Origin of the sequence: Aldersonia sp. NBC_00410 (assembly GCF_026342035.1) — a bacterium.
Classification (GTDB): domain Bacteria; phylum Actinomycetota; class Actinomycetes; order Mycobacteriales; family Mycobacteriaceae; genus Aldersonia.
The window spans coordinates 230,686-344,713 of sequence record NZ_JAPENM010000003.1 but is presented as its reverse complement, the minus strand read 5'-3'; the positions used below and the strand labels follow the sequence as shown (position 1 = coordinate 344,713).

Sequence of the window (114,028 nt, the reverse complement as noted above, 5' to 3'; positions counted from 1 at the left end):
GCGAGCACACCGGCACACATTGGGGGGCACCCGCGCATTTCACCGCGACCGGCTGCACCGCCGACGAACTCGACCCCGGCGACCTGTTGCTCCCGGCGGTCAAGGTCGATGTGCGCGACCGCGCCGCCGCCGACCCGGACTATGCGGTAACGGTGGCCGACCTGCGCGACTGGGAGGACGCGCACGGCCCGATACCGCCCGGCGCCGCGGTCATCGCCTGGACCGGATGGGAAAGCCGGTGGGGCACGGATCGGTTCGCGAATATCGGCGCCGACGGTCACATGCATCAGCCGGGCTTCGCCGTTGCGGCAGTGCGGTGGCTGCTCGACACCGGACGGCTGCACCGCCGGGGCGCACTCGGCATCGACACGTTCGGCCCCGACCGCGGTATCGATACCGTCGGCACCGAGTACACCGTTTCGAAGCTGCTCTACCGCGAACATCGGATCAGCCTGGAGTGTCTGGCCGGGCTCGCAGAGCTGCCCGAAGCAGGCGCGTTGGTGCTGGCGGGTGGGGTGATTTCCGCAGGTGGCACGGGATCGCCGGGCACCATATTCGGGCTCCTGCGAATTTGACGTCCGGGAACCACGACCGAGCGCTACCGTGCTGACATGACCGGCAGCAAGCCTCCCGTCGACGACACGGCATTCCGGGTGGGCGATCGGATCACGACCGTGGTCCTCGGCGATTCCGGGACCGACAGATTCGCCGGAACGATCGTCGAGGATTTCGGTTCCTCGATCGATTCGGCCGGGTTGGGCAGAAACTGGGCAGCGCAGCGGCGCTGGGCCGTAGCCCTGGACGACGGACGATTGGTGTTTCGCGACAGCGCGGAGATATCCGCCGTCGGCTAGGTGGATAACTCGGCTAGCTGGACGGCGCTGCCGTCAGCTGTCGTCGCCGCCGTACACCTTCGGGTGCAGTGTGCCGATATACGGCAGATCGCGGTAGCGCTCGGCGTAATCGAGGCCGTAACCGACGACGAATTCGTTGGGGATGTCGAAGCCGACCGCGGCAATGTCCACGTCGGCCTTCACCGCGTCGGGCTTGCGCAGCAGGGTGACCACCTCGAGCGAGGCGGGCTGGCGGCTCGACAGGTTGCGCTTGAGCCAGGACAGGGTGAGGCCGGAGTCGATGATGTCCTCGACGATCACCACATTGCGCCCGGCGATGTCGCGGTCGAGGTCCTTCAGAATGCGCACCACACCGGACGACGACGTCGACGAGCCGTACGAGCTAACGGCCATGAACTCCATCTGACTCGGTATCGGCAATGCCCGCGCGAAATCGGTCATGAAGAAGATCGCGCCTTTGAGCACTCCGATCAGGAGCAGGTCACCCTCGGGCGTGCCCGGCGGAAAACGCTTGGCAACGTCCTCTGCGAGTTCGACCACGCGGGTCTGGATCTGCTCCTCGGTCAGCAGCACCGACGCGATATCGCCCTCGTACAAGTCCCCGCATCCCTTCAGTCGGTCTCGCGCATTGCTTCAGTGTCCTGCGCCCGGTCCGGACCGAACCCGTCGGTGCTTCGCTCCAGCGTGAGCCTGCCACGCCTGCGCGAGGCTACCAACCTGAATCCCGGCGCGCCGCCGCCAACGGCGACCCCACCCTGGCCGCGCCACCGGACGACGAGGTCGTCGACGCCGTGCAGGTGCTTGGCGGTGAGCGCGCGGGCACCCCCGTCGAGGAGCCAGGCGCGGATCACTCGCCGGCGCAGTGCGGGCGGCTGGGCGGCGAGCATCGCGACGTCGAGGTCGCCACCCACCCGGGCCACGGTCAGCGCATCGGCGGCGAGCCCGTCGAGCAGGTCGTCGTCGTCGCGCAGCTGATCGGCGGTGCGCGCCAGCGCTGCCGCGACCCCGCCGCCGAGAACCTGTTCGAGCAGCGGCAACACCTCGCCGCGCAGCCGCGACCGCACGAAGTCGGGCGCGAAATTGTGCGGATCGTCGTACACGGGCTGGTCGAGATCGGCGCACAACTGCCGGGTCTGGTCGCGCCGAACGCCGAGCAGCGGCCGTCCCCAGGGCGGGTCGTGCGCGCGCATGCCGTGAATGGAACGCCCGCCCGAACCGCGCGCAAGGCCGAGCAGCACCGTCTCGGCCTGATCGTCGAGGGTGTGCCCGAGCAGCACGGGCAGCTCGGCCGAATCCGAGGCCTCGGCGACCTCGGTGGCAGCGGACCGCAGCGCGCCGTAGCGCGCCTCCCGCGCGGCTGCCTCCAGTCCGCCGCTCCTGCCGACCCGCACCGGCAGCACCCGCGCCGTGGCGCAACCGAGCCGCAGCGCCGCCCGCTCCGCGCGCGCAGCCACTTCGGTCGAATCCGCCTGCAGCCCGTGGTCGACGATCAGCGCGTGCACCCGCGGCGCCTCGACGACGGCAGCGGCCGTCAACGCGAGCGAGTCGGCACCGCCGGACAGCGCGACGGCGACCGGGCGTGGTGCACCGGTCTCGGCTAGCCATGCGCGCACCGCACGACGCACCGCGAGGACGGCCGCCGTCTCCGGCAGCACTGCTAGCCCAGCACTCGCGCGATCCATTGGTCCGGCTCATCGATCTCGCTGGTCAGCGGCAGCGTCTCGGCCCCGGTCCAGATGGTGTTGAACTCGGCCATTCCGACGCGGCCGACGACGTGGTCGACGAATGCCTTGCCACGCACGTACTGCGCCATTTTCGCGTCGATGCCGAGCAGTGCGCGGATGAGCTTCTGCAGTGGGTTGACCGAGCGTGTGCGGCGAGCCTCGAACGAACTCCTGATCTGCACCACGGTCGGCACCACAGCCGGTCCGACGGCGTCCATCACGTGGTCGGCATGCCCCTCGAGCAGGGTGCCGAGCATGAGCAGCCGGTCGAGCGCGTCGCGCTGCGCGGGCGGCTGCGTGGCGCGCAGCACCCCGAGCAACCCGCCTTGCCCCGGGTCGGGCGGCTGGCGGCGGCGTTCGCGCAGGGCCTCGTTCAGCCGGCTCAGCACCTCGGTCATCGACTCTTCGGTGACGGCGCTCAGGTCACCGACCGCCTGCTGCATGTAGCCGGCCAGCCATGGCGAGGAGGAGAACTGCACACGGTGGGTCACCTCGTGCAGGCACACCCAGAGCCGGAAGTCGCTCGGGTTCACCTTCAACGTCCGTTCGACCGAGACGATGTTGGGCGCCACGAGCAGCAACGATCCGTCGTCGCCGGTGAACGGGTCGTACTGGCCGAGGATCGCGGTGGAGACGAACGCGAGCATCGCGCCGGCCTGCAGTCCGCCCGCTTTGCCGGCCAGCGCGAACTTCGACTTCTGCTCGCTCGGCTCGCCAGCGTCGAGCCCGCCGGCGGTGAGCGCCGCCATCGATCGTGCCGCGGCGTGCACCCAACCCGGCCGGTCGAGGATCTGCGCGGCGGGGATCGGGAGACCATCGGCGAGCCCGGTCACCTCGCGGACCGGCCCTTCCGCCCGCACCGACGCCTCGGTAAGTTCGGCCACCGCTTGTTCGGCGGTGTAGCGGGAGGTCAGCGGCCCGCGCGGAACGAGTCGGGTCCCGGTCTTGGCGGCGAGTCCCCAATCGACGGCACCGGCGAGGGCAGAGCGCTGCTGCTCGGCCGGTTTCGGGGTTTCGGCTAGCTCTGTATCGGACATCTGGGCATCGGTCGCTTCGCTCGCTTGGGTATTCGTCATCGACACCCACAGGATCGCAGCGTTGCGGCCACCGCGTCGAGCGCCGGCCTGCTATCCGCGGGCGAGGTGCCGTTGGACAGCAGAGCGAACGTCAGCACGCGCTGGTCGACGTCGATGACGAAACCCACCAGCGCGCTGGCTTCCGACAGCGTGCCGGTCTTGGCGCGAACCCACCCGGCCCCGGCGCGGTCGCCCGCGGCGTAGCGGTCGGCGAGGGTGCCCGTCGCCCCCGCGACCGGCAGGTAGTCCAGCATCGGTCGCAGCTCGGGGTGCTGCGGGCCGGCCGACATCGCGATGATCCGGCCGAGTACCCGAGCGGGCGCGAGGTCCTGCACCGAGAGACCGGAGTTATCGGCCATCCGCACTCCCGCCATGTCGACGCCGGCACCGCCGAGCACGTCCGACACCGCGCGCACCGCACCGGCGAAGGAGCCGGCGTTCGCGTTCGTGTCACCGCCGCGCCCCATCGCGACCTCCCGGCCGATCGCCTCGGCGAGCACGTTGTCCGACCGCCACATCATCTGGCCCAGCCGGTCGCGCAGCGGCGCCGACTGCACCGACGCCACCGGAGCCGCACCCGAGGGTGCCGTGCCGAGCCGGACGTTGGCCGGGTCGATCCCGAGTGCCACCGCGAGGGCGCGGCCGGCGTCGAGCGCGGGCGTCGGGCTGCGTGGCGACTCGTCCTCGAGCGGAACGGTGCGCGCACCGTCGATCATCACCGGCTCGATCGGCGCGATGTACCCGCCCGCGATGTCCTCGGGCACCCAGCCGTCGGCCATCGTGGGGCCCGAGTAGGCGGTCGTGTCGACCAGGATCGTGTCCGGCAGGGCCCCGCTGCGCCGCACCTGTTCGGCCAGGTCGTCGATCCGCGCCGCGCCGGGATAGAAGTTCGGCGCGCCGATCGGCTGCGCCGTCAGCGTCGGGTCGCCGTGTCCGACGAAGACCAGTTCGTTGGGTGCGGCGCCGCGCAGTACGTCGGTACGCACCCGATGATCGGGCGGTAGGGACAACATCGCCGCGGCCGCGGTGAGCACCTTGGCCGTCGACGCGGGCGTCATCGGCGCGTCGGCGTCGGCACCCCACAGCACGGTGCCGGTTTCCGCGTCGTTCACCACGCCGGTGAGTCGGCCCAGCGCCGGGTCGGCGATCACCGGCGCAAGCGTGGCGGCCAGGACCTCGGGTACCGGGCTCGGCGCATTCTGCGGGACGGCCGCAACCTGCGGCGCGGGCAGGACGGGTGGTGGCGCGGGAGCGGTGGTCAGTGCCTGGCTGCCCAAGTCGTCCCACGGCGCTGCCACGGTCAGCGCGACCACACCAGCGATCAGGACCGCGACCGCGAGCAACGACAAGACGATGCGATTGCGTCGCCGACGGCGACCGAGCGCGACCGAGCCCATAACCTTCTTGCGCTGCTTGTCGGCAGGTTCCGCTGGTGACTTGATCGGCTGCCCCGCCACTGTTCTCCCGTCCGGGTGTGGGTGTACCTCGCCGCCCACAATATCCTCGACGCGGTACCCTTCCACCGACGAAATGCCGGGTCGACGCGCGCCGATCGCCGCGTCCCCAAGACCGCCAGCTACAAGGGAGTGCAGCGTGGAGTTCGACGTCACTATCGAGATCCCCAAGGGTCAGCGCAACAAGTACGAGATCGACCACGAGACCGGCCGCATCCGGCTCGATCGCTTCCTCTACACCTCGATGGTCTATCCCGCCGACTACGGATACATCGAGAACACACTCGGCGAGGACGGCGATCCGCTCGACGTGCTCGTGCTGCTCCCGGAGTCGGTGTTCCCGGGCGTGCTGATCAACGTGCGCCCGGTCGCGATGTACAAGATGACCGACGAGAAGGGCGGCGACGACAAGGTTCTCGCTGTGCCGGCCGGCGACCCGCGCTGGGATCACATCCAGGAACTCGCCGATGTGCCCGAGTTCGAACTCGCCGCGATCAAGCACTTCTTCGAGCGCTACAAGGATCTCGAGCCCGGCAAGTTCGTCAAGGGCTCGGAGTGGGTCGGTCGCGCCGAGGCCGAGGCCGAGGTCGAGGCCTCGATCGCCCGGCTGAAGGGACAGGGCCACTAAGCCCGCGCCGCAACACCTGACGACGCCGCTCGTGCCATCCGCGCACGGGCGGCGTTTGGCGTCTACGCGAGAGGCTCCGGCCCCGCCGCGGCCGCGGCTTTCTCCGGTACTGCCGAAGTGCGCAGCGGGATCTCCTTCCAGAACAGCACCAGCACGAATCCGAATGCGACGACCAGCGAGACGCAGAGGAACACCGTGGACATCGCGTTGGCGAAACCGACCTGGAACGGTCGCGCCAGCGCCGGACTGAGCTGCTGCACGATCGACGAGTCGGTCAGCACATGTTCGGCGACCGCGGGGTCGTGGTTGGCCAGTCCGCCGGCCAACATCTGATCGACGGGATCGGCGCCGGGCTGGTTTGCCGCCGCGATCGCCTGCGTGAACTCCGGATTCTGTGCCGAGGCCTGTAGCTCCCCGGCGATGCTCGGCGCGAGCTGCGCGAACAGGATCGACAGAAACACCGCGATGCCGAGCGTGCCACCGATCTGGCGGAAGAACGTCGCTGCTCCGGTAGACAGACCCATGTCCCGTGCGGGCAATGCGTTCTGCAGCGCGAGCATCAACGGCGCCATCGTGTTGCCGAGCCCGAGGCCGCTGATCAGCATGAACACCATGGCGACCGGCAGCGGGGTGTCGGCGCTGACCAGGTGCAGCAGGAACATTCCGATGCTGGCCAGCGCGAGTCCGGCGAGCGGGAAGATCCGGTAGCGCCCGGTACGGGAGATCAGCTGACCCGACAGGATCGAGCCGAGCATCATGCCGAGCACCAGCGGCAGCATTGCCAGACCGGCGAGGGTGGGGCTCGCTCCGCGCACCACCTGCAGGTACTGCGGGATCAGCGTGATGCCGCCGAACATGCCCGCGCCGATCACCACGGAGATGACGATGCCGAGCGCGAAGGTCCGGTTGCGGAAGATGCGCAGCGGAATGAGCGCGTCCTCCTTCATCCACGCCTCGATCGCGATGAAGGCTGCCACGCCGATCGTGCCGATGACATAGCAAGCCCAGGAACGCGGGGCGTCCCAGCCCCAGATCCGGCCCTGTTCGGCGACGACGAGCAGCGGCACGATCCCGATCGCGAGCGCCGCCACGCCCCAGTAGTCGACGCGCAACGAGCCGTGCTCGCGCCGCGGCAGGTGCAGCACCCGCGACACCACGATCAGTGCGATCAATCCGATCGGCACGTTCACCAGAAACACCCAGCGCCAGCCGCTGATGCCGAGGATGGTCTCCTGCCCGGCGAACAGTCCGCCGAGCACCGGGCCGAGCACGCTCGACGTCCCGAACACGGCGATGAAATAGCCCTGGTAGCGGGCCCGCTCCCGGGGGCTGACGATGTCACCCATGATCGTCAGTGCGAGCGACAACAGACCGCCCGCCCCGAGGCCCTGGAACGCCCGGAACGCGGCCAGCTCGTACATCGACTGCGCGGTCGTACAGAGCAGTGATCCGACCAGGAAGATCGAGATTGCGGCGAGGTAGAACGGCTTGCGGCCGTACATGTCCGACAACTTGCCGTACAGCGGCGTGGCGAGCGTGGCGGTGATGAGGTACGCCGTGGTGACCCAAACCTGCAGCGCATAGCCGTTGAGATCGTCGGCGATGGTGCGGATCGCGGTCGAGACGATGGTCTGATCGAGGGCGGCGAGCAGCATGCCGAGCATCAGCCCGCTCATGATCACGAGGATCTGGCGATGGGTGAAACCCGGCGCGACGACCGCGTCGTCGATATCGGCGCCCGCGTTTTCGGTGCCGGCGCTGTGTGCAGTGTGTTCCGACATTGGTTGCGTCACACGGCTGTCGCGTCGAGCCTGCGCCGAAGCGCGGCGAGCAATTCGGGGCGGAACCGCTCGTAGTCGCCGACGAATTTCTCCAGCAGCCGGACGAAATCGGCCCGGTCGTCGGTGGGCCAGTCCGCGACAATCTTCCCGACACTCGCGGTGCGGCGGCGGCGCGTGTCCTCCACCATCGCCTGCCCGTTGTCGGTGACGCTCAAGACGCACGCCCGGCCGTCTTCGGGGTCGGGTACTCGGGCGACGAGTCCACGCTTCACCAGGGTGGCCACCTGCCGGCTGACCGAGGACGGGTCGGCGTACAACGCCTCGGCGAGCACACCTGCGCGCATCGGGCCCTCGGACTCGAGCCGCAGCAGGCAGTGAAACACGGCGATGTCGAGTTGGTCTGCCACGATGTCGGCCATCTGCGCGAAGGTCCGGTCGCGTACGCGCTGCAGTTTCGTGAGCGCCACCGCGAGGTCGCGGGCCAGCGGATCCTCGGCCTGCTCGGGGCCCTCGTCCAACTCGCCTAACTGGTCGGACTTCGGGCGATCTTGCGTCGCCGTGCGATTCGGGTCGGTCACCACACCACCAATGCTTGCGTCCTGCAACTTGTTGTTCCGCGAAAGTATGCAGTGGGTCACAGCCGTGGGCAAGCGCGGTACCCGTGTTCGGCAGACAACCCGGCTCGGGCCAACGAGAATCGGCGCCGTGGCAACCGATTTCGTGCGACGCAACGTCTGGACGCTGGAGGCCGCCGGACCATGGCACCCGACCTTGCTCGCCTACGCCAGCGCGATCACCGTCATGTCGCAACTACCCGACGCCGACCCGCGCAGTCTCGCCTACCAGGCCGCGGTGCACGGCAACGTCGTCGCCGACGAGTTTCTCGACCAGTGTCAGCATCAGGGCTGGTACTTCCTGCCCTGGCACCGGATGTACCTGTACTGGTTCGAGGACATCGTCCGCACCATCGTCGCCGGTCTGGACGGCGTAGACGACCAGACCCGTGCCGAGTGGGCGCTGCCCTACTGGGACTACGGCGGCGCCGCCGAAACCCGGGCGATCCCGCCTACGTTCCTCGCCGCGACACTGCCGGACGGCACCCCCAATCCGCTGCGGGTGCCGCGCCAGCTCGACGTCGGCGATCGCCTCGACGGGACGGACGTGGACACCGGCGCGGCGCTGCGCAGCGACCGGTTCGCCGGTATCGGCGGCTTCGGCGGTGCCCGAACCGGCCACAACCACTTCGCCGAGGATCCCGATGCCCGCGCCGGAACGCTGGAGATGACCCCGCACAACACGGTGCACTCCACCGTCGGCGGGCTGCTGGGGCAGTTCGAGACGGCGGGGCTCGACCCGCTGTTCTGGCTGCACCACGCGAACATCGACCGGCTGTGGGAGGTGTGGGCCGTGACGATGGGCCACGCGAATCCGAACGAGCCCGCGTGGCTCACCGGCCAGACGTTCCGGTTCCGCGACGGAACCGGCGCCGAGCGAGCGCAACAACCGGCGGACGTGACCACGACGCTGACACAATTGCACTACGAGTACGAGGACATCTCCGGTCCACCCGCAACCCCGGGAGAGGATGTGCCGCGATCACGCCGGCCGACCGAGCTGATCGGCGCGACCGACGAAAGCATGGCGCTGACCGGTGAATCCGCGTCGTCGGCATTCGACGTCGCACCACCGACCCGGCGCTCCCCCGGCCGGGTCTTCCTCACCGTCGACGACGCAACGGCGAGCGAAATGTCGGCGATGACCTACCGCGTGTACCTGACGGTGCCGGACGACGACCCGGCCACCACCGACGAATTCCTCGTGGGTACGGCGTCGTTCTTCGGTGCGGACCGCAGCGGCGCCGCCCTGCGGCTGGCGTTCGACGTCACCGACGTGTTCACCCGGCTGCGTGCCGACGAGCGCTGGACCGATCGGGTCTCGGTCACGTTCGTACCGAACTGGATCGCAGGGGGCCAGTCCACCGGCGAGCGGCTGCCGCAGCAGCCCGGCGAGGTCCGCGTCGGGCGCGTGGGGATCGTCGTCGAGTGATCGGACCCGAGTAACGATGGCGCTAGCGGTCGGTGTGTGGTCCGGCACCCGCGACGAGGTGCTCGCCCTGCACCCGGAGTTGCCCTTCGCCATGGTCGCCGGACTCGGGTGGGCGCTCGTCGCACTCGCGCACGCCCGCGGGTGGCCGCACGGATCGAGCGCCGCGGCGCTGGCCGCCTGCCTCGCGATGACCGTCGCGATGATGGCGCCGACGGCCCTCCCGGCGGCCCGGCGCGTCGCCCTGGACGGGTTGTTGTCGCGACGCCGGCGCGGGCCCGCGTTGTTCCTCTCGGGCTATCTCGTAGTGTGGATCTCGTTCGGCGCCATCATGTTCGGCGCGCTCGCCGTCGTGCCCGGTGCTGCGGCGCTCACGCCTGTGGCGCTGGCCGGCGCGGCCGTCTGGGAGCTGACGCCGGGCAAGCGGGATTTCGTCCGGAGTTGTCAGCGGGTGCCCGCCATCGCACCGCGGGGCCGGGCCGCCGATCACGGCTGCGTCGCCGCCGGACTGACGAGCGGATACCGGTGCATCGGCGGTTGCGGTGTGTTGATGCTGGCCACCTATACCGCTGGGCATTCGCTCGGGCCGATGCTGCTGGTGAGCGGAATCGTGTACGCGCAAAAGCTGCGCACCGATGGCGTCCGGCTGCTCAGGCCGGCTGCGGCACTGCTTGGCTTGGCTGCCCTGCTGGCGGAATCGGGACTGCCTGCGGGACTGGGCTGAACGCCGCACGCCGGTCCGCCCGCGCCGCGCCGATGCCCGCAGCGACGACCAATACCATGCCGAACGCACCACCGAGCCACGGGACTTGTTGCAGCACAACCAGTCCGATCAGCATGGCGATCGCGGGTTCGAGGCTCATCAGGGTGCCGAATGTGGCCGTGGACACCCGTCGCAGCGCGACCATCTCCAGCGCGAACGGCACCACGGGCAGCAGTATCGCGAGTGCGAGCCCGGCCAGCAGAAGCTGCCAGGTGAGCAGCGGCAGCACGGCGGGTCCGGCCACGAGCGTGCCGACGATGCCGGCGACCGGCATGGAGACCGCGAGCCCGCCGAAGCCGGAGACCGCCGCACCTACGCGCTCGGTCAGCAGAATGTAGGCCGCCCAGCATGCGGCCGCGCCGAGCGCGAAGCCGACGCCCACGAGGTCGGTCCCGCCTTGCCACGGCTCGGTCATCAGGACGACGCCCGCGCCCGCGAGTACCGGCCAGATCAGCGCGCGACGCGACCCGGCATGGAACACGGCGACACCGAGCGGGCCGAGGAACTCCAGCGCACTCGCGGTGCCGAGCGGCAATCGCGCGATCGCCGCCATGAACAGCAGCGTCAGGCCCGCTGTCACGATGCCGAGGGCGACGCAGGCGAGCAGGTCGGCCCGCCGGAAGTCGCGTAATCGCGGTCGCACCAGCACGAACATCAGCAGCCCGGCGAAGACCAGGCGCAGGAACGCCACGCCCTCGGCGCCGACGTAGTCGATGAGTCCGACGGACGCGGCGAGCCCGAGTTGGACGCAACACATCGCCAGGACGGCCATGCCGGTGCCGGCGTAGGAGGTGCGCATGCACCCATTGAAGAACTCCGGGACCGTCCACGTCCACCTGCTATTTATGGACATATCGTTCGCGATTCATGAATGATTGACCGGTGGACACCCGCCGCCTGGAGATGCTGCTCGAGCTCTCGGAACTCGGCTCGATGCGTGAGGTGGCCGATGAACTCGGCGTCACCACCTCGACGGTGTCGCAGCAACTCGCGATGCTGGCCCGCGATGTGCACGTCCCGCTGCTGGAGCCGGACGGACGCCGGGTGCGGCTCACCCCGGCAGGCCGTCGACTGGCCACGCACGCCGTGACGATCCTCGCGGCGGTGGAGGCGGCCCGGATGGACCTGGATCCCGACAGCGAGCCGGTCGGCGAAGTCCGGGTCGCTTCCTTCGCCTCGGCGGCCCGCAGGCATCTGCTGCCGCTGGTCACGCAACTGGCCGACACCGCGCCGAAGCTGCACCTCGTGATGCGCGAGCACGAACCCGCGGAGGCGCTCGATCTGCTGGCCCGGGATCGGGTCGATCTGGCGTTGGTCTACGACTACAACCTCGCGCCGCACCGCCTGCCGGATTCGGTGCACGCCGCCGCGATCGACACCACCCGATGGGGGCTGGGCGTCCCCGCGGGCACCGACACGACGGGATCGGCGGCCGCGGTGTTCCGACGGTTCCGCGACGGTGAGTGGATCGTCAACTCGCGCAATACGGCCGACGACGAGGTGGTCCGCACGATCGCGGCACTGGCCGATTTCACCCCGCGTATCACCCACCGGGCCGACAGCCTGGAACTGGTTCAGGATCTGATCGCCGCCGGCCTCGGCGTCGGCCTGCTCCCCGCCGCGATGCCCGCCGTGCCGGGCGTCGACATCACCGCCCTGCACGATCCGGCGGTCACGCTGCGCAGCTACGTGGTGACCCGGCGCGGCCGCGAGTCGTGGGCGCCGGTGGCATTGCTGCTGCGCCTGCTGACCCCGGCTATTCGCCGCTGATCTATTCGCCGCTGATCGGCTCGCCGATCTATTCGCCCTTGAACTCGGCCGGACGCTTCTCGAACACCGAACTGATCGCTTCCGTCAGATCATTCGAGGGCAGGAACGCCGCATTCCAGGCCGCCACGTAGCGCAGCCCATCGGCCACGATGCCTGCCCGCTCGCGAGCGAGCACGTCCTTGACGCCCTGCACGACCAGCGGCGGGTTCGCGGCGATCTCGCGCGCGGTGGCGTGCGCCGCGTCGAGGGCAGCCTCGGCATCGTCGAACACGTCGTTGACCAGACCGATCTTCTCCGCCCGCGCCGCGTCGATGTCCTTGCCCGTGTAAGCGAGCTCCCGCAGGTGCCCGTCACCGATGATCGCCGGCAGCCGGTGCAGCGATCCGACGTCGGCGACGATGGCGATCTTCGCCTCGCGCACGCTGAACTTCGCGTCGGCGCTGGCGTAGCGGATGTCGGCCGCCGAGATCAGGTCGACGCCGCCGCCGATGCACCAGCCCTGGACGGCGGCGACGACCGGCTTGCGGCAATCGGCGACGGCCGTGATCGAGGCCTGCAGCCGCTTGATTTCGTCGTGGAACTGGGTGCGCGGGCCGGCTAGCGCCTTGTCCGCGTAGAGCGGCATGAAGCTGCCGCCCATCGCCTGCAGGTCGAGGCCATAGGAGAAGTGCTTCCCGGATCCGGCGAGCACCACTGCCCGCACCTCGGGGTCGCGGTCGAGCTCGGCAAAGATCAGTGGGAGCTCGCGCCAGAAGTCGGGGCCCATGGCGTTGCCTTTGCCGGGACCGGTCAATGTGACCTGTGCAACAGAATTCTTGGTCTCGACGGTAAAGGCGTTCCATTCGCTCATGTGCACGAGGGTATCGGGGGCGTCGGCGGGCGAATTTGGAGGGTCTTGGCCGTTTGTTTCAAATGTAAACATTTCGGAAATTCCAGCACACAGTGTCGATATGACGCCGTGAGCGGGTGATTATCGAGGCCGTTGCCGCGTGAGAAAACGTCACGCGGCCGGGACGCCAGGACTTTGGAGGTCACCATGCTGATGCATCAGGGAATAGGTCTCGAGGAATTCAACACGATGACGTCGGCACGCGCAGTTCACGCCTTGTTCGAATGCTGCTGCAACGTCACGTGGGCGCAGAAGGTGGCCGATTCGCGGCCGTTCGGCAGTCACGAGGAACTCCTCGCCATGGCGGACAAGCAATTGTTCGCACTCTCCTCGGCGGACATGGAGCGGGTGTTCGACACCTGCGTCCACGAACACGTCGACAATCGCAGCGGCGACGAGCTCGGCCGCATCACCCGGATCCGACTCGAAAAGATGCTCGGCCCCGAAGAGGGCTACCCCGAGTACTGAGCGAACCCCGCCGTCGTCCACGTGCACCAGCAGCGCGATGCGATTTACGAATCGCGCGAAGCCACCACTTCGCCCTACTCTGTGTAGATGCGGAGGTTGCTGCACCCGAACGCATCCCACGTTGCGGACACCCTCATCGCCCGCGGCCACCACGGGGTGATCATCACCCAGCCGACGGCCACCCACACGGCCGAGGAAGCCGCCGAAGTGCTCGGCGTCGATGTGGGCGCGATCGTGAAATCGCTCATCTTCGACCTCGACGACGATCCGGTGCTCCTGCTGGTGTCGGGCAGCCATCAGGTCAACCTCGACAAGACCGGCACCCGGCTCGAAGGCGTCCTCACCCGCGCCCCCGCCGAGATGGTCCGGCACGCGACCGGGCAGCCGATCGGCGGCGTCGCCCCGGTCGGGCATCCGACCAACCTGCCCACTTACGTCGACAACGCGCTTGCCGAGTTCACCGAGCTGTGGGCCGCGGCCGGCCACCCCAACACCGTGTTCCGCACCACGTTCACCGAGCTGGTACGGATCACCGCCGGCCTGGCCATCGACGTCGACTGAGCTCCGTCCCTAGACTCGGGGCGTGATTTCCGATCAGCCGAATGCCGGTTCAGCCCGTGAACTCGCCGGGGTCGACGTGCCCGCGGACACGAGTGGCATCACCGCCGAGCAGTACCGCGCCGCGATGCGGCACTACCCGACCGGTGTCACAGTCGTCACGTTGCGTCACGACGACAATCCGATCGGCTTCACCGCGTCGTCGTTCGCCTCGCTCTCGCTCGATCCGCCCCTGATCTCGTTCAATATCGCGCACAGCTCGTCCAGCATCCGCGCACTGCACGCCAGCGACTCGGTGGTCATTCATTTCCTCGGCGAGCATCAGCGCCACGTCGCGCAGCGGTTCGCGCGCAGCGCCGATCAGCGATTCGCCGACCAGTCGCTATGGACATGGCTCGATACCGGCGAGCCTGTGCTCTACGGCACCCCGATCTGGCTGCGGGTGACCATTCATCAACTGATCCCGGTGGGCGATCACACCTTGGTGGTCGGCCTGGTCAACCGGGTGGAGGACGTCACCGATTCTCCGACCGGCGCACCGCTGCTCTACCACCACGGTCGGTACCACCGGCCGACGCCGATCGACGAGTAGTCCCGCCGACAAGTAATCCCACCGCAAAGCCGACAACCGTCGGGTAGGTGCCGCACGACTGCATCCATAGATCACTTGATCTATATTTAGATCATGCGATCTAGAGAGCGGACGTTCACCGAGTCTGCCCGGCGCCGCCAGATCGTCGACTGCGCCATCGACGCGATGGCCGAACTCGGCTACGCGCAGGCCTCGGTCCGCAAGATCGCCGAGCGCGCGGGCGTGGCGATGAGCGTCGTGCTGTACCACTTCGGCAGCAAAGACGAACTCGTCGCGGCAATCGTCTCCGAGTGCTATCGCTCGGTGATCGAAATCATGCTTCCCACAATCGAAGCCGATAATTCGGCGCAGGGAAAACTGGCCGCCCACATTCGCGGCCACATTTCCTATCTCGAATCGCATCGATCGCATCAATTGGCCATCACCGAGATCGCCTCGAACCATCGCGGACGAGACGGCCGACGGTTGGCCGATCTGGATATCGACCCCACTCATCTCGCCGATCTCGCCAAGGTCGACTTGGAGCCGATCTTCCGACTCGGTGTCGCGTCGGGCGAATTCCGCCCCGACCTGTCCCCGGACGCAATGGCATTGGCGGTGCGCAGTGCGATCGGCGGCGCATTGCTGCGCTCGACCACCGACCCGGACTTCGACGTCCGCGCCTACGGCGAGGACCTGGTGCTCGCTTTCCATCTCGCCAGCAGGGCTTCCTAGTTGCGCCACCCCGAACTGGAGATCGCAAATGACACGGATCGTTATCGCCGCCTACGGGTCGACCGGCGACATCATGCCGTTGACCGATTTCGGCAGCCGCCTCACCCTCGCGGGCCACGACGTCGTGATGACCTGTTCCACGGATCTCGCCGACGCCGTTGCCGAACGCGGAATATCGGCTCGGCCGGTGGATTTCGAGATCGACCCCGGGCTGGACCCGGAGCGGGAGAATCCGCTCAAACTCGCCATGCAGCTGGTGAAGCCGGCGGGGATGCGCCAACTCGGCAACAACCTGCTCGACGCCCTCGAGGACGTGCGGGCCGACGTGGTCCTGCTGTCACCGTTCGCCGAACTCGCCGGGCACGCGTTCGCCGAGGCTCGTGGTATCCCCAGCGTCGGCGTACGGCTGCAACCGGTCTCGGCGACCGGGGACTTTCCGCCCACTCTGCTCGGTTCATGGTCGGCGGGGTCGTGGGTCAATCGCGGCGCAGGCAGGCTCGCCGCCGCGGGATTCGATCGGATGTACGGCGGCGTGATCGCCGGTTTTCGCGAACGCCTCGGCCTTGCGCATCGCTCCCAGGGGACATCGCGGCGCGCGCGAACCCAGGCGGAATGGCCCATTCTGCACGGCTTTTCACCGGCCGTGCTGCCACGACCGGAAGATTGGCGCACGGGCCTGGACGTGGTCGGGTACTGGTGGCCCTCGATTCCCGCGGATTGGCGGCCACCCGCCGAACTGGTTCGATTCCTGGAGTCGGGACCGGCGCCGGTCTACCTCGGCTTCGGCAGCGTGATGTTGCCCGCCGAGCAATCCGCGCAGCTGTCCGAACTGATCACCGAGGCGGTCCGCGCTGCCGGCGTGCGGGCCGTCGTGCAAGCGGGCGGCGCGGGCCTCGACGTCACCGGCACCGACATGATCACTGTCGGTTCGGTTCCGCACGAGTGGCTGTTCGAACGGGTCTGCGCCGTCGCACATTCCTGCGGGGCGGGCACCGCCGGGGCCGGATTGCGCGCCGGTCTACCGACCGCGGCCATCCCCTCACCGGGCGGGGATCAACCGTTCTGGGCGAATCGGCTACACCATCTCGGCGCGGCCACGAAGCCGATTCCACGACCGCGCCTGACCGCCGACAAGCTCGCCCGGGCCATCGACACCGCCCTCAACGACTCCGGACTCCGTTCCCGCGCAGTCGAACTCGCCGACCAGATCGCCACCGAGGACGGCGGCGCACGCGTCGTCACCGCCGTGGAGCAACGCGTGGCGCGATAGGCCTCAGAACGGCGGTGGTAGATCTCGCACTGCCCACCCCTTGACATCCCGAGTGACTACGCTCACACTCCTAACCATGAAAGTTTCTCCTACTCGCAATAGGCAAGCCGAACGACGCGAGGCGACCCGACGAGAAATAGTCGAGACCGCGTGGGAGATCGCCCGCTCCGATGGACTCGCGGCAGTGACGCTGCGGGAGATCGCGGATCGGATCGGGATGCGGCCCCCGTCGCTCTATACGCACTTCGAGTCGAAGAACGCCGTGTACGACGCGATGTTCACCGACGCGTATATCCAACTCCACGAGACCTCCGCCGCCGCCGCCATACCCGACGAGCCGCGGGCGGCACTGTTGACCGGCGCGCAGACCTATTTCGACTTCGCGACCGCGGATCTCGCGCGATACCAGCTGATGAATCAGCCCGCGCTGCCGGATTTCCGTCCGAGCGAGTCCGCCTACGCCGCGTCGCTGCGCCAGTACGAGTGGTTCCGTGGGCGTATGGCGGCGGTCGGTGTGACCACCCAAGCAGACCTGGACCTGTGGACCGCGCTCACCAGCGGCTTCGTCAACCAGCAACTCGCCAACGATCCCGGCGGGGATCGCTGGCGCCGGCAGCTTCCCCGCCTCGTCGACATGTTCTGCACCGCGGTGGGGATCCCCGACCCCGAAGCAAGGAGCACCTCGCGATGATCACCACCGACCACGACCGATCTCGGTTGCGCGCCCCCGCGCTGGACCGCGAAACCTCGATGACCCTGGCCGCGACCGAGTATCAGCGCGTCGCCGACTTGCTCGGGTCGCTGGAGCCCGAGCAGTGGACGATGCCCACCGAATGTCCCGGCTGGACCGTCCGCGACCTCGCCGCGCACATGCTGGGGATGGTCGAGATGGCCGCATCCCTGCGCGAACAACTCCACCAGACGCGCGCGGCCCGCCGTCGCTCCACCGGCGTTTTCATCGATGCCCTGACCGCGCTGCAGATCGAGGAGCGGGCGGGTATGACGCCGGCGCAGATCCGCGACCGGTTCGCCGTCCGTGCGCCGAAAGCCGTGCGGGGTCGTCGGCGCATTCCCGGTTTCGTCCGGCGGCGCCCGCTGGCGGTCCCCGGCGAGTTCGGCGGAATCGCCGAGCCGTGGCAGATCGGTTTCCTCACCGACATCGTGCTCACTCGCGATCCCTGGATGCATCGCATCGACATCACCCGCGCGACGGGCGCCGAGCATGTCCTTACCGCCGAGCACGACGGTGTCCTCGTCGCCGACGTGGTAGCCGAATGGGCCGACCGGCACGGCGAGCCCTACACCCTGCACCTCGCCGGACCCGCCGGCGGCCACTGGTCACAGGGGCGGGGCGGTCCCGAAATCGAGCTCGACGCTATCGAATTCACCCGCATTCTGTCCGGACGCGCGTCCGGAACCGGCCTCCTCAGCACTCCAGTCCCGTTCTGAAACACAAGAAGGACCTGTCATGGATATCCACCGCCTCCGCAACGACGTCACCGTGCTCGCCGACCAGACCGAAATACCCGGCCTCGGGCACCTCCCCGTCAACGCGTTCGTTCTGCACGCCGACCAACCGGTCGTCATCGACACCGGATTGAGCCTGCCCGACCGCGATTTCGTCACCACACTCTCGTCGGTGATCGATCCCGTCGACGTGAAATGGATCTGGCTCACGCACCCCGACCGCGATCACACCGGTGGGCTGTACGAACTGCTCGACGCTGCCCCGAACGCGCGCGTGATCACCACGTTCCTCGGCATGGGCATCCTCGCCAGCCAGAATCCGCTCCCACTGGAGCGGGTATATCTGCTCAACCCCGGCCAAAGTATCGATGTCGGTGACCGCAGCCTGACCGCGTTCCGACCGCCGGTCTTCGACAGTCCCGCCACGACCGGACTTTTCGACACCAGGACCGGAGTATGCCTGTCGTCGGACTGCTTCGGCGCGGTCCTGGAAACTCCCGAGCACGCTGCGGTTGCCGATCTAGCCGACGCCCCGGAGTCCGAACTCAAGGCGCGCCAGCTGCTTTGGGCCGGCGTGGATAGCCCATGGGTGCACAACGTCCATCCGGACCGGTTCGCGGCGATGCTGTCCGAATTGCGTCGACTCGATCCGTCGTGGATCTTGAGCAGCCACCTGCCGCCGACTCGCTCGGTCGACACCCTGTTCACCAACCTCCTCGACGCGCCGCAATCCGACCCGTTCGTCGGTCCGGATCAGGCGGCACTGGAGGCGATGCTGGCGGAGTTCGAACCGGTTCCGGCCTGACCGGTGTAGCTTTCGGCACACGACCCCCATGACGCCGACACACCGGAGTTCTCGTGACGTCCGAAAAGATTGCGCTGCCGGGCATCGACGCCGATGCCGTCTCCACCTGGTTCGGCCGGCACGTGACCGGAGCCGAGGGGCCGCTGCATTTCGAGCTGATTGCGGGTGGACGCTCCAACCTCACCTACCGCGTTCGCGACCGGGCGGGTGGCGACTGGGTGTTGCGGCGCCCACCGACCGGGGAGCTCCTCGCGTCCGCGCACGATGTCGTGCGCGAGTCGAGGGTGCTCGAGGCGATCGGGTCGAGCCCCGTGCCGGTGCCGCGGGTCGTCGGCTGCTGCACCGACCCGGCCGTCACCGGAGCAGATTTCTACGTGATGGATTATGTCGCCGGCGTGGTGGTCGATGGCGCCGCAACGGCGGCCGAAATCGACTGGGACGCGAGGCAGGTCGCCTCGACCGACATCGTCGATACCCTCGCTGCGATTCACGCGGTGGACACCACAACCGGTCCGCTTGCCGAATATCAAAGGCCTGGAAGCTATCTGGAACGTCAGCTGAAGCGCTGGAGCCGGCAGCTCGCGGCCGGCGGCATCACCTCCGGGCCGCTGCTGGAGTTGCGCGACATCCTCACCCGGGAAATGCCCGTGCAGCGTTGGACCGGTTTGGTGCACGGCGACTACCGACCGGGAAACCTGATCATCGGGCCGTCGGACGGCCGCGTGCGCGCGGTCCTGGACTGGGAACTGTGGACGGTCGGCGACGTGCTCGCCGATGTGGGCTGGCTGGCGGCGATGTGGGCATCGGCAGACGTAGTCGGCTGGTCACCCGACCCCGCCGACGGGTTCCTCGACGTCGATACCGCGTGCGCCCGCTACGCCGACACCACCGGACGCGACCTGAGCGCGCTGCGGTACTACCACGCGTTCGCGCTGTGGAAGCTCGCCGCCATCGCGGAAGGGGTCTATGCCCGCTTCCGCGACGGCGCGATGGGCGAGCAGCCCCCGGACCTCGTCACGCTGCTGGCGCAACGGCCCGGACTGCTCGCCGAACGGGCACGGCGGACACTGGCGGACTGATCGTCCGCGTTACCCGCCGAAACCGCTGCGGGCGAACAGTTCCGCGACCCCGTCCGCCGGCCGGATCAGTCCGCGGGCACCGAGTCCGGCCAGCACGTCGCCGACGATCAGGCCGAGCGTCGTGTCAAGTTCGAGCGGTCGCAGCGTGACCCCGTCGGCGACCTCGGCGAGACGCAGATCGGAGATCAAGCCGACCAGCCCATCGGCCGTACCGACGTAGGGCACCGTGTCCGGGGTGCGCGGTGCACCGAGCCGGCCATCGAGTTCACCGAGCCGGCGCAGCGCGGTCGAGGCGTCGGCGGCGAGCAGCGTCTCGATGTCGAGTACCACCGACACCGCGTCGGGGTCGCGACCGGCGGCCTCGACCTCGGCGCGGATTCCGGCGCGGATCTTTTGCGCCGCACGCAGATCGGCGGCGCGCACCCGTCTGACCGCATCCGGATACGCGGTCAGGTCGAGGGCTTCGACACCGGGGGCACCGGCGGTCAGTTCGATCCAGCGGTCGGGTCGCACCGGCAGTCGAGTTTCACCGCGGCGCAGCGCCGGATGGTGGCCTCGTTCGGTCAGCTCGACGGCGATATGCAGGGGACGGGTAAGCAAGGTCGTGGACATGGAACGGTCCTTCGATCGTGATGGTAGGTGACGGGCGGAGACTTCAGGCCCGACAGCTACCGGCAGCGGTACGGCACAGATCGATGTGCCGACGACGCTGAAAGAACCCACCACGGTGCACCGCACCGGTCTGCAAGGTCCATTCCATGGACTCAGCCTACCCGGCCAACGCATGTCGCGGGAAACGCCCGGTTGCCACCGTTCACCCGCCCTGCGCGACGATCGCGCAGGGTGCCGAACCGGCGGTCGCACCGGCATCCGCGACCAGGAACGGCCGGGTCTCCGGTGCCGGATTCCAGTGCCCATCCGTCTTCGCATACGTCCAGCCGGGCCCGTCTGCGACGAGTTGCCCGATCGCACCGACCAGTCGATCCACGTCGGCGGCGCTGCTGCCGAGCCCGATGCTCGCGCGCACCGCGGCATCGTGGCCGAGCCGGGCCAGGAACGGATGCGCGCAGAAGCGGCCGTCGCGCACCCCGATGCCGTGCTCCGCCGACAGGTAGGCCGCGACCTCGCCGGGTTCGTGCCCGGCGACGGCGAACGCGACGATCCCGACGCAGTCGGTGCTGTCGGACCACGCCCGCAGCAGTTCGACACCCGGCACCGCGGACAGCCCGGCGCGCAGCCGGTCGCACAGCACCCGCTCGTGCGCCTGCACCAGGTCGGTATCGAGGTCGGCGAGCGCTTCACACGCGGCGGCCAGCGCTGCGGCACCGAGCACGTTCGGGCTGCCCGCCTCGTGCCGCTGTGGCGCCGGCGCCCACTCGGCAGACACGTCGAGCGGTCGCTGCGCTCTCGCGGGGGTGGTGGTCACCTCGCGCACCGCACCCCCGCCGGCGAGATAGGGCTGCGCGACGTCGAGCCAGTCGCGCCGCCCGACGAGCACGCCCGCGCCGAACGGGGCGTAGAGCTTGTGGCCGGAGAACGCGAGGTAATCCACTCCGCACTCGGCCAGGTCGATCCGCCGGTGCGGCGCGAGTTGCGCCGCGTCGACGAGGATCCGCGCGCCGCACCGGTGCGCGATATCGGCCAGCCGCGCGATCGGCAGCACCTCACCGGTGACGTTCGAGGCACCTGTGATGGCAAGCAGCGCAGCAGGTTTCGAGCACAGTTCGGCGACGATCCGGCGAATGGTCTCCTCGATGGTGTCCGCCGCGGTCACCACCCGGCGGCCGCGCCGCCAGGCAAGCAGGTTGGCGTGGTGTTCGATGTCGAGCACCACGGTGTCGCCCGGCACGCAGGCCGCGAGCAGGTTCAGCGAATCGGTGGTGTTGCGGGTGAACACCACCACCTGGTCTGGAGAGGCCCCCACGAACCGCGCCACCGTTGTCCGCGCGCTCTCGTAGCAGGCGGTCGACACCCGCGAGGCGTAACCTGCCCCTCGATGCACGCTTGCGTAATACGGCAGCAGGTTGTGCACGCGATCGGTCACGGCGGCCAGTGCAGGTGCGCTCGCGGCGTAATCGAAGTTGGCGTACGTGCACGATCCACCCTGCACCAGCGGCACGTTCAGGTCGGCACCGGAAACGGTGCAGATCGGGGCCGGGCCAACCGGAGCAGCCGTCGCGCAGGAGGTTTCGATTTCGAGTACAGCAGTCATCACGACATCCCGTCGATAAGGGACTCGTCGGTTGAGTGACCGGAAGAGTCCGCGCTTGCCGGCATCCATTGCGGACGCGGCCAGGTCGTCACCCGGAGCACCCCACCGCGGAGGAGGGTTGCCGACCAGCAAGCCGGGGCTTCACGCTGGTACTCGTGACCTGACGCGAGATTCCCAGAATGGGGCCCATGCTGTCAAGCCGGGCGCATGCTTTCAGCGACGCGTGCCGCGCGGTCGTTCACCTTTTGTCCATCCATTGGTGAGATAAAGCCATCGTCATCCGGCCGATGTGCCGGTCCGAGAGCGAAGGTGGATACGAGAGTTGTCAGTGGAATCGCATGAGCGTGCCCCGGCCGGTGCGCCGGTGACGATGCCCACCGTCGACGACGACTTCCTGCGATCGGCGCTCGCTCCGCCACCGCGGACGCTGATCGACATCCTCAACGCGACCGTCGAGACCTATCCCGACGCGCCCGCGATCGATGACGGCGCCAACCTGCTCAGCTACGCCGAACTGGCCGCCGTCGTCATGGAAGGCGTGGAGTGGCTCGAGCGCACCGGCGTGCGACCGGGCGACCGGGTCGGCATCCGGATGCCATCCGGTTCGTATTCGCTCTACGTCGCGATTCTCTCGGTGCTCGCGGTGGGCGCCGCCTACGTGCCGGTGGACGCGGACGACCCCGAGGAACGCGCCGAGCTCGTGTTCGGCGAGGCCCGGGTGCGCGCGGTGATCACCGCGGGCGGAATCGGAACCACCGGCGCGTCCGACGAGCCCGTGCCGCTCGACCCTGCGCTGCCGCGCCCCACCCTCGACGACGACGCGTGGATCATCTTCACCTCCGGCTCCACCGGCACCCCGAAGGGCGTCGCGGTCAGCCACCGCAGCGCGGCCGCCTTCGTCGATGCCGAGGCTCGACTGTTCTTGCAGGACAACCCTATTCGCCCCGGCGACCGCGTTCTGGCCGGCCTCTCGGTGGCGTTCGACGCGTCCTGCGAGGAGATGTGGCTGGCCTGGCGGCACGGCGCCTGCCTGGTCCCCGCGCCGCGTGCGCTGGTGCGCAGCGGGGTCGACCTCGGCCCGTGGCTGGTGGCGCACGAGGTGAACGTGATCTCGACGGTGCCCACGCTCGCCGCGATGTGGCCGCCCGAAGCGCTGGAGAACGTGCGGCTGCTGATCTTCGGTGGCGAAGCGGTTCCGCCCGAACTGGCCGACCGGCTCGCCGGCGATGACAGTGGCAACGGCGCCGGCGAGGGGCGCGAGGTCTGGAACACCTATGGCCCGACCGAGGCGACGGTCGTGGCGTGCGCGGCGCGACTGGGCGGCGGCGGTCCGGTCCGGATCGGGCACCCGCTCGACGGCTGGGATCTCGCCGTCGTCGACGCCAAGGGCAACCGGGTGGCCGAGGGTGAGACCGGTGAGCTCGTCATCGGCGGCGTCGGTCTGGCGCGCTATCTGGATCCGGCGAAGGACGCCGAGAAGTACGCGCCGATGCCCTCGCTGGGCTGGGCGCGCGCCTACCGCAGCGGCGACCTGGTGCGGCTCGAGCGCGCCGGGCTGATCTTCGGCGGCCGCGCGGACGATCAGGTCAAACTCGGCGGGCGTCGCATCGAACTCGGCGAGGTCGACAACGCGCTGCAGCACCTGCCCGGCGTGCGCGGCGCCGCAGCCGCGGTCCGCGCCACCGAGACCGGGCATCAGATCCTGGTCGGCTACATCGCCGCCGAAGACGGATTCGATCTCAAGGCCGCCCGCGAGCTACTGGCCGAGCAGCTCCCGGCGGCGCTGGTGCCGCGGCTTGCTCGCGTCGACGACCTGCCCACCCGTACCTCAGGCAAGGTCGACCGCGCCGCACTGCCCTGGCCGCTGGCCGGCGTCGGCACCGACGCGGCCGCCGAGCACGGCCTGTCGGGCACCGCCGGCTGGGTAGCCGAATTGTGGACCCGGATCCTCGGCGCCCAGATCACCGGGCCCGACGACGACTTCTTCGATGTGGGCGGCGGATCGCTGGCCGCCGCGCAGCTCGTCACCGCGCTGCGCGAACGCCACCGGAACGTGACGGTCGCCGACCTCTACGACCATCCACGCCTGGGCTCGCTCGCCGAACATCTCGACGATTTCGCACCGGCCGCCGCAGTCACGGAACGCGTCGTGACGCCGACACCGCGCCGTGCGCAGGTCGCCCAGATCGCGGCCACCCTGCCGCTCGCCACCCTCACCGGTCTGCAGTGGGTGACCTGGCTCGCCCTGGTATCCAACGTGTTCGGCTGGTTCGTGCCCACCGGCCCCGGCACCGCACTGTCCTGGCTGCCGACCGTCTCGTGGTGGTGGGTGCTGCCCGCGTTCCTGGTGTTCATCAGCCCGATCGGCCGGATGGCGATCTGTGTGGCCGGGGCGCGGCTGTTGCTGCGCAACCTCGAACCGGGCAGTTACCCCCGCGGTGGGCCCGAGCATCTGCGGCTGTGGATCGCGTTGCGGCTGTCGGAGGCGAGCGGAGCGGAGAACCTGTCCGGGGCACCCTGGATGGTTCCGTTCGCCCGCGCACTCGGCGCCAAGATCGGCCGCGGCGTCGACCTGCACACCTTGCCGCCGGTGACCGGCCTGCTCGAACTCGGCGACGGCTGCTCGGTCGAACCCGAGGTGGACCTCTCCGGGCACTGGGTCGACGGCGACATCGTGCACATCGGCCGCATCGTGATCGGTTCGGGCGCCGTCGTCGGTTCCCGCTCGACCCTGCTGCCCGGCGCGGTGATCGGTAAGAACGCGGTCGTCGCAGCCGGTTCCGCGGTGACCGGACGGGTGAAAGGCGGCCAGTACTGGGCCGGCTCACCCGCAGTGAAGGTCGGCAAGGCCGAGTACCCGTGGCCGGCCGAGACACCGCCACGCGCCCCGCACTGGGTCCTGGTGTTCGGGCTGACATCGTTCGTCCTCGCCGCGATGCCACTGCTCGGCCTCGCCGCGGGCATCGCGTTGATCGGGTGGTGGATCCGCGACGCCGCATCGCTGTGGTCCGCGTTCGGCGAGGCGCTGCTGATCCTGCCGGTCGCCACGCTGCTGAGCCTGCTCGTGTTCGCGGCGTTGACCGTGCTCGCGGTGCGCGCGCTGGCGATCGGCGTCGAGGAGGGCGCGCACCCGGTGCGCAGCCGGATCGGCTGGCAGGTCTGGGCCACCGAGCGGCTGATGGACTCCGCGCGCACCTTCCTGTTCCCCCTCTACGCGAGCCTGCTCACCCCGGTCTGGCTGCGCCTGCTCGGCGCCGATATCGGCAAGAACGTCGAGGCGTCGACGGTGCTGATGCTGCCGAAATTCACCACGGTCGGCGACGGCGCGTTCCTGGCCGACGACACGATGATCGCGAGCTACGAACTGGGCGGCGGCTGGATGCGCATCGCGGAGGCCAAGGTCGGCAAGCGCGCGTTCCTCGGCAACTCGGGCATGACCGCGGGCGGGCGCCGCGTGCCGAAGAACGGACTCGTCGCGGTGCTGTCCGCGGCGCCGTCGAAGGCAAAGGCCGGCTCGTCGTGGCTGGGCAGCCCCCCGGTTCGGCTGCGCCGGGCGGCGAGCCGCGCCGATGTCGAGCGGACCTTCGATCCGCCACGCCGGCTCAAGATCGCCCGTGCGGCCGTGGAGACCTGCCGGCTGATCCCGGTCATGGTGTCGTTCGGTATCGGACTGTTCGTGCTGTTCGCGCTGGCCGCGTTGGCGAACGGACCGGGCTACTGGTTCGCGGCGCTCGCCGGCGGCGTGGTGCTCATGGTCGCGGGCGCGCTGGCCGGCCTGTGCGCGGTGCTGGCGAAGTGGCTCGTGGTCGGCCGCATCCGCAAGGTCGAGCACCCGCTGTGGAGTTCGTTCGTCTGGCGCAACGAGGTGTCGGACGCGTTCGTCGAGACCGTCGCCGCGCCGTGGTTCGCCCGCGCGGCGACCGGCACCGCGGTGATGAACGTCTGGCTGCGCGGTCTCGGCGCCACGATCGGTCGCGGGGTCTGGTGCGAGTCGTACTGGCTGCCCGAGGCGGATCTGGTCACCCTCGGCGACGGGGCGACGGTCGAGCGCGGCTGTGTCGTGCAGACCCACCTGTTCCATGATCGGATCATGGCTATGGACACGGTCACCCTCGGCGCGGGCGCCACCCTCGGCCCGCATTGCGTCGCGCTGCCCGCCGCCACGGTGGGTGCGGGCGCGACGGTGGGCCCAGCCTCGCTGGTGATGCGCGGCGACACAGTGCCGCCGTCCACCCGCTGGCAGGGCAACCCGATCGCGGTGTGGACGATGCCGCCGGACGGTGATGCCTGATGCCCAAATCGGCCGAGCAACCCATCGACGACTACCTGCCGCAGAACGGCAACCGCGGTTACCGGGTGTCACGCTACGAACTCGACCTGCAATACCGGGTGATCAGCAACCGGCTCGCAGGCAAGGCGTCGATCACCGCGGTAAGCACCGAGCTTCGGACCCGGTTCGCACTCGACCTCGCGCAATCGCTGCAGGTGTCCAAGGTCACCGTCAACGGCGCACGGGCGAAGTACGGCCATCAGCGCGGCAAGCTGACCATCACACCGCCGCAACCGATCCCGGCGGGCGGCGCGATGTCGGTGGTGGTGCAGTACGGCGGCACCCCGAAACCGATCCGCGGACAATGGGGCGAGGTCGGTTGGGAGGAACTCACCGAGGGCACCATGGTCGCGAGCCAGCCGAACGGCGCCGCTTCCTGGTTCCCCTGTGACGACCACCCGAGTTCCAAAGCGAGCTACCGGATCTCGATCACTACCGACTCGCCTTTCCACGCGCTGGCCAACGGTGCCCTGGTGCGCAAGCAGGTGAAGGCGAGCCAGACGACGTGGGTGTACGAGCAGTCCGAGCCGATGGCGACCTATTTGGCGACCGTAGCAATCGGCCGCTACGAGCGGCGCCGGGTCAGCCGCGATCCGGTCCCGATGTTCGTCGTCGCACCGCCGCGGCTGCGCACCAAGTTCGACTACGACTTCGGTCGCCAGCAGCAGATGATGACGACCTTCGAAAAGCTGTTCGGGCCATACCCTTTCGACGAATACACCGTCGTGGTCACCGACGACGCGCTGGAGATCCCGATCGAAGCCCAGGGCATCTCCATCTTCGGGGCGAACCACTGCGACGGTCGCCGCACCGCCGAGCGCCTCGTCGCCCACGAACTCGCACACCAGTGGTTCGGCAACAGCCTCACCATCCGTGCGTGGCACGACATCTGGCTACACGAGGGCTTCGCCTGTTACGCGGAGTGGGTGTGGTCCGAGGCCTCGGGCGGGCCGACCGCGGACCAACTCGCACGGGCCGCACGGCAGAACCTGTCACGCGAGCGCCAAGACCTGCTGCTCGGTGACCCCGGCCCGACGCTGATGTTCGACGACCGGGTCTACAAGCGTGGCGCGCTGACCCTGCACAGCTTGCGCACCGAACTCGGCGACGCGAAGTTCTTTGCCCTACTTCATGACTGGACCGCCAAATACCGACACGCGTCGGTGACGACGGACGATTTCATCGCACTCGGGGCGCATTACACGGCCAGGCCGTTGCAGCCGTTGTGGGACTCATGGCTGTACACCAAGAAGCTGCCGGAGCTACCCCTCAGTGGTGCGGTCGGGGGCTAGCGGCGCGCTTTTTCGAAGTCAGGGCACCCAGTAGCGCCCGGCAAGGTCCTCGATCACCGGGTCGTCGTCCTCGGCGGCATCGAGCGCGGCCAGGTCCGATTCGAGCGTGATCAGCCGCGGATCGTTGTCGTCGTCCTCCTCGTCGGCGGGCTTGCCGCCGTCCTCGGTGATCTGCCGCAGCAATTTTTCCCGTACCCGCGCCTTCAGCGAATCAGCCATGCCACGAGCATGCCGCCTGCGCGACCGGCTGTCATGCGAACTATGCGGGCGCGAGCCAGTTCCCCCAGCCGGTGTTGCGGACAACGGTGAACGCGACGAGCACCACCACGACCATCGCGAGCGTCGCGCGGCCGGACGGCAGCCGGACCGTGCGACCGCTCACCCAGCACAGCCACGCAAGGACCGCGGCGAGCACGAGCGGGGCGACGAACACATTGCTCGACAACGACGCGGCCAGGTCGGCGTGCGCGAGATCGTTGGCCGCGCGCAGCCCGCCGCAGCCGGGGCACCACAGCCCGGTGATCGCGTGGAACGGGCATGGCAGGTACGCGCCGGGGGTGTGGGGATCGCGCACCCGCAGTACGGCGAACGCGGCGAGGCCGGCAGCGGCGACGGTGACCGGGCCGCGCAGGCTGCGGCCGTGCAGAGCGGGCCTGCGCTGCGTCACACCGTTCATGGCAGCCACGGTAATCCCCGTCCGGATCAGCTGTCCGCTATCTCGCCGGCCGCCGGTTCGGTCCCGGCCGGTTCCGGACCGGACAGCAGTTCGGCGCGGCGCTGCCGGTGCACCCGTACCCGCCAGATCAGCACGCCCACAAGCACGAGCGCGGCCACCACCAGCGCGACGTCGCGCCCGACCGTTTTGGCCACCGCCTGATAGGAGTTGCCCGCGACGAAGCCGATCACCACGAACAGCACACCCCAGGTGATGCCGCCGACCGCGTTGTAGACGAGGAACCGCGGGTACGGCATCTTCGACATCCCGGCCAGGCCGGGCATGACGGCACGGAAGAACGCAATGAACCGGCCCAGGAACACTGCGGTCCCGCCACGGCGCGACAGCAGGTCGCGCGCGCGGTCGATCCCGTCGGAGCGTTTCGCCATTATCGGCACGGCCAATAGCCGCGGGCCGTACCGCGAGCCGACCTCATAGCCCACCGAGTCGCCCGCGATCGCCGCGACCACCACGACCCCGATCATCAGCGGCAGCGACAGGTGGTCCTGACTCGCCGCAACACCCCCGAGTACGGCTGCCGTCTCACCGGGGATGACGAACCCGAAGAACAGGGCGTCCTCGGCGAACACGAGTAGCCCAACCACGACGTAGATCCACGCGGGCGGGATGTCCAGAATGCGCTCGAGGAACTGGTCCATCAGCGGACGGACCGCGCAGCCGGCTTCACCAGGACAGGCTAGCGACTCCCTGCGCTGTTCCCGGACCGCCCACCCCTCGCCGCACACTTCCTGACGAGCCGCACGCGTGTCTGCATGCGGACACGCATGCGAGAGCGCAGAAGTTGTGCGGCAATGCGACGAGACAGCGCAAACCGTTAGCAGGACTAAACTAGACGAGATGGCTTTTTCTCCCGCACGTCGGCGCGAGTCGCGGCACTGGGTTCTGCTCGGTGCCGCGACCGCCTCGGTATGGGCGATCCTCACCGTGCTCGGCGCACCATCGGCAGCGTTGTTCTCCGCGCTACTCACCGCGATCGTGCTCGCGCTGACGGGGGTCGCACCGAAGCGGGTGCCCAAGTGGGCCAGTTCGCTGGCGCAGGCTGCGCTCGGTGTGGTGATCGGCTCGATGGTTCATGCCGACACGCTGCGCTCCCTCGGCGCCGACTGGTTGCCCGCGGTCGCGGTCGCGCTCGGCACCCTCGCGGTGAGCGTTGGCGCCGGTGCGCTGCTCGGGCTGCGGCGCGACGTCGACCCGCTCACCGGCTCGTTGTCGCTGATCGCCGGTGGCGCGACCGGCCTGGTCGCCATTGCCAGGGAGCTCGGCGGCGACGACCGCATGGTCGCCGTCATTCAGTACCTGCGAGTGGCCCTGGTGGTGCTGTCGTTGCCGGTCGTTGCGGTCCTGGCATTCGACGCGGACACCTCCGGCGCCGCGCCCTCGTCGACCGGGACACCGTCGCCCTGGTACCTCGGGCTCGCGTTCCTCGCCGTCGTGATGGGCGCCGGGCTGCTGGTGCACCGGTTCGTCCCGATGCCTGCCGGCGCCCTGCTCGCACCGCTGACGATCGCGGCGGTGCTCGAACTTACCGATCTGAACTTCGGTGCCACCGTGCCCGCGTTCGTGCTGCCGCTCGCGCTCGTCGTGGTCGGCTGGCAGGCGGGTGTGGCATTCGATCGGGAGTCGCTGCGGGCGATCGGGCGGACCCTGCCGGTGGCGACCGTGCTCATCATCGGCATCGGCGTGGTGTGTGCCGGGTTCGGCGTCGCGTTGGCGCACTGGACGGGCGCGACGCCGCTGGAGGGCTACCTGGCCACCACACCCGGCGGGCTATCGGCGGTGCTGGCCATCTCGGCGGCGTCCGGCGCCAATGCGACATTCGTCGCCGGTGTGCAGCTGATCCGACTGCTGTTGATGCTGTTCCTCGCGCCGCTGCTGACGCGCGGGTTCGTGTGGTTCGGGCGACGGCGGCGACAGTCCGCAGCCGTGCCCGAACTTGTCACGACATCTTCGTGATTATTTGCCCTGCCAGACCGGGGCACGCTTTTCGGCGAACGCCGTGGCGCCCTCGATCGCGTCCTTCGAGACGAACACCGGCGCGAGCAGCGCGCCCTGCTTGTCGAACGATTCCTCGTCGGAACCCCAGCCAGCAGACGCGGCGATGACCTGCTTGCTGGCCGCGATGGCGAGCGGGCCGTTCGCGGTGATCTTCTGCGCCAGTTCGAGGGCGGAGTCGAGCGCGCTGCCATCGTCGACGAGCCGGTTCACGAAGCCATAGCGGTAGCCGTCCTCGGCGGTGAAGGAATCGCCGGTCAGCGCGAGCTCCATCGCGACCTGGTACGGCACGCGGCGCGGCAGCCGGAAGAGCCCGCCCGCGCCGGCGGCGAGGCCACGCTTGACCTCGGGGATGCCGAACTTGGCGCTGCGGCCCGCGACGACGAGGTCGGTGGCCAGGACGAGCTCGGTGCCGCCGGCGAGCGCGAAGCCCTCCACCGCGGCGATCATGGGCTTGCGCGGCGGGGTCTGCGTGAAGCCGAGTCCGCGCCCGGGGACGACGACGTTCTCGCCCGCGACGAACGCCTTGAGGTCCATCCCGGCGCAGAAGTTGCCCCCGGCGCCGGTGATGATGCCGACCGACAGCGATTCGTCGCTATCGAGCTGGTCGACAGCGTCCGCAATCCCCTGGCTCACGGCTTTGTTGATCGCGTTGCGCGCCTCCGGACGATTGATGGTCACGATCAGGATGCGGTCACGCCGCTCCACCAGCACGCTGTCGGTCACGAAATCCCCTATCGTTTAGGTCTGCGGTGACCGCCGTCACAAGACGGCGGGTACAAACAACATAACGACCTCCTCGGACCTCCGATCACGGCGCTCTGGGTCGGCGAATGTCTGGGGATGAAGCCATGCTGCTCGACACCCCGTTCGGCCCGGTCGAATGCGGCGTAAGTGGCGCCCGCACAACGGTACTCGTCTTGCATGGCAGTCCCGGTGGGATCGATTCCGCGCAGATCATGGCCAGGTTCCTGCCGCGGGACCGGTTCCGCGTGATCACCGTGTCGCGCCCGGGGTACCTCGGCACCCCGCTCGGTGCGAACCGCACGATCGACGACGAGGCCGACCGGCACGCCGCGCTGCTCGACACGCTCGACGTCTCGTCGGCCGGAGTGCTCTCCTGGTCCGGCGGTGGCCCGGTCGGCTTCCAGTTCGCGGCCCGCCATCCTGGGCGCGTGCACGGCCTCGTCGCGATCGCGCCGGTGGCCACCCGCATGGACGTTCCGCAACCCGGTCTTGCCGAGCGCGTCCTCTTCGCCACGCCGTTGGGCGAATGGGCCGTATCGGCACTCGGCGCGGTCGGCGCGCGGCAGATCGTGGCGGGTGCCGTCGGCTCCGAGGGCACGCTCGACGCGGATCTGGTCAAGGCAAGGGTGGAGGCGATCATGGCCGATGACGACAAGCGCCGCTTCGTGCTCGACATCACGCGCACCGCCGGCCGCGGGGGTAAGCGAAAAGCGGGCTGGGACAACGACTGTGCCCAATTCGCCGCGATCGAGGAACTGGATTTCGCGGGCATCACCGCGCCGACGATGATCGTCGCGGGCACGCACGACAGCGAGATCCCGTTCGCGGAGTGCGAACGAGCGGCGTCCGCGATCCCGGGCGCCGCGCTCGTCGCCCTGGACCACGGCACCCACCTGGATTTCTACACCTATCCGGATTCCGCTGCGGTGCAAGCGAAAGCGATCGAGGTACTCGTGGGGTCTGCAGCGCGGTAGCCGAGCAGCGCTATCCGCGGTGCGTCGCGAGGTAGGCCGCCCGCTCCGCGGTGTGCCGCGCGCGGCGCGCCTCGTTCTCCAGGTCGGCGGGCAGCCCGTGCTGCTGCAATCGCTTCGCCCGGTTCTGGTTCATGTACGCCGCCGAATAGAAGAGCGCGAGCAGCACGCCGAGCAGCACCGTCGCACCGCGCAGCCACAACGCGCCCGGCAGCAGCACCACGAACGCGGCGAAGATCGGCAGGAACGGCGCGAGGCTGCGCAACAGGTGGCGGAGCACCCGGTTGCGCCCGGTGAGGTCGTTCGCCACCCAGTCGCGCATGCTCGCCGGTAGCGCACGCCCGAACGCGTAACCGATCCACTGCGCCGGATTCGGGCGTGTTGTTCCGAAAACCACTACTGCCTCCCGGTCTGCGCGGCCAGCGCCGCGGCATTCACCTTGGTCAACACGCGGTGCAACTCTTCGAGATCGGCGAGGTCGACGCCGAGGCGCTCGATTACCGCGGGCGGGATGTCCAGCGCCCGCTCGCGCAGTGCGACGCCGGCGTCGGTCAACTCCACGACGAGGTTCCGCTCGTCGGCATCGTCGCGACGACGGGTGATCAGCCCGGCGGCCGCCAGCCGCTTGAGCAGCGGCGACAGCGTTGGCGAGTCGAGCTGGACGGCCTGGCCGATCTCGCGAACCGAGCGCGGCGAACGCTCCCACAGCGCGAGCATGACCAGGTATTGCGGGTGGGTGAGTCCCATCGGTTCGAGCAGCGGGCGGTAGATCCCGAGCACCGAGCGGTTGGCCACCGCGAGTGCGAAACAGACCTGACGCTCGAGGGCGAGCGGATCGGTGGTCGTCGTCATGAGTAGGAGTGTATACGAATAGTTAGTGCACGAACAGATAGCGTCGACTTATTCCTTCGCTGGAGCGGGTCGACCTACTTCCCGAGGTAGCGCAGGGCGCGAGTGGCGGCGTGGTAGCCGCACATGCCGTGCGTGCCCGCCCCGGGCGGGGTCGAGGCCGAACACAGGAACATGCCGGGCACGCCGACCGCATAGGGGTCCGCGGCGAATACGGGGCGGCCCATCAGTTGCCGGAACGAGGTGTTGCCACCGACGATGTCGCCGCCGACGTAGTTCGGGTTGTATGCCTCGAAATCTCCCGGTGTCATGACGCTGCTCGCGACGATGCGGTCGCGAAAACCCGGAGCATAGCGTTCCACCTGTGCCAGAACGGTTTCGGTGGCGTCACCGCGGTATCCGTGCGGGACGTGCGCGTAAATCCAGATCGGGTGCACGTCACCAGCCGAGCGGCCCGGATCGGCGAGGTACTGCTGACCGACGAGCAGAAACGGCCGGTCCGGCATGATGCCACGATTGGTTTGCGATTCGGCGGCGGCGATATCGGCTGCCGTGCCGCCGATGTGAATCGCGCCGGCGCGCCGGACATCGGTTGCGGTCCAAGGGATTCCATCCCGAACCGCCAGGTCGAGCTTGTACGCGGCCGGGCCGTAGCGGTACTTGCGGTAGCCACGCGCCCGCCGGACCGGAATCCGGTCGCCCAGAATATCGGCGACCGCGCCCGGACTCGTGTCGAACAACGTGACCCTCGCCTTGGGCAGATCGGCGAGTCGCGTGACGGACGTGCCGGTCACAATGGTTCCGCCGAGTGATTCCAGCAGGCCTGCGAGCGCGCGAGTGATGGCGATCGAACCGCCTTCGGCGACCGGCCATCCGTGCCGGTGCGTCGCGGCGACGAGCATGGCACCGAGCGCCGAGGACATCGGTTCACGCAGTGGTCGCCAGCTGTGCGCGGCAAACCCGACGAACAGCGCACGCGCCGCCTCGGTGCGGAACAAGCGCGCGGCTGCCATCGCAGGAAGTACCGACCGCACACCGAGTTTCGCCATCGCCAGCGGATGAGACGGGACACGAAGCAGCGGGCCGAGCGCGTCGTCGGCAACGTCGTCGAAGCTGCGCAGCAGTGGGCCGAACATCCGACGCCACCGGTCGCCATCGCGACCGAGCCCCTCGGCGGTGGCGTCCAGCGATCGCCACAACAGCGCCGCCGTCCCGTCGTCGAGCGGGTGTGCCACATCGATCTCGGCGTAGCGCCACCGTAATCCAAACTCGTGCAACGGCAATCCGGACAGTACCGGTGACGATGCAGCGAAAGGGTGCGCAGCAGAACAGATATCGTGCAGGACGCCCGGTCGAGTCAGTTCGGCAGTCCTTGTCCCGCCGCCGATTTCGTCTGCGCGTTCGAGCACCGTGACGTGCAGCCCGGCCCGAGCCAGGGTGACCGCCGCGCTCAGTCCGTTCGGGCCGGCGCCGACGACCACTGCGTCGAGCGTCATACCGAGCCGGCGGATTGGGCCGAATGAATGTGCACCGGTACATCGTGCGCCCATGGCTGGCGGGTGACCATGTCCGCCACCAGCACCTCGCCCCGCTCGAACTCGCCGGTCGCCGCGTCGACCAGCCGGTACTGTTGGGTGGGCCGGTGGATCGGCTGCGCATCGAGCAGCACGATGCGCAACTCACCCGGGGCGAAACCACACCGCTGCTGCAGCGCGGCGATGAGCTGTTCGTTGTGCATATGGCCGTCACCGAAGTTCCAGCCGAGCGCCGTGCTGCAGATCCGTTCGCCGTCCACGACGGTGAACTCCGCGGTCCGGCCCGGCGGGATGGCCCGGTCGACGAGCGTGAACAACGCGCGCCCATGGGTATTCATCGAGCGGAACGCATAGCCGAGATACACCGGGATCTGCGCTTCCGCCTTGCCGTAGTACCGCTCGAGCTGCGCCTGCGGCATGCTCGCGATCGAGACGATACCCGCCTCCAGTTTCGCGTTCGCGCTCGGAGTGATGCACCACAACGTCGTGTCCCAGTTCCCCGCGTAGTACCGCATGCCGGGTAGGAATGAGATCTTGCTGGGGAACAGATTGCCCGCCACCACGATCGACGCACTCACCAGGAACAGCAGGATCGGCCACGGGCTTTCCAGATCGCCCAGCCCGATCTCCGCGTGCCCGACGAACAGCGTGAGCATGCCGAAGATCATGAAGACGTTCCATTCCAGCGGCGCGCCCATCGGGATCGCGGTCAGGATGCCGAGGTGGAAACACACCATCACGGTGGCGGCGATCGCGGTCACCGGTCCGCCGTGCGAGAAGAACAGCACCACCGGCACGAGCCCCTCGATGGCGGTGCTGGTGTGCGCGACAATGCGCGAGAGCCGGCCGGGGCGCAGGTCGTCGGGAAAGTTCTCGAAGAACCGCTTCTTCAGCGACTTGGGCCGCAGCACAGGACTGTTCGACATCATCGTGGACACCACGAACGGGAAGTGCTTGTTCAGCTTCGAGGTTGCCGCGCCCATCCAGATCACCAGCATGATCAGCTTGGCGGCGATGACGATGTCCGCGCCGCCGAACAGGAACGCGACGAGCAGCGGGGCGTACACCTCGCCGCGAGCGGCCAGGAAGATGACCTTGTCCCGCAGCCCGAGCACCGCGAGCAGTGCCAGTACGACGACTATCTGCCACCTGGGCAGCACACCGATCTCGGTGTCCAGCACAGGAATCGGGCCGGTCCCGCTCGAGCACAGCGCCACGAGGGCTCCGACGATCAGCGCACCGTAGAGCGCCGCGTCGACCGGTGTCCGGGCCGTCCCGCGAGTCAGCGGCACGCGCTGTGGCCACGGTGGCAGCCGGATCGTGCCGGGCCGCAACCAGTACAGGATCGAGCCCAGCGGCGGGAAGATGCGGTTGTTCAGCGGACCGAACCCGCAGCCGAGGCCGACAACCTCGAATAGCATCGTCCACAGCACGACCTTCTCGAGGACGATCGGCTCCGACCACCATGAGCCGACATCGAATGCGTCGATGCCGCCGGTGGTGATCGCGAAGAGCCAGCCGCCGAGGATGTAGCAAATGATCTTGGCGACGTAGAACAGGTAGAGCATCGTCGGCGTGCCGAACCCACGCTCGGCCAGGTGCCGGGCCATCGGCCGGATCCGCTCGCTGCGCGTCCCGCGCAACCAGGTCTCCATGTCGACAACCGGCAGGTCCTGTTTCGTGAATCCCATTGCCGACCTCCCACTTCCGCCATCCTCGGCGACCTGCAGGTTCACATGTGACCTGGCGCACTGTCAATCGACGGTATGGTGTTGGCGATTGTCGGGATCGATGCCGGGGAGGGCACAGTGTTCGAGAAGTTCGACGACGAGGCGCGGCGGGTAGTGGCGATGTCCTACAGCGAGGCCAGCCGTCTCGGCCACGACCAGATCGGTCCCGAACACCTGTTGCTCGGCCTGACCGCAGCGGGTACCGGGCCGGTCAGCGAGCTGTTGGCGGAATCCGGCGTCACCGGCGAACTTGCGCGCACCCACCTGGTGGGACTGGTCGGCTCGAACCCGACACCCACCTCCGGGCATCTGCCGTTCACCGAGAGCGCCAAATCGGTTCTGAGTCGGTCGTTCGAGGACGCCCAGTCGCGCGGTGAGGTGAGCATCGGCTCGGCGAACCTGCTTCGGGTGGTGGTCGCGACGGACGAGGGCGCCGCAGCCGAGGTGCTATCGGAGGTGGCAGGCGCGAACCTGGCCGCGCTGCGGGAGCGGGTAGGGGCGCCGAGCGAGTAGGGCTCAGGGAACACGCGCCGCCTTTTTCGACGGTATCCCGTCGAAAAGGGCGAAGAGTGTGCGCTGAGCCCAACCAGCCGTCGAACACCGACTGCTGGAACAAGCATGGAGCCGCCTGCGAGAATCGAACTCGCGACCTTTTCATTACGAGTGAAGCGCTCTACCGACTGAGCTAAGGCGGCGTGCCTTTCGGCGCCCGCGAGTCTATCGCCTACACCCCGCAACCACACAAACGGGCACGTCAACTGCCATTTTCAGGCTGCGGGCACGGCCGCGCCGAGGGTCGCGACCATGGCCGCGACGGCGAAGCGTGGCTTGACGTTCACCGCGAGCGCCGCGCGGCATTCGAGCACCGCCTCGAGGCAGCGCAGCAGCCCTTCCGGGGTGGCGCGGTCCGCGAGTTCGGCGACGCGTCCGGCGACGTCGGGGTGGGTGGCCGCGGCGGTCGCACCGAGGGCGAGGGCGAGGGCGTCGCGGTAGAAGCCGGCGAGGTCGATCAGCGCGCGGTCGAGCGCGTCACGGTTGGTTCGGGTTGCGCGCGATTTCTGTCGCTTTTCGAGATCCTTGAGCACGCCGGCCGAGCCGCGCAGCGCCCCGCCCGCACCCTTGCCGGTGCCGCCCGCGCCGAGGGCGGTGCGCAGTTCCTCGGTCTCGCGCTCGTCGCGGGCCGCGCTCATCTCCTTCGCCTCGGCCTCCGCGGCGCGCACCAGTTCGTCGGCGGCCTCGTAGGCGACGGCGGGGCGACTCGCCGCGGCGGCGAGGTCGAAGGCGCGCTTGCGCCGGGCGCGTGCCTCCTCGTCGGTGGCGAGTCGGCGGGCCCGGCCGACATGGCCGCCCGCGATCGATGCCGCCCAGTGCGCGGTCTCCGCGTCGAGCCCGTCCCGCCCGCGCAGCACCGCAGCGACGTCGTCGACGGTGGGCGTCACCAGATGGACGTGCCGGCAGCGGGAGCGCAGCGTGACCGAAATATCCTCCGGATCCACCGACGGCGCGCACAACAGGAACACCGTCCGGGGCGGCGGTTCCTCGACGGCCTTCAGCAGCGCATTGCCCGCACCCTCGGTGAGCCGGTCGGCGTCCTCGATGACGACGACCTGCCAGTCACCGGTGCTCGGCCGGCGAGCGGCGATCTGCACGATCTCGCGCATCTCCTTCACCGAAATGCTCAGCCCCTCGGGCACCACGCGGCGCACATCGCCGTGCGTGCCGTGCATGGTCGTCGTGCAGGCGTGGCAGCGCCCGCACCCGGGTGTGCCGGGGTCGGTGCACTCGAGCGCCGCGGCGAAACACAAGGCCGCAATCGAGCGTCCCGAACCGGGCGGGCCGGTGAACAACCACGAATGCGTCATCGCCGATCCGGCGGCGCCGAACCCGCGCCGCGCGGCAACGGCAGCGGCCGTCAGTTCCTCTTCGACGTGCCGCTGCCCCACCAAACGATCGAACACTCCCGCCACGGCGCCAACCCTAGTGCCCAGCACCCACGCCGTTACGTCAGCTCCAGTCGTAGTCCTCCGCCCACTCGGCGCCCTCGCTGATCGCCTGCATCGTGGACTGCCCGTCGAGCGCCTCGCGGATGATGTCGGCGTGCCCGCAGTGGTGCGCGGTCTCCCGCAGCCGGTGCGCGACGATGCTGCGCACGCTCAGCCATGCGCGTTCCGGCGCCCAGGGCGCGGTGGGCTGCGGGATCAGCTCGTCCATGTCGGCCGTCGCAATGAACTCGTCGAATTGCGCTGCTGCCCGGTCATATTCGGCCAACCAGTGCTCGAGCGTGTCGTCGGGACCGAAGGTGTACTCGTCACCGAGCCGGCTGACGTCGAACTCGGCGTTCTCGTCCCGTTCCGTCATGACCTTCACGACCTCGTGCTCGCCACGGGCCACATGCTTGAGCAGTGGGCCGAGCGTCAACTCACTGACCGTCGTGCGCTGCCGAGCCTGCTCGTCGGTGAGCCCGCGCACCGTGACCTTCAGCAACGCGCGCTGATCGGCTAGCAGAGTCAACAGATCGGCCTTCTCGCCCTTGACGTCGACGGCGAGTGTCACGGAGGTGTAGGTGCCCATCGGTGTGCCTTTCGTAGGTCGGTCACTGACTGACACCTACGCTAGGAACGATTGCGGACAACTTCGGTCCGCAATACAGGCCTACTCCGAAGTCTTTTTCGCCGCGGCCTTGCGCGGCGCGGCCTTCTTCGCCGTCGCTTTCTTGGCAGCGGCCTTCTTCGCCGGGGCCTTCTTCGCCGCCCGCTTGGCGGTGGCCTTCTTCTTCACCGGTCCACGCGCACGCCGATCGGCGAGCAACTCCGAAGCCCGCTCGTCGGTGATCGACTCGACCTCGTCGCCCTTGCGCAGGCTGGCGTTGGTCTCGCCGTCGGTGACGTAGGGGCCGAACCGGCCGTCCTTGATCACCATCGGCTTACCGCTGGCCGCGTCCTCGCCGAGCTCGCGCAACGGTGGCGCCGCGGCGGCCTGCCGGCCACGACGCTTCGGCTCGGCGTAGATCTTCAGTGCCTCGTCGAGCGTGACCGAGAAGATCTGGTCCTCGGTGGCGAGCGAACGCGAGTCCGTGCCCTTCTTGAGGTATGGGCCGTACCGGCCGTTCTGCGCGGTGATTTCCTCGCCGTTTTCCGGGTCGTTGCCGACCACGCGCGGCAACGAGAGCAGCTTGAGCGCATCGTCGAGGGTGACCGTGGCCAGGTCCATCGACTTGAACAGCGAACCGGTGCGCGGCTTCGGCCCGGTCGCTTTCTTCGCCGTCTTCTTGGCAGCCTTCTTCGCCGGCGCCTTGGTGGCGACGGCGCCAGTGCTGTCGCCGGCTGCGACGCCGGATCCCCCGTTTCCGTTGGGCAGGATCGGCTCGAGGTCGTCCACGCCGTCGGGTTCGGGCTCCGGCTCGGGGATCACCTCGGTCACGTACGGACCGAAGCGGCCTTCCCGAGCGACGATCTCGTACCCGGATGCCGGGTCCACGCCGAGCTTGCGACCCTCCTGCGGGGTGGAAAAGAGCTTCTCCGCGTACTCCGGAGTCAGCTCGTCCGGTGGCACATCGTCGGGCAGGTTTGCCCGCTGCGAAATCGGGTCGCCGTCGGGGTCGTCCGGGTTCACGACCATCCGCTCGAGGTAGGGACCGAACCGGCCGACCCGCACCACGACAGTACGACCCTGCTCATCGGCGAACAGCCTGATCGAGTTGACCTCGCGCGCGTCGATGTCCTCGAGATTGTCGCCGACCATCTTCTTCAGCCCACCCGAGCGCGCCACCGAACCCTCGGCACCGTGCTCGCCGCCGAAGTAGAACGTGGACAGCCAGTTGCCGCGCTGCTCCCGGCCGCCGGCGATCTCGTCGAGGTCGTCCTCCATCGCGGCCGTGAAGTCGAAGTCGACGAGCCGGCCGAAGTGCGATTCGAGCAGGCCGATGACCGCGAACGCCACCCACGACGGCACGAGCGCGCTGCCCCGCTTGTAGACGTAACCGCGGTCCAGGATGGTTTTGATGATCGAGGCGTAGGTCGACGGTCGGCCGATGCCCATCTCCTCGAGCACCTTGATCAGCGACGCCTCGGTGTAGCGAGCGGGCGGATTGGTGGAGTGCCCATCCGGATCGAGTTCGCTGGCACTCACCGCCTGCCCCTGCTCGAGCGAGGGCAGCCGCGATTCGGCGTCGTCGGACTGGCCGCCGGCCTCTTCGTCGACGCTCTCGACGTAGGCCTTGAGGAAACCGGCGAAGGTGATAGTGCGCCCGGACGCGGAGAAGGTGCACTCCTCACCAGTGCCGGCGGTGCCGGTGATGCGCAATGTCAGCGTGCTGCCGCGCGCGTCGGCCATCTGCGACGCCACCGTGCGCTGCCAGATCAGTTCGTAGAGCCGGAACTCGTCGGTGTCGAGGCGCGCATGCAACTCGCCAGGGGTGGCGAACACATCGCCAGCGGGTCGGATCGCCTCGTGCGCTTCCTGCGCGTTCTTCACCTTGCGGGTGTATTGGCGCGGGGTCGGATGCACGTAGTCGGCGCCATAGAGCTGAGTGGCCTGCGTGCGCGCCGCGTTGATCGCCGACTCCGACAGTGTCGTCGAGTCGGTACGCATATAGGTGATGTAGCCGTTCTCGTACAGCCGCTGCGCGATGCGCATGGTGCGTTCCGACGTGAAGCGCAGCTTGCGCCCGGCCTCCTGCTGCAGCGTCGAGGTCATGAACGGCGGGTACGGCTTGCGGCTGTACGGCTTGGATTCGGCGGAGGAGACCGTGAGATCGACACCGTCGAGTGCTTCCGCGAGCCGGCGCGCATAGGGCTCGTCGAGCACGGTCACGCCCGCGGTCTTCAACTGTCCGTCCGCACCGAAGTCGCGGCCGGTCGCGACGCGCGAGCCGTCCACGTTGACCAGCCGGGCACCGAACGTGCGCGGACTCGCGGACGCACCGGCGTCGAGCTTGGCGGAGATGTCCCAGTACTCGGCAGAGCGGAACGCCATGCGCTCACGTTCGCGCTGGACGACGACACGGGTGGCCACCGACTGCACGCGGCCGGCGGACAGGCGTGGCATGACCTTGCGCCACAGCACGGGGCTGACCTCGTAACCGTAAAGGCGGTCGAGGATGCGGCGGGTCTCCTGGGCGTCGACCAGGTCGTCGTCGATTTCTCGGGTGTTCTCCGCGGCGGCGAGGATCGCGGGCTCGGTGATCTCGTGGAACACCATCCGGCGCACCGGCACCTTGGGCTTGAGTTCCTCGAGCAGGTGCCAGGCGATGGCCTCGCCCTCGCGGTCGGGGTCGGTCGCGAGGTAGAGCTCGTCGGCATCCTTCAGCAGCCGCTTGAGCTCGGTGACCTTGGCCTTCTTGTCCGGGCTGACGACGTAGAGGGCATCGAAGTTGTGGTCCACATTGACGCCGAGGCGAGCCCAGGGCTCGCCCTTGTACTTGGCCGGTACGTCGGCCGCGCCGCGCGGCAGGTCGCGGATGTGCCCGACCGATGCCTCGACGGTGTAGTTACTGCCCAGGTAGGGCGCGATCTTGCGGGCCTTGGTCGGCGACTCGACGATGACGAGACGACGCGGCGCGCGACCCGTTGCCGACGTCGCCCCATCGCCGGTCTTGTCCCGTGTTGCCAACCCAACGTCCCTTTCATCGATCTCGCGGCGCAGATTGCGCGGCGCGGTTCGCCGACCCTATCGCCGTTGCCAGCGGAGCCCTGCGGAGCGACTCCACGCCTGTGCCGCGCTGCCCAAGGTACAGAGTTATACAGACTATGCAGGCCATCGACGCCCAATCGGTAGTGAAATACCGCTAGAAACGCGGCCACCCGAGGCCCGGATCAGCGTCCTCCGGAGGCTCACCGATGTTCTCCGCCAGCCGCATGAGACGCCTGCGACCTGCGATTCGCAGGCCCGGGCGCGCTCCGCGGGTACCGATCAGCGTCGGCGCGATGCCTGCTCGCATCAGTGCGAGCGCCAGCTGTGGATGGGACTCGGGTGCGTGCGCATCGAGACCGAGCACAAACCGTTCACCATCGTTTTCGCCGTAACCGGCGGCCAGTGCCCACATGCGTAGCTCACGGGCACCGGGAACCCAGGTCGTCGGCACCGACTTGACCGCGCCACGCGTCCAACTTCGCGCGAGCGTGGACAACTCGGGAACGACGTCGGTGCGCACGAGTCGCCGTCCCTCCTCGGAGCGGGCGATCTCGACCGGCAGTCCGGCCTCCTCGATCTGCCGCGCCACCGCCCGGGCACGCCACATCTCGTCGACGACCACGGAGATCCGGGCACCCGAACCGGCGGTCACCATCTGGCCCGGGCCGGCGAGCAGTCCGGACAGGTCGGTTACCTCGGGAGGCATCGCCTCCGCGGAAAAGAACGAGAGCTGTCCCACATCAGCGAGGTTAGGGCAATCCGGTCACTTCGAGCACGTTCACACGACAGCGCTGTCAATTGAACAGGCCGCTCAACCGACTCGTCCCCCGCCACCATTGGTGACGAGGGACGAGCTGGTCGGACGATTTTGGGAGCCCGACCATGTGGAGCTCGTTCGAGATGAACGATCTACAGCGCGCGAACGCCGGTGGCCTGCGGACCCTTGGTGCCCTGGCCGACCTCGAACTCGACGCGCTGGTTCTCCTCGAGGGTGCGGAAGCCGCTGCCCTGGATCTCCGAGTAGTGGACGAAGACGTCAGCGGAGCCGTCCTCGGGCGCGATGAAGCCGAAACCCTTCTCCGCGTTGAACCACTTCACAGTTCCCTGTGCCATTTTTTCCTTCTCTTTTCTAACCGGAACGACGGACAGCACTTACAGTCCGCCGGGTCCGTTCCGACCGCTGCACTCTTGATTCCCCCTCAGGAAAGCTTCAAGCACACCGCTCGCAACAACGATCCTGCGAGCACTTGCACACGAGGAGCAGTACGAACACAGAAGCTGCGACCACGTGTAGTCAACCATGAGAGTGCGCGCAGCGATACCCGAGGGACAGGAATCCCGGCGAACAGATTTGATCTTGTGAACCCGCAGGACAATGGGTTGCGGCGGGCGAGGTATCCACCGGCAGTTTGCCATTCGGTAACTGTCGGCCGGGCCGCTGCGGCCCGGGATTCACGTCGGTGCCGGACGCTAGCATCGGTGCCCCGGAGCCCGGCGATTTGCCGCAGGCCTTACGCGAACGCCGTCGGCAACCCGGCGGCGCCCACCGAGCACAGTCGAGGTACTTCAGTGACGATGCCGGCCACACCGCGGGAACCCGACGCGGACGCCGCGTTCGGCTTCGGCCGGTCGTTGCTGAGCAGAGTCCTGGTCGGCACGCCGGTGCGCGAGGAGCCGCTGACCCACGTCGCAGACCTGCCGGGTCGAACCGCGCGGTTCGTGGAGTGGCCGGACTGGGTGGCCGAACCTGTCGTCGCCGCACTGCGCGAGTCGGGTGTGCCGCGGCCCTGGTCGCATCAGGCCGAGGCGGCGTCGATCGCGGCGGCCGGCCGGCACGTGGTGGTCGCGACCGGCACCGCATCGGGCAAGTCGCTGGCCTACCGCATGCCGATCCTGTCGACGCTGGCCCGCGAGCCGCGCGCCACCGCGCTGTACCTCGCGCCGACCAAAGCACTCGGCGCGGACCAGCTCCGGGCCACCGAGGAGTTGCTCGACGCGGCCGAAGAGCTGTCCTCGATCCGGATCAGCGGTTATGACGGCGACACCCCCCCCGAGGTGCGGCAATGGGCCCGCGCGCACGCGCGGTGGATCTTCACCAACCCGGACATGCTGCATCTCGCGTTGTTGCGCGGGCATGCGCGCTGGTCGCGGTTCTTGCGCAACCTGCGCTACGTCGTCGTCGACGAGTGCCACTCCTATCGCGGCGTGTTCGGCTCGAACGTCGCCCTGGTACTGCGTCGGCTGCGCCGCCTCGCCGCCCGCTATGGCGCCGACCCGGTGTTCGTCCTCGCGTCCGCCACCACCGCCGATCCGGGGGTCGCCGCGAGCCGGCTGATCGGTGCGCCGTGCGAGCAGGTCACCGAGGACGGCTCGCCACACGGCCCCCGGACCGTGGCGCTGTGGGAGCCGCCACTGCTGACCGCGGTCACCGGCGAGAACGGCGCGCCGGTGCGGCGCTCGGCCGGTTCGGAGGCCGCGCGAATCATGGCCGACCTTGTCGTCGAGGGTGCGCGCACGCTGACCTTCGTCCGGTCCCGGCGCGGCGCCGAGCTCACCGCGATGGGAGCGTCGCGCCTGCTCGCGGAGGTGGACCCCGACCTCGCCGACCGGGTGGCGGCGTACCGCGCCGGCTATCTCGCCGAGGACCGGCGCGCGCTCGAGGCGGCACTGGCCGACGGCACGCTGCTCGGCGCCGCCACGACGAACGCCCTGGAACTTGGCGTGGACATCGCCGGTCTGGACGCCGTCGTCGTGGCCGGATTCCCCGGGACGGTCGCCTCGTTCTGGCAGCAGGCCGGCCGGTCCGGGCGGCGCGGCGAGGGGTCGCTGGTGATGCTGGTGGCGCGCGACGACCCGCTCGACACCTACCTGGTGCACCACCCGGCCGCGCTGCTGGACAAGCCGGTCGAGGCCACAATCACCGATCCGACCAACCCCTATGTACTCGGTCCGCAACTGCTCTGCGCGGCGCTGGAACTGCCGCTCACCGACGACGAAGTGCGCGCATTCGGCGCCTGGGACGTGTTGTCGGAGCTGGCCGAGCAGAATCTGATCCGCCGCCGTGGGCACGGCTGGTTCGTCACCGGGGAGAGCCGCCCGCACGACGCGCTCGACATCCGCGGCGGGATCGGCACTCAGATCGCAATCGTCGAGGGCGAGACCGGGCGGCTGCTCGGCACCTGCGACGCCGGACGGGCGCCCTCGACGCTGCATCCCGAGGCCGTACACCTGCACCAGGGCGAGACCTATGTCGTGGACGAACTCGACCTCGAGGCCGGCGTTGCACTGGTGCATCAGGAGACCCCGGACTGGACCACATCCGCCCGCGAGGTCACCGAAATCGCGATCGAGGAGGTGCTCGAAAAGCGTGCGTACGGTGCGGTATCGGTCGGGCTGGTCCGGGTCGAGGTCACCCATCAGATGGTCGGGTACCTGCGCCGGCTGCTCTCCGGGGAGATCGTCGATCTGGTCGAACTCGAGATGCCGCCGCAGACGCTCGACACCAGAGCGGTGATGTACACGGTCACGCCGGAACTGCTGATGGCCGCCGGCCTCGAACCCGACCGGTTCCCCGGCTCGCTGCACGCGGCCGAGCATGCGGCAATCGGCCTGCTGCCGCTGGTGGCGACCTGCGACCGGTGGGATATCGGCGGGGTGTCCACGGCCCTGCACGGCGACACCGGGCTGCCCACCGTGTTCATCTACGACGGGCATCCCGGCGGTGCCGGATTCGCCGAACGCGGACACCGCGAGCTGGTCCGCTGGCTGACCGCGACGAAGGAGGCGATCTCCGATTGCGAATGCAGCGCCGGCTGCCCGTCGTGCGTGCAGTCGCCGAAATGCGGTAACGGCAACCACCCGCTCGACAAGAAAGGCGCCGTTACGGTACTGGCCGCGGTGCTCGCGGAACTCACCGCCGGAACGTGAATCACCCTTTCCCCGTATGCATACCGAGCAGTCTCGACCACCCGGGAGTCGGTCCGGGCCGATGCGGCGGAGACGGTTTGCCGCAGCGTTGCCGGGGAGGGCCCGACGGGTCGCATCAGTCAGTCGTCCAATAGGAATCAGGTATTTCGAATCAGGCGTGCGAATAACTCGGAATCGGCGTGCCGCAATCGGCGTGTCTCCCGCCCGAGGGCCGGTGCGGCGTCTCGACGTCATCGATTTCCTCTCCACTAGTCCGCTGCCGGCCCTGCCCGAGCCACCGCGCGAGCATCCCGTCGACCGAACGACCCCAAAGCGACCGGGACAACCACCGCCACGACGACGTCCCATTGCTCCACCGAACAGTCGGAGACCCGCGCCCGCTGCGCGGCCGCGATCCGCTGCGCCGCTGCGCACGCCGAACCGTTGCCGCGTTCCAGCGCGCCCGCCGCCGCCAGTGCCGCCAAATCCGCCGCCGACTGCGCAGCATGGCGCGCGGCCACCACCGAACCGACATGCACGAGCAGCAGCACCACCGCGAGCAGTCCGAGAATCGCGAAGCTACCGAACACGGTCGCCGCGCCCCGCTCCGCGTCCGGCGATCCGCGACCCAAGTGCGCCACCAGGAACCGGTGCACCGCGGCTCCGCATCCCCGCCCGGTCATCGGTTGTTCCGGTTCGGTTCGACCGCGGCAACCGCGCGGGCAGTGATGTCGAGCAGCGGCAGCAGCGGCGTGTGGGCGGTGACGGTCGCGACGGTGAGCGATCCGTCCTTGCGCACCGCCACCTCCGCTCCGGCCGGCGCCACCTTCCGCGCGACTCCGACCGCATTGACGTCGTCACCCCGGGCGGCCAGCCGTGCCGCCTCCCGCGCGGCGTCGACACACTGCACGTGCATCGACCCCGCGAGCACCGCACCGAGGCAGAGCACGAGGACCACGACAATCGCAGCGAGCACAATCGCCGCCTCCACCGTCACCGCGCCCGAATCGTCACCGCGCAACCGCGACAGCCGATCCGAGCAAACCCGGCCGATCACACCGCCGTGTTCAGCGCCTTGTCGATGATCCGGGTCAACGCGTCCACGATCGAATCGCCGGTCACCACCCCGTAGAGCACCGCACCGAACGCCGCCGCGGCGATGGTGCCTATCGCATACTCGGCGGTGGACATGCCGTCCTCGTCCACCACCGCCCCGATGAGCCGCAGCCGCACTTCCCGGTAGATCGCCTCCACCATGGTCGTCCCCCTCCTCGATCACCGGCGCGGACGATCCGCACCGCCGTTGTTCGGCCACTGCCGCACTGCCCGCTCCACTTACCGTCACAGCAGACCCCCGCCGAGCACCCGACCGGCCAGCCCGATTACCACCGGCACGATTCCGAGGCAGAGGAACGCGGGCAGAAAGCAGAGCCCGAGGGGCCCGCTGATGAGCACCCCCGCCCGTTCGGCTCTGGCTGCCGCGGCATCCTCCTCGGCGTCACGGCGATGCCGAGCGAGTTCGTCCATCGCCCGCGCCAGCGAGGCACCCGATTTCGCGGAGCGGCGCGCGACCCGCGCGAGTGACTCCGTTGCCGGATCGGCGGCGGCATCGCGCCAGGCCACCTCCGGGTCGGCGCCGAGGGTCATCAAGTCGGACGCGCGGCGCAGCGACTCGTCGAGCGGCGCCGGTGCGGTGCGCGCCACCGCTGCCGAACTCGACGCCATCGGCAGGCCTGCGCGCAAGCACGCGGCGAGCAGGTCGAAAGCCGTTGCCACCGCGAGCGGATCATCGACGCTGCGCTCCGGAATCGCGATCTGCTCATCCCCGACTGTCCGCATCGCGGCGAATCGGCGCTGTGCCGCCGGGCGCGGCATCGCCAGCACCGCAGCCGCGCCGCAGACGAGCGCCACAGTGATCACGCCGCCACCCGACGGGTGATCGCATCGCTCCACAACAGCCCCGCACACGCGAGCCCGGTACCGACGACGAGTAATGCTGCGCCCGCACCGCCGCCGAGCAGCACCCGTACCGGCGCCGCACCCATCAACTGGCCGAGTCCGATTCCCAAGATCGGCAGCGCGGCCAGTACCGCCGCCGTGGCCCGCGCACCCGCGAGAGCCGAATCGACGCGGGAACCGAATCTGATCCGAGCCAACAGGTCTCGTCGCGCCGCTTCGAGCAGTTCGGCCAATGCGAGGCCGTGTTCCTCGGCGATCCGCCACGCGTCGGCGATCCGGCCGAGTTCCGCGGCGATCGCGTCGTCGCCGCGCCGCACACCGTCTGCGGCAGAGCCGCCGAGTCGCGCGCGTGCGGCGGCGATTTCGAATGCCCGCGCCGCGGAACCGGAACACTCCGCTGCCGCCGCCGATGCTGCGGTCGCCGGATGCGCACCGACCCGGAGTTCGGCGATGACGATCTCGAGCCCGTCGAGCAGGTGCTTGCGCTGCGCGGTGCGCCGGCGTGCAATCCGGTTGCGACGCATCCTCGTACGCACCGTTGCGGTCAGTAGGCTCGCGGCCAGGAACGCGCCCAGTCCGCCAACCAGTGCGGCCGGAACACACAGCACGACCATGGCGTTCTCGGCCGCCGGAACCGGCAGCCGCCTGCGCTGGCGGCCCGCAGTGCGCGTGGCCGCGAACCGGATTCGCGCCCGGCCCGGTGGCGCGACCAGTACCGCCAGCGCCGCACACAGCAGTGCCACGGTCACGACCCCTCCCGATCACTGAGCAGGTCGGCCAGGTCACCCGCCGCCGGCGCGGGCCGACCGTCGAGCCGCCACGCCGGCACGATGGCTACCTCGCCCGCGCCGCTGCGGCGAATCAGCCCGATTTCGCGCAGTCGGCGCCGGCCGTCGGACCCGCGCTGAATATGCAGCACCACCTGCAGGGCCGCGGCGAGCTGACTGTGCAATGCGGGCCGCGGCATGCCGCCGAGCGCCGCGAGGGCCTCCAACCGAGCAGGGACCTCACCCGGCGAGTTCGCGTGCACCGTGCCCGCGCCGCCGTCGTGGCCGGTGTTCAGTGCGGTCAGCAGGTCGACCACCTCCGCTCCGCGGACCTCGCCGACGACGATCCGATCCGGGCGCATCCGCAACGCCTGGCGCACCAGGTCCCGCACCGACACCTCGCCCGCACCCTCGACATTGACCGCCCGCGCAACGAGCCGGATCACGTGCGGATGGCGCGGTGCCAGTTCGGCGGCGTCCTCGACGCACACAATCCGTTCGGATCCGGCGACCCGAGCCAGCATCGCGGCCAGCAGGGTGGTCTTACCCGCGCCGGTACCGCCGACAATCAGGAACGTCAGCCGGGCGGCGATGATCCGTTCGAGCAGCGCGAACGCGTCCGGAGTGAGCATCCCGCCCGCGGCGAGCGCGTCGAGCCCCTGCGTCGCGGGCCGCAGTACCCGCAGCGACAGACACGTGCCGCCGTAGGCAATGGGCGCAAGCACTGCGTGCAGCCGCACGCCGAAGCCGGACTCGTCCGCGGCGGGCAATCGTCCGTCCACCCAGGGTTGCGCATCGTCGAGCCGGCGTCCCGCGGCCAGCGCGAGACGTTGCGCGAGCCGCCGCACCGCCGCTTCGTCGGGGAAGACGACCGCGGCGGGTTGCAGCCCGCCGCCGCGATCCACCCAGACCGCGTCCGGCCCGCTGACCAGCACATCGGATACCTGCGGGTCGGCGAGCAGCGGTTCGAGCGGTCCGGCGCCGGTCAGTTCGGTCTGCAACATCCGCAGTGCGCGCAACAGGTCGGTGTCGCCGAGCACGCCGCCGGCCTCCGCTCGGATTGCCGTGGCCACCGTGGCCGGGGTCGGCGCAGCGGCAGACTGCGCGAGCCGGTCCCGAACCCGGTCGAGCAGTTCGGCGGTGACGAGCACACTCATGCAACCCACCCCGGCTCGGCCGGTTCGGCTCTCTCGACGAGGGCGTCGAGTACCGCGACCGCGGCCCGCCGCAGCGGTCCCCGCCTGCCGAGCCGCAGTCCGCCGCGTTCGAGTTGCCCGTCGAGCCGCGGCTCCGGACGCATCTGGGCAACCAGCGGCAGCCCGAGCGCATCGGCGACATCGAGGGCGCGCAACCCGCCCGGCGCCGGCCCTCGAACGACCAGCATCTGGTGCGGGTTGTGGGTGCGCACGAAATCCGCTGTGGACTCGGCGGCGGCCACGGCGCGCAACTCTGCCGGCACGACGAGAACCACGAGATCGGCCGAGGCGAGCACAGCCGCGCTCGCCGGCCCACGATCGCGCGGCACGTCACAGACCACCAGATCGTCCGCCTCCCGACCCGCATCGAGCACCGCCTGCACCGCGACCGGGCTCGGCTCGCGGCCATCGGGTGCACGCCCGCAGGCCAGCACGGAGATGCGCTTGCCCGCGACGGGCAGCGCATGGTGCAACGCGAGCGCCGATACCCGCCCGTCTTCTACTACCAACCCCGGCCAGCGCAGTCCGGGCCGGTCCTCGATCCCGAGCAGTAGATCGAGACCGCCGCCGGCCGGATCGCAGTCGACGAGCAAGCTCGTCCTGGTCTCGTCGGCGATCAATGCGAGCGACGCCGCCAGGGTGGAGGCACCTGCCCCGCCGCGGCCGCCGAGCACGGCCACCACCGCGCCACCACCGCCCCCAGCCGGACGTTGCGCCAGCACCCGGACGAGCTCCGCCGCGCCGGCCGGCAGCGCGACCACCTGCTCGGCGCCGACCGCGGTCGCGGCCTGCCAGTGCATCAGCCCCGGCTCACCGTCGACCGCGAGCACGACACCGGGCCGCCGCGGCATTCGTTCCCGGACGCACGCCGCTGCCCCGGCCGCGTCGAGGACCACGGCGCGGGCCCGGCTCCATACCTGCCGCCCGGGTGGCGGCGCGGTCTCGGTCATCGGGCATTCGGTCGCCGCGCCGATCCGGCGGATCTCGTCGAGCAACCCGGCGTGGGACGCCATCACAAGCACGGTTCGCGGGACTGGTTGGGCGGAAGTCATGACCCCGAGCCTGGCCGGAAATCACCGCGCTGGGTGGGCGAGATCGACGGATGTGGACAACGTCGAAGTTGTCCACAAATTCCGGCGGGCTATTGCGTTCTGCGCTCGAATCGGCTGGTACGGAGGGGAACCGACCGGAAATAGAGGACGGCCCCAGCCAGGGGGGAGGAGGCTGGGGCCGTCAGGTTCAGCCCCGGGGGGTCGGGCTGAACGTCCCTGGAACGTGTCCAGGCAGTAGCAATACTACACCTGCCGATATGGGTATTTGCAAGTTCAACCTTTCGGACGCGCGCCGGGAAATGAACGGGGTGTCGCAGCCGTGCATATCCTGGTGTGGTGACGGCGCAGCCAGCGGCAACCAGCCAACCGGGGCGCATCGCCGCGTTCTTCGATCTGGACAAGACGGTGATCGCCCGGTCGAGCACCTTCGCCTTCAGCCGGCCGTTCTTCGACCAAGGCCTGCTCAACCGGAGGGCGGTGCTGAAGAGTAGTTACGCACACTTCCTTTTCCTTCTCTCCGGCGCCGACCACGACCAGATGGAACGGATGCGCGCGCATCTCACCAGCATGTGCGGGGGCTGGAACGTCGAGCAGGTCAAGACTGTGGTTGCCGAGACATTGCACGACGTCGTCGATCCGCTCGTGTTCGCCGAGGCGGCCGACCTGATCGCCGACCACAAGATCCGCGGCCACGACGTCGTAGTGGTCTCCGCCTCGGGCCAAGAGCTGGTCGCGCCGATCGCCGAAGCACTCGGCGCGACCTATACCGCCGCGTCGCGAATGGTCGTTCGGAACGGCAAATACACCGGCGATCTCGAATTCTATTGCTATGGCGAAGGAAAAGTGGAAGCCATCACGGAACTCGCAGCGCGCGAGGGTTACGACCTGGATGGCTGCTTCGCCTACTCGGATTCGGTCACCGATGTGCCGATGCTCTCGGCGGTGGGACACCCGACGGCGGTCAACCCGGACCGGGCATTGCGGCGCGAGGCCGCCGAGCGCGGCTGGCCGGTGCTCACGTTCTCGAATCCGGTGTCGTTGCGCGCCCGCCTGCCAACGCCATCGTCCACGACGCTGGCCGCGACCGGGGTGGCCGCAATCGGCGCAATGCTGGCCGGCGCAGTCACCTACAGTTTGCTGCGTCGTCGCCGCTAGCGGCGTGGCCTGCCCGCCCCGCGGGCCGTACGCACCCAGGAGGGCGCAGCGGGACGTCGTGTCGGGTATTGGATTTGCACGAATATTGCGCGCCTGCAACATCTTTCACCTTCGATCAGGCATTTTAAGGGTCGGATTCCGCCAAACTCTTGAAGTGCGCGAGGTCGCGGGGTACAAAGGAGTTACGGATTTCCAGGAGGCCAAGGCCGAAGCGGAAGAGAAGTTTCGACCTCCCGATCGGACAATCCCAGCACGGATGTTGAGCACCCACGCGGAGCAGACCACTCCAAGGGCAAAAGTGTTGTGGGCCTGCGAGATTCGGGTTCTTCGTTGGCAAGAACCCCGCACCGGTTGCGGGGATGACCCTTCGATATCCGGACTACGCCGAGGCCGAAAACCACAACCCACCTATAGCACGCCTGGTAACCCAACAATCCGTGTTTGCGGGCGGCGAGGTCGATACCCATCGGCAGCGCCGCCCACATTTTTGTCTGTAGCCGAGCTATCCCTGCGCGGCGTCCGCGATCGACGTCGCCTCACGCGCACCGGCCTCGAGGCCCGCACAGCACAGCGTGAGCCATGCACCGACAGCGTCCGGCGCACCGGTCGCGAACCCCTGCGCCGCGGCCAGGTAATCGTCGCGGCGACGCAGCCAGGAGACCTCCGGGACACCAAGGTTGTGTGGATCGAGCCCGCTTGCCACCGCCACCAACCGCGACGCCGCCCTCGCGACAATGCCGTCCGCGGTGCCGAACGGCGCAAGCGCCAGCAGCTCGCCGTGCACCACCGCGGCCACGACGGGCGCAGGTGCCCTCGACTGCACAACCACCTGGCCGAGCAGATTCAGACGCTCGCCGACATCGGGGGCGGTCCGCGGCCGACCGAGTTCGTCGGCGCCGGCGATATCGGTGGCCGCGAGCAGATGCAGCCGCGCCAACGTCTGCAGCGGTGCGCGCTCCCACGTTCGCACCGTGTTCCCCAACGCGGCGCCGTCCATGGCCTGCCCGACCCGCAGCGATCCCGCGAGGACCGGCTCGATCACCCTGCCGTCCTCGGGGAGCGTGATGTCGGCGCCCTCGATCGCCGCCGACGCCCGCGCCGCCCGCACCGCGGCCTCTGCGGCGGTCGTCGGCCAGCCCCGGCGGTTGGCGCGGTGCCGGTGCACCTCGGCGAGAGCATCGCGCGCGCTTTCCGCCGCAGCGCGGACACCGGGTAGGTCCACGAGCGCGAGCAACGGATCGGTCACGGTGCTCGAGGGTACCGCCCGGCGGGATCAGGGCTCGAAGATGACCCGCCCGGTTTCGTCGACCCGTAGGCCCGGGTTGTGGACGACCTCCCAGCGGTAGCCGTCGGGGTCGGAAAAGTATCCCGAGTAGCCGCCCCACTCGCGCCACGCCCCGGACGCGGTATTGGGGCTGCCCGCTGCGCGGGCCTGGCGCAGCACGATGTCGACGGTCTCGGCGTCGGCGACATTGTGGCCCAACGTGATCGACGGCGCCGCGGCGGCGCCCTGCGTATCGACGACGGGCCCCGCCTCGGCGGCCATGTGCTCGGCGTTCCACAGCGCGAGCAGCACACCGTGCCCGACCTGAATGAACACGACGTCGTCGGGCACGACCAGGGTCGGCTGCCAGCCCAGCCCGTCGACGTAGAACGCCCGCGCTCGCTCGACATTCGCGACCCCGAGCGTGATGACACTCAACGACTGCTCCATGCGACCAGCCAACCATCACAGCCACCGCGTCTGCCATCGATCGTTGCCCGGATTCGCGCAGGGTTCGCATCGACAGCGGCGAAACTTCGGTCTCGTCGCGCATTCTGCGGTTGGATAGCAGTGGCAATCCATCCCTGCCCTATAGGAGCGTGTGATGTGACGACGACTTCCGCGAGCACCTGGCGAACGGCCACGGTGAGCCCTCTGACCGACACTGCAGTGGCGCAACTGAACGGCTGGTGGCGCGCCGCGAACTACCTGTCGGTGGGACAGATCTACCTGTTGAACAACGCGCTGCTGCGCACCCCGCTGACTCGCGACGACGTGAAACCTCGATTGCTCGGGCACTGGGGCACCACGCCCGGCCTGAACTTCATCTATGCGCATCTCAACCGTGCCATCAAGGAACGGGAGCAGTCGACGATCTATGTGACCGGTCCCGGCCACGGTGGGCCGGGCCTGGTCGCGAACGCCTACCTCGACGGCACCTACTCGGAGTACTACTCGGACATCACTCCCGACGCCGAGGGCATCCAGCGGCTGTTCCGGCAGTTCTCCTTCCCGGGCGGGATACCCTCGCACGTCGCGCCGGAGACGCCGGGTTCGATCCACGAGGGCGGCGAGCTCGGCTACGCCCTCTCGCATGCCTACGGAGCGGCGTTCGACAATCCCGACCTGCTGGTCGCGACGGTGATCGGCGACGGCGAGGCAGAGACGGGCGCCCTGGCCACCAGCTGGCACTCGAACAAGTTCGTCAATCCCATCCACGACGGCGTCGTGCTGCCGATCCTGCACCTGAACGGATACAAGATCGCCAATCCCACGGTGCTGGCACGCATTCCGAATGACGAGCTGGCCAGCCTGATGGTCGGCTACGGCCACAAGCCGCACTTCTTCGTGGTCGAGGAGGGCGACGATCCGGCCGACTGCCATCGCCGGTTTGCCGAGCTCCTCGACGAGGTGCTGAACGAGATCGCCGACATCAAGGCCCGCGCCGCCGACGGTGACGATTCCCGGCCGCAGTGGCCGATGATCGTGTTCCGCACGCCGAAGGGCTGGACCGGTCCCGCCCAGATCGACGGAAAGAAGACCACCGGGTCGTGGCGCGCGCACCAGGTGCCGCTTGCGAACGCGCGGGACACCCCCGAGCATCTGCAGGTCCTCGCCGATTGGCTCGCCTCCTACAACGTCGAGGAACTGTTCGACGAGGACGGCAGGCTGCACGCCGATATCGCCTCGCTCGCCCCGGCGGGTGAGCTGCGGATGAGCGACAACCCGCACGGCAACGGTGGACTGCTGCTCAAGGATCTGCGGTTGCCCGACTTCCGCAAATACGGCGTCGATGTGCCGACCCCGGGCGCGCCGCTGACCGAGGCGCCGCGCCGGCTCGGCGAGTGGCTCACCGATGTAATTCGATTGAATCCGAACAACTTCCGCATTTTCGGCCCGGACGAGACGGCGTCCAATCGGCTACAGGCCGTCTTCGATATCACCGACAAGCAGTGGAACGCCGACTTCATCGGCCCGGAGGTGGACGAGCATCTCGCCCGCGCGGGCCGGGTGATGGAGATGCTGTCCGAACACCAGTGCCAGGGCTGGCTCGAGGGCTACCTGCTCACCGGCAGGCACGGGCTGTTCAACTGCTACGAGGCGTTCATCCACATCATCGACTCGATGTTCAACCAGCACGCCAAGTGGCTGAAGGTGACCAACCACATCCCGTGGCGTAGGCCGGTGGCGAGCCTGAACTACCTTCTGTCCAGCCATGTTTGGCGCCAGGATCACAACGGATTCAGCCACCAGGATCCCGGTTTCATCGACCACGTGGTGAACAAGCGGGCCGAGGTGGTACGGGTGTACCTGCCGCCGGACACCAACACACTGCTGTCCACCTACGATCACTGCCTGCGTTCACGCCAGTACGTGAACGTGGTGGTCGCCGGCAAGCAGCCTGCGCCGAACTTCCTCACCATGGAGCAGGCGATCGCGCATTGCACCCGCGGACTGGGCATCTGGGAATGGGCGGGCACCGAGAAGCTCGGCGAGGATCCGGACGTGGTGATCGCCGCGGCCGGTGACGTGCCGACACTCGAAGGTCTGGCGGCCGTGGATCTGCTCAAACAGCACCTGCCCGACCTGAAGATCCGCTTCGTCAACGTCGTGGATCTGATGCGCCTGCAGGACGCCACCGAGCATCCGCACGGGCTGTCCGACCGCGATTTCGACGCGGTCTTCACCGCCGACAAACCGGTGATCTTCGCCTACCACGGATACCCGTGGCTGATCCACCGGCTCACCTATCGCCGCAACGGGCACAACAACATTCACGTCCGCGGGTACAAGGAGGTAGGCACCACCACCACGCCGTTCGACATGGTGATGCTCAACGACCTCGACCGCTTCCACCTCGTGATCGACGTGATCGACCGGGTGCCGTTCCTGCAGTCGAAGGCGGCCACACTGCGTCAGCAGATGGTCGACAAGCGGCTCGCTGCCCGCGAGTACACCAGGGCGCACGGCGACGATTTGCCCGAGGTGCGCGACTGGGTGTGGCCGGCGGCGCGGGAGGTCCTCGGCGCGGACGAGATCGGCGCGACGGCAGCGACCGGCGGCGACAACGAGTAGCGCCACCTGTAGGAAGGACAACACGGCGCGGCGCCGGTGGGGACCCGATCACTCCACCGCCGGCGCCGCGATGCGGCATCTTCGACGCGGAAGGCAGTAGCGAATGACCTCCACCCCGACCGACGAGAGCGAACGACGCGCCACGTTTCCGCCCAGCGCGGAGTTCGCCGCGGCGGCGAACACGGACGCAGGGATCTATGCGGCCGCGGCGGCGGATCGCCTGGAGTTCTGGGCCGAGCAGGCGCGACGGCTGCACTGGCACAAGCCGTTCACCGAGGTGCTGGACTGGAGCAAGGCTCCGGTCGCGAAGTGGTTCGGCGACGGCGAGCTCAATGTCGCCTACAACTGCGTGGACCGGCACGTCGAGGCAGGCAACGGCGACCGGGTGGCGATTCACTGGGAGGGTGAGCCCGGCGACGACCGCACCCTGACCTACGCCGATCTGCTCGCCGAGGTCTCCCGCGCGGCGAACGCGTTCACCGACCTCGGTCTGGTCTCGGGCGACCGGGTGGCGATCTACATGCCGATGGTGCCCGAGGCCATCGTGTCGATGCTGGCGTGCGCGCGACTCGGCCTCACGCACAGCGTCGTGTTCGCTGGTTTCTCCGCCACCGCACTGCGTTCCCGCGTCGACGACGCCGAGGCAAAGCTGGTCATCACCACCGACGGGCAGTACCGCCGCGGCGCGCCCGCGCCGCTCAAGCCGGCCGTCGACGAGGCACTCGACGGGGCGGAATCGGTCGAAAACGTGCTCGTCGTCCGGCGTTGCGGGATCGACATCGACTGGACCGACGGGCGCGACCTGTGGTGGCACGACGTCGTCGACGCCGCGTCGCCGGAGCACACCGCGCAGCCGTTCGAGGCCGAGCACCCGCTTTACATCCTCTATACCTCCGGCACCACCGGTAAGCCGAAGGGCATCGTGCACACCAGCGGCGGCTACCTCACCCAGGCCGCGTACACCCATCACTACGTGTTCGACCACAAGCCCGGCAAAGACGTCTACTGGTGCACCGCCGACATCGGCTGGGTCACCGGGCACACCTACATCGTCTACGGACCGCTGGCCAACGGCGTCACGCAGGTCGTCTACGAGGGCACGCCCAATTCGCCCGACGAGCACCGGCATTGGAACATCGTCGAGAAATACAAGGTCAGCATCTACTACACCGCGCCGACGCTGGTCCGCACGTTCATGAAGTGGGGTCGCGAAATCCCCGACGCACATGACCTTTCCAGCCTGCGTCTGCTAGGCAGCGTCGGCGAGCCGATCAACCCGGAGGCCTGGCGCTGGTACCACGACGTCATCGGCGGCGGCCGCGCGCCGATCGTGGACACCTGGTGGCAGACCGAGACCGGCGCCATCATGATCGCGCCGCTGCCCGGTGTCACGGCGGCCAAGCCGGGTGCCGCGATGACGCCGCTGCCCGGTATCTCGGCCGCGATCGTCGACGACGAGGCCAAACCGCTGAGCCCCGGTGACACCGGATATCTGGTGCTCGACGAGCCGTGGCCGTCGATGCTGCGCGGGGTGTGGCGCAACCCGGAGCGGTACCGCGAGACGTACTGGTCGCGGTACGCCGACAAGGGCTGGTACTTCGCCGGCGACGGCGCACGCTACGACGAGGACGGCGACACCTGGATCCTCGGCCGGGTGGACGACGTCATGAACATCTCGGGCCACCGAATCTCCACGGCCGAGGTCGAATCCGCGCTCGTCGGCCATTCCGGCGTCGCCGAGGCGGCTGTGGTCGGCGCCAGCGACGAGACAACCGGTCAGGGCATCGTCGCGTTCGTGATCCTCGAGTCGAGTGCCAAGGGCGACAAGAACCAGATCATCGACGAACTGAAGAAGGCAGTGTCACGGGAGATTTCGCCGATCGCCAAACCACGCGAGATCAAGATCGTGCCCGAGCTGCCGAAGACGCGGTCCGGCAAGATCATGCGCCGCCTGCTGAAGGATATCGCCGAGGGTCGCGAACTCGGTGACACCTCCACGCTGGTGGATCCGAAGGTCTTCGACGCCATCAAGAACGGCTGAGGGTTGGCTGCCCGCCGCGCCGTAGCGGCGAAACCATTTCCGTGACGCAACCGCTCCGCTCGGAATTCGCGCGCTACCTGCGCACCGAAACCGTCGGCGGCACGATCCTGCTCGCCGCGGCGGCAATCGCGTTGGTGTGGGCCAACTCGCCCTGGTCGGACGTCTACGAGTCGCTGCAGAACTGGCAGATAGGTCCCGAAAGTCTGCACCTGCACCTGTCGCTCAACGACTGGGCGCAGGACGGGCTGCTCGCGGTGTTTTTCTTCGTCGCGGGACTGGAACTCAAACGTGAGCTCGTTGTCGGTGAACTCGCCGACCGCCACCGAGCGACGCTGCCGGTCATTGCGGCGGTCGGCGGCGTTGTGGTGCCGGCGCTCATTGCCGCGGCCATCGGGTGGGGCACGCCCGGCATGGATCGCGGGTGGGCGATCCCGGTAGCGACCGACATCGCCTTCGCACTCGGGGTGCTGGCACTGACCGGATCGCGGATTCCGTCGAGCGCCCGGGTGTTCCTGCTCAGCCTCGCGGTCGTGGACGACCTGCTGGCAATCCTCCTCATCGCGGTGCTCTTCACGGCCTCGATCTCGCTGTGGTGGCTACTCGCGGCCCTCGGCGCGGTAGCCGGGTACTGGTTCGCCCAACATGCCCGCCTGACCACGCCCTTCCTTTATGTTCCGCTGGCATTGTTCGCCTGGATGGCCCTGCACAACTCCGGCATTCACGCGACGCTCGCCGGGGTGGCGCTCGCGCTCGCCACCCGGGTGCGCCGCGATCCCGACGAGGACGAGGCCCCCGCCAGCCGCCTCGAACATCGGTTGCAGCCGCTGTCGGCGGGCTTCTGCGTGCCGGTGTTCGCGTTCTTCGCCGCCGGGGTGGCGGTCGGCGCCGGGCTGCTGTCCGATCTCGGCACGAACCCGATCGCGCTCGCTGTGATCGCGGGGCTGCTGATCGGCAAACCGGTGGGAATCTTCGGCGTCAGCTGGCTGGCGATCCGGCTACGGGTGGCAACCCGGCCGGCGAACCTGGGCTACCGCGACATGTTCGCCCTGTCGGTGCTCGGCGGAATCGGGTTCACCGTTAGCCTTCTGATAGCGGAACTTGCGTTGGAGAACGAGCCGGGATTGGCGGTCGAAACGGCGAAGGCGGCGGTACTGTCGGCTTCGCTGGTCGCATCCCTGGTCGGCTCGGCGCTGCTCTTCCGCCGCGGTCGGGTACACCAGGCCCGGCAGACGATGCGACCGCCCGCCGGGCACGGTGCAGCGGACGCGCCGCGACATGTCGGTAGCTCAGGCAACCGGGCCGAAAGTAACGACGACGATGAACCGGAAGGGTCGAGCAGTGACACACCGTAGTAACGGCAACGAAGGCGGTCGGCGCGCAACAGGCGAGCCCGGTGCGCCCTCGACGGTCGCATCGATTCCGCTCTCGGATGTCGACGTGCAGATGCCGGGGACGGCGAGCCTCGGGCACCTCGTTCGCGACGCCACGACGCAGATGTCCACGCTGTTCCGCGCCGAGGTCGAACTCGCCAAGGCGGAGGTCACCGGCGAGGTCAAGAAGGGCCTGCAGGGCAGCCTCCTGTTCATCCTCGCGCTCACCGTGCTGCTGTTCAGCGCCTTCTTTTTCTTCTTCTTCCTCGCCGAACTACTCGCCGAGTGGCTGCCGCGCTGGGCCGCATTCCTGATCGTGTTCGCGCTGATGGTCGTGATCGCAGCGTTGTTCGCACTGTTCGGATACCTGCGGGTACGCAAGTTGCGGGCGCCGGAGAAGACCATCGACTCGCTCAAGCAGGCCAGGACCGTACTGCCGGGCGAGCACGATGCGGTCGGTGCGGGCGATCACGGACCCGGCACGGCGCGGCACGCGAGCGACGCGATCCGCAACTAAAGTCCCACGCAATGCTGCCGCTCTCGACGTCTCGATCCCGGCGTGCCCGGCCGAGCCGTCGCACGCGGCCATGACCGCGCCGGATCCATCCACGGTCCGCCTCGACGGACCGTGGACGCATCGTGACATCCACGCCAACGGGATTCGCTTCCACGTCGTCGAGGCGGGTGCATCCGCGCCGGATGTTCCACTCGTGCTGTTGCTGCACGGCTTCGCCGATTTCTGGTGGTCGTGGCGGCATCAGCTGGCCGGTCTGGCGGGTGCCGGCTACCGGGCGGTCGCGGTGGACCTGCGCGGCTACGGCGATTCGGACAAGCCGCCGCGCGGCTACGACGGATGGACGCTGGCGGGCGACGTCGCCGGCCTGATTCGGGCACTCGGCCACCAGGACGCGACGCTGGTCGGGCACGCCGACGGCGGACTGGTGTGCTGGGCGACCGCGGTGCTGCATCCGCGCCTGGTCCGGTCCATCGCACTGGTCGCCTCCCCGCATCCGATCGCACTGAAACGCTCGGTGCTGCGCGACCGCCCGCAACGCACTGCGTGGCTACCGACCTTCCTGGGCTACCAGCTGCCATTGCTTCCGGAGCGGAAACTGACCAGTGCCAACGGATTCGCGGTCGAGCAGATGCTGCGCCTGTACAGCGGACCCGCGTGGCCGGCCACCACGGAGTTCGCCCAGACCGCCCGGCACATGCGTTCGGCCATTCGAATTCCCGGCGCCGCGCATTGCGCGCTGGAATACCAGCGCTGGGCCTTCCGCAGCCAGTGGCGCCCGGACGGGCGCCGATTCATGACGGCGATGGACGAGCCGATCCGCATCCCGGTGTTGCAGATTCACGGTGACCTCGACCCGTTCGTGCTGGTCCGCACGTTCCGCCGCTGCACGACCTGGGCACCGCGCCGCGAGCTGGTCAGCATCGGGGGCGCCGGGCACTACGTGCACCAGGAGAAACCCGACCAGGTGTCGGCCGAACTGGTGCGCTTCACCGCGCCCCCGGCTACGCGCGGCTCGACGACGGACTGACCGGCCCGCACCGATCGCCGGTCAGGCGATGCAGTCGCCGGTCTCGACCGACGCGGTCTGGGTCGCCGCGGACGCGATCTGACCCGCGACTTCGTTCATCGTCAGCACGAAGCCGGTGTCGCTGTTGTCCACCGCGGCGCCGAACACCACGCCGAGCGCGCGGCCGTCGACGTCTACGAGTGGGCCGCCCGAGTTGCCCTGCCGAATCGACCCGCGCACCGTGTACACCTCGCGCTCGACAGTGCCGTCCCGGTAGATGTTGGGGCCGCTCAGCTCCAACGTCTCGCGCACCCGTGCGGCGGTCGCGGTGTAGGGCCCGCCACCTGGGTAGCCGAGCACGATCGCGTCCTGGCCCGGTTCGGCCGGCGCGGGCGCGATCGGAATCGGGGGCGCGTCCAGGCCCGGGACGGACAGGATCGCCACGTCGACCGACGGATCGAATAGGACCACCCGCGCAGGTAGCGTGCCCTGGGTGGTGTCCACGGACACACCAGCGGTACCTGCCACGACGTGCGCGTTGGTGATCACCCGTTCCGGCGCGATCACGAATCCGGACCCCTCGAGCGCACGCTGGCAACTGGGGGCGACACCTCGGATCCGCAGCACGCTGTCGTTCAGGGCCTGTGCCGTAGGACTCTGCAGCACGCTCGGGTCCGGCGGGCCCACCGAGGCGACCGGAGTGTGCCCGAACGGCCCGATCACATCGGGCAGTCCGGAAGTATCGAGTAGTGCGGAGAACTCCTTCGGCAGCTCGCGCATCCACTCCGGCGCCAGGTCGTCGACGGTGGCGAGCACCTTCGATCCACGCACCGACGAGGCGACGAGCGGCTGCGACGACGTGGTCAGCGGGATCGCAAGCAGCCATGCCGCGACGAGCACCGCGACGGCCTGCAGCAGCGCGCCGATCGTGCTGTCCATCGATCGCGCCGCCGGATTGCGGATACCGCTGCGCAGCGCTCGACCGAGCACCATGCCCGCGATTTCACCGACGACGACGAGCGCGACGATCAGCAGGACGCCCGCCAGCACTCGGGCGCGGCCACCTTCCATGTGCACGAGCACATGCGGGGCGATGAGAATCCCGGCCACCGCACCGAGCAACACCCCGAAGAATGCGATCGCGGACGCGACCGCGCCTTGCCGCCACCCCGACATCGCAGCCAGCACCGCGAGCGCGACCACGAGAAGATCGAGCCAACCGGATCCGGTCACCGGTCACCGTCCCGCAGCGACGGCGAGTCGGGCACCGGCCCACGCGGTATGGGTGAATCCATGCCAACGGCGCGCAGCGTCGAGTCGAGGTCGCGCACGTCGGCGGCATCCCAGTCCAACTCCCAGCCCGACACCGCGAGCAGTCCGGCGAGGATGCCTGCGGTGAAGCCCCACACCACCAGGTCGTCGACGAGAAACGCCGGGCCCTGGTAGCCGAGCGGATGACGCACCTGGCAGCGGTTGGCCGGTTCGATCAACTTGTGCACCGGCATTCGGACGACGCGCTCGGCCTCGCCCGGGTCGACGACGCGCACCGGGCTCGGGTCGTGCCAGTAGGCCAGGACGCTGCGCACCGAGAACCCGGACACCGGGATGAAGATGCCCGGCCACACCGAAAGTGGCGTCACACCCGCCGGGTCGAGGCCGGTCTCCTCCTGCGCCTCGCGCAGCGCTGTCGCGATCGGTCCGTCGTCGTCCGGGTCGCTGCCGCCGCCCGGAAACGCCACCTGGCCACTGTGCTGGCGCAACGTGGACGCCCGCTGTGTGAGCAGCAGGTCGGCGTCGGCGGGCAACCCACCGGCCGAGCCGGGGTCGGCGGCCCAGCTGCCACCGAACAGCACGAGCACCGCCGCATCGCGTACCCGGGCCTGCGCCGCCGGGATACGGGTCAGCACCGGGTTGATACCGGATCCGTCGGACGGTTGCTCGGTGGCGACCCGGCGCAACCAGGTCGGCATCGATTCCGTTGGAGTCACCAATTCGCCGTCGGGGGCCCGCCCCGACGGTTGCGGCCGGCTCATGCGGCGACGCCGAGGGACTGCTCGACGGTCTCGGCGATCTCGTCGACACTGCGGAACGGGCGTGCAACCACATCGGCGATCGTGCCATCGGCGCGTACGAGCACGCTCACCGGCAGGACGTTCGGCGCGCCGACGGCGGCCCGAACCCGTCCCGAACCGTCCTCGACGCCGGGCAGGTGAACATCCAGATCGGCCAGCCGGGCCAGCGCTTTCGCCTCGTCCGGGTCGCTGTGCACCGTGAGCACGGTGACCGCGCCGCCTGCGCGCGCCGCGTAGTCCTGCAGGTGCGGCAACTCCGCCGCGCACGGCGCACACCAATAGGCCCACAAGTTCAGCAGTGCCGGCTTGCCCGCCAGCACCGCAGCGAGGTCCGCCGGCTGCCCGTCCGCGAGACAACCGAGGGTGATGCCTGCGAGTGCTGCCCCCTCCGGTGCAGCCACGATCGGCCGCGGGCACGGGTCCAGATCCGCCCGCGCCCGGTCCGCTGCGTCGGGCGCGGGACCCGACGCCACACCGGACATCGCAGTTCGGCTCGTCTGCATAGCGTTTCCGGTCGTGTCGTCGGTGTCGCCGCGCGGCCACAGGGCCACGACCAGCGCGACAACCGCCACCAGCGCGGCCAGGGTCCACCGGCCGGTATTCGACATTCTCGGATCACCCGCCGACCAGTTCGAGCAGGTGATCCACCTCGGGGCCCTTGAGCAGCTTGGCCGCGACCTCCGGATCGGTCGGGCCGAGTCCGTAGGACGGGCAGTCCTTGGCCAGCGCGCACACCCCGCACGCGGGTTTGCGGGAATGGCACACGCGCCGGCCGTGGAAGATCACCCGGTGCGAGAGCAGCGTCCACTCCTTGCGCTCGATCAGCTCACCGATGGCGTGCTCGACCTTGACCGGGTCCTCCTCCGCGGTCCAGCGCCACCTGCGCACCAATCGGCCGAAATGCGTATCGACGGTGATGCCCGGGATATCGAAGGCGTTGCCGAGGATCACGTTGGCCGTCTTGCGGCCAACCCCGGGCAGCGTGACCAGATCCTGCATCCGGTTCGGCACCTCGCCGTCGTAACGCTCGAGCAGCGCTTGGCCGAGTCCGATCAGCGAATTCGTTTTGTTGCGGTAGAAGCCGGTCGGGCGGATGTATTCCTCGAGTTCGGTGCGGTCCGCCTCGGCATAGTCGCGGGCGCTGCGGTACTTCGCGAACAGCGCGGGCGTGGTCTGGTTCACCCGCACGTCGGTGCATTGTGCGGACAGAATCGTGGCGACCGCCAGCTCCAGCGGCGTGGTGAAATCGAGCTCGCAGTAGACGTGCGGGAAGGCCTCGGCGAGCCGCCGATTCATCCGCCGGGCGCGCCGGACGAGGGCGAGCCGCGACTCCTCGCCGGGCTCGGAAGCTGTGACCGTTTCCCCGGCCGGTGATCGACTCGCGCGCACCGCACAACTCTACGTTCACCTCCCGAGAGCGGAGCCTGCGGAGCGCCAGAAGGCCCGAGAGCGGAGCCTGCGGAGCGACAAGAAGGTGCGGGAGCACCCGGGGCACGTGTTCCTTCTGAGACATTCCCCGTGTTTACTACCCGGTATGCAAGGACTGGCGGTCGTGCTGTTTCCGGTACTGCTGATGTTGTTCGCGCTGGCCATGGAGCGGGTCGAGGTCCGGCTCAGCCGGCTGAGTGTGCGCGAGGAAGACGTCGACGAATTTCTGGAATCGGCGAGCAATGCCGAGGTCACGACACTTGCGAAGACCGGTTTGCCGGACGCGCTGGCGCGGTTTCACCGGCGCAAGGCGGGCCCGGGGACGGCGGCGGAGACACCGCGGCGGCGCGCGGGCTGACCTGCGCCGAGGGGCTGAGAACGCGGCACGAAACGCGATGCGTGGCATCTGTCACTACTCACCGGTCAGTGCGAAGTAGACTCCACTGGAACGACAGCGTCGGTTGACCGGTTGTGCGTGCAAGAAGGTGCCGTGCACCACACGCGCAGCCGTCGCACCTCAACCCCCCTGATAGGAGCACACAACGTGGACGAGGCCCTCGCCAGAGCCGGCATCTTCCAAGGCGTCGAGCCCAGCGCGGTAGCGGCGCTGTCCAAGCAGCTGCAACCCGTCGACTTTCCGCGCGGCCATGTGGTGTTCAACGAGGGCGAGCCGGGTGACCGGCTCTACATCATCGTCACGGGCAAGGTGAAGCTCGGTCGGCGCTCCGCGGACGGACGCGAAAACCTGCTCACGATCATGGGCCCCTCCGACATGTTCGGCGAGCTGTCCATCTTCGACCCGGGCCCCCGCACGTCCACCGCCACCACGGTCACCGAGGTTCGCGCGGTGAGTATGGACCGCGATGCCCTCAAGGCGTGGATCGAAGCGCGGCCGGAGATCTCCGAACAGCTGCTGCGCGTGCTCGCGCGCCGCCTGCGCCGCACCAACAACACCCTCGCCGACCTGATCTTCACCGACGTCCCCGGCCGCGTGGCCAAGGCGCTGCTGCAGCTCGCGCAGCGGTTCGGTACCCAGGAGGGCGGCGCGCTGCGGGTGACGCACGACCTCACGCAGGAGGAGATCGCCCAGCTCGTCGGCGCTTCGCGGGAGACGGTCAATAAGGCCCTCGCCGATTTCGCGCATCGCGGCTGGCTGCGCCTGGAAGGCAAGAGCGTGCTCATCTCCGACTCGGAGCGGCTCGCGCGCCGCGCCAGGTAGCCGAGACACCGAAGCAGGAACGCCGCGCCCCGGTTCAGCCGGGGCGCGGCGTTCTTTGTTGGATCGGCGCGCTATGTGCGCAGGTAGGCGAGTTGCGCCTTGACCGAGCTGCGCGCGACCGGCCACAGCTTCTTGTCGACGTCCCGGTAGACGTGCTTGACCACCTGCATGGGTTTCGCGTCCGGGCCGAGCACCTCTAGCGCGGCACGCACCTGATCGAGCCGTTCGTGCCGGTGCGCAATGTAGGCCTTCGCCACGTCCGCGGTGTCCGCCTGTTCGGGTCCGTGCGCGGGCAGCATCCGCTTACCTGCACCGAGTTCGGCCAGGCGCTCCAGCGAAGCGAGATAGTCGGCCAGCGCCCCGTCGCGCGAGTCGAGCACGGTGGTGCCGCGACCGAGGATCGTGTCCCCGGTCAGCACCGCGTCGCCGAGCAGAAAGCTCACCGAGTCGCCGGTGTGGCCCGGCGTGGTGACCACTTCGATCCGCAGGCCCGCCGCCTCGATCACCTCACCGTCGACAAGCGGTTCGGCCTCGCCGTGCACGAACTTGGCGTCGAGCGCGCGCGACGGGCTGCCGGTGCGCTTGACGTGCCGCTTCAACCCGCCGGTGTGATCGGGATGCCAATGCGTGACCAGGGTCAGCGCCACCGGCCCGAACTCGTTGATCGCGCCGAGATGCTTACGGTCCTTCGGTCCCGGATCGATCACGACACAGTCCTTGCTGCCCGGCGCCCGCAGGATCCAGGTGTTCGTGCCGTCCAGGGTCATCTTGCCGGGGTTGTCGGCGAGCAGCACCGACGCCGTGTCGGTGACCCGCCGCAATTGTCCGTACGCGGGATGCGAGAGCGCCATTTCGCCAGCCTAGTTCGGGCTTCAACCCACCTCTGCGATGAGTTCCACCTCGACCGGGGTGTTCAACGGCAGCTCCGCCACACCGACCGCCGACCGGGCGTGCACGCCGGCCGCGCCGAAAATCTCCCCGAGGAACTCCGACGCCCCATTCACGACCACCGGTTGCCCGGTGAATCCCGGTGCGGACGCGACGAAACCGACGACCTTCACGATCCGCACCACGGCGTCGAGCCCGACGAGGTCGTGCACGGCGGCCAGGCAGTTCAGCGCGCAGAGCTGGGCGGCGGCCTTGGCCTCGTCCACGGTGATCTCCGCACCCACCTTGCCGGCGTACTTCAGCTCGCCGTCCACGATCGGCAGCTGCCCGGACGTGTAGACGAGGGTGCCGGTCCGCGTCGCCGGCACATACGCGGCGACCGGCTTCACCACCGGGGGCACCTCGAGTCCCAGCTCGGCGAACCGCTCGCGCCACTCGGTCGCCATCGATCAGCCCTTCGGTCGCTTGAGGTAGGCGACGTGCTGTTCACCGGTGGGCCCGGGCAGCACGGCCACCAGTTCCCAGCCGTCCGAACCCCACTGATCGAGGATCTGTTTGGTTGCGTGCGTCAGCAGCGGCACGGTCGCGTATTCCCATCTGGTCACATCGCTCATGAAGTGAGACTATCGCCCGGTTTGGGTAGCCCCGAATGCATGGATGACCGACTCGCCTCAACCGAGCAGCTGCCCTATAGGCTCGGCGACGTGGAACCACCGACTTCGGTTGCCGACGACTCGGCCCCTGTCGCCGACGAATCTGGTCCTGTCGCCGACGAATCTGGTCCGGTCGCCGACGAAACTGCTCCGGTCGCCGACGAAACTGCTCCGGCCCCGGACAAGTGGCCGTCGAGCGCGGAGAAGGCCCGCCTGCACTACGTGTCGGGGAAGGGCGGCACCGGCAAGTCGACCATCTCCGCCGCGCTCGCCCTTGCGCTCGCCGCGGGCGGGCGCCGAGTGCTGCTGGTCGAGGTCGAGGGCAGGCAGGGCATCGCCCAGCTATTCGACCGGCCACCGCTGCCGCCCACCGAGACGCGCATCGCGAGTGCCGACGGTGGGGGCGAGGTGATGGCGCTGGCCATCGACACCGAGACCGCGTTCCTCGAGTACCTCGACATGTTCTACAACCTCGGTTTCGCCGGCAAGGCGATGCGCCGGATGGGCGCGATCGAGTTCGCGACCACCCTCGCACCCGGACTCAAGGACGTCCTGCTCACCGGCAAGATCAAGGAAACCGTCATCCGCCGGAACCCGAAGGGCAAGCCGGTCTACGACGCGGTGGTGGTGGACGCGCCGCCGACCGGCCGGATCGCAAGCTTCCTCGACGTCACCAAGGCGATGGCCGAGCTCGCCCGCGGTGGCCCGGTTGCGTCGCAGAGCCAGGGCGTCGCCGCTCTGCTGCATTCCGACGACACCGTGGTGCATCTGGTGACCCTGCTGGAGGCGCTTCCGGTGCAGGAGACCACCGACGCGATCGCCGAGCTGCGCGCCAACGACCTGCGGATCGGCACCGTCATCGTGAACCGGGCCGGCGCCGGCTATCTGCCCAAGGAGATTCAGCAGGATGCGGCCAAGGGACGGCTCGACGCCGACGCCATCCGCGCCGGGCTGATCACGGCCGGGTTGTCGTTGTCCGACAGTGACTTCAACGGTCTTGTTGCCGAGGTCACCGAGCACGCCGCGACCCTCGAGGCGCAGGATGTCAGCGCGATCGAGCTGGCCAAGGGCGATGTGGCGCGGATGCATCTACCCGCGCTGACCGGCGGTGTCGACCTCGGCGGGTTGTACGAGCTGGCGGAAACCCTCGGCGAACAGGGCGTGCGATGACCACCAAGAAAACGGCCCCGCACCTCGACATGGCGGGCATCCTGGCCGATTCGAACGCGCGAATCCTGGTGTGCTGCGGCTCGGGCGGGGTCGGCAAGACCACCACGGCGGCCGCGCTGGCGATGCGCGCCGCCGAGAACGGCCGCAAGGTCGTGGTGCTCACCATCGATCCGGCCCGTCGGCTCGCGCAGGCGCTCGGTGTCGCGGAACTGGACAATTCGCCACAGCCTGTGCAACTCGGTTCCGAAGCCAAGGGCGAGTTGCACGCGATGATGCTGAACATGAAGCGCACCTTCGACGACATGGTGCTGCAGCACACCACGCCCGACAAGGCGGAGCAGATTTTCGCCAATCCCTTCTATCAGACCATCGCGTCGTCCTTCGGCGGCACGCAGGAATACATGGCGATGGAGAAGCTCGGCCAGCTCGCGGCCGACAGCAGCTGGGATCTCATCGTCGTCGACACACCGCCGTCGCGGAACGCACTGGACTTCCTCGACGCTCCGAAACGGCTCGGCAGCTTCCTGGATGGCCGGATGATCCGGCTGTTCACCGCTCCCGGCCGCGGCTTCGGCCGGCTGGTCACCGGCGCGATGGGCCTGGCGATCAAGGGCGTGTCGACGATTGTGGGCGGGCAGATGCTGTCGGACGCATCGACTTTCGTGCAGTCCCTCGACTCGATGTTCGGCGGCTTCCGGGACCGGGCCACGAAGACCTTCGAACTACTCTCCCGCGACGACACCAGGTTCGTGGTGATCGCCGCGCCGGAGCCGGATGCGTTGCGCGAGGCCGGATTCTTCGTCGATCGACTGTCCACCGAGGGCATGCCACTTGCCGGCCTCGTGCTCAACCGCACCCATCCATTGCGCTGCGAACTGGCCGCGGATCACGCGCTGACCGCCGCCGACCGACTGGACGAGGACGAGCCCACCCCACAGTCCCAACTTGCCGCGGCCGCATTGCGGATCCATGCCGAGCGCGCCACGGTGAACAGTCGCGAGCGGCATCTGCTGCACCGGTTCACCGGTGCCCACCCCCGCGTCCCCCAGATCGATGTGCCGTCACTGCCGTTCGAGGTGTCCGACCTCGAAGCGCTGCGCGCCATCGGCGACGAGCTCACCAGGTCGGCGTAGGGCCCAGGTCTGCGTAGGGCCGAGGTCGGCGTAGGGCCCTGACGGGCCCTGTTCCGGGCGTCAACCGCCGCGCCGGAAAGTGCCGGTGGCTCAGATCGCGGGCTGATGGCGCCGCTGCGCCTCGAAGAACTCGGCCCACGATTCGACCTCTGGATGCTGCTTGAGCAGCGCCCGCCGCTGCCGCTCGGTCATCCCGCCCCACACCCCGAACTCGACGTGATTGTCGAGAGCGTCGGCACCGCACTGCATAAGCACCGGACAGTGCCGGCAGATTGTCGCCGCCTTGCGTTGCGCGGCGCCTCGCACAAAAAGCTGATCTGGATCGACTTCGCGACACCTGGCCTGCGACACCCATGCGATCCGTGCTTCTTCGTGTCCGACATCGAGATGAGCCACCGGGGTGTTGATACGCATCCGCCTTGCCCCTTTGCAGTTCGAACACCGAGAAACCCTCACTCGACTGCGGGGAGGCTGCAATAGCATCAGCGCCACCGGTTTCGAGCTACATCACATTCTTGTCTCGGTGTTAGCTGTATCACATCTGAGAACAATCTAAGTAACAAAAGGCTGTCGGCGCAAGACGTAGGCCCCGCTATTTTTGGTACAAGCGTGCTGGGTTGTCCCGCGCCGTCGCCACGCGCGACGCTCGATGCTTCGCCGTTCTGTGATCCCGACGGCGCCGCCACGTACTCTGTTGGCGTGCCGAACACCAATGTCCTCGCGAAACTCGGTGGGAGCTGTCTGCTCGCTTCCGTTCTGGTCGCGGGGCTGCTCTTCCCGGTGGCCGGCGGATTGGGATACCTGTCCAACCGGGCCGCCGACACCGTCGACAACGTTTCCGCCGAACTCGTCGAAGGCACGGTGCCTGCCGTCACGACCATGGTGGATACCGCAGGCAACCCGATTGCGTGGCTCTACGAGCAGCGCCGGTTCGAGGTGCCGAGCGACAAGATCTCCAATGACATGAAACTGGCGCTCGTCTCGGTCGAGGACAAACGCTTCCCCGAACACCAGGGCGTCGACTGGCAGGGCACGATGCGTGCCTTCCTGACGAACACCACGAGCGGTGAGGTCCAGCAGGGCGCGTCGACCATCGATCAGCAGTACGTGAAGAACTACCAACTGCTCGTCGTCGCGAAGACCGACGCGGAGCGCCGCGCCGCGGTCGAGACCACGCCGGCCCGCAAGATCCGCGAGATCCGGATGGCTCTCACGCTCGACAAGAAACTGACCAAGGACGAGATCCTCACCAGGTATCTGAACCTGGTCCCGTTCGGCAATTCCTCCTACGGCGTACAAGACGCCGCGCAGACCTACTTCGGTGTCGACGCCGCCCAGCTCAATCTGACCCAGTCGGCGATGCTCGCCGGCATGGTGCAGAGCTCGTCCAAGCTCAATCCCTACACCAACCCGACCGGCGTGCTGGATCGGCGCAACACGGTGTTGGACACGATGATCCAGAACCTGCCGGAACGGGCGACCGAGATCCGGGCTGCGAAGGAGCAGCCGCTCGGCGTGCTGCCCGAGCCGCGCATCCTGCCGCGTGGCTGCATCGCCGCCGGGGATCGCGGCTTCTTCTGCGACTACGCGCTGCAATACCTGGCCAACGCCGGGATCAGCCGCGAGCAGATCGACAAGGGCGGATATCTGATTCGCACGACCCTCGATCCCGCGATACAGAACTCGACGAAGGCTGCGGTGTCCAGCATCGCCAAGCCCGACCTCGACGACATCGCCGAGGTCATGAACGTCATCGCGCCCGGGCAGGATTCGCACCGGATCCTCGCCATGACCAGCAGCCGCACGTACGGCCTCGACGGCGACCACGACGAGACGGTGCAACCGCAGCCGTACTCGATGGTCGGCGACGGCGCTGGCTCGATCTTCAAGATCTTCACCACCGCGGCCGCGATGGAGAAGGGCCTCGGCATCAACGCGACGCTGGAGGTGCCGAGCTTCTTCACCGCCAAGGGCATGGGCCACAGCAGCACGCCCGGCTGCCCGGCCGATTCGTACTGCGTCAAGAACGCCGGCGCCTACAAGGGGGCGATGTCGGTCACCGAGGCGCTGGCCACGTCGCCGAATACCGCGTTCGTCAAGCTGATCCAGTCGGTGGGTGTCACCCCCACCGTGGACATGGCGGTACGGCTGGGGATGCGCTCGTACGCGGCGCCCGGCACCTCGGGCAACGGCGACCAGAGTCTGGCCGACATGTTCAAGGACCAGAACCTCGGCTCGTTCACGCTCGGCCCCACCGCACTGAACCCGCTCGAGCTGTCCAACGTCGCCGCGACGCTCGCCTCACACGGCAAGTGGTGCCCGCCGAGCCCGATCGACTCGATCGTGGACCGCGAGGGCAAGCCGGTGTCGCTCACCCAGCAGGCCTGCGAGCAGGTCATCGAGCCCGGCCTGGCCGACACGCTCACCAATGCGCTGAGCCATGACCAACTCGCCGGCGGCACGGCCTCCGGATCGGCCGGCGCGGTCGGCTGGAACGTTCCGGCCGCAGGCAAGACCGGTACTACCGAATCGCACCGGTCGTCGGGCTTCCTCGGCTTCACCAACTCGCTCGCGGGCTCGGTGTACGTCTACGGCGACTCCCCCACCCCCGGCGAGATCTGCTCGTTCCCACTGCGTTCGTGCGGCAGCGGCAATCTCTACGGCGGTAACGAACCGGCCCGCACGTTCTATTCGGCGATCAAACCGGTGCTCGGGAACTTCCCGCCGGCGACGCTGCCACCGATGGATCCGGTCTATGTCCGCGGGTCCAAGAACGCACAGGTGCCCGACGTTTCGGGGATGACGCAGGGTTCTGCGACGGCGGCAATCACCGGGGCCGGTTTCCAGGTGAATCCGGTTTCGGTCGACGGCAGCCAGGCCCGCGGCACGGTCACCGGTTACACACCGAGCGGGACCGCGGTACCGGGGTCGACCGTCACGATCTTCGTCAGCAACGGCAGCCAGCGGGTCATACCCCGCGCGCCGGCCCGCGCACCAGCTCCGCCACCCGCTCCTGCTCCACCACCCGCACCGCGCTGAGCCGGCGGCCCCGACCTATAGGCGCAGCTTGACGGCGGCCGAGATCCGGGAGCCGTCGGCCTTTCCGCCCGCCATCGCGCTGGCGTGCTTCATGACCTGACCCATCTGGCGCATGCTCGGCCGTTCGCCGATCTCCTCGGCGACCTGGGCGATCGCAGTGTCGACCAGGTCGGCGAGTTCGGCGTCGGTTATCGGCGTCGGCAGGTATTCGTCGATCACCTGCGCCTCCGCGTGCTCCTTCGCGGCCAGCTCGCCGCGGCCGTTCTCGGTGTAGACCTCCGCCGCCTCGCCACGCTTCTTCGATTCCTTGGCGAGAATCTTGAGGACCTCGTCGTCGGTGAGCTCCTTGGCAGCGCTGCCCGCGACCTCCTCGGTCTGGATGGCAGCGAGCAACATCCGGAGCGTGGACAGGCGCAACGCGTCCTTGTCCTTCATCGCGGCGGTCAGGTCGGAACGCAGTCGGTTCTTGAGTTCGGCCATGGACGTCAAACTACGCCCCGCAGGAGCAGCTGCGTGCTCTTGCGGCACGTCACATATCCTGGAGCGATGCCGGCCTACTCGAACAACATTGCGCGGGCCGTGACGGGCGCCGCCGGAGCCGCTGCGCTCGGCATCGGTTACGCGACCCTGATCGAACGCAACGCCTTCACGCTGCGCGAGGCGACGATGCCCGTCCTTGCGCCGGGCACGGGGACGTTGCGGGTGCTGCACATCAGCGACCTGCACATGACACCCGCCCAGCGGCTCAAACAGCACTGGTTGCGCGAACTCGACGATCTCGATCCCGACCTGGTGATCAACACCGGGGACAACCTCTCGCATCCGCGTGCGGTGCCCGCGGTAGTGCAGTCGCTCGGCCCGCTGCTCTCCCGGCCGGGTCTGTTCGTCTTCGGCAGCAACGACTACTTCGGGCCGGTCGCCAAGAACCCGCTGAAGTACTTCAAGACCAACCACAAGCGGGTGCACGGCGAACCGCTGCCGTGGCGGGACTTGCGCGCCGCGTTCACCGAACGTGGCTGGCTCGACACCACCCATGTGCGACGCGAGCTCGAGGTCGCCGGGGTCCGCATTGCCGCGGCCGGTGTCGACGATCCGCACCTGCAGCGCGACCGGTACGACACGATCGCGGGCACGCCGAACCGCAACGCACAGCTGCGGCTCGGGTTGACCCACTCGCCGGAGCCGAGGGTGCTCGACCGGTTCGCCGAGGACGGGTACGACCTGGTCATGGCCGGCCATACGCACGGCGGACAGCTCTGCCTGCCGCTCTTCGGCGCCCTGGTCACGAACTGCGGGCTCGACCGGTCCCGGGTCAAAGGCCCGTCGAACTGGGGCGCGCACACCAAACTTCACGTCTCGGCAGGGATCGGCACCTCGCCGTGGGCGCCGGCCCGGTTCTGCTGCCGACCGGAGGCGACCCTGCTGACGCTGGTGCCTGCGCCGCCGCGCGCGACCCAGGACGCCACCGAGGATGGCCGAGCCGAGTCGGACATCGTCGTGCAGCGCACTGTCTGAGGGCAGGCACGCGGATCCGCCGAAGCCGTTCCGCGTCGCCGAATCCCCCGTCATCCCGGCAGCGGAAACCACGCCCGACCACCCGATTTATTGACTGCGACCGGCGTAGGCTAAGCTACCTCAGGTCGCACACGGGGTGTGGCGCAGCTTGGTAGCGCGCTTCGTTCGGGACGAAGAGGTCGTGGGTTCGAATCCCGCCACCCCGACGCTTTGGTTGAGAAGCAGTAGAAGCCCTGGTCCGGAGAAATCCGGGCCAGGGCTTCCTCGTCTGTCAGACTCCCGAGCTAATTCCATCCGCCGGCGCGCAACTCGAGGGGAAGATTGTCGGCCGGGGTCGGGCCGGTACCCCAGGTCAATGGCAGCCGGTAGTCGTCGGCCACGCTCCATTCGAAGCGTCGCAGTAGCTGGTGCATGGTGGTCTTGACCGTCATGTCGGCGAACTGCTGACCGATGCACTTGTGCGCGCCCCCACCGAATGGTGCGAAGACGTAGCGGCTGACTGCGGCGTGTGATTCGGAGCTATCGATGAAGCGAGCCGGGTCGAAGGTATCCGGATCGGGCCACCAGTCGGCGAGCCTCATCGAGGCGTAGACGTTGATGGCCACTTGGGTCTTGCGGGGGACGAAGTGTCCGAGTATGTCGGTGTCGCAGACGGTTTGACGGAACAGTGTGCCCGCCGGCGCGTACATCCGGAGGATCTCCTTGAACGCGGCGTCGAGCAGCGGAAACGCAGCCAAGTCGGCGATGGTGGGCGCGTCGTTGGGCCGGCCGATTGCTTCGTCGCGAAGTGCGCCCTGCCACTGCTGGTTTCGGCCCAGCTCGTAGGCGAGCATGGACAGGGCGATCGCCGTGGTGTCGTGCGCGGCCATCAACAGAAAGATCATGTGGTTGACGATGTCGGCGTGGGTGAAACTCGCTCCGTCGTCGTCTCGGCTGCGGCACAGCATCGAGAACAGGTCGGTGCCCTCGCCACGGCGGCGGGCGGGAACTTGATTGGAAAAGTAGCGTTCGAGTCGACCTCGCGCGCGTAGGCCTCTGGCCCAGGTGCCTCCGGGCACGTCGGCGCGTAGCAGCGCCTGGCCACCTCGCACGGTGTCGTGAAAATCTGCCGAGAGTTGATCGGATTCTGGTCCGAGGCGGGTACCGACAAACACCTCCGCGGCCTGCTCCAACAGCAGCTGCTTGATGGACGGGTAGAAGGGAAATTGTTTCGCCGATCGCCAATTGCCCAGTGTCCGATCGATGCTCGGTCGCATCAGTTCGAGGTAACCGTCCAACGCGCGGCGAGTGAAGGCTTGCTGCATGATGCGGCGGTGGTCGCGGTGTTCGTCGAAGTCCAGCAGCATGATTCCGCGGTGGAAGAACGGTCCGATGACCGGTGCCCAGCCCCGCGTGCTGGAGAAGACTTTGTCCCTGTTGATCCACGCCGTCGCCAACGCCTCGGGGCCCATCAGGGTGACGATGCGGTAACCGACGCCGCCGGCCCAGGACACCGGCCCGTACTGTTCGTACCGCCATCGGGCGAAGTCCAGCGGCTCGGCAAACGAACTCAGGACATGGCCGAGAAATGGGAATCCATAATTGCCCATCACCGGTTGGAGATTCGATCCGGCGGGCGGCGCAGCGAGCGGCCGATCGCTGGTCGGAAACCGCGACGTGATCGCCGCACCGGCCGACAGCAGACGGTGCCGGTTCGCAGCCGACGTGAGCAGAGCGGTCATCCGCCGATCCGATCCAGGTAGTCGCGGCGCCGGTCTTCGTCGTAGTGGCCCGCCGGTTGATTCCGCATCGCGAGGCGTTTGACGCGCTGCATCAAGGGTTCCGGTGTCACCTCCTCCAGCATGCCGAACGGCAACAGCCACCTCGGTACGGTGACCTCTCGTTCGGATCGTCGTGCGCTATCGGCGATCACGGCGCCGATCTGCTCGGGTCGCCGCGTGGGCAGTAGGTCGAGCGCGACCCCCGCCGTCAATTCGGTATGCACGGCAGTCGGCATGATCGTAGTGATGCTGACCTCGGTGTCGGCGATTTCTGCTCGGACGGCTCGCGAAAGTGCCGCTACCGCATACTTCGTCGCGCAGTACACCGACATGCCCGGCGTGGTCACCTTCGCCGCCATCGACGCGACGTTCACGATGTGGCCGTGGTCGCGGGCGAGCATGTCGGGCAGAAACTCGTGCATGCCGTTGATGACACCCACCAGATTGACCGCGACTTCTCGGTGATACGCGGAGATCTTCTGCTCGGCGAACGGTCCCATGTGCTGGATGCCGGCATTGTTGACCAGCATCGCCACCGGCCCATCGATCGAGGCCGCACGGTGAAACTCCGCCACGCTCGCGGCGTCAGTCACGTCCAAAGACATTGCCTTTACCCCGATTACGCGCGCTGTACGCGCGGCTTCGTCGGCGTCCAGATCGCCGATCCAGACCGTTGCCCCTTTCGCCGCGAGAGCCACGGCAGTTGCCCGACCGATACCGCGTGCGCCGCCCGTCACGCACACCACCGCACCCTCGAGGTCGATCATCGACCGCTGCTTTCGTCGGCGAACTCCCGCAGGGCGAAGTAGGCGATGACCCGAATCTCTCCGCTGTGCATCGTCAGCAACGCACGCCCGAGGTAGAGGCCGGTAAGCAGCTCCACCAGTTCGTCGCGGGTCCGTTTGATCGGGAAGGTCCGAATACCGGGATTGCCGTACTCGGCCGGGCTGTAGTCCAGTGCTCGCGCCTTGATGTACGGGGCAACAGCGGCGGTGTCGATGCTGTGATCGAACGCGAAGCCCACCATCTCGGACCCGACGCGCCGCAGTCCGCCGTAGCGCGGCGCGATGACGCGCATCGCGTACTTCGCCACGGGAGCGAGGCGATTGAACCCGGTATCGGTGTCGAACGTCTTTCCGCGCCAGGTCGGATCGATCTTCAATAGTGGGTTGGCCAGATACGCCTCGGGGACACCGAAGAGGTCTCCGACTATCGACCCCTCCATTGCGCCATGCGGTCCTTCGGGCGCGCGACCCCGTTCGAACAGCGCGGCGAGTTGGTCGCGCCGTCCCGCGCCGCCCAGTTCGCGCAAGTAGTCCCAACCCTGGCGGCGTGCCAGCACGGGCGAGGTAAGCGACAGCGTGCGGAGGTCGGTCAATACCGACGTATTGCTCGCAACCGGTGCTGTGTGTTGGATGCCTGCGGTGTCGGCGGCCATCGTCATATGCCCTCCCAGTGGATCAATCTGGTACAAGATCGTGCCACTTATCTGGTACAAGACCGTGCCAGACTGCCCGGGTGATGTCAACGGTCGCCAGCGATGGCGCGGTCGGCGAGTGCGACAATCAGGCAATGCCCGAGGCCACGCAGCGCGCCTACCGGGGGCAATCCGCGGACACTCGTCGCAGGCATCGGCGAGATCGCCTGCTCGACGCGGCAATGGATGCGATGGCGCGAAATGAATGGCGAAGCGCGACGGTCGAAAAGCTTTGCGCCGCTGCCAGCCTGAACAAGCGGTACTTCTACGAGAGTTTCACGGACCTCGACGCGCTATCCGCCACCGTCGTCGACGACATTGCCGAAAACGTCCGCTCCGCAACGGTGCGAGCGGCCGACGCAGCAGCGCAGGAATCGGTGGAAGTGCAAGCGTTCGCCGGCGTTGCCGCCGCAGTCCGCGCTTTGGTCGACGATCCTCGCCGCGCACGTGTCCTGCTGGGCGGCGTCGCGGCGTCGCCCGACTTGCACGACCACAGAATCACGGTCATGCACCGCTTGACCGAAGTCCTGATCGACCACGGACGCACCGTGCATGGCGTCGAACTGGAAACCGATCCGCTCGCAAAAGTTGCGCCGGCATTCATCGTCGGCGGCACAGCGGACGCCATCCTGACCTACGTCAACGGCGACGTCGACCTGTCCCTGGACGATTTCATCGCCCAAATCGCCACCCTCTGGCTCATCACCGGCAACGGAGCCGCACAGGTGGCTCGCCAACGGATGACCTAGCCCCACTCCCCACGCTTTTCGATACTCCGTGGCACGATATTGTCTACGGACGGACGGCATGGAACGAGGAGCATCGGATGCGCGTAGCGGTAACCGGCGGGACGGGGTACGTGGGTGCGCATATCGTGCGGCGCCTACTCGCCGAGGGACACGAGGTCCGGCTACTCGCCGCACCGAACGAACGGGCCGATGCCTTGCTCGCGGCGTTCGCACCACTGGGCGCCATCACGACGCTCGTCGGCGACGTGCGCAGCGAGGCGGTCGTGCGCCACCTGATCGCCGGCTGCGATGCCCTGATCCACGGTGCCGGCATTGTGGGCACCGACAATCGCCGCGCCGCGGCGATGTGGGCGATCAACGCCCACGCCAGCGACCGCGCGCTGACCATGGCCGTCGAATCCGGGCTCGACCCGATCGTCCTGATCAGCAGCTATGCCGCGCTGTTTCCGTCGCCGGACCCGGTCATCACCCCGGACTCGCCCACCGCCGACGGTCGAAGCGCCTACGCGCGCACCAAGGCCCACGCCGAGCGAACCGCCCGACGCCTGCAGGCCGATGGCGCGCCCATCGTGGTCACCTATCCGAGCAGCGTCGTCGGCCCGGCGTTCCACACCGCACCCGGCGTGACCGAGCACGGCTGGTCGGCCATCCTGTCGCTCGGCTGGGCCCCACGAGTGCGCGGCGGTATGCAGATGATCGACGTACGCGATGTCGCCGACGTCCATGCCGCGATCATCGGCGCCGGACCCGGGCACGGCGGGCGACGGTACCTGTGCGGCGGCGAACTGCTCGCCTTCGACGCGATGATCGATGCGCTCGAACGTGGGCGTGGGTCACGGATCCGCCGTATCCCGTTGTCGCCGTTTGCCTTCCGTATGATTGGTCGCGCGGCGGACGCGATCGGCGCGGTGGCGCCGATCAGCACCGGCTTCGGCCGGGAGGCCGCCGAGCTGCTGACCGCGGCGACGCCAACCGACGATCGCGACACCTTGCGTGACTTGGATCTTCGCTGGCGTTCGGCGGCCGATGCGATCGAGGCATGTTGCGCCGCAAGCACACCGGCCGGCACGCTCGCTAGATGATCGAACCGACGTCGCGCGCCACGATGTTGTCGAGCGCGCGTTCGGCGACCGCCGCGATCGTCATCGACGGATTGCACGCGGCGGCGTTGCCGGGCAACAAAGCACCGTCGAGGACGTAGAGCCCGCGCTGTCCATGTACCCGCCCGTCCAGGTCGCAGACGGTGCCCATGCACGCGCCGCCGAGCGGATGCCAGGTGGAGTTGAGCACTTCGTTGGTGTCGATGAGCACACTCGCCGGACCGGCGATCTTGTGTGCGGTCGGCGCGATATGCGCGTTTTGCACTGCATTATCGCCATCTTTCGGCCAGCGCAGCGTCGCATCGCCTTTCGCCGGGTCGTACACGAACGTGCCCCGGCTGTCGCTCACGCCGTAGCCGACCATCATGGTGCTGCGGGCGTCGACCGACATCGACGGGATCGACGCCTGGATCAGCGTATGCGCCGTCGCTGGATCGGCCCAGTTGAGACTGCCGTACACGACCGGGCCGCCCTGCTCGACGCCGAAGTCGTCGGCCAGGTTCATCCAGATGTAGATCCGGTCGGCATTGGTGCCCCAGCCCTGTCCTAGCCCGTTCGGCAGGTCCGGGATCTGCCCCTTCGCCGCCGCATTCACCAGCAGCCGCGTGGTGTGCAGGCTGCCCGCCGCCATCACGAGCGAGTCGGTGGTGAGGATCTTGTTCTCCAGCACGTTGCCGGCGGTGTCGATGCGTTCGACGTACACCGTCCAGCGGCCGTCCTTCGCACGCTCGACATCGGTTACCTGGTGCAGGGTTTCGACCCGAAGCAGACCGGTGGCCTCGGCAGCGGCGATGTAGGTGACATCCACCGAGTGCTTGCCACCGTTGTTGACGCCGATCGCACCGTCACCGTTGGTGTAGGACGGTTTCATCTCGCCGCGTACTTCGGCGAGGGCGTAGTTCCAGTCGATCGGCATCGGGATCTTGGACAGCGGCAACCCGGCCCGCTCGACATGCTCGGCAAAGACCCGCGGCGCCCGATAGTTCGGACTCGCGATCAATTCGTCGGGTGCCACGGCCAGTTGCAGCATTTTCGACACCCGGGGGTAGTGCACCCGGTTCATCCGCGCCCAGTCGAGCTCGTCGGGGAAGTGCGCGTTGAACACCGCCTCCGACGGCTGCAGCGACATTCCTTGGTAGACAAGCGATCCACCACCGAGCCCGGCGGCGCACATGGCGGTCATGTTCTCACCGAGCACCGCCTCGAACAAGCCGGTATACGGCTCGAACACCGCCGGTCTGCCGAACAACTGCTGCGCGGACTTGTACCAGAGCGCGCGCTTGTCCGGTGCCGCAGCGCTGGGGAAGGTGTCGGCATTCGGCCCGGTCGCCCAGCGCCGGCCACGTTCGAGCATCAGCACGGGCACACCGGCCTGCGTGAGCCGCAGTGCGGCGACACCGCCGCCGAAACCGGAGCCGACCACGATGACGCGATGTTCCTCCCGGGTCACCGGGACCTTGCCAACCCGCGCCGCAATTCCCGTGCGCGCCTGGGCCGTTCCCGATCCCATCAGCGCTCCGGCACCCACACCGGCCAGCGCCGCGGCACCGCCGGCGAGAAACGAACGACGTTTGATCGTTGACAATGCAGCACTCCCCGTTTCGCAGACATGACCGAACCCGGCGAGATGTCGCGTTTGCTCGATTTGCCAACGGCCGCAATGGCTCAGCCGCTCGCGATCCGGACGCCGACGCCCGAACTCGCTCCCCAGGCTCGAAAGAAAACTAGACAGTAACAACGTCTGGTGTCAAGATCTTCGAACGCAGGTCCTGCTCAGGAACAGTTGGGCATCGCAGGCCCGAGCCATCTGGTCAGGAACGCGCGCAGATCGTCGTCGTCGGCGGTCGCGTCGTCGTCGAACAACAGCACCGTCACTCCGAGCCGCACCGCCATATCCGCGATGTCGTCGAGCCGCGGCTCGATACTCGGATACCGCTCGAGGAGTGGCGTGAGCATCTCACGGTTGACCGCCTTTGCTCGCGCGAGCATGCCGGTGTCGAACAGCGGGTTGCCCTGCTCGGCGTGCAGCAGCGTACTCAACACCGGATCCGACCGGCTGACCGAGCGGCTGGCCACGATGAGCTCCACGACGTACTCGGTGGGTGTCTCGGCGTGCTCGAGCCTGCCCCGTATGGTCTCCAGATGGTCCGCGGCCAGGCCCGCCATGGCCTGCGAGACGAGTTCCTCGCGAGAGCCGAAGATCGAGTAGACGGTCTGCCGCGACACACCGGCGGCGTGCGCGACCGCCGCGATATTGACCTCTGCAAATCCACCGGCCGCGATCAGCTCGAGTGTTGCATCGAGCACCTTTCGTCGCGAACGCATCCGCCCATTATCCGATATGTGTCCACGGTGTCCGCTACCCCTACCGTGTACCCGGACGTCGATGTGGAGCAATCAGGCAAGCGAGCGCGACAACAGCGGCGGACCGAGCGGACGGCTCGAGATACGGGCGCGAAGCACCGGGGCGACGTCGGACTGGAATAGTTCGAGGCTGCTGCGATGGGCACCCGGTGTCAGCCCGTCGCTGTCCGCGGACAGGTGGATGACCTCGTGTCCGAGCCGGTCGTGGTACCGACCGACCTTGTCGATCACTTGCTCCGGGCTGCCGACAAGGGCCGAGCTTCGCTCGACGAAGTCGGCGATGCTGTCGAAGACGACCGGTAGACCCGCGAGCCGCGCATGCGCGAGTCGCGCGGCGAAGATCGGCTCGTACGCCGTCACTGCCTGCTGCGAGGTCGGCGCCACGTAGAAGCCCGCCGTCCCTGCGCCAACCACCGCGTCGGCAGGATCTCTGCCGCCTTCGACCCAGGCGTGCCGATAATGGTCGATCAGCTCGCCGTACGGCTCGATCGGGTACGTCACGTTGGCGGAGAACACCGGATCCCCGTAGTGCGCAGCGAGTTCCACCGAAGCCCTACTCGTCGCGCTGCCGTGCCAGATCCGGATCTCGGGTTGCAGCGGCCGCGGCAGCACCTTGGCGTCGGTCAGCGACGGCCGGAAGCGCCCGGTCCAGGTGACGGACTCGTTGCGCCAGAGCCGGCGGAACAGTTCGTAGCCTTCCCTGTTGCGGTCCCACTGATCTTCCGGGGTGACGTGGAAGAGCTTCGCCTGTGCAGCGCCGTTGCCCTTGCCGATGATCAGTTCGAGCCGGCCGCCGGAGAGGTTGTCCAACGTTGCGTAGTCCTCGACGGCACGCACGGGGTCGAGCAGGCTGAGTGTTGTCACCGCGGTGAAGAGCTGGATCCGCGAGGTGAGCGCTGCGATATGGCTGAGCACGACCGGCGGCGACGAGGAGATGAACGGATCCTCGTGCCGCTCGCCGACCGCGAATCCGTCGTAGCCGAGCTCTTCCCCGAGCCGTGCGGCGGCGACCACCCGGTGCAGGCGCTCGGCAGCGGAAATCCTTTCTCCGGTAACCGGATCGGGCTGGTGCGTGATGAGCGATATGAGCAGGAACTTCATCCGGCGTCCCGCCCGCGCAACTCCCACTGCCGGGCGAGCAGCTCATGCGAACGCTTCCGGTCCTCGAAATCGTGGGTGACGCTGGTGACGACGAGTTCGTCCGCGCCGGTCACGCGAGCCAACGTGGACAGCCCCCCGGCCACGGTGTCGGGTGCGCCCACGAATTGGGTGCGGACCCGGTCGGCCACCAGCGCGTACTGCTCCGCGGTGAGCGGCGGAGCGGACGCCGGGTCCAGGTATGGCGCGGCCCCGGCACCGCTGCGGATGCTGTGCACCCAATGCCCGTAGGTCGAGGCGAGATGTTTCGCGGTGGCGTCGTCGTCGGCGACCACGACGTCCGCCGACACCACCACATAGGGCTCGGCCAGAATTGACGAGGGCCGGAAAGAGGACCGATAGGCCTCGACCGCCTCGAGCACCGTGCTCGGGCTGACGTGGTAGTTCGCCACGAACGGCAACCCGTTGGCGCCCGCGACCTGCGCGCTCTGCCCCTTGCTGCTGCCGAAGATCCACACCTGCACCTGCGCCGCCGCACCCGGTACCGCCGTCAGCTCGACATCGTCGGCGGTGAACCGCCCGCCGAGCAGCGCCAGCACGTCATCAACCGCGTCCGCGAAGTCCGGCGGGTTCGCCCCGGGGAACTGCACGGCGGTGTGGAACGCGGCCAGGCGCGGCGAGGCGAGCAGTTTCTCCAGGGGAAACGGTTCGGGAATCAGCAGCCCGTCGACCACCCGCTCCGGTGCCGGTGGCCTGCGGGGTGCGCCGCCGCTCCGCGCGGCAGTCGATATGGCGCCGCCGCTCCGCGCGGCAGTCGATAGGGCGCCGCCGCTCCGCGCGGCGAGCGCCTCGCCGCGCCGCTGGGCCGAGCGCCCGAGGCCGAGGTCGAGCCGCCCCGGGTACAGCGCGTCGATGGTGCCGAATGCCTCCACGACCGACGACGCGGTGTGCTGGCCGATCTGGACCGCCGCCGAACCGACCCGGATGTGCTCGGTGGCCGCCGCGATCAGGCCGATCAACGTGACGGTGGCGGAGCTGGCGACCGCGACGAAATGGTGTTCGGCGAGCCAGAAACGCTTGTACCCCAACGCTTCGCTGTGCCGTGCGAGCTCGACGCTGTTGCGGATGGCGGTGGCGGCGTCCGACCCCGCGCTGATCGGCGCCAGATCGAGAACCGACAGTGGAATCGGCGGTGCGGACAAGGGAGCTCCTCTCGGGCATAGTTCCGACCCCATTTAGCCCGTCATCGGCCCGTGCCGCGACCGTTGAATTCAACCTGATTGGAATACGCCGAACCGGAATTATCACGGGCGGGGCCAAGTTCACAGTTCGCAGACCCGACAGCTCGCGGAGGTGTAATGACGACGTCCGACCCGACGCCGAATACGACCGGATCCGGAATCCACGTTGCGGTAGCCCTCGACGGCGCCGGCTGGCACCCGGCCGCCTGGCGCGAGGACTCGGCGCGCCCCACCGAGGTGTTCTCCGCCCGGTACTGGGCAGACCTGGTGGGCGAGGCGGAGCGTGGCCTGCTCGACTTCGTCACCATCGAGGACACCTTCGGTATCCGGCCGGCCAAACGTGGCGCACCGACGGCCCGCACCGACCGGGTGAGCGGACGCCCCGATGCCGTCCTGGTCGCATCCCGGGTCGCCCCGACCACCTCGCATATCGGCATCATCCCGACCGCGGTCGTGACGCATACCGAGCCGTTCCACCTGTCCAAGGCAATCGCCACCCTCGACTACGTCAGCAAGGGCCGCGCCGGGGTACGACTGCAGGTCTCTGCCCGGCCGCACGAGGCCGCACTGTTCGGCCGACGCACCTTTCCCGACCTGGCGGTCACCGATCCGACCGACACCGCGGCGCAGGCCCTGGTCGCGGACCTGTTCGGTGAAGCGGCTGATTATGCCGAGGTGCTGCGCCGACTATGGGACAGCTGGGCGGACGACGCGGAGATCCGTGATGTCGCGACGGGCCGGTTCGTCGATCGGGAAAAGCTGCACTACATCGATTTCGAGGGCGCGCACTTCTCGGTGCGCGGCCCCTCCATCACCCCGCGCCCGCCGCAGGGGCAGCCACTCATCGCCGCTCTGGGTCATCAGCGGATTCCGTATCGCTTCATCGGCGGATCGCTGGATATCGGCTTCGTCACGCCGCGCGACACCGCGGACGCCGCGACCATCGTCGAGACCATCGAGGCGGCGCGACACGCGGCCGAGCGCGACAACGACACCGTGCACGTGTTCGTCGATCTCGTGGTGTTCCTCGGCGACACCACCGCGGCGGCGCAGGCCCGCAAGGCCAGGCTGGACGACCGCACGGGCAGCGAATACACCAGCGATGCCGAGATTTTCGTCGGCACACCAGCAGATCTGGCCGACCGGATCGCGGAACTGACCGCCACGCCCGGGATCACCGGGGTCCGGCTGCGCCCCGCGGCACTCCCCGACGATCTCCTCTCGATCACCCGTGGCCTGGTACCGGAGCTGCAGCGCCGCAACCTGTTCCGAACCGAATATCGGGAGTCGACGCTCCGCGATCGTCTCGGCCTCCCCCGCCCGCGCAACCGGTACGAACTCGACCGAAAGGACGCCATCGCATGACCAAGCAGGTGCACCTGGCCGCGCACTTCCCCGGCGTCAACAACACCACCGTGTGGAGCGATCCGGCCGCGGGCAGCCATATCGAGTTCGACTCGTTCGTGCACTTCGCGCAGACCGCGGAGCGAGCGAAGTTCGATTTCCTGTTCCTCGCCGAGGGGCTGCGGCTGCGCGAGCAGAACGGGCTCATCTACGACCTCGACGTGGTCGGCCGACCGGACACCTTCACCATCCTCGCGGCGCTCGGCGCGGTCACCGAGCGACTCGGCCTGACCGGCACCATCAACTCGACGTTCAACGAACCACTGGAGGTGGCAAGGCAATTCGCAACGCTCGACCATCTCACCGAGGGTCGCGCCGCCTGGAACGTGGTCACCTCGTGGGACGAGTTCACCGGCGAGAACTTCCGCCGCGGCGGCTACCTGCCCAAGGATCAGCGCTACGCACGCGCCAAGCAATTCCTCGACGTCGCCACCGAATTGTGGGACTCGTGGCGCGACGACGATATCGTCGCCGACAAGGAGTCGGGACAATTCCTCGCCCGTCCCGACGTGGGCACCTTCGCGCACCGCGACGATCAGTTCGATATCGCCGGCCAGTTCAACGTGCCGCGCACCCCGCAGGGGCGACCGGTGATCTTCCAGGCCGGCGACTCCGAGGAGGGCCGGGAATTCGCCGCCGCCAAGGCCGATGCCATCTTCTCCCGGCACTCCACCTTCACCGACGGGCAGGAGTTCTATGCCGACGTGAAGGGCCGGCTCGCCGCGTACGACCGACGACCCGAGGCGCTGCTGATCCTGCCCGCCGCGACGTTCGTGCTCGGCGACACCGACGCCGAGGCCGCCGAACTCGCGCACGAGGTGCGGCTACAGCAGGTGAGCGGGCAGACCGCGATCAAGTTCGTCGAGCAGTTGTGGAATCGCGATCTCGCCGACCATGATCCGGATGGTCCGCTTCCCGAGATCGATCCCCTGCCCGGGGAGAACACGGTCGCCAAGGGACGGGCGAGCGTGCGGCTGCACCGGGATCCACGCGAGATCGCCCGCGAGTGGCGCGATCTCGCGGCCGCGAAGAACCTCACCACCCGTGAGGTCGTCATCGAGGTGACCGGTCGGCAGGCGTTCATCGGTTCGGCCAAGACGATCGCGGAGACGATCAACCACTTCGTGCAGTCCGATGCCTCGGACGGGTTCATCCTCGTCCCGCACATCACCCCGGGCGGGCTCGACCGGTTCGCCGACGAGGTGGTGCCGCTGTTGCAGGAGGCGGGCGTGTACCGAACCGACTACACCGGCACGACGCTGCGCGAGCACCTCGGCCTCGCCCGCCCCTGAGCGATCGATCGACTACCCGGCCAGCAGACCCTTGGCCACGTGCGTGACCTGGATTTCGTTGCTGCCCGCATAGATCATCAGCGACTTCGCATCGCGCGCCAGCTGTTCGACGCGGTATTCGGCCATATAGCCGTTACCGCCGAACAGTTGCACGGCCTCCATGGCGACGTCGGTGGCGGCCTTGGACGAGTACAGCTTCATCGCCGACGCCTCGGCAAGGCTCATCGGCTTGCCTGCCTTGCCGCGCTCGACGGCGGAGAAGATCATGTTCTGCACGTTGATTCGGGCGATCTCCATCTCGGCGAGCTTGAGCTGGATGAGCTGGAACTGCCCGATGTTCTTGCCCCACAAGGTGCGCTGCTTGGCGTAGTCGACGGACAGGCGCAGGCATTCGTTGATGATGCCGAGCGAGAGCGCCGCGATGCCGACCCGTTCGGCGGTGAACCCGGCCTTGGCGCCCTCGCTGCCGCGTGCGTCGTCGCCGAGGTCTTCGGTCTCGCCGAGCAGGCGGTCCTTGGTGACGCGCACGTTGTCGAAGAACAGTTCCCCGGTCGGCGAGGACATCATGCCCATCTTCTTGAACGGCGGGCCCTGGGTCAGACCCTCCATGCCCTTGTCGAGCACGAACGTCAGGACCTTGCGGTTGCGCCGGTCCACGTTCGGGTCACCCTCGTCGAGCTTGGCGAAGACGACGATGGTGTCGGCGTAGGGCCCGTTGGTGATGAAGGTCTTGTTGCCGTTGAGGATGTAGTCCTCGCCGTCGCGACGCACGGTCGTCTTCATTCCGCCGAGCGCGTCGGAGCCGGAATCCGGTTCGGTAATCGCCCAGGAGCCGACCTTCTCCATCGTGACGAGTTCGGGCAGCCAGCGCTTCTTCTGCGCGAGCGTGCCGCGCGAGCGAATCGTCGATGCGGTCAGGCCCATGCTCACGCCGATCGAGGCGATGATGCCCAGGCTCACGCCGGCGAGTTCGGTGTTGAGCAACAGGAAGGTGGTGTCGCCCATACTGCCGCCACCGCCGGACTTCTTCTCCCCGGCCGCCTCGGCCGCGAGCTCCTTCTCCAGCGCCTCACGCGCCATCGCGTCGACGCCGAAGGTGCTGAACAGTTTTCGCGCGATGTCGTAGGGCGGCAGCTTCCCGGATTCGAGTTCGTCGATATGCGGGCGCACTTCCTTGTCGATGAACCCGCGCAGCGCATCGCGAATCATCAGGTCTTCCTCGGACCATTCGAACATTGGTGGTCTCCTTACTCCAGCACTTGCCCGGTCGATCCGATTGCTCACATCCGTCCCCTTGTCGGCCAAGTTGCCACCGACCTCGTTGCGAATCTAACATCAGATTCAGGTGTGATCCAGATCTCCAATTTCCCGAGGGGGCGAAGCGGTGGAATCGTTTCAGTCCGAGCCCGCCCAGCCCACCGGCGCGCTCGACGGCGTCACTGTGATCGAACTCGGCACCCTGATCGCCGGGCCGTACGGCGCGCGCCTGCTCGGCGACATGGGCGCCGATGTCATCAAGATCGAGCCGCCGGATCGTCCCGACCCGATCCGCACCTGGGGCCAGGCCGAACTCGACGGGCACCACTTCTTCTGGACGGTGCACGCGCGCAACAAACGCGGCATTACCCTCGACCTGCGCGATCCGCGCGGCCGCGAGGTGTTTCTCGAACTCGTCGAGCGCGCCGACATCATCGTCGAGAATTTCCGGCCGTGCACGCTGGAGCGCTGGGATCTGGGCTACGAGACGCTGCGCGGCCGCAACAAGGGCATCATTCTGGTCCGGGTGTCCGGCTACGGGCAGACCGGACCGGATGCGAACAAGGCAGGCTACGCCTCCGTCGCGGAAGCGGCCTCTGGACTGCGCTATCTGAATGGCTACCCCGGCCAGTTGCCGCCACGACTGGCGCTCTCGCTCGGCGACACCCTGGCCGGAATGTTCGCCGCCCACGGCGCGCTCGCCGCGCTGTACCGGCGCAGCGTCACCGGCGAAGGCCAGGTCGTCGATACCTCGCTGCTGGAATCCTGTGTGGCCGTTCAGGAATCTACGATTCCCGATTACGACGTCGGCGGCGTGGTGCGCGGCCCGTCCGGCACCAGGCTCGACGGCATCGCACCCTCGAACCTCTATCCGACCGCCGACGGTAGTCACGTCATCATCGCGGCCAATCAGGACACCGTGTTCGCGCGACTCTGCGCGGCGATGGACCGGCCCGAACTCGCGCAGGATCCACGGTTCGCCGACCACGGCGCGCGCGGGCGCAACCAGGACGAACTCGATGCCCTCATCGGGCGGTGGTCGGCCACCTTCGACGCGACCGATCTCACCGAGAAACTCAGCGCCGCAGGTGTTGTGGTCGGCCCGGTGAACACGGTGGCCGAGGTGGTCACCGATCCGCAGCTGCTCGAGCGCGGCATGATCGCCGAGCATTTCGACATCCGCATCGGGCGCAATGTACTCGGACCGGGCATCGTGCCGCAGCTGACCGGGACACCGGGGCGCATCCGCAACGCGGGACCGCCCGAACCAGGCGCGGACAACGCCGCGGTCTACGGCGAACTGCTTCGGATGGACAACGAGGAGATCGCGAAACTGCGTGCAGCGGGAGTGATCTGATGCCGAAAAGGCCCGCTTCGTGGTAGCCACGCCGAAGGGCCGTCGCACCGAGGCCGCCTTCCACAAAGCGGCCAGACAGGTATTCGCCGAGAAGGGCTATTTCAACGCGAAGATCTCCGACATCGCCCGCGCCGCAGGACGTTCGGCGGGATCGTTCTACAACTACTACGACAACAAGCAGCAACTGCTCGAGGCGCTACTGGCCGACTTCAACGACGATGTGCTCAACCGGGCACGGTTGCGGGCTACCGACGATCAGCAGAAGAACATCGAAGCCGCGGTCCGCGTCTACTTCGAGACCTACCGCGAGTACGTGCCGGAGATGATCGGCGCCTATCAGCTCTCGATGACCGACGAGAAGTTCGCGCAGTGGTGGCGTACCCGCCGCGACCGCGGCATCAAGGGGGTGCTCACCGTGGTGCGCGCGGTGGAGCACACCGGTGTCGAGGTCGACCTCGACCACCTTGTGTTCGCCGCGGCCATGGTGTCGATGCTCGACTCGTTCTGCTGGACCTGGTTCGCCGCCGGCGGGGATCCGATGGTGAAGACCCGTGACGATGAGGTGGCGATCCACACGCTCAGCGAGATCTGGCGCCGCTCGATGTACGACGGTCGGCCGACACCCGAGCTGTGACCCAATTGCGCGTTACGCCTCGACGCATTCCGACGATTATTGGTTGTAGGAACTACTCGAAGGTGTGAGCAAAGTGGTAAGCGTGCTCGGATTCGTCGTTGCCGTCCTGGCATACTGGTTTTGGCTGTTGTAGGCGCAGCGTGCAGGGGGTGGCCTGCGGACTTGAAACCCGCACGCCACCCAGCCGAACCCTGCGTTAGCTGCGTCCGCCGACCTGGACCGCCGAGGTCTCGTCGCCGCCCTGTGCGGAGCTGTCCCCGGTCTGCGGTTCGGTCGCCTCGCCGGCCTCGGCGAGTTTCGCCTTGACACCTTCCTCGACCTTGCGGCCGAGATCCGGGTCGACGTTCTTCCAGTACTGGTACACCCGTTCCAGAACCTGCGGCGTCACGCCGTTGGACGCGTGCCCGATAATGTTGTCGGCCAAGCGTTCCCGCTGTTCGTCGTTGAGCACCTCGCGCACCATCGTGCCGGCCTGACCGAAATCGTCATCCTCGGCGTGCTTGATGTACCCGGCGCGGACCGCCTTGCCGTCGAAGTCCCACAGCCCGCCGTCTCCGGCCCGCTCCGGGTCCGCATGCGGGCCACCGAACGAGTTCGGTGCGTAGACCGGCACCTCGGGGCCGTTGTAGAAATACCGCATCGCCCCTTCCTTGGAATAGGACTGCGGCTCCGTCTTGCGCGGGGCGTTGGGCGGCAGCTGCGCGTAGTTGGTGCCGATCCGGTACCGGTGCGCGTCCGCATAGGAGAACACCCGGCCCAACAGCATCTTGTCCGGCGAGTAGCCGATCCCCGGCACGATGTTCGACGGCTCGAACGCCGCCTGCTCGATCTCGACGAAGTAGTTCTGCGGATTGCGGTTCAGCGTCCACTTGCCGACCTCGATGAGCGGGTAGTCCTTGTGCGACCACACCTTGGTCAGGTCGAACGGGTTGAACCGGTAGCCCTCGGCCTCGTCGACCGGCATGATCTGGACCTTCAGCGTCCAGCTCGGGAAGTTGCCCTTCTCGATCTCGTTGTAGAGGTCGGCACGGTGCAGATCGGGATCACTGCCCGCGAACTTGTCGGCCTCGTCCTGGGTGAGGAAGTCGATGCCCTGGTCGGTCTTGAAGTGGTACTTCACCCAGAACCGCTCATCCTTGCTATTGGCCCACTGATACGTGTGCGAGCCGTACCCGTTCATGTGCCGATACGTCTTCGGGATACCGCGATCGCCCATCAGCCAGGTCACCTGATGCGCAGACTCGGGCCGCAGCGTCCAGAAATCCCATTGCATGTTGTTGTCGCGCAGGCCGCTGCCCGGTAAACGCTTCTGCGAACGAATGAAGTCCGGGAACTTGATCGTGTCGCGGACGAAGAAGACCGGAGTGTTGTTGCCGACGAGGTCGTAGTTGCCGTCCTCGGTGTAGAACTTAATCGCGAAACCCCTTGGGTCACGCCAGGTATCGGGGCTGCCCTGCTCGCCGGCAACGGTGGAGAAGCGCACCAGCGACTCGGTCTTGGCGCCGGGTTGGAACAGTTTCGCCTTGGTGTAGTTCGCGATATCCGGGTTGGTAATGACGAGTTCGCCGTAGGCGCCGGCGCCCTTGGCGTGCACGATCCGCTCGGGCACCCGCTCGCGGTTGAACTGCGCCAGTTTCTCGATCAAATAGTGGTCGTGCAGCAGGATGGGGCCCTGGATTCCCGCACTCAGCGATTCGTTGTCGCTTTCGATCGGATTTCCGGCATTGTTGGTGGTGGCCGGTGTGGAAACCTCGGTCATCTCGGGCGCCTCCTCTTGAGCAGTGGGCTGAGCGCACCTGCCGGATCAAGCTAGGTCCGGCGATGCGGGCGCGACAGAGCTGTGGGCGCTCTGCCCGCACTCTGTGCCTATACCCCGGATGCACCGCCGTCACACAAAAGGCGAGGGGCCGCCCCGCCGTGACAACGGCGGAGCGACCCCTCGCTGCGAAACTTCTAGCGCGCGGCGGCGGGCTTACCCGCGACCAGCACCTCGGCGATCTGGATGGTGTTCAGCGCCGCACCCTTGCGCAGGTTGTCGCCGGAGATGAACAGCGCGAGGCCGCGGCCGTCCGGAACACCGGGATCCTGGCGGATCCGGCCGACCAGCGACTCGTCGACACCCGCGGCCTGCAGCGGCGTCGGCACCTCGACGAGCTTCACGCCCGGTGCCTTCGCGAGAATCTCCTGCGCGCGTGCCACCGACAGTGGCCGGGCGAACTCGGCGTTGATCGACAGCGAATGCCCGGTGACCACCGGGACGCGCACACAGGTGCCGCTGACCAGCAGATCGGGCAGGCCGAGGATCTTGCGGCTCTCGTTGCGCAGCTTCTGGTCTTCGTCGGTCTCGCCACTGCCGTCGTCGACGAGCGAACCGGCGAGCGGCAGCACGTTGAACGCGATCGGCGCCACGTACTTGTTCGGTGCGGGGAAGTCGACCGCGCTGCCGTCGTGCACCAGCTTCTCGGCGTCGCCGATCACGGCGCGGGCCTGACCGACGAGCTCCTCGACGCCGGCGAGCCCGCTCCCGGAGACCGCCTGGTACGACGACACGATCAGCCGCTGCAGGCCTGCCTCGTCGTGCAGCACCTTGAGCACCGGCATCGCGGCCATCGTGGTGCAGTTCGGGTTCGCGATGATGCCCTTGGGCAGGTCGAACGCCTGCTCGGGATTGACCTCGCTGACGATCAGCGGAACCTGGGGGTCCTTGCGCCATGCCGAGGAGTTGTCCACGACGGTCACACCGGCGGCCGCGAACCGCGGCGCTTGCACCTTGGACATGGTGCCGCCCGCGGAGAACAGCGCGATGTCGAGCCCGGTCGGATCGGCCGTCTCGGTGTCCTCGACGACGATCTCGCCGCCACGCCACGGCAGTTTCTTACCCGCCGAGCGCGCGGATGCGAAGAACCGCACCTCGTCGGCGGGGAAGTTTCGCTCTTCCAGCAATGTGCGCATCACGGCGCCGACCTGTCCGGTCGCGCCGACCACGCCTACCCGTACACCCACTGTCACACGCCCCCGTCGCTTCGCTCGCCCATGTCTTCGTCCCTATCGCCCGGTCCCGGCGTGCACCACGGCTTCTTCGTCACCGCCGAGGTCGAATGCCTCGTGCAACGCGCGGACCGCGTCGTCCAATTCCGTGTCGTCGATCAGCACCGAGATCCGGATCTCCGAGGTCGAGATCAGGTCGATGTTGATGCCGGCTTTCGCGAGCGCCTCGCAGAAGGTCGCGGTCACGCCCGGGTGGCTCTTCATACCCGCGCCGACCAGCGAGACCTTGCCGATGTGGTCGTCGTAGAGGACCTTCGAGAACCCGATCTCACCCTGCAGCTTCGACAGCTTCTCCACCGCGCGCGGGCCGTCGGACCGCGGCAGCGTGAAGGTGATGTCGGTCTTGCCGGTCTCCACCTTGGAAATGTTCTGCAACACCATGTCGATGTTGATCTCGGCCTCGGCGACCGCGCGAAAGACCTGGGCGGCGTAGCCGGGGGTGTCGGGCAAGCCGACCACGGTGACCTTGGCCTCGCTGCGATCGTGCGCGACTCCGGTGAGGATCGCTTCTTCCACTGGGATGTCCTCCATCGATCCGAAAACAATGGTGCCGGGCTTGTCGGTGTACGACGAACGCACGTGCACCTTCACGCCGTAGCGCCGTGCGTACTCGACGCAGCGCAGCATCAGTACCTTCGCGCCGCAGGCCGCGAGTTCCAGCATCTCCTCGAACGACACGGACTCGAGGCGCTGCGCGTTCGGCACGATGCGCGGGTCTGCAGTGAAGACGCCATCGACGTCGGTGTAGATCTCGCACACGTCGGCTTCGAGCGCCGCGGCGAGCGCGACTGCGGTCGTATCCGACCCGCCGCGACCAAGGGTGGTGATGTCCTTACTGTCCTGGCTGACGCCTTGAAAGCCGGCAACCAGCACGATCGAGCCCTCATCGAGTGCACTGCGCACCCTGCCGGGCGTGACGTCGATGATCTTTGCGTTGCCGTGAATGCTGGTGGTGATGACACCGGCCTGCGAACCGGAGAACGACCGGGCCTCGGCGCCGAGCGAATGAATCGCCATCGCGACGAGCGCATTGGAGATCCGCTCGCCGGAGGTGAGCAGCATGTCCATCTCGCGCGCCGGCGGCGCCGGGCAAACCTGCTGGGCAAGGTCGGTTAGTTCGTCGGTGGTGTCACCCATCGCGGAGACCACGACCACGACGTCGTGGCCCTGCTTCTTGGTCTCTACGATCCGCTCAGCGACGCGCCGGATCCGTTCGGCGGTGGCCACCGACGATCCTCCGTACTTCTGAACGACAAGAGCCACAGAAGTTCCTTCCAATAGTCAAGATTCTGCACGTAAACGCAGCTAGCGTACCGAGCGGGCGGTGCGACTCGGTAGCTGAGGGGTCCGGGTTGCCGGTCTGCAGGAGACCGTCGAACGCAGTCCCCATGACAGCACTGCCTGCGTCGGCCCACCTTCGACCGACGCAGCGCCAGTGATACCCGGGTGAATCTCGGGCAAACCCGTGGCCCCTGGAGACGTGACGCAGGCGACATTGCGGCTCCGCAGCCCCAGCACCACCGGATGAACGGAACCGTTCAGTCGATCAGATCGAATGAATGTTCCGTTCAGTCGATACGCGGGAATTCGATCGAGCGGGGCGACCGGTCAGACCGAATCGAGGCGCATGCGATCGGCCTAATTATCGAGTGCGTACTCGAGAAGTTTATTATCGATCGCGATGACGCCTTCACCGACGCCCCGGCGAGGGCGACCTCCCACCGGCGGCCGCGAGCAGATCCTTGCGGCGGCCTACGAACTGCTGGACGAAAAAGGCATCGCGAAGATGACCACCCGCGCAGTTGCCGACCGTGCCGGAGTTTCCGAGGGAAGTATTTTCTACCATTTCAAGGACCGGACCGGACTGCTGCGCGCGGTGTTCGAGGCCAGCATGCAACCGCTCGCGGTGTTTCGCGAGAAGGTTCCCGAAGACGCCGGCCTGCGCGAGATACTCGACGCGTTCGCAACCGCCGTCGAAGCGTTCCTCACCAAGGGGCTCGTCGTCATGTTCGCCGCCCAGTCCGATGCCGAATTGCGTTCGGGCATGCACGAATTCATGGATGTGAACAATCTCGGTCCGCAACACGGCATCCGGTTCATCGCCGCGTATCTGACCGAGATGCAACGTGCGGGCACGGTGCGAGCCGACATCGACCCCGCCGCCGCCGCATCGATGCTCATCGCCAATTGCATGCTCCAGGCCGGCAACACCCGTCTGGTCGGGCACACCCGCGGCGTGTCGACCCGCGACGAGGTGCTCGACACGCTCGTCACTATGCTCGCGCCCTAACACTCAGCCCACGGTGAAGGGCACACTTTCGCCGACGAACGGGGTGGTGGCGCCGTCGACGGACCGCGCATCGCCGAAGTACCGGATGCGGTAGGTCCCGCTCGCGGCGCTCGGCGGGATCGCCCAATCGACCTGCGCATGGGTGAACGGCCCCTGCTTGTCGAACCGCAGGAAGGTCTCGAACACGGCGTCGGTCGCAACCTGCACCCAGCCCCCGTCACTGCGACGTTCCACCAGCAGATAGGTGTCGTTGCGGCGCAGCACATTGTTCGGATTTGCTGCGACGAATACCGCAGACGCCGTCGCACCGACCGGGTAGGACGCGTTCGGCTGCACCACGACCCCGCCGAATGTCTCACCCGGACGGGTGAAGTCGACGAACGGCGTGCCCGTCGGCGAGTTCGGAATGCGACCGGTGAGGTCGAGGGCGGGGCCCTCCGGTTCGGAGTTGCGCCCGGTCACCAGATCGCGCGCGAGCCCGGTGGCGATCTGCACCACGGCGGGCAGCTGCCACCGGCCGAATACCGTCGCCCCGCCCTCGTACTCCTGGCGGTCGTACTCTTCCGGCGTGGTGAGGTAGTGCGCGTAGGCGTTCGTATAGCCCTGCACCTGAACGACATCGGGGGCGGCGCCGAGCACGGCACCGAGCGCGCGACGCAAACGCAGCCCGGCGTTGATCGTCGGCTCGAACGGGCAGGTGAACAGGTAGAAGGAGCCGAGTCGAACCAGGTGGAACGGCAGGACCTGCTGGATCATCCCGTCGATCAAACCCATCGGCAGCAGAATGTCCTTGGGCTCCTGCGCTTTCGAAAGTGCGGCTGGCACCACGATGTCGTTCAGCTGCGCGACCACGGGGTTGCCGCCGTACTCCGCCTCGTTGAACGGCAAATCGTCGCCGGCACCGCCGTCCTCGGTGCTGCCTGCCGCGAAGGATGCACCGAGCATCGCGGGGGTGAGCCGGTGCGTCGTTCCATCGCCGGTGAATTCGGCGGACACCTCGAACGAACGCATATCGACGTAGCGGTAACGGTGGTCGATTCCGGAACCCACCGCAGTACCGCTGTCCAGCGCGGCGACGGCGCCGTCGAGTTGCCGCCGTCCGATCAACGCCGTCGCGGCAAAGCGGTCGGCGCCCACGCCGTCGGTCAGGTTCGGACTGATGTCGCCGGGCGTGGCCTGGGCGAAAGCGGCGACGAACGGCTTGCCGTCGGCCATCCTTCCCGGATGGACCTCGGTTTCGGCGGCGAGCGCCGCGTACCCCTTGTTGTCCGAACTGATCAGCCGATTGTCGCCGGGCATCGAGGTGCCGTGGGTGGAGAACCAGTTGATGTTCCCAACCTTGCTGCCCGCCTTGACGATCGTCAGGTTCCGCGTCGTCGGGTCGACACCACCGGGGAACTGCGCCTTGTCCGCAGCGGGGTTGCGCGCGAACGCCAGCGGCGAGCGGTTGCCGCCGCCGAATTCGACCACGCCGCGCGACACGAGCACCTGCGCGGGCGAAACGTCGTCGTGGGCCGCCACGATCGCCTCTACGATACCGGTGACCTCGGCTTCGAAGGTGGCCGGCCGGAACCCGAACGTGGTGATGTCGACCATGGCATGCCCGCTCTGCCCACCGGGGCCGGCATGAGTGTGTGTCGCGCCGAGCAGCACATTGCCGCGATGGTAGAGATTGCCGTAACGCAGCTGAAGGCGCCGCACCACCTCTTCGAACACCGATTGGAACATCAGGCCGACGTCGACCGTCACATGCACAACCCGGACCCCGGAGGTCGCGTCCGCCAAGACAAAGGCGCGCGCATATTGACGCAGGTGCAGACCAGACGAAATCTGTTCGGGGACTGCGTATCCCAGCATTCCGGCGCCCCAGATTTCGCCGGTCACATCGCTGCGTCCGCGGCCCGCCCGGAGTCCGGCGATCGGCGCGGCCGTCGCCATCGCGGGGCCGAGCAGTGCTGCTGCGGCGGTGAGTGCGCTAGCACCGAGGAACCGGCGCCGATCGAACTCGGCGCTACGCCAAGACCTCGGTAATCTCACGCGCCACACGGTATCCCGACCGGACGCCGCCGTCCATGTATCCGGTCCAGTAGTCGGCGGTTTCGGTTCCGGCCCAATGGATCGCACCGGCAGGTGCGCGAAGGGCGCGGCCGTGCGCGGTCAGGACGCCGGGTGCGGTGGTCGCCACCGGCCCACCCCAGGACCACTCCTGGTGGTCCCACCGGTACAACGAGTAGTCCGTGTAGGTACGCGCCTCCTCCCCGAAGTAATTGGCGAAGTCCGCGATGCACTCGTCGACCACCTGCTGCTCGGGCGCGTCGTCGAGGCGGGCCATCTCGTGCGCCGAAATGAACCCCATCAGAATGTGATTGCCCTCGGTGTGGTTTTCGAATGTCACGTCCGATGGCATCCCGTTGCCGAGCACTTGACCGGACAAGCCCTTCTCGCGCCACCACGGCCGGTCGTAGACGGCGGCGAACTTCCCGATCCGTCCCATCGTGTATCCCGCGCACAACGCTGCACGTTCGGGTAATTCCGGGGTGTAGGTGATGCCGTGCGAGATGGCCGGTGACATGGCGACGACGACCCGACGGCCGCAGAAATTGCCCGCGTCCGAACTCACGACCGCGACGTCGCCGGTCTGGTCGATCGAGCGGACCGGTGCCCCGTAGCTGATCACGTCGCCGAGCGCGGCGGCCATCCGGAGGGGAATCAGCGCCGCGCCGCCGACGCACACCCGCTCCTGCGCGCCGCCACCGGTGCTGAGCAACCGACTGAAATACGATGGTTCACTTGTTGTTTCGTTGGTCGCCGCAGCGAAGTAGTTCAGCATGTAGAGCGCCGAGAATTCGTCGCCCTTCACCGAGAGCGCGGCCGAGGCCGCGAGGTCGAGCACCATGCGCGCGGTCGCCACGTCGGTGCGCTGTTCGACCCACTGGCGCCACGTGATCGCATCCCACTCCGCGGCGCGCGGATGCCGCCATGGCTCACCAACCGGGAACCCCGCACAGATGGACTCGATCTCGGCGATCACCGGGAGCGCGGCCAGCGCGCCGAGATCGGCGGGCAGGCCCGGCTGCGCCGGAAACAGACTGCGGTACCCGTTGTTCCAGAACACGCTGGAACCTTCGTTGTAGGTGGGCATTTGTGCCACACCGTATTCGCGCGCCAGCTCGTCGATCTTGTCCTGCGTCGGTCCGATGAACTCGGCGCCGGCGTCGGTGTCGATGCCGAGACGCGCGGTCGGATGGTTGTGAATCCGACCGCCGGCCCGATCGCGCGCTTCGAGTACTTTCACCGATCTGCCGGCCTCCACCAGCGCCTTGGCGGCCGACAGCCCCGAGATCCCGGCTCCGATAATGACGACGTCGTATATCCCGTCCTGGTCCGGTCCGCGCGATGGCGTCGCCACCGCGGGCGCTGCCAGGTTCGGCGCGGCCAAGGCCAGCGCCGCGGATGCTCCGACACCGATCAGGAAGGTACGGCGCCCGACCGCCCCCGATTGTGCATTCGTCATCGACCGTTCCCCACCCTTCTTGGACAATTGCCCAATTGCGTGAATCCTGCTATCCGAGCCGGCGTCCCGCAACCGGTACTTTCGCGCAGCAGTCGTGCCGGCGGGTGCGGTTTGGCACGATTCCTTCCATGAGCACCACACGTCGGGCGCGTTTGCAGGCGCTGCCGGAACGCGCTTCGGTCTCCCAGCTCGAGCTCTACTTCGACCTGGTTTTCGTCTTCGCGCTCACCCAGGTCACCGATCTACTTGTGCAGACCACCGCACTGAACGTGCTGCGCGCGGTGCTCGTTCTCGGCGTGATGTGGTGGGCATGGGTCGGCTACTCGTGGCTGGGCAATGTGGTGCGCGCCGACGAGGGCGTGATGCGGGTGGTGATGTTCACCGCGACGGCGGTGACGTTCATCCTCGCCCTCACCATCCCGGAGGCATTCGAAGATCTACCCGGCGAGCTGTCCGGACCGGTCGTGTTCGCGGTCGGGTACTTCGTGGGCAGATCGATCCACCTCGGCACGTTCGTTGTGATCAGCAGGGGTGACCCGCAGCTGCGCCGACAGCTGGTGCGCTGGGTGCCATCGGTGCTGCTTGGCACGGTGTTCCTGCTGATCGCCTCGCAGACGGAGGGCTGGACCCAGATAGCCTTCTGGATCGCTGCGCTGGTCGGCGACTACGTCGGCACGCTGCTCGCCGGGCTGGACTGGCGGCTGCGCTCGCCGAGCCATTTCGCCGAACGGCACGGCCTGATCATCATCGTCGCGATCGGCGAATCGATCGTCTCGATCGGCATCGGCGTCACGCACCTACCGATCTCCTGGCCGATCATCACCGCCTCACTGCTGGGCCTGACCGTTTCCGCGTTGCTCTGGTGGTCGTATTTCGACACGGCCGCGCTTGCCGTCGAGCATGCGCTATCCGATGCGGACGAGCGGCGGCAGATCCAGATCGCGCAGCGCTGCTACACCTTCGCGCACCTGCCGATGGTGATCGGCATTGTCATGGTGTCTCTGGGTTTGAAGAAGGTGCTCAACTACGCCGGCGACGAGACCCACCACACGTTGAGCGACGCCCTGTACGGCGTCCCGCTTTTCTGCCTCTACGGCGGCGCGGCGGTTTTCGTGCTCGCGTTGGTCTACTCGAAGTGGTTCGCGACGCACGAACTCGGCATCGTCCGACTCGTGCTCGCGGCGCTCATCATCGCGTTGATCCCGCTCGCCGCGGCGCTGCCCGCAATCGCGTCCCTGGCCTTACTGGTCGCAGTGCTCGTCACGCTGATCGGATATGAAACGTGGCGGTACTACGAGTCGCGCGACGAGATCCGGCACGGCGAACACGATCCCGCGCACGACTAGACCGGGCGGAACTTCGCCTCGACCCGGTGGATCCGCGGATCGTCTGCCGGGATGTGAAAGTCCTCGATCACCCGCACCGTCATCAGCCGTCGGCCGAATACGCCCGCATCGAGCAGGTACTCGGTGTGCACGGACTCGCCGTCCAGCCGCGCCTCGACCTCGCGCACGCCGAGGATCACCCGGTACTGCGGGCCACGGGACAGGCTGCGGCGCAGATGGTCTCCCGAGCGACCCGTCTTGACGCCCAGTTCGTAGCGCACGGCATTCGGCGCAAACGACACCGATGCACCGTCGTGCGATACCAGTGCGTCGATATAGGCGCGGGCCACCGCGATCCGGTCGGTCATCGCTGCGTCTCATTCATCACACGACGATAGGGAATGCCCGCTCAGCGGAACCGCTCGGCCTCGTCCGGGGTCAGGATCCCGACCACGTGCAGCGGCGCCATTGGGCCTTCCTTGTCGTATTTGCCCTGCACCGTCGCCCGGATCTGGTCGATGTTCTCGCGCAGCAGGTCCGAGACGAGCTCGTCGGTGCGCGCGTCGTCGAGCACCTCGAAGACGATCCGGAACACGGTGTCGGCCACGAGCCGAACGATGTCGTCGTGGAACGGCAGGTACCGCAGCTTGCCGGTCGTCGGGTCCTCCCGGATGCGTTCGAGGATCATGGCGTCGAGTTCGCTCTGGTTCTCGCGCAGCGCAGCCGCGATGTTGCGCGTGTAGTGGCCGGTCTGGAGCACGGCCGCGACCTCATCGAGCACGGCGATCGTGATCGGGCGCTTGACAACCTCGACGACCGACGTCGTCACCCGCGAGATCACGGCGTTGGTGACCTGATCGCCGATCGCGCGGTCCGCGCTCCGAGCGAGCCTGGACGCGATCACCACCACCCGCAGCAGCCGCAGCGACCGCACCCACGGCACTGCGACCGGGATCATGCCGATGACCTCGTACCAGTAGACGATCGGAAACTTCCAGTTCCAGCCCACATGCCGCCAGCGCCAAAGGAACTCGGCTGCGAAGATCGCGCACACGACGTAATCGATCCGGAAGATCAGCTGCTCGGTCCGTTCCGGCACGGTCCAGAACGTGATCCACACCAGATAGCCCGTCGACACCAACGCGAGCGCCAGCATCACCCAATCCAGCACCGTCACCGGTGGTCTGCTCGGGTAGTGCCTGCTCGGGCGGGCACCAGGCTCGGTCATAAGCAATTGTCTACTCTGCGGACTGCGCAGTTCGCCTGCTATTGACCGCCCGTGTAAAGTGCCTGGCATGCAGCGGGCGCTCCTTCTTTGCGGCCGCGGCGGGGTCTGATCAGACCGGCTTCCCGCCGCGGGCCCTTAACGCTGTCTCCAGCGTCGCGCCGGTCGAAGTCGACCAGGGCCAACAGCCCTAAGAACACGTTCGGAGTTACCAGCCATGTCTCCCGCCGACGCCTTCACCTCCGGTTCGCGCACGATCACCCCGCCGAGCCGATCCGCTCCCGAGGACCAGCCCATCTGGAACCCCCAGAAGAACTCCTCGATGCCGACCTACCGGTACCTGCCGTTCGCCGAAGAGGTCGAGCAGATCTCCGTGCCCGACCGCACCTGGCCGGACAAGATCATCGACCGCGCCCCCGGGTGGTGTGCCGTCGACCTTCGTGACGGCAACCAGGCCCTGATCGATCCGATGAGCCCGGCCCGCAAGCGCCGCATGTTCGACCTGCTCGTCCGGATGGGCTACAAGGAGATCGAGGTCGGCTTCCCGTCCGCGAGCCAGACCGACTTCGACTTCGTCCGCGAGATCATCGAAGAGAACGCGATCCCCGACGACGTGACCATCCAGGTACTGACGCAGTGCCGTCCGGAGCTGATCGAGCGCACCTTCCTCGCGTGCGACGGTGCGCCGAACGTCATCGTGCACTTCTATAACTCGACCTCGATCCTGCAGCGGCGAGTCGTGTTCCGGGCGGACAAGGACGTGATCAAGAAGATCGCGACCGAGGCCGCGCACATGTGCCTGCACGAGCAGCGGAAGTACCCGGACACCAACTGGCGCTACGAGTACTCCCCGGAGTCCTACACCGGCACCGAGTTGTCGTTTGCCAAGGACGTCTGCGACGCGGTGGTCGAGATCATCGACCCGACGCCCGAGCGTCCGATCATCATCAACCTGCCCGCGACCGTCGAGATGGCGACGCCGAACGTGTATGCCGACTCGATCGAGTGGATGAGCCGGAACCTGAACCGGCGCGACTCCATCGTGCTGTCGCTGCATCCGCACAACGATCGTGGCACCGCCGTCGCCGCCGCCGAGCTGGGCTACCAGGCCGGCGCCGACCGCATCGAAGGCTGCCTGTTCGGCAACGGTGAGCGCACCGGCAACGTCTGCCTGGTCACGCTCGGCATGAATCTGTTCTCCCGCGGCGTCGACCCGCAGATCGACTTCTCCGACATCGACGAAATCCGCCGCACCGTCGAGTACTGCAATCAGCTGCCGGTACACGAGCGCCACCCCTACGGCGGCGACCTGGTCTACACCGCCTTCTCGGGCAGCCACCAGGACGCCATCAACAAGGGCTTCGACGTGATGAAGGTCGACGCCGATGACGCGAACACCAGCATCGACAACATGCGCTGGCAGGTCCCATACCTGCCGATCGACCCCAAGGACGTGGGCCGCACCTACGAGGCCGTGATCCGGGTGAACTCGCAGTCCGGCAAGGGCGGCGTTGCGTACATCATGAAGACCGATCACGGTTTGGTCTTGCCGCGCCGGCTGCAGATCGAGTTTTCCCAGGCCGTCCAGAAGCTGACCGACGGCGAGGGCGGCGAGGTCAGCGCGAAGGCGATGTGGGATGTCTTCGCGCAGGAGTACCTGAACCCGATCACGCCGCTGGAGCGGATGCGGCAACAGGTGACCGCGTCGGAGACCGACTGCGGCGTGGACTCGATCACCGCCGTGGTGAAGGTCGACGGCGTGGAGCGCGAGATCTCCGGTTCCGGCGACGGCCCGCTCTCCGCGTTCGTGGACGCGTTGGCCACCGTCGACTACGACGTGCGCGTGCTGGACTACAGCGAGCACGCGATGACCGCAGGCGCCGATGCGCAGGCCGCCGCCTATGTGGAGTGCGCCATCGGGAACACCCTGGTGTGGGGCGTCGGCATCGCGCCCTCGATCACCACTGCATCGCTGCGCGCCGTGGTCTCCGCAGTCAATCGCGCAAACCGCTGAACACTACACCCCTGAAGATGTGTGTCAGCCGTGATCTGGCGCACATCTTTTGGTGGGCGGTTCATCCCCCGCTACGACGAGTTTGGTGGAATAGTTTGTCCCGACAATCAGCCTTGGCTTGAACGGAGCAAACGCGCATGTGGGACTCGTTCTGGGATTTCATCTGGTACACGTTGGTGATCTTCGCCTTCGTGGCGTATCTGATGATCTTGTTCTGGATCCTTACCGACCTGTTCCGCGACCATAAGTTGTCGGGATGGCTGAAGGCGGTGTGGATCGTCTTCTTGATTCTCGTGCCCTGGTTGACCGCGCTGGTTTACCTCATCGCACGTGGTAATGGCATGACACAGCGCAATCTCGAAGCCCAGCAAGTGGCGAAAGCGCAGGCCGACGAATACATCAAGTCCGTCGCTAGCGGGGGAGGCGGCAAGTCCGCGGCCGAGCAGATCTCGGACGCGAAAGCACTCCTCGATGCAGGCACGATCAACGACGCCGAATACGAGCAGTTGAAGGCAAAAGCACTCAGCTGAGTCGCGCAGGTTTTGCCCAATGGGCCACGGTCGAACCTCGGCCGTGGTCCGTTGGCGTTTGCGGCGCTTTTGCGCGAACGGTTGGTTTGCTGCAACCATGGCTGGTTGAGTAATCCGACGCCCGACGCCGCGAACCCGCGCGTCGGGCGCGACGCGTAACCGGCTCGCCAACCCGAGCCTGTTGGGGGATATCCGTGACCAGCGATAACTACGACCCGTCCGTGCCACCGTGGTTGCAGAACCGCGACGACGACGGCGGCAGTAGCGCGCCCGCCAACCCCGAACCCGAGCGCGATCGCGTAGGCCCGCCGCCGTTCGCGGAACCGCCGCAGCGCTACCCGAGCGGACCCGCCGAGCCGTACCGGCCCGCTGCCGCACCGCCGTATGGCCAGTCGACACCGCCGTATGGCCAGCCGGCACCGCCGTATGGCCAGTCGGCGCCGGCGCAGCCGGACTCGCCGCCGCGCCCCGAACCGCAGACCCGCGCCGAAATCACCTCGGACGGCAAGGTCGTGCGGGTGCCCTTCCAAGAGGACCCCGTCGCGGCCAAGTACCAGGCGCCGGCGCAGCCCGAGCACGACGACGCCGGCTACGACTGGGCGCCCGCGGACCCGAATCGGCACCCGGGCGGGCGGCCCGAGGAGATGCCGCAGTCGGTCGACGACCTGCAGCTGCTCAAGCGCGCGCGGCGCGCACCGAGCAGCGGTTGGCGTCGCGCCGTGCACAAGGCCTCCGGCGGAGCCATCAATCCCGGGGAGTCCCCGGCCGACCTGGACCATCGCGATCTCGTGGCCCGGGTCAACCAGCCGGTGTACGGCGACTACCGCATCGCCGTGCTTTCGCTCAAGGGCGGCGTCGGCAAGACCACGACCACGGTCGGACTCGGCTCCACCTTCGCATCTGTGCGCGGCGACCGGGTCATCGCGATCGACGCGAACCCCGACCTCGGCACGCTGGCGCACCGGGTGCCCCGACAAACCCGCTCGACGGTGCGCACATTGCTCGACCAGCCCAACATCGCCCGCTACTCGGATGTCCGCGCGCACACCTCGCAGGCGCCGAGCCGACTCGAGGTGCTGGCCAGCGAACAGGACCCCGCGGTCTCGGAGGCGTTCAGCGAAGCCGACTACCGGGCCGCGATCGCCGTCCTGCAGCAGTACTACAACATCATCCTGACCGACTGCGGCACCGGCCTGATGCACTCGGCGATGTCGGGTGTGCTGGACATGGCGAGTTCGCTCGTGCTGGTGACCTCGCCGGCGATCGACGGCGCCCGCAGCGCGTCCGCGACACTGGACTGGCTCGAGCACCACGGGCACGGCCACCTCGTCGAGCGCACCGTCGTCGTGGTGAACTCCTCGCGAGGCGGGGCGAACTCGGTCGATGTCAACCAGTTGCGCAAACTCTTCCTGGAACGGACCCGCGCGGTGCAGATCGTGCCGTTCGACGAGCACCTCGCCGAGGGCGCCGAAATCGACCTGGAACTGGTCGGCAAGCCGACCAGCCGAGCGCTGCTCGAACTGGCCGCGATGGTCGCCGACGATTTCGCACCCGCGGCCGGGCGGCATCACCAGCACTGACCCGGGCGCGGCGAACTTGTCGGTGCTCGCCGATAGACTTCGAGACATGCTGGGGGCATCGATACTGCGGAGGCGTTGGACGCGCTCGACGCTGCGCTATCGGTGGTCGGAAGTATCGATTTCGACGCGATAAGCAGCGCGGGCCGCCTGGTCGGCCTGCGCCGACTCGAGTCCGTGACCCGGGTGCCCTCGGGCATGGAATACGAAGTGCTGCAATCGTTCCGCGAGCATCGCACGCTCGACGAGTTCGGCGGCGAGAACACTCACCAGGTCGTGGCCGACGCGCTGCGGATTACTCGCGCCGAGGCGAAGAAACGCTTCGACACCGCCGAACAACTGGCCTCGCGCTCCTCGTTCACCGGGGAACCGCTCGCGCCCGAGTTGCCCGCGACCGCGGCCGGAGTCCGCGCCGGCGTGCTCGGCGATCCGCACGTGCAGGTGATCCGCTCGTTCATCAAACACCTGCCGCACGCCATCGACACCGGCACCCGCGAGCAGGCCGAAGCCCAACTCGCCGGGTTCGCCGCCACGATGCGCCCCGACGAACTGCGCAAGATCGCCGACCGGCTCGCGGCCTACCTCAACCCGGATGGCGAGTTCGACGAGATCGACCGCGCCCGCAAAACGCGGGATCTGGCTCGGCAAGCAAGGCGTGGACGGAATGAGCAACCTGACCGGGCGCCTCGACCCCGAAGCACGGGCATATCTCGAGCCGATCTTCGACAAGCTCGCCGCACCCGGAAAATGCAACCCCGACGACGACGCGCCGGTCGTGGACGGGGACCCGACCGAGGAAGACGTGCGGGGCGATCACCGGTCACAAGGCCAGCGACAGCACGATGCGTTCAAGGCGATGTGCCCGTTCCCTGCTGGCCGCCGGCGAGCTGGGGCAGCATCGCGGCCTGCCGGTGACCGCGATCGTGTCCACCACGCTGCGGGATCTGCAGGATCTGGCCGGACACGCCGCGACCGCGGGTGGGTCGCTCTTGCCGATGCGCGATCTGGTCCGCATGGCCGCCCACGCCCACCATTACCTGTTCATTTTCGACGATGTCGAGGGTCGGGTCTGGAACCTGGGGCGGAGCAAGCGGATCGCCTCACCGGACCAGCGGATCGTGCTGCATGCCCGAGACATCGGTTGCAGCTTCCCGGGCCTGCAACCTGCCCGGCTACCGCGCCCAGGTCCACCACGTCCGCGAGTGGTCCGACTGCGGTGCGACCGACATCGAGAACCTGACCTTCGTCTGCCCGTCACATCACAAACTTGCCGGCCCGGGCGAGGACCAGTGGCACACCGAACCCGGCCCGCGCTCACGCACACTCTGGCACCCACCCGAGCATGTCGACCCACGACAACGCCCACGTCGCAACCACTTCCACCACCCAGCCGAGGTACTCACCCGCGACGGCGATCCACCCTGACGCGCCTTGGGCGAGCGGATTGGTTTCAATCAGTGATTGAAACACGGATTGAAACGTGTTCTACTCAACGTGTGCAGACAATGGACAACGCGGCTGTGCCGATCGGCGGCTCCGCCGCCACGCGTGCGCGACTGCTGACCGCGACCGAACGACTCCTGCTCGAACATGGCTATGAGCAGGTCTCGGTGCGCGCGATCTGCACCGCCGCGGGCGCGAACTCGGCCGCGGTGCACTATCACTTCGGCTCCAAGGACAATCTCGTGGCCGAGTTGCTGCAGGCTCGGCTCGGTCCGGTGTGGGCCGAACCGCTGACCGCGGTCGCGCCGGGTGTCACCACGGTGGCCCAGTGCGTGCGCATCATCGTGGCACCACTCGCCGATCTCGCCACCGATCCGGCCGGGCGGCTCTACCTGCATCTACTCGCCCGGATCGTGCTCGGCCGCCGGTCGGTGGCATGGAGCGAGCGCTGGTTCGGCCTGCAACCCTGGGAGGACGTGCTGCGCGCCGAACGTCCCGATCTCGATGGACGCGAGGCCGACCGCCGGTGGATGCTCGCCTTCGAACTGATCCTGCAGCAGTTCGGCGATCCCCTCGCCGGTGACCGGGTGCCGTCGGCGGACGCGGTCGACACACTGTGCGCATTCGTCACCGCGGGTCTGCTCGCCGGATCGGCGGGAAAGCGATGACCGATGTACTCGCCCCGACCACGCTCGGCCCGCTGCGGTTGCGCAACCGGGTGATCAAGGCCGCCACCTTCGAAGGCCGCACGCCAGACGCGCTGGTGACCGACGATCTCATCGAGTTCCACCGCGAAATGGCCGCCGGCGGGGTCGGCATGACGACCATGGCCTATTGCGCGGTCTCGCCCGAGGGACGGACCGACCGACACGCGGTATGGATGCGTCCCGAGGCTGTCCCCGGCCTGCGCCGACTCGCCGACGCGGTACACGCCGAGGGTGCCGCGATGAGCGCACAGCTCGGGCACGCGGGCCCGGTGGCGAACGCGGCGTCGAATCGAGCGAAGGCATATTCGGCGGGCTACATGTTCAACCCGCTCGGCATGCGGCTCACGCGCAAGGCGAAGGAGTCCGATATCGCCCGCATCGTCGCCGCACACGCGGATGCCGCGCGGCACGCCGAGGCGGCCGGATTCGATTGCGTGGAACTGCATTTCGGGCACAACTACCTGATCAGCGCGTTCCTCAGCCCCGCGCTCAACCACCGCAGGGACGGCTATGGCGGCAGCCTGGAAAACCGTGCCCGGGTCGCCCGCCAGGTGGCGCGGGCAGTCCGCGACGCGGTGGGCGGACGATTGGCGATCACCGCGAAACTGAACATGACCGACGGCTACCGCGGCGGCCTTACCGTTGCCGACAGCGTCGAGGTCGCGCGTCTGCTCGAGGCCGACGGCACGCTCGACGCGCTCGAGCTCACTGCAGGCAGTTCACTGATGAACCCGATGTACCTGTTCCACGGCGACGCCCCGCGGCGCGAGTTCGCCGCTGCGCTGCCGATCCCGCAGCGCTGGGGGATGCGGCTGATCGCAAATAAGTTCCTGCGCGAATACCCTTACCACCCTGGCTATTTGCTCGATCATGCACGCGCGTTTCGCACGGCGCTCGACATGCCGCTGATCCTGCTCGGCGGAATCACCGACCGCGAGTCGATGGACACCGCTATGGCGGAGGGCTTCGATTTCGTTGCGATGGGCCGCGCGCTGCTCAAGGAGCCGGACCTGATCAACCGGATCGCCGCCGACCCGACGACGCTGTCCACCTGCATCCACTGCAACAAATGCATGCCGACGATCTACACCCGGACACACTGCGTCTACGCCGAGCCGGCACCGCACGGCTGAACTGCCCGAACCCTGGCGGGAGACCCGTCCGGTGTGGCATGTTGAATATCGAACCAATCCGGCCGACTGCGGCGGCCGCTTCCCCGGACCCTTCGTCCTCGGTCCCATCGTCGGCAGTTCCGATCCGGAGCTCGATTCGCCGAGAGAGGAAACCCCCGCGATGAAGACCAAAGCCGCCGTACTGATCGGTGCGGGAAAGCCGTTCGAAATCACCGAGCTCGATCTCGACGGCCCCAAGGAAGGCGAGGTACTGATCAAATACGCCGCCGCCGGGCTCTGCCACTCCGACCTGCACCTGACCGACGGTGATCTACCGCCCCGCTACCCGATGGTCGGCGGGCACGAGGGCTCGGGTGTCATCGAAGATGTCGGTCCGGGCGTCACGAAGGTGAAGCCGGGCGATCATGTGGTCTGCAGCTTCATCCCGAACTGCGGCACCTGCCGTTACTGCTCCACCGGGAGGCAGTCGCTCTGCGATATGGGCGCGACGATTCTGGAAGGCATGCTGCCGGACGGCACCTTCCGATTCCACAGTGGTGGAGAGGATTTCGGTGGAATGTGCATGCTCGGCACCTTCTCCGAACGCTCGACCATTTCGCAGCACTCGGTGGTGAAGGTGGACGACTGGCTCCCATTGGACAAGGCGGTGCTGGTCGGCTGCGGCGTGCCGACGGGCTGGGGATCGGCGGTCTACACCGGTGGCGTGCACCCCGGGGACACCGTCGTCATCTACGGCATCGGCGGTATCGGTATCAACTCCGTGCAGGGTGCTATCCATGCCGGGGCGAAGTACGTCGTCGTGGTGGATCCGGTTGCCTTCAAACGGGATACCGCACTGTCCTTCGGCGCCAGCCATGCTTTCGCGGATGCCGCGGCGGCCCAGGAGAAGATCACCGAACTCACCTGGGGCCAGGGCGCCGACGTGGCCATCGTGACCGTCGGAACCGTCGAAGAGGAGGTCGTCTCGGCGTCGATCGCGGCGATCGGCAAAGGCGGCACGGTGGTGCTGACCGGCCTCGCCAGCCCGGAGAAGTTCACCGTGCACTGGCCGGGTATCGATCTGACGCTCAACGAGAAGACCATCAAGGGCAGCCTGTTCGGCTCCGCGAACCCGCAGTACGACATCGTCCGGTTGCTGCGCCTCTACGACGCCGGTCAGCTCAAGCTCGACGAGCTGGTCACCACCACCTACACGCTCGAGCAGGTCAACGAGGGTTACCAGGATCTACGGGACGGCAAGAACATTCGCGGGGTGATTCTGCACGACAACTGAACTGCGAAGACCCCTCGGCGTCACTCCGCGGCGATGTCCGAGGGGTGCGTTGCCAGCGGCGTCACCGCGATGTCCATATACGGAAACAGCGGCAGCCCGGAGAGGATGGTGTGCAGTTCGTCGTGCGACTCGACATCGAAAATCGAATAGTTCGAGTACTCCCCGACGATTCGCCAGATATGCGGCCACTTCCCGGCCCGTTGCAGCTGCTGCGAGTACGCCTTCTCCCGCGCGACGGTCTCGGCCCGGGTCTCCGGGTCGAGATCGTGCGGGATACGGACGTCCATCCGTACGTGGTAGAGCATCAGCTCTCCGGATCGAGCACGAAGCCGTAGTCGATCGTGTAGCCGCCCTTCTCGGCGGGCTTCGGATCGAGGATCAGCTCCGGCTTGACCGCATCGGCGACATCGTCGTCATTGTGCGCGTCGCCCGGGAAATACAGCTGGGCAGTGAGCAATTCGTGGCCGGGGGCGGACACCTTCACGTGCAGGTGCGCCGGACGCCACGGATGCCAGCCGGCCGCCGAGATCAGCTTGCCGCAGGACCCGTCGGTCGGGATCATGTAGGGCGCCGGGCGGATCGTGGTGATCTCGAACTTGCCGTCCGCATCGGTGGAGAAGGTGCCGCGCAGATTCCACTCGGGGATGTCGGGGGCGAACTGCGAGTAGAAGCCGTCGTTGTCGGCGTGCCACAGTTCGACCTTGCCCGCCAACGGCTTTCCGTCGGTGGAGGTGATCCGGCCGGTCCACACCAGCGGGTCGCCGTCCTCGTTGTCGCGCATCGGGATCGTGCCAGTCGCGCCCTGCTCCGGTGCGTCGGGCGCGTAGTACGGACCCTCGATGGTGCCCTTGTTGCCCGTGCGGTGCGAGGTGTTGACCTCCTCGACCACGTGCTCGACCCACACGTCGAGGAACAGCGGCCACTCGCCGTCTTCGCCGACCTGGATCAGCCACGCCTTGAGCGCGTTGTACTCGTCGTAGCTGACGTTGTGCTTGCGAATGGTCGAGTGCACCGCCGCGAGCACCTCGCGAGCGAGAGTGTTCACGCGCTCCGGCGGGGTGTCCTTGACGGCCTCGAACGGCGACTTGTCGGCGTGGAAGCGCTCGGTCGCGGACGCGCCGGACGCTGCGGCGGTGGCTTCGGTGGGATGTTCCATCGTGGTCATTGCGTTCTCCTTGATTGTTCTTTCCTCGCAAGGCTGTTGACGAGGGAGGGAGCTGTACGGGGATCGCTCAGCGGTCGCTTCGGTAGCGGGTGAGCTTGTCGGGATCCACCCGGATACCGATTCCGGCGCCGGGTGGACGGTGCAGATATCCGTTGCGGATCTGCAGCGGTTCGGTGAGCAGGTCGTCGCTCATGTCGAGGAAGTTGGACAGTTCGCCCGCCCGGCGTGAGGTGAGCGCGTAGGCCGAGCCGAACGCGAGGGTGCACGCCGTGCCGATCTGCCCGTCGATCTGGTTGCCCATCACCACTTCGAGCCCCATCCCCTCGGCCAGGTGGTGGATGCGCTGCGAATCGGTGAACCCGGTCCGCGCGGTTTTGATGCTGATCGCGGTTGCCGCGCCGGCGAGCACCTCACGGGTCACGTCCGCGGCGGTCGGCACCGACTCGTCGGCGATGAACGGAATGTCGAGCTTCTGCACGAGCCAGCGGCGGCCGAGCACATCATCGGCGGGACACAACTCCTCGGCGAAAAGCAGGTCGAGATCGGCCATCTCGGCCATCGCGCGCTGCGACTCCGACGCCGTCCAGCCGCGGTTGCCATCGACGTAGAGCTCGACCTCGCTGCCGAAGCGTTCGCGCAGCGCCCGCACCACCGCGGTGTCCAGGGTGACCGGCCTGCGACCGACCTTCACCTTGAAGGTGCTGATGCCGAAGGTGTCTCGCATCCGCTCGGCGTCGGCGACCATCTTGTCCGGGGTGTCGAAGCCGAGCATGTGGCTGACCCGCAACCGGTCGGTGAATCCACCGAGCAGATCGGCGACCGGCAATTCGAGCGTCTGCCCGAGCGCGTCCCAGATCGCCATGTCGATGGCCGCTTTGGCGGTCGGATTGCCGATGGTCCGGGCGAGCCGGCCGCGCACCACTTCGCGTTCGAGCAGCGGCAGGCCGACCACCTGCGCGGTGAACACGTCTTCGATCACCGCGACGATGCCGCGCTGAGTCTCGCCGTAGGTGAACGGACGGGCAGGCGCCTCGGCGATGCCCACGATGCCGTCGTCGGTATGCACCCGCACCAGTACGTGTTCGGCGACGGCCACCTCGCCGGAGGCGAACTTCAGCGGTTTCGAGTAGGGAATGGCGAACGGGATCGCCTCGACCCGGGTGATCTTCACAGCAAACCTCCAGAATGCAGCGGCGCGTCCGGCAGGTTCGCCGAGATCGCTCCGGTTTCGAATGCGGCGGCCACGACGGCGACCACGGCATCGACGACCGGGTTGTCGGTGTCGCGGCGCCAGGCCAGCGCAAGGTCGACGGTGCCCGCGTCGACGAGTTCGCGGACGACCAGGCCGTCGAGCGGGAGTGCGCGCACCGAACCGGGCACGACCGCGATGCCGAGGCCGGCGGTCACCAGCGCGAGCAGCACGGCGGTGCCCGCGGCGTCATGTTCGCGCTGCGGGGCGAAACCCGCCTCCCGGCAACTGCGGATGACCGCTTCGTTCACCGCTGAGTCGCGATTGCCGTACATCACGAACGGTTCGTTGCGCAGGTCGGTCATCGACACGACGGGTTCGACCGCCAACCGGTGATCGACCGGCACGGCGAGCACGAGCGGCTCGACGTCGATGGTGCGGATTTCGATGTCGTCGCCGATGGCCGGTGGGCGCAGCAACCCGATGTCGAGGGATCCGGTGCGCAGGCACTCGGACTGCTCGGGGGTCAGCATGTCGGCGCGAATATGCAGCGCAACGTCCGGCAGCTCACGCTTGACGACGCGCGCGATGCGCGGCAGATGGGAGAAGGCCGCGGTGCCGGTGAGGCCGACGCGCACGAGACCGCTGCGTCCGGCTGCGATGCGCCGCACCCCGCGCACTGCCTCGTCGACCTCGGTGAGGATGCGCCGCACCTCGCCGTACAGGTACTCGCCTGCGACCGTCGGGGTCACCTGCCGCGTGGTCCGGGTGAACAGCGCAACGTCGAGTTCGGTTTCGAGCTGGCGAATCGCATACGAGAGCGCCGGCTGGGCCACGTGCAACTGTGCGGCCGCCCGCCCGAAATGGCAGGTCTCGGCCACCGCTGCGAAGTAGCGAAGGTGACGAAGCTCCATGAGGTGTCTGCACTCTCTGCACTAGTGGGTGTCCGCCGTACTGTGATCGGCGCCACGTGACAATCACGCTACGACCGAGATACATACATGACAAGGACATAGTTTCGCTCTATTGATCGATGCTCTTTATCAATAAGTGCCCAGGTCAGGACTGGCAATTCCCCTAGTGTGACGGCCGACACTGCGTGCGACGGTGCAATGAACGCATAAACCGGAGGAGATCCCATGACCACCGCACCCGCCCATCCGACACCGCTCCCCACCCACCTGGGCCACGTCTCGTCGGTGCTCTCCGACGCGGTGATCGACGACCGGCAGGCCGGCATCTACCGCGCCAACCGTCGAATCTTCACCGACCAGGAGATCTTCGAACTCGAGATGAAACACATCTTCGAGGGCAACTGGCTCTACCTGGCGCACGAGAGCCAGCTGCCGAACCCGGGCGACTACTTCACCACTTATATGGGCCGCCAGCCCGTGGTGATCACCCGGGACAAGCAGGGCGAGGTGCACCTGCTGATCAACGCCTGCGCGCACCGCGGCGCCATGATCTGCCGCCGCAA

Annotated in this window: 109 protein-coding genes, 2 tRNA genes, 1 pseudogene and 1 riboswitch (2 of these 113 running past the window's edge); of the genes and pseudogenes, 51 read left to right on the top strand and 61 right to left on the bottom strand. The window is 68.0% G+C overall.

Annotated features, from left to right (window positions below; translation table 11 throughout):
* Positions 1-575: the 3' portion of a cyclase family protein gene (locus OG921_RS08540; RefSeq protein WP_266111944.1), read on the top strand. 166 nt of this gene lie to the left of the window's left edge; 575 of the gene's 741 nt are visible here — the last part of the coding sequence; the start codon falls outside the window, past its left edge; it ends in the stop codon at positions 573-575.
* A gap of 36 nt (positions 576-611) precedes the next feature.
* The gene (locus tag OG921_RS08535) at positions 612-854 is read left to right on the top strand and encodes a hypothetical protein (RefSeq protein ID WP_266111943.1); all 243 of its coding nucleotides are present in this window, start codon (positions 612-614) and stop codon (positions 852-854) included.
* Positions 855-887: 33 nt separating this feature from the next.
* Here the strand turns inward: OG921_RS08535 and hpt are convergent, their stop codons facing one another.
* From hpt to dacB, 4 genes are read right to left on the bottom strand one after another with little or no spacing between them, the layout of a single operon-like run.
* Entirely contained in the window at positions 888-1,451 is a 564-nt protein-coding gene (gene hpt / locus OG921_RS08530; RefSeq protein ID WP_266111942.1) for a hypoxanthine phosphoribosyltransferase, read from the bottom strand.
* Positions 1,452-1,465: 14 nt separating this feature from the next.
* Positions 1,466-2,536 (bottom strand): tRNA lysidine(34) synthetase TilS, encoded by a 1,071-nt coding sequence (gene tilS, locus OG921_RS08525; RefSeq protein ID WP_266111941.1) that lies wholly within the window; start codon positions 2,534-2,536, stop codon positions 1,466-1,468.
* Positions 2,512-3,615 carry a zinc-dependent metalloprotease gene (locus OG921_RS08520; RefSeq protein WP_266112287.1) on the bottom strand — a complete coding sequence of 368 codons (1,104 nt, stop codon included), beginning with the start codon at positions 3,613-3,615 and terminating at the stop codon, positions 2,512-2,514. Before OG921_RS08520 ends, tilS begins: the two co-directional genes overlap by 25 nt.
* A 35-nt stretch (positions 3,616-3,650) precedes the next feature.
* Positions 3,651-5,051 (bottom strand): D-alanyl-D-alanine carboxypeptidase/D-alanyl-D-alanine-endopeptidase, encoded by a 1,401-nt coding sequence (dacB, locus tag OG921_RS08515; RefSeq protein WP_266112286.1) that lies wholly within the window; start codon positions 5,049-5,051, stop codon positions 3,651-3,653.
* A 196-nt stretch (positions 5,052-5,247) separates the two neighbouring features.
* On the opposite strand from dacB, the gene OG921_RS08510 reads away from it, so the two are divergent.
* Positions 5,248-5,736 (top strand): inorganic diphosphatase, encoded by a 489-nt coding sequence (locus tag OG921_RS08510; RefSeq protein WP_266111940.1) that lies wholly within the window; start codon positions 5,248-5,250, stop codon positions 5,734-5,736.
* A 62-nt stretch (positions 5,737-5,798) separates the two neighbouring features.
* Here the strand turns inward: OG921_RS08510 and OG921_RS08505 are convergent, their stop codons facing one another.
* Both OG921_RS08505 and OG921_RS08500 read right to left on the bottom strand, forming a co-directional pair.
* A complete protein-coding gene (locus OG921_RS08505) occupies positions 5,799-7,412 on the bottom strand; it encodes an MDR family MFS transporter (protein ID WP_266112285.1) in 1,614 nt (537 codons plus the stop codon).
* 113 nt (positions 7,413-7,525) lie between these two features.
* Positions 7,526-8,095: a MarR family winged helix-turn-helix transcriptional regulator gene (locus OG921_RS08500; RefSeq protein WP_266111939.1), complete on the bottom strand. Its 570-nt coding sequence runs from the start codon at positions 8,093-8,095 to the stop codon at positions 7,526-7,528.
* 127 nt (positions 8,096-8,222) lie between these two features.
* Between OG921_RS08500 and OG921_RS08495 the strand changes: the two genes are divergently transcribed.
* Both OG921_RS08495 and OG921_RS08490 read left to right on the top strand, forming a co-directional pair.
* A complete protein-coding gene (locus OG921_RS08495; protein WP_266111938.1) occupies positions 8,223-9,563 on the top strand; it encodes a tyrosinase family protein in 1,341 nt (446 codons plus the stop codon).
* 16 nt (positions 9,564-9,579) lie between these two features.
* On the top strand, positions 9,580-10,284 hold the full coding sequence (locus tag OG921_RS08490) for a DUF2182 domain-containing protein (RefSeq protein ID WP_266111936.1): 705 nt from the start codon (positions 9,580-9,582) through the stop codon (positions 10,282-10,284).
* Here OG921_RS08490 and OG921_RS08485 read toward each other — a convergent pair.
* Positions 10,211-11,122, bottom strand: coding sequence for a DMT family transporter (locus OG921_RS08485; RefSeq protein ID WP_266111934.1), 912 nt, complete (start codon positions 11,120-11,122; stop codon positions 10,211-10,213). The two genes, OG921_RS08490 and OG921_RS08485, sit on opposite strands and share 74 nt — an antisense overlap.
* A gap of 83 nt (positions 11,123-11,205) precedes the next feature.
* On the opposite strand from OG921_RS08485, the gene OG921_RS08480 reads away from it, so the two are divergent.
* A complete protein-coding gene (locus OG921_RS08480) occupies positions 11,206-12,093 on the top strand; it encodes a LysR family transcriptional regulator (RefSeq protein WP_266111933.1) in 888 nt (295 codons plus the stop codon).
* Positions 12,094-12,121: 28 nt separating this feature from the next.
* Here the strand turns inward: OG921_RS08480 and OG921_RS08475 are convergent, their stop codons facing one another.
* Positions 12,122-12,943 carry a crotonase/enoyl-CoA hydratase family protein gene (locus tag OG921_RS08475; RefSeq protein ID WP_266111932.1) on the bottom strand — a complete coding sequence of 274 codons (822 nt, stop codon included), beginning with the start codon at positions 12,941-12,943 and terminating at the stop codon, positions 12,122-12,124.
* Positions 12,944-13,129: 186 nt separating this feature from the next.
* Here OG921_RS08475 and OG921_RS08470 point away from each other — a divergent pair, with 186 nt between their 5' ends.
* From OG921_RS08470 to OG921_RS08430, 9 genes are all read left to right on the top strand, one after another.
* Positions 13,130-13,450: a 2-oxo-4-hydroxy-4-carboxy-5-ureidoimidazoline decarboxylase gene (locus tag OG921_RS08470; protein ID WP_266111931.1), complete on the top strand. Its 321-nt coding sequence runs from the start codon at positions 13,130-13,132 to the stop codon at positions 13,448-13,450.
* A gap of 87 nt (positions 13,451-13,537) precedes the next feature.
* Positions 13,538-14,011 (top strand): YbaK/EbsC family protein, encoded by a 474-nt coding sequence (locus OG921_RS08465; protein WP_266111930.1) that lies wholly within the window; start codon positions 13,538-13,540, stop codon positions 14,009-14,011.
* A 124-nt stretch (positions 14,012-14,135) separates the two neighbouring features.
* A complete protein-coding gene (locus tag OG921_RS08460; protein WP_266112284.1) occupies positions 14,136-14,600 on the top strand; it encodes a flavin reductase family protein in 465 nt (154 codons plus the stop codon).
* 93 nt (positions 14,601-14,693) lie between these two features.
* The gene (locus tag OG921_RS08455; RefSeq protein ID WP_266111929.1) at positions 14,694-15,314 is read left to right on the top strand and encodes a TetR/AcrR family transcriptional regulator; all 621 of its coding nucleotides are present in this window, start codon (positions 14,694-14,696) and stop codon (positions 15,312-15,314) included.
* A 28-nt stretch (positions 15,315-15,342) separates the two neighbouring features.
* Positions 15,343-16,584, top strand: coding sequence for a glycosyltransferase (locus OG921_RS08450; protein WP_266111928.1), 1,242 nt, complete (start codon positions 15,343-15,345; stop codon positions 16,582-16,584).
* Positions 16,585-16,660: 76 nt separating this feature from the next.
* Positions 16,661-17,275 carry a TetR/AcrR family transcriptional regulator gene (locus tag OG921_RS08445; protein WP_266111927.1) on the top strand — a complete coding sequence of 205 codons (615 nt, stop codon included), beginning with the start codon at positions 16,661-16,663 and terminating at the stop codon, positions 17,273-17,275.
* On the top strand, positions 17,272-18,033 hold the full coding sequence (locus tag OG921_RS08440) for a maleylpyruvate isomerase family mycothiol-dependent enzyme (RefSeq protein WP_266111926.1): 762 nt from the start codon (positions 17,272-17,274) through the stop codon (positions 18,031-18,033). The genes OG921_RS08445 and OG921_RS08440 overlap by 4 nt, the downstream gene beginning before the upstream one ends.
* Before the next feature lie 19 nt (positions 18,034-18,052).
* Positions 18,053-18,856, top strand: coding sequence for an MBL fold metallo-hydrolase (locus tag OG921_RS08435; protein ID WP_266111925.1), 804 nt, complete (start codon positions 18,053-18,055; stop codon positions 18,854-18,856).
* Between the two features lie 53 nt (positions 18,857-18,909).
* Positions 18,910-19,935, top strand: a complete 1,026-nt coding sequence (locus tag OG921_RS08430) for a phosphotransferase family protein (RefSeq protein ID WP_266111924.1) — start codon at positions 18,910-18,912, stop codon at positions 19,933-19,935.
* 9 nt (positions 19,936-19,944) lie between these two features.
* Here OG921_RS08430 and OG921_RS08425 read toward each other — a convergent pair whose 3' ends face one another.
* Both OG921_RS08425 and OG921_RS08420 read right to left on the bottom strand, forming a co-directional pair.
* Positions 19,945-20,547, bottom strand: coding sequence for a hypothetical protein (locus OG921_RS08425; protein WP_266111923.1), 603 nt, complete (start codon positions 20,545-20,547; stop codon positions 19,945-19,947).
* Positions 20,548-20,749: 202 nt separating this feature from the next.
* The gene (locus tag OG921_RS08420; protein WP_266111922.1) at positions 20,750-22,147 is read right to left on the bottom strand and encodes an aminotransferase class V-fold PLP-dependent enzyme; all 1,398 of its coding nucleotides are present in this window, start codon (positions 22,145-22,147) and stop codon (positions 20,750-20,752) included.
* Positions 22,148-22,193: 46 nt separating this feature from the next.
* Positions 22,194-22,308, bottom strand: a riboswitch (SAM riboswitch).
* A 209-nt stretch (positions 22,309-22,517) separates the two neighbouring features.
* Between OG921_RS08420 and OG921_RS08415 the strand changes: the two genes are divergently transcribed.
* Together OG921_RS08415 and OG921_RS08410 are read left to right on the top strand one after the other, a co-directional pair.
* Positions 22,518-26,438, top strand: a complete 3,921-nt coding sequence (locus tag OG921_RS08415) for a Pls/PosA family non-ribosomal peptide synthetase (RefSeq protein WP_266112283.1) — start codon at positions 22,518-22,520, stop codon at positions 26,436-26,438.
* Entirely contained in the window at positions 26,438-27,769 is a 1,332-nt protein-coding gene (locus OG921_RS08410) for a M1 family metallopeptidase (RefSeq protein ID WP_266111921.1), read from the top strand. The genes OG921_RS08415 and OG921_RS08410 overlap by 1 nt, the downstream gene beginning before the upstream one ends.
* A gap of 18 nt (positions 27,770-27,787) precedes the next feature.
* Here the strand turns inward: OG921_RS08410 and OG921_RS08405 are convergent, their stop codons facing one another.
* The 3 genes from OG921_RS08405 to OG921_RS08395 are packed head-to-tail and all read right to left on the bottom strand — an operon-like array spanning position 27,788 to position 29,143.
* Complete coding sequence (locus tag OG921_RS08405) at positions 27,788-27,988, bottom strand: hypothetical protein (RefSeq protein WP_266111920.1); 201 nt, start codon at positions 27,986-27,988, stop codon at positions 27,788-27,790.
* A 40-nt stretch (positions 27,989-28,028) separates the two neighbouring features.
* The gene (locus tag OG921_RS08400; protein WP_266111919.1) at positions 28,029-28,445 is read right to left on the bottom strand and encodes a DUF2752 domain-containing protein; all 417 of its coding nucleotides are present in this window, start codon (positions 28,443-28,445) and stop codon (positions 28,029-28,031) included.
* Between the two features lie 26 nt (positions 28,446-28,471).
* Positions 28,472-29,143: a DedA family protein gene (locus OG921_RS08395; protein ID WP_266111918.1), complete on the bottom strand. Its 672-nt coding sequence runs from the start codon at positions 29,141-29,143 to the stop codon at positions 28,472-28,474.
* A 199-nt stretch (positions 29,144-29,342) separates the two neighbouring features.
* Between OG921_RS08395 and OG921_RS08390 the strand changes: the two genes are divergently transcribed.
* A complete protein-coding gene (locus OG921_RS08390; protein ID WP_266111917.1) occupies positions 29,343-30,458 on the top strand; it encodes an AbrB family transcriptional regulator in 1,116 nt (371 codons plus the stop codon).
* On the opposite strand, the gene OG921_RS08385 is transcribed toward OG921_RS08390, so the two are convergent.
* Positions 30,459-31,223 carry a crotonase/enoyl-CoA hydratase family protein gene (locus OG921_RS08385; protein ID WP_266111916.1) on the bottom strand — a complete coding sequence of 255 codons (765 nt, stop codon included), beginning with the start codon at positions 31,221-31,223 and terminating at the stop codon, positions 30,459-30,461.
* A gap of 125 nt (positions 31,224-31,348) precedes the next feature.
* Between OG921_RS08385 and OG921_RS08380 the strand changes: the two genes are divergently transcribed.
* Positions 31,349-32,218: an alpha/beta fold hydrolase gene (locus tag OG921_RS08380; protein ID WP_266111915.1), complete on the top strand. Its 870-nt coding sequence runs from the start codon at positions 31,349-31,351 to the stop codon at positions 32,216-32,218.
* A 10-nt stretch (positions 32,219-32,228) separates the two neighbouring features.
* On the opposite strand, the gene OG921_RS08375 is transcribed toward OG921_RS08380, so the two are convergent.
* The 4 genes from OG921_RS08375 to OG921_RS08360 form a co-directional block, all read right to left on the bottom strand.
* On the bottom strand, positions 32,229-32,612 hold the full coding sequence (locus tag OG921_RS08375; protein WP_266111914.1) for a DUF5313 family protein: 384 nt from the start codon (positions 32,610-32,612) through the stop codon (positions 32,229-32,231).
* The gene (locus tag OG921_RS08370; RefSeq protein WP_266111913.1) at positions 32,612-33,067 is read right to left on the bottom strand and encodes a MarR family winged helix-turn-helix transcriptional regulator; all 456 of its coding nucleotides are present in this window, start codon (positions 33,065-33,067) and stop codon (positions 32,612-32,614) included. The genes OG921_RS08375 and OG921_RS08370 overlap by 1 nt, the downstream gene beginning before the upstream one ends.
* A gap of 74 nt (positions 33,068-33,141) precedes the next feature.
* A complete protein-coding gene (locus OG921_RS08365; RefSeq protein WP_266111912.1) occupies positions 33,142-34,560 on the bottom strand; it encodes an NAD(P)/FAD-dependent oxidoreductase in 1,419 nt (472 codons plus the stop codon).
* Complete coding sequence (locus OG921_RS08360; RefSeq protein ID WP_266111911.1) at positions 34,557-36,290, bottom strand: DUF3556 domain-containing protein; 1,734 nt, start codon at positions 36,288-36,290, stop codon at positions 34,557-34,559. The genes OG921_RS08365 and OG921_RS08360 overlap by 4 nt, the downstream gene beginning before the upstream one ends.
* 75 nt (positions 36,291-36,365) lie before the next feature.
* Between OG921_RS08360 and OG921_RS08355 the strand changes: the two genes are divergently transcribed.
* Positions 36,366-36,842: a Clp protease N-terminal domain-containing protein gene (locus OG921_RS08355; RefSeq protein WP_266111910.1), complete on the top strand. Its 477-nt coding sequence runs from the start codon at positions 36,366-36,368 to the stop codon at positions 36,840-36,842.
* 106 nt (positions 36,843-36,948) lie between these two features.
* Here the strand turns inward: OG921_RS08355 and OG921_RS08350 are convergent.
* The 6 genes from OG921_RS08350 to OG921_RS08325 form a co-directional block, all read right to left on the bottom strand.
* A tRNA-Thr gene (locus OG921_RS08350) sits at positions 36,949-37,024 on the bottom strand.
* Positions 37,025-37,096: 72 nt separating this feature from the next.
* Positions 37,097-38,296, bottom strand: a complete 1,200-nt coding sequence (locus tag OG921_RS08345; protein ID WP_266111909.1) for a DNA polymerase III subunit delta' — start codon at positions 38,294-38,296, stop codon at positions 37,097-37,099.
* Positions 38,297-38,333: 37 nt separating this feature from the next.
* Positions 38,334-38,900, bottom strand: coding sequence for a DUF664 domain-containing protein (locus OG921_RS08340; RefSeq protein WP_266111908.1), 567 nt, complete (start codon positions 38,898-38,900; stop codon positions 38,334-38,336).
* Between the two features lie 81 nt (positions 38,901-38,981).
* Positions 38,982-41,939 (bottom strand): type I DNA topoisomerase, encoded by a 2,958-nt coding sequence (gene topA, locus OG921_RS08335; protein ID WP_266111907.1) that lies wholly within the window; start codon positions 41,937-41,939, stop codon positions 38,982-38,984.
* A gap of 175 nt (positions 41,940-42,114) precedes the next feature.
* Positions 42,115-42,699, bottom strand: a complete 585-nt coding sequence (locus OG921_RS08330; RefSeq protein ID WP_266111906.1) for a hypothetical protein — start codon at positions 42,697-42,699, stop codon at positions 42,115-42,117.
* A 170-nt stretch (positions 42,700-42,869) separates the two neighbouring features.
* Positions 42,870-43,073 carry a cold-shock protein gene (locus tag OG921_RS08325; RefSeq protein ID WP_003935252.1) on the bottom strand — a complete coding sequence of 68 codons (204 nt, stop codon included), beginning with the start codon at positions 43,071-43,073 and terminating at the stop codon, positions 42,870-42,872.
* A 462-nt stretch (positions 43,074-43,535) separates the two neighbouring features.
* On the opposite strand from OG921_RS08325, the gene OG921_RS08320 reads away from it, so the two are divergent.
* Positions 43,536-45,887, top strand: coding sequence for a DEAD/DEAH box helicase (locus OG921_RS08320; protein ID WP_266111905.1), 2,352 nt, complete (start codon positions 43,536-43,538; stop codon positions 45,885-45,887).
* A gap of 248 nt (positions 45,888-46,135) precedes the next feature.
* Here the strand turns inward: OG921_RS08320 and OG921_RS08315 are convergent, their stop codons facing one another.
* The 7 genes from OG921_RS08315 to ssd form a co-directional block, all read right to left on the bottom strand.
* A complete protein-coding gene (locus OG921_RS08315) occupies positions 46,136-46,498 on the bottom strand; it encodes an Rv3654c family TadE-like protein (protein ID WP_266112282.1) in 363 nt (120 codons plus the stop codon).
* Between the two features lie 47 nt (positions 46,499-46,545).
* A complete protein-coding gene (locus OG921_RS08310) occupies positions 46,546-46,923 on the bottom strand; it encodes a TadE family type IV pilus minor pilin (protein ID WP_266111904.1) in 378 nt (125 codons plus the stop codon).
* Positions 46,920-47,123, bottom strand: coding sequence for a DUF4244 domain-containing protein (locus OG921_RS08305; protein ID WP_266111903.1), 204 nt, complete (start codon positions 47,121-47,123; stop codon positions 46,920-46,922). Before OG921_RS08305 ends, OG921_RS08310 begins: the two co-directional genes overlap by 4 nt.
* Positions 47,124-47,207: 84 nt before the next feature.
* A complete protein-coding gene (locus OG921_RS08300; protein ID WP_266111902.1) occupies positions 47,208-47,786 on the bottom strand; it encodes a type II secretion system F family protein in 579 nt (192 codons plus the stop codon).
* Positions 47,783-48,574 carry a type II secretion system F family protein gene (locus OG921_RS08295; protein WP_266111901.1) on the bottom strand — a complete coding sequence of 264 codons (792 nt, stop codon included), beginning with the start codon at positions 48,572-48,574 and terminating at the stop codon, positions 47,783-47,785. The genes OG921_RS08300 and OG921_RS08295 overlap by 4 nt, the downstream gene beginning before the upstream one ends.
* Positions 48,571-49,749 carry a TadA family conjugal transfer-associated ATPase gene (locus OG921_RS08290; protein ID WP_266111900.1) on the bottom strand — a complete coding sequence of 393 codons (1,179 nt, stop codon included), beginning with the start codon at positions 49,747-49,749 and terminating at the stop codon, positions 48,571-48,573. The genes OG921_RS08295 and OG921_RS08290 overlap by 4 nt, the downstream gene beginning before the upstream one ends.
* Positions 49,746-50,801 carry a septum site-determining protein Ssd gene (gene ssd, locus OG921_RS08285; protein WP_266111899.1) on the bottom strand — a complete coding sequence of 352 codons (1,056 nt, stop codon included), beginning with the start codon at positions 50,799-50,801 and terminating at the stop codon, positions 49,746-49,748. The genes OG921_RS08290 and ssd overlap by 4 nt, the downstream gene beginning before the upstream one ends.
* A 375-nt stretch (positions 50,802-51,176) precedes the next feature.
* Between ssd and OG921_RS08280 the strand changes: the two genes are divergently transcribed.
* Positions 51,177-51,995: an HAD family phosphatase gene (locus OG921_RS08280; protein ID WP_266111898.1), complete on the top strand. Its 819-nt coding sequence runs from the start codon at positions 51,177-51,179 to the stop codon at positions 51,993-51,995.
* A gap of 502 nt (positions 51,996-52,497) precedes the next feature.
* Here the strand turns inward: OG921_RS08280 and OG921_RS08275 are convergent.
* On the bottom strand, positions 52,498-53,241 hold the full coding sequence (locus OG921_RS08275; RefSeq protein WP_266111897.1) for an oxidoreductase: 744 nt from the start codon (positions 53,239-53,241) through the stop codon (positions 52,498-52,500).
* A 27-nt stretch (positions 53,242-53,268) separates the two neighbouring features.
* Positions 53,269-53,697, bottom strand: a complete 429-nt coding sequence (locus OG921_RS08270) for a VOC family protein (protein ID WP_266111896.1) — start codon at positions 53,695-53,697, stop codon at positions 53,269-53,271.
* Between the two features lie 168 nt (positions 53,698-53,865).
* On the opposite strand from OG921_RS08270, the gene OG921_RS08265 reads away from it, so the two are divergent.
* From OG921_RS08265 to OG921_RS08245, 5 genes are all read left to right on the top strand, one after another.
* Positions 53,866-56,334, top strand: a complete 2,469-nt coding sequence (locus tag OG921_RS08265; RefSeq protein WP_266111895.1) for a phosphoketolase — start codon at positions 53,866-53,868, stop codon at positions 56,332-56,334.
* A 103-nt stretch (positions 56,335-56,437) separates the two neighbouring features.
* Positions 56,438-58,375 (top strand): acetate--CoA ligase, encoded by a 1,938-nt coding sequence (gene acs / locus OG921_RS08260; RefSeq protein ID WP_266111894.1) that lies wholly within the window; start codon positions 56,438-56,440, stop codon positions 58,373-58,375.
* Positions 58,376-58,416: 41 nt separating this feature from the next.
* Positions 58,417-59,727 (top strand): Na+/H+ antiporter NhaA, encoded by a 1,311-nt coding sequence (gene nhaA / locus OG921_RS08255; RefSeq protein WP_266111893.1) that lies wholly within the window; start codon positions 58,417-58,419, stop codon positions 59,725-59,727.
* A complete protein-coding gene (locus OG921_RS08250; RefSeq protein ID WP_266111892.1) occupies positions 59,714-60,262 on the top strand; it encodes a phage holin family protein in 549 nt (182 codons plus the stop codon). The genes nhaA and OG921_RS08250 overlap by 14 nt, the downstream gene beginning before the upstream one ends.
* 70 nt (positions 60,263-60,332) lie before the next feature.
* Positions 60,333-61,289 (top strand): alpha/beta fold hydrolase, encoded by a 957-nt coding sequence (locus tag OG921_RS08245; RefSeq protein WP_266111891.1) that lies wholly within the window; start codon positions 60,333-60,335, stop codon positions 61,287-61,289.
* Positions 61,290-61,310: 21 nt separating this feature from the next.
* Here the strand turns inward: OG921_RS08245 and OG921_RS08240 are convergent, their stop codons facing one another.
* The 4 genes from OG921_RS08240 to nth are packed head-to-tail and all read right to left on the bottom strand — an operon-like array spanning position 61,311 to position 64,636.
* Positions 61,311-62,501: a MarP family serine protease gene (locus OG921_RS08240; RefSeq protein WP_266111890.1), complete on the bottom strand. Its 1,191-nt coding sequence runs from the start codon at positions 62,499-62,501 to the stop codon at positions 61,311-61,313.
* Positions 62,498-63,238, bottom strand: a complete 741-nt coding sequence (locus OG921_RS08235) for a CoA pyrophosphatase (protein ID WP_266112281.1) — start codon at positions 63,236-63,238, stop codon at positions 62,498-62,500. The genes OG921_RS08240 and OG921_RS08235 overlap by 4 nt, the downstream gene beginning before the upstream one ends.
* A 59-nt stretch (positions 63,239-63,297) precedes the next feature.
* Positions 63,298-63,948 carry a TlpA disulfide reductase family protein gene (locus OG921_RS08230; protein ID WP_266111889.1) on the bottom strand — a complete coding sequence of 217 codons (651 nt, stop codon included), beginning with the start codon at positions 63,946-63,948 and terminating at the stop codon, positions 63,298-63,300.
* A gap of 7 nt (positions 63,949-63,955) precedes the next feature.
* Positions 63,956-64,636 (bottom strand): endonuclease III, encoded by a 681-nt coding sequence (gene nth / locus OG921_RS08225; RefSeq protein WP_266112280.1) that lies wholly within the window; start codon positions 64,634-64,636, stop codon positions 63,956-63,958.
* Between the two features lie 238 nt (positions 64,637-64,874).
* Here nth and OG921_RS08220 point away from each other — a divergent pair, with 238 nt between their 5' ends.
* Positions 64,875-65,126, top strand: a complete 252-nt coding sequence (locus OG921_RS08220) for a hypothetical protein (RefSeq protein WP_266111888.1) — start codon at positions 64,875-64,877, stop codon at positions 65,124-65,126.
* A 186-nt stretch (positions 65,127-65,312) separates the two neighbouring features.
* Positions 65,313-65,987 carry a Crp/Fnr family transcriptional regulator gene (locus OG921_RS08215; protein ID WP_266111887.1) on the top strand — a complete coding sequence of 225 codons (675 nt, stop codon included), beginning with the start codon at positions 65,313-65,315 and terminating at the stop codon, positions 65,985-65,987.
* Between the two features lie 71 nt (positions 65,988-66,058).
* On the opposite strand, the gene OG921_RS08210 is transcribed toward OG921_RS08215, so the two are convergent.
* Genes OG921_RS08210 through OG921_RS08200 form a run of 3 tightly spaced genes read right to left on the bottom strand, consistent with a single transcriptional unit; the run spans position 66,059 to position 67,489 of the window.
* A complete protein-coding gene (locus OG921_RS08210) occupies positions 66,059-66,838 on the bottom strand; it encodes an MBL fold metallo-hydrolase (protein WP_266111886.1) in 780 nt (259 codons plus the stop codon).
* 21 nt (positions 66,839-66,859) lie between these two features.
* The gene (locus tag OG921_RS08205; RefSeq protein ID WP_266111885.1) at positions 66,860-67,321 is read right to left on the bottom strand and encodes a RidA family protein; all 462 of its coding nucleotides are present in this window, start codon (positions 67,319-67,321) and stop codon (positions 66,860-66,862) included.
* Positions 67,322-67,324: 3 nt separating this feature from the next.
* Positions 67,325-67,489 carry a DUF4177 domain-containing protein gene (locus OG921_RS08200; RefSeq protein WP_266111884.1) on the bottom strand — a complete coding sequence of 55 codons (165 nt, stop codon included), beginning with the start codon at positions 67,487-67,489 and terminating at the stop codon, positions 67,325-67,327.
* A gap of 39 nt (positions 67,490-67,528) precedes the next feature.
* Between OG921_RS08200 and OG921_RS08195 the strand changes: the two genes are divergently transcribed.
* Both OG921_RS08195 and OG921_RS08190 read left to right on the top strand, forming a co-directional pair.
* Entirely contained in the window at positions 67,529-68,698 is a 1,170-nt protein-coding gene (locus tag OG921_RS08195) for an ArsA-related P-loop ATPase (protein WP_266111883.1), read from the top strand.
* Positions 68,695-69,831, top strand: coding sequence for an ArsA family ATPase (locus OG921_RS08190; RefSeq protein WP_266111882.1), 1,137 nt, complete (start codon positions 68,695-68,697; stop codon positions 69,829-69,831). Before OG921_RS08195 ends, OG921_RS08190 begins: the two co-directional genes overlap by 4 nt.
* Before the next feature lie 90 nt (positions 69,832-69,921).
* Here OG921_RS08190 and OG921_RS08185 read toward each other — a convergent pair whose 3' ends face one another.
* On the bottom strand, positions 69,922-70,245 hold the full coding sequence (locus tag OG921_RS08185) for a WhiB family transcriptional regulator (protein WP_266111881.1): 324 nt from the start codon (positions 70,243-70,245) through the stop codon (positions 69,922-69,924).
* 285 nt (positions 70,246-70,530) lie between these two features.
* Here OG921_RS08185 and OG921_RS08180 point away from each other — a divergent pair, with 285 nt between their 5' ends.
* Positions 70,531-72,870, top strand: a complete 2,340-nt coding sequence (locus OG921_RS08180; RefSeq protein WP_266111880.1) for a transglycosylase domain-containing protein — start codon at positions 70,531-70,533, stop codon at positions 72,868-72,870.
* Positions 72,871-72,885: 15 nt separating this feature from the next.
* Here OG921_RS08180 and OG921_RS08175 read toward each other — a convergent pair whose 3' ends face one another.
* Positions 72,886-73,350: a GatB/YqeY domain-containing protein gene (locus OG921_RS08175; protein ID WP_266111879.1), complete on the bottom strand. Its 465-nt coding sequence runs from the start codon at positions 73,348-73,350 to the stop codon at positions 72,886-72,888.
* 66 nt (positions 73,351-73,416) lie between these two features.
* Between OG921_RS08175 and OG921_RS08170 the strand changes: the two genes are divergently transcribed.
* Together OG921_RS08170 and OG921_RS08165 are read left to right on the top strand one after the other, a co-directional pair.
* Positions 73,417-74,385: a metallophosphoesterase gene (locus tag OG921_RS08170; protein ID WP_266111878.1), complete on the top strand. Its 969-nt coding sequence runs from the start codon at positions 73,417-73,419 to the stop codon at positions 74,383-74,385.
* A 132-nt stretch (positions 74,386-74,517) separates the two neighbouring features.
* Positions 74,518-74,591 (top strand) — tRNA-Pro (locus OG921_RS08165).
* A 78-nt stretch (positions 74,592-74,669) separates the two neighbouring features.
* Here the strand turns inward: OG921_RS08165 and OG921_RS08160 are convergent.
* From OG921_RS08160 to OG921_RS08150, 3 genes are read right to left on the bottom strand one after another with little or no spacing between them, the layout of a single operon-like run.
* Positions 74,670-76,106, bottom strand: coding sequence for a cytochrome P450 (locus tag OG921_RS08160; RefSeq protein ID WP_266111877.1), 1,437 nt, complete (start codon positions 76,104-76,106; stop codon positions 74,670-74,672).
* Positions 76,103-76,912 (bottom strand): SDR family NAD(P)-dependent oxidoreductase, encoded by an 810-nt coding sequence (locus OG921_RS08155; RefSeq protein ID WP_266111876.1) that lies wholly within the window; start codon positions 76,910-76,912, stop codon positions 76,103-76,105. Before OG921_RS08155 ends, OG921_RS08160 begins: the two co-directional genes overlap by 4 nt.
* A complete protein-coding gene (locus OG921_RS08150) occupies positions 76,909-77,589 on the bottom strand; it encodes a hypothetical protein (protein WP_266111875.1) in 681 nt (226 codons plus the stop codon). Before OG921_RS08150 ends, OG921_RS08155 begins: the two co-directional genes overlap by 4 nt.
* Positions 77,590-77,717: 128 nt before the next feature.
* Here OG921_RS08150 and OG921_RS08145 point away from each other — a divergent pair, with 128 nt between their 5' ends.
* On the top strand, positions 77,718-78,371 hold the full coding sequence (locus OG921_RS08145; RefSeq protein ID WP_266112279.1) for a TetR/AcrR family transcriptional regulator: 654 nt from the start codon (positions 77,718-77,720) through the stop codon (positions 78,369-78,371).
* A gap of 77 nt (positions 78,372-78,448) precedes the next feature.
* Positions 78,449-79,453: an NAD(P)-dependent oxidoreductase gene (locus tag OG921_RS08140; protein ID WP_266111874.1), complete on the top strand. Its 1,005-nt coding sequence runs from the start codon at positions 78,449-78,451 to the stop codon at positions 79,451-79,453.
* Here OG921_RS08140 and OG921_RS08135 read toward each other — a convergent pair.
* The 4 genes from OG921_RS08135 to OG921_RS08120 form a co-directional block, all read right to left on the bottom strand.
* The gene (locus OG921_RS08135; RefSeq protein ID WP_266111873.1) at positions 79,446-81,056 is read right to left on the bottom strand and encodes a GMC oxidoreductase; all 1,611 of its coding nucleotides are present in this window, start codon (positions 81,054-81,056) and stop codon (positions 79,446-79,448) included. The two genes, OG921_RS08140 and OG921_RS08135, sit on opposite strands and share 8 nt — an antisense overlap.
* A gap of 188 nt (positions 81,057-81,244) precedes the next feature.
* Positions 81,245-81,796, bottom strand: coding sequence for a TetR/AcrR family transcriptional regulator (locus OG921_RS08130; RefSeq protein WP_266111872.1), 552 nt, complete (start codon positions 81,794-81,796; stop codon positions 81,245-81,247).
* A gap of 72 nt (positions 81,797-81,868) precedes the next feature.
* Positions 81,869-82,936, bottom strand: a complete 1,068-nt coding sequence (locus OG921_RS08125) for an LLM class flavin-dependent oxidoreductase (RefSeq protein WP_266111871.1) — start codon at positions 82,934-82,936, stop codon at positions 81,869-81,871.
* On the bottom strand, positions 82,933-84,135 hold the full coding sequence (locus OG921_RS08120) for an LLM class flavin-dependent oxidoreductase (protein WP_266111870.1): 1,203 nt from the start codon (positions 84,133-84,135) through the stop codon (positions 82,933-82,935). Before OG921_RS08120 ends, OG921_RS08125 begins: the two co-directional genes overlap by 4 nt.
* A gap of 156 nt (positions 84,136-84,291) precedes the next feature.
* Between OG921_RS08120 and OG921_RS08115 the strand changes: the two genes are divergently transcribed.
* Both OG921_RS08115 and OG921_RS08110 read left to right on the top strand, forming a co-directional pair.
* A complete protein-coding gene (locus tag OG921_RS08115) occupies positions 84,292-85,539 on the top strand; it encodes an LLM class flavin-dependent oxidoreductase (RefSeq protein ID WP_266111869.1) in 1,248 nt (415 codons plus the stop codon).
* Entirely contained in the window at positions 85,536-86,870 is a 1,335-nt protein-coding gene (locus OG921_RS08110) for an NtaA/DmoA family FMN-dependent monooxygenase (RefSeq protein ID WP_266111868.1), read from the top strand. Before OG921_RS08115 ends, OG921_RS08110 begins: the two co-directional genes overlap by 4 nt.
* Before the next feature lie 12 nt (positions 86,871-86,882).
* On the opposite strand, the gene OG921_RS08105 is transcribed toward OG921_RS08110, so the two are convergent.
* The gene (locus OG921_RS08105) at positions 86,883-88,106 is read right to left on the bottom strand and encodes an acyl-CoA dehydrogenase family protein (RefSeq protein ID WP_266111867.1); all 1,224 of its coding nucleotides are present in this window, start codon (positions 88,104-88,106) and stop codon (positions 86,883-86,885) included.
* A 148-nt stretch (positions 88,107-88,254) separates the two neighbouring features.
* Here OG921_RS08105 and OG921_RS08100 point away from each other — a divergent pair, with 148 nt between their 5' ends.
* Both OG921_RS08100 and OG921_RS08095 read left to right on the top strand, forming a co-directional pair.
* Positions 88,255-89,484 carry a CaiB/BaiF CoA-transferase family protein gene (locus OG921_RS08100; RefSeq protein ID WP_266111866.1) on the top strand — a complete coding sequence of 410 codons (1,230 nt, stop codon included), beginning with the start codon at positions 88,255-88,257 and terminating at the stop codon, positions 89,482-89,484.
* A 19-nt stretch (positions 89,485-89,503) separates the two neighbouring features.
* Complete coding sequence (locus tag OG921_RS08095) at positions 89,504-90,118, top strand: TetR/AcrR family transcriptional regulator (RefSeq protein WP_266111865.1); 615 nt, start codon at positions 89,504-89,506, stop codon at positions 90,116-90,118.
* A gap of 196 nt (positions 90,119-90,314) precedes the next feature.
* Here OG921_RS08095 and OG921_RS08090 read toward each other — a convergent pair whose 3' ends face one another.
* The 3 genes from OG921_RS08090 to OG921_RS08080 all read right to left on the bottom strand — a co-directional run bounded on the left by OG921_RS08090 (position 90,315) and on the right by OG921_RS08080 (position 94,429).
* Positions 90,315-91,877, bottom strand: coding sequence for a catalase (locus OG921_RS08090; protein WP_266111864.1), 1,563 nt, complete (start codon positions 91,875-91,877; stop codon positions 90,315-90,317).
* 194 nt (positions 91,878-92,071) lie between these two features.
* The gene (locus tag OG921_RS08085; protein WP_266111863.1) at positions 92,072-93,121 is read right to left on the bottom strand and encodes an aspartate-semialdehyde dehydrogenase; all 1,050 of its coding nucleotides are present in this window, start codon (positions 93,119-93,121) and stop codon (positions 92,072-92,074) included.
* A gap of 42 nt (positions 93,122-93,163) precedes the next feature.
* Positions 93,164-94,429: an aspartate kinase gene (locus OG921_RS08080; protein WP_266111862.1), complete on the bottom strand. Its 1,266-nt coding sequence runs from the start codon at positions 94,427-94,429 to the stop codon at positions 93,164-93,166.
* 418 nt (positions 94,430-94,847) lie between these two features.
* Between OG921_RS08080 and OG921_RS08075 the strand changes: the two genes are divergently transcribed.
* A complete protein-coding gene (locus OG921_RS08075) occupies positions 94,848-95,456 on the top strand; it encodes a TetR/AcrR family transcriptional regulator (protein ID WP_266111861.1) in 609 nt (202 codons plus the stop codon).
* A 3-nt stretch (positions 95,457-95,459) separates the two neighbouring features.
* Here OG921_RS08075 and OG921_RS08070 read toward each other — a convergent pair whose 3' ends face one another.
* Positions 95,460-97,493, bottom strand: a complete 2,034-nt coding sequence (locus OG921_RS08070; RefSeq protein ID WP_266111860.1) for a neutral/alkaline non-lysosomal ceramidase N-terminal domain-containing protein — start codon at positions 97,491-97,493, stop codon at positions 95,460-95,462.
* Complete coding sequence (locus OG921_RS08065) at positions 97,468-98,970, bottom strand: FAD-dependent oxidoreductase (RefSeq protein ID WP_266111859.1); 1,503 nt, start codon at positions 98,968-98,970, stop codon at positions 97,468-97,470. Before OG921_RS08065 ends, OG921_RS08070 begins: the two co-directional genes overlap by 26 nt.
* Positions 98,971-99,098: 128 nt before the next feature.
* Here OG921_RS08065 and OG921_RS08060 point away from each other — a divergent pair, with 128 nt between their 5' ends.
* A complete protein-coding gene (locus OG921_RS08060; protein ID WP_266111858.1) occupies positions 99,099-100,316 on the top strand; it encodes a low temperature requirement protein A in 1,218 nt (405 codons plus the stop codon).
* Here the strand turns inward: OG921_RS08060 and OG921_RS08055 are convergent.
* Together OG921_RS08055 and OG921_RS08050 are read right to left on the bottom strand one after the other, a co-directional pair.
* A complete protein-coding gene (locus OG921_RS08055) occupies positions 100,313-100,663 on the bottom strand; it encodes a hypothetical protein (RefSeq protein WP_266111857.1) in 351 nt (116 codons plus the stop codon). The genes OG921_RS08060 and OG921_RS08055 overlap by 4 nt on opposite strands.
* Before the next feature lie 41 nt (positions 100,664-100,704).
* Positions 100,705-101,523: an ion transporter gene (locus tag OG921_RS08050; RefSeq protein WP_266111856.1), complete on the bottom strand. Its 819-nt coding sequence runs from the start codon at positions 101,521-101,523 to the stop codon at positions 100,705-100,707.
* A 214-nt stretch (positions 101,524-101,737) separates the two neighbouring features.
* Between OG921_RS08050 and leuA the strand changes: the two genes are divergently transcribed.
* The 8 genes and pseudogenes from leuA (at position 101,738) to OG921_RS08015 (ending at position 110,197) form a co-directional block, all read left to right on the top strand.
* The gene (leuA, locus tag OG921_RS08045) at positions 101,738-103,534 is read left to right on the top strand and encodes a 2-isopropylmalate synthase (protein ID WP_266111855.1); all 1,797 of its coding nucleotides are present in this window, start codon (positions 101,738-101,740) and stop codon (positions 103,532-103,534) included.
* 137 nt (positions 103,535-103,671) lie between these two features.
* Positions 103,672-104,064, top strand: a complete 393-nt coding sequence (locus tag OG921_RS08040) for an SHOCT domain-containing protein (protein ID WP_266111854.1) — start codon at positions 103,672-103,674, stop codon at positions 104,062-104,064.
* 194 nt (positions 104,065-104,258) lie between these two features.
* Positions 104,259-105,644, top strand: a complete 1,386-nt coding sequence (locus OG921_RS08035) for an AAA family ATPase (protein WP_266111853.1) — start codon at positions 104,259-104,261, stop codon at positions 105,642-105,644.
* A 195-nt stretch (positions 105,645-105,839) separates the two neighbouring features.
* Positions 105,840-106,717: pseudogene (locus tag OG921_RS08030) on the top strand (DUF222 domain-containing protein); the annotation flags it as partial.
* A 49-nt stretch (positions 106,718-106,766) separates the two neighbouring features.
* On the top strand, positions 106,767-107,066 hold the full coding sequence (locus OG921_RS26680) for an HNH endonuclease signature motif containing protein (protein WP_353962094.1): 300 nt from the start codon (positions 106,767-106,769) through the stop codon (positions 107,064-107,066).
* Between the two features lie 80 nt (positions 107,067-107,146).
* Positions 107,147-107,752, top strand: a complete 606-nt coding sequence (locus tag OG921_RS08025) for a TetR/AcrR family transcriptional regulator (protein WP_266111852.1) — start codon at positions 107,147-107,149, stop codon at positions 107,750-107,752.
* Positions 107,749-108,924, top strand: a complete 1,176-nt coding sequence (locus tag OG921_RS08020) for an NADH:flavin oxidoreductase (RefSeq protein WP_266111851.1) — start codon at positions 107,749-107,751, stop codon at positions 108,922-108,924. Before OG921_RS08025 ends, OG921_RS08020 begins: the two co-directional genes overlap by 4 nt.
* A gap of 160 nt (positions 108,925-109,084) precedes the next feature.
* Entirely contained in the window at positions 109,085-110,197 is a 1,113-nt protein-coding gene (locus tag OG921_RS08015; RefSeq protein ID WP_266111850.1) for an NDMA-dependent alcohol dehydrogenase, read from the top strand.
* Between the two features lie 20 nt (positions 110,198-110,217).
* Here OG921_RS08015 and catC read toward each other — a convergent pair whose 3' ends face one another.
* The 4 genes from catC to OG921_RS07995 all read right to left on the bottom strand — a co-directional run bounded on the left by catC (position 110,218) and on the right by OG921_RS07995 (position 113,465).
* Positions 110,218-110,502 carry a muconolactone Delta-isomerase gene (catC, locus tag OG921_RS08010; RefSeq protein WP_266111849.1) on the bottom strand — a complete coding sequence of 95 codons (285 nt, stop codon included), beginning with the start codon at positions 110,500-110,502 and terminating at the stop codon, positions 110,218-110,220.
* Positions 110,502-111,362, bottom strand: coding sequence for a catechol 1,2-dioxygenase (catA, locus tag OG921_RS08005; RefSeq protein ID WP_266111848.1), 861 nt, complete (start codon positions 111,360-111,362; stop codon positions 110,502-110,504). Before catA ends, catC begins: the two co-directional genes overlap by 1 nt.
* 67 nt (positions 111,363-111,429) lie before the next feature.
* A complete protein-coding gene (locus tag OG921_RS08000) occupies positions 111,430-112,533 on the bottom strand; it encodes a mandelate racemase/muconate lactonizing enzyme family protein (RefSeq protein ID WP_266111847.1) in 1,104 nt (367 codons plus the stop codon).
* A complete protein-coding gene (locus tag OG921_RS07995) occupies positions 112,530-113,465 on the bottom strand; it encodes a LysR family transcriptional regulator (protein WP_266111846.1) in 936 nt (311 codons plus the stop codon). The genes OG921_RS08000 and OG921_RS07995 overlap by 4 nt, the downstream gene beginning before the upstream one ends.
* A gap of 225 nt (positions 113,466-113,690) precedes the next feature.
* Here OG921_RS07995 and benA point away from each other — a divergent pair, with 225 nt between their 5' ends.
* Positions 113,691-114,028 carry the 5' portion of a benzoate 1,2-dioxygenase large subunit gene (gene benA / locus OG921_RS07990; RefSeq protein ID WP_266111845.1) on the top strand. Its footprint extends 1,069 nt past the window's final position, so only the first 338 of its 1,407 coding nucleotides appear in the window; its start codon is at positions 113,691-113,693; its stop codon lies beyond the right edge, outside the window.

What these genes read in the sequence shown, in the direction of transcription:
- OG921_RS08535 (WP_266111943.1), top strand. Translation starts at nt 612, where the DNA reads ATGACCGGCAGCAAGCCTCCCGTCGACGACACGGCATTCCGGGTGGGC.
- tilS (WP_266111941.1), bottom strand. Translation starts at nt 2,536, where the DNA reads ATGGATCGCGCGAGTGCTGGGCTAGCAGTGCTGCCGGAGACGGCGGCC.
- OG921_RS08520 (WP_266112287.1), bottom strand. Translation starts at nt 3,615, where the DNA reads ATGTCCGATACAGAGCTAGCCGAAACCCCGAAACCGGCCGAGCAGCAG.
- dacB (WP_266112286.1), bottom strand. Translation starts at nt 5,051, where the DNA reads ATGGGCTCGGTCGCGCTCGGTCGCCGTCGGCGACGCAATCGCATCGTC.
- OG921_RS08505 (WP_266112285.1), bottom strand. Translation starts at nt 7,412, where the DNA reads ATGAGCGGGCTGATGCTCGGCATGCTGCTCGCCGCCCTCGATCAGACC.
- OG921_RS08490 (WP_266111936.1), top strand. Translation starts at nt 9,580, where the DNA reads ATGGCGCTAGCGGTCGGTGTGTGGTCCGGCACCCGCGACGAGGTGCTC.
- OG921_RS08485 (WP_266111934.1), bottom strand. Translation starts at nt 11,122, where the DNA reads ATGCGCACCTCCTACGCCGGCACCGGCATGGCCGTCCTGGCGATGTGT.
- OG921_RS08475 (WP_266111932.1), bottom strand. Translation starts at nt 12,943, where the DNA reads ATGAGCGAATGGAACGCCTTTACCGTCGAGACCAAGAATTCTGTTGCA.
- OG921_RS08470 (WP_266111931.1), top strand. Translation starts at nt 13,130, where the DNA reads ATGCTGATGCATCAGGGAATAGGTCTCGAGGAATTCAACACGATGACG.
- OG921_RS08465 (WP_266111930.1), top strand. Translation starts at nt 13,538, where the DNA reads ATGCGGAGGTTGCTGCACCCGAACGCATCCCACGTTGCGGACACCCTC.
- OG921_RS08460 (WP_266112284.1), top strand. Translation starts at nt 14,136, where the DNA reads ATGCGGCACTACCCGACCGGTGTCACAGTCGTCACGTTGCGTCACGAC.
- OG921_RS08455 (WP_266111929.1), top strand. Translation starts at nt 14,694, where the DNA reads ATGCGATCTAGAGAGCGGACGTTCACCGAGTCTGCCCGGCGCCGCCAG.
- OG921_RS08450 (WP_266111928.1), top strand. Translation starts at nt 15,343, where the DNA reads ATGACACGGATCGTTATCGCCGCCTACGGGTCGACCGGCGACATCATG.
- OG921_RS08445 (WP_266111927.1), top strand. Translation starts at nt 16,661, where the DNA reads ATGAAAGTTTCTCCTACTCGCAATAGGCAAGCCGAACGACGCGAGGCG.
- OG921_RS08440 (WP_266111926.1), top strand. Translation starts at nt 17,272, where the DNA reads ATGATCACCACCGACCACGACCGATCTCGGTTGCGCGCCCCCGCGCTG.
- OG921_RS08435 (WP_266111925.1), top strand. Translation starts at nt 18,053, where the DNA reads ATGGATATCCACCGCCTCCGCAACGACGTCACCGTGCTCGCCGACCAG.
- OG921_RS08425 (WP_266111923.1), bottom strand. Translation starts at nt 20,547, where the DNA reads ATGTCCACGACCTTGCTTACCCGTCCCCTGCATATCGCCGTCGAGCTG.
- OG921_RS08420 (WP_266111922.1), bottom strand. Translation starts at nt 22,147, where the DNA reads ATGACTGCTGTACTCGAAATCGAAACCTCCTGCGCGACGGCTGCTCCG.
- OG921_RS08415 (WP_266112283.1), top strand. Translation starts at nt 22,518, where the DNA reads ATGCCCACCGTCGACGACGACTTCCTGCGATCGGCGCTCGCTCCGCCA.
- OG921_RS08410 (WP_266111921.1), top strand. Translation starts at nt 26,438, where the DNA reads ATGCCCAAATCGGCCGAGCAACCCATCGACGACTACCTGCCGCAGAAC.
- OG921_RS08405 (WP_266111920.1), bottom strand. Translation starts at nt 27,988, where the DNA reads ATGGCTGATTCGCTGAAGGCGCGGGTACGGGAAAAATTGCTGCGGCAG.
- OG921_RS08400 (WP_266111919.1), bottom strand. Translation starts at nt 28,445, where the DNA reads ATGAACGGTGTGACGCAGCGCAGGCCCGCTCTGCACGGCCGCAGCCTG.
- OG921_RS08395 (WP_266111918.1), bottom strand. Translation starts at nt 29,143, where the DNA reads ATGGACCAGTTCCTCGAGCGCATTCTGGACATCCCGCCCGCGTGGATC.
- OG921_RS08390 (WP_266111917.1), top strand. Translation starts at nt 29,343, where the DNA reads ATGGCTTTTTCTCCCGCACGTCGGCGCGAGTCGCGGCACTGGGTTCTG.
- OG921_RS08380 (WP_266111915.1), top strand. Translation starts at nt 31,349, where the DNA reads ATGCTGCTCGACACCCCGTTCGGCCCGGTCGAATGCGGCGTAAGTGGC.
- OG921_RS08370 (WP_266111913.1), bottom strand. Translation starts at nt 33,067, where the DNA reads ATGACGACGACCACCGATCCGCTCGCCCTCGAGCGTCAGGTCTGTTTC.
- OG921_RS08365 (WP_266111912.1), bottom strand. Translation starts at nt 34,560, where the DNA reads ATGACGCTCGACGCAGTGGTCGTCGGCGCCGGCCCGAACGGACTGAGC.
- OG921_RS08360 (WP_266111911.1), bottom strand. Translation starts at nt 36,290, where the DNA reads ATGGGATTCACGAAACAGGACCTGCCGGTTGTCGACATGGAGACCTGG.
- OG921_RS08355 (WP_266111910.1), top strand. Translation starts at nt 36,366, where the DNA reads ATGGTGTTGGCGATTGTCGGGATCGATGCCGGGGAGGGCACAGTGTTC.
- OG921_RS08340 (WP_266111908.1), bottom strand. Translation starts at nt 38,900, where the DNA reads ATGGGCACCTACACCTCCGTGACACTCGCCGTCGACGTCAAGGGCGAG.
- OG921_RS08325 (WP_003935252.1), bottom strand. Translation starts at nt 43,073, where the DNA reads ATGGCACAGGGAACTGTGAAGTGGTTCAACGCGGAGAAGGGTTTCGGC.
- OG921_RS08320 (WP_266111905.1), top strand. Translation starts at nt 43,536, where the DNA reads ATGCCGGCCACACCGCGGGAACCCGACGCGGACGCCGCGTTCGGCTTC.
- OG921_RS08305 (WP_266111903.1), bottom strand. Translation starts at nt 47,123, where the DNA reads ATGGTGGAGGCGATCTACCGGGAAGTGCGGCTGCGGCTCATCGGGGCG.
- OG921_RS08290 (WP_266111900.1), bottom strand. Translation starts at nt 49,749, where the DNA reads ATGAGTGTGCTCGTCACCGCCGAACTGCTCGACCGGGTTCGGGACCGG.
- ssd (WP_266111899.1), bottom strand. Translation starts at nt 50,801, where the DNA reads ATGGCGTCCCACGCCGGGTTGCTCGACGAGATCCGCCGGATCGGCGCG.
- acs (WP_266111894.1), top strand. Translation starts at nt 56,438, where the DNA reads ATGACCTCCACCCCGACCGACGAGAGCGAACGACGCGCCACGTTTCCG.
- OG921_RS08245 (WP_266111891.1), top strand. Translation starts at nt 60,333, where the DNA reads ATGACCGCGCCGGATCCATCCACGGTCCGCCTCGACGGACCGTGGACG.
- OG921_RS08235 (WP_266112281.1), bottom strand. Translation starts at nt 63,238, where the DNA reads ATGCCGACCTGGTTGCGCCGGGTCGCCACCGAGCAACCGTCCGACGGA.
- OG921_RS08230 (WP_266111889.1), bottom strand. Translation starts at nt 63,948, where the DNA reads ATGTCGAATACCGGCCGGTGGACCCTGGCCGCGCTGGTGGCGGTTGTC.
- nth (WP_266112280.1), bottom strand. Translation starts at nt 64,636, where the DNA reads ATGAATCGGCGGCTCGCCGAGGCCTTCCCGCACGTCTACTGCGAGCTC.
- OG921_RS08220 (WP_266111888.1), top strand. Translation starts at nt 64,875, where the DNA reads ATGCAAGGACTGGCGGTCGTGCTGTTTCCGGTACTGCTGATGTTGTTC.
- OG921_RS08210 (WP_266111886.1), bottom strand. Translation starts at nt 66,838, where the DNA reads ATGGCGCTCTCGCATCCCGCGTACGGACAATTGCGGCGGGTCACCGAC.
- OG921_RS08205 (WP_266111885.1), bottom strand. Translation starts at nt 67,321, where the DNA reads ATGGCGACCGAGTGGCGCGAGCGGTTCGCCGAGCTGGGACTCGAGGTG.
- OG921_RS08200 (WP_266111884.1), bottom strand. Translation starts at nt 67,489, where the DNA reads ATGAGCGATGTGACCAGATGGGAATACGCGACCGTGCCGCTGCTGACG.
- OG921_RS08195 (WP_266111883.1), top strand. Translation starts at nt 67,529, where the DNA reads ATGGATGACCGACTCGCCTCAACCGAGCAGCTGCCCTATAGGCTCGGC.
- OG921_RS08190 (WP_266111882.1), top strand. Translation starts at nt 68,695, where the DNA reads ATGACCACCAAGAAAACGGCCCCGCACCTCGACATGGCGGGCATCCTG.
- OG921_RS08185 (WP_266111881.1), bottom strand. Translation starts at nt 70,245, where the DNA reads ATGCGTATCAACACCCCGGTGGCTCATCTCGATGTCGGACACGAAGAA.
- OG921_RS08175 (WP_266111879.1), bottom strand. Translation starts at nt 73,350, where the DNA reads ATGGCCGAACTCAAGAACCGACTGCGTTCCGACCTGACCGCCGCGATG.
- OG921_RS08170 (WP_266111878.1), top strand. Translation starts at nt 73,417, where the DNA reads ATGCCGGCCTACTCGAACAACATTGCGCGGGCCGTGACGGGCGCCGCC.
- OG921_RS08160 (WP_266111877.1), bottom strand. Translation starts at nt 76,106, where the DNA reads ATGACCGCTCTGCTCACGTCGGCTGCGAACCGGCACCGTCTGCTGTCG.
- OG921_RS08155 (WP_266111876.1), bottom strand. Translation starts at nt 76,912, where the DNA reads ATGATCGACCTCGAGGGTGCGGTGGTGTGCGTGACGGGCGGCGCACGC.
- OG921_RS08150 (WP_266111875.1), bottom strand. Translation starts at nt 77,589, where the DNA reads ATGACGATGGCCGCCGACACCGCAGGCATCCAACACACAGCACCGGTT.
- OG921_RS08145 (WP_266112279.1), top strand. Translation starts at nt 77,718, where the DNA reads ATGCCCGAGGCCACGCAGCGCGCCTACCGGGGGCAATCCGCGGACACT.
- OG921_RS08140 (WP_266111874.1), top strand. Translation starts at nt 78,449, where the DNA reads ATGCGCGTAGCGGTAACCGGCGGGACGGGGTACGTGGGTGCGCATATC.
- OG921_RS08130 (WP_266111872.1), bottom strand. Translation starts at nt 81,796, where the DNA reads ATGCGTTCGCGACGAAAGGTGCTCGATGCAACACTCGAGCTGATCGCG.
- OG921_RS08125 (WP_266111871.1), bottom strand. Translation starts at nt 82,936, where the DNA reads ATGAAGTTCCTGCTCATATCGCTCATCACGCACCAGCCCGATCCGGTT.
- OG921_RS08115 (WP_266111869.1), top strand. Translation starts at nt 84,292, where the DNA reads ATGACGACGTCCGACCCGACGCCGAATACGACCGGATCCGGAATCCAC.
- OG921_RS08110 (WP_266111868.1), top strand. Translation starts at nt 85,536, where the DNA reads ATGACCAAGCAGGTGCACCTGGCCGCGCACTTCCCCGGCGTCAACAAC.
- OG921_RS08105 (WP_266111867.1), bottom strand. Translation starts at nt 88,106, where the DNA reads ATGTTCGAATGGTCCGAGGAAGACCTGATGATTCGCGATGCGCTGCGC.
- OG921_RS08090 (WP_266111864.1), bottom strand. Translation starts at nt 91,877, where the DNA reads ATGACCGAGGTTTCCACACCGGCCACCACCAACAATGCCGGAAATCCG.
- OG921_RS08075 (WP_266111861.1), top strand. Translation starts at nt 94,848, where the DNA reads ATGACGCCTTCACCGACGCCCCGGCGAGGGCGACCTCCCACCGGCGGC.
- OG921_RS08065 (WP_266111859.1), bottom strand. Translation starts at nt 98,970, where the DNA reads ATGACGAATGCACAATCGGGGGCGGTCGGGCGCCGTACCTTCCTGATC.
- OG921_RS08060 (WP_266111858.1), top strand. Translation starts at nt 99,099, where the DNA reads ATGAGCACCACACGTCGGGCGCGTTTGCAGGCGCTGCCGGAACGCGCT.
- OG921_RS08055 (WP_266111857.1), bottom strand. Translation starts at nt 100,663, where the DNA reads ATGACCGACCGGATCGCGGTGGCCCGCGCCTATATCGACGCACTGGTA.
- OG921_RS08050 (WP_266111856.1), bottom strand. Translation starts at nt 101,523, where the DNA reads ATGACCGAGCCTGGTGCCCGCCCGAGCAGGCACTACCCGAGCAGACCA.
- leuA (WP_266111855.1), top strand. Translation starts at nt 101,738, where the DNA reads ATGTCTCCCGCCGACGCCTTCACCTCCGGTTCGCGCACGATCACCCCG.
- OG921_RS08040 (WP_266111854.1), top strand. Translation starts at nt 103,672, where the DNA reads ATGTGGGACTCGTTCTGGGATTTCATCTGGTACACGTTGGTGATCTTC.
- OG921_RS26680 (WP_353962094.1), top strand. Translation starts at nt 106,767, where the DNA reads ATGCCCGAGACATCGGTTGCAGCTTCCCGGGCCTGCAACCTGCCCGGC.
- OG921_RS08025 (WP_266111852.1), top strand. Translation starts at nt 107,147, where the DNA reads ATGGACAACGCGGCTGTGCCGATCGGCGGCTCCGCCGCCACGCGTGCG.
- OG921_RS08020 (WP_266111851.1), top strand. Translation starts at nt 107,749, where the DNA reads ATGACCGATGTACTCGCCCCGACCACGCTCGGCCCGCTGCGGTTGCGC.
- OG921_RS08015 (WP_266111850.1), top strand. Translation starts at nt 109,085, where the DNA reads ATGAAGACCAAAGCCGCCGTACTGATCGGTGCGGGAAAGCCGTTCGAA.
- catC (WP_266111849.1), bottom strand. Translation starts at nt 110,502, where the DNA reads ATGCTCTACCACGTACGGATGGACGTCCGTATCCCGCACGATCTCGAC.
- catA (WP_266111848.1), bottom strand. Translation starts at nt 111,362, where the DNA reads ATGACCACGATGGAACATCCCACCGAAGCCACCGCCGCAGCGTCCGGC.
- OG921_RS07995 (WP_266111846.1), bottom strand. Translation starts at nt 113,465, where the DNA reads ATGGAGCTTCGTCACCTTCGCTACTTCGCAGCGGTGGCCGAGACCTGC.